Source organism: Streptomyces sp. HD (assembly GCF_028369295.1).
In the GTDB taxonomy this organism is placed as follows: domain Bacteria; phylum Actinomycetota; class Actinomycetes; order Streptomycetales; family Streptomycetaceae; genus Streptomyces.
In genome coordinates, this window is record NZ_JAQMYP010000020.1 from 55699 (window position 1) to 162592 (window position 106894).

Sequence of the window (106894 nt, forward strand, 5' to 3'; positions counted from 1 at the left end):
GGCGGTGCTGGTGGCGCGGATCGCGGCGGAGTATCCGCTGGTGGACCTGTCGGTGCGGGAGCCGGACATCGAGGCCGTGATCGCCAAGATGTACGCGGGCAAGGTCGTCACATAGTGCCGGGCCCGTAGAGCTCGTAGGCTGCTGTACATGACGGACGAACTCCCGGAACTTCGTGCCTCAGACGCTGATCGCGAGCGGGTCGCCGAGATCCTGCGGGACGCCCTCGCGGAGGGGCGGCTCGACATGGAGGAGTTCGAGGAGCGCCTCGACGCGACGTACAAGGCGCGCACCTACGGTGACCTGGCGCCCATCACCCGAGACCTGCCCGCCGGTGACATGGCCGTGCCCAAGGTCGACATGGTCAAGAAGTCCGGGGCCGCGGAGGGGAGTTGGGGCGGGCGGATCGTCGGCGGCGAGGGCTCCTCGACATGGGGTGTCGCCGTGATGTCCGGGTTCCAGCGCAAGGGGCGGTGGACGGCGCCGAAGCGGTTCAACTGCTTCGCCTTCTGGGGCGGCGGGGAGATCGATCTGCGGGACGCGGACTTCGCGGACCGGGAGATCGAGATCAACTGCGTCGCGATCATGGGCGGCGTCGAGGTGATCGTGCCGCCCGGCGTCGAGGTGGTGGTGCGCGGGATCGGGATCATGGGGGGCTTCGATCACCGGGAGGAAGGGGTGCCCGGGGATCCCGGGGGGCCTCGGGTGATCGTGACCGGCTTCGCCTTCTGGGGCGGCGTCGGTGTCGAGCGGAAGCTGACGCGGGCCCAGAAGCACGAGCTCCGGGAGGAGCGGCGGCGGGAGAAGCTGGAGCGCCGGGCCGAGCGGCGCGAGCTGCGGTCCTCGGCCCGGGAGGAGCAGTACGAGGCACATCTGGGGATGCTCGACGAGCATCGGGAGATGTGGCGCCATGTGCATGACGAGCGGGGGGATCGGTGGGAGAAGAGGCGGAGGCGGGAGCGGGACGAGGGCTGAGGGGGATGAGGGCTTGAGGGGGACGAGGGCTGAGCGGGACGAGGCCTGAGCGTCGGTGGTGTGGTGGCTCGTCGTCCCGCTGTACCGCGGCTACAGCTCCGCCGGAGCCGCGCCCTTCAAGTCCTCCAGGTCGAAGGTCTCCCCCATCTGCTCGTAGCCCTTGTCACTCGGGTGCAGATGGTCGCCGGAGTCGTAGTCGGGGCGGAACTTTCGCGGGTTGTACGGGTCCCGGACCGCCTTGTCGAAGTCGACCACCGCGTCGAATACCCGGCCCGCCCGGATGCCGGCGTTGATCTGCTGGCGGACGTTCTCGCGGGCGTCGGTGTAGCCGCGGTGGCCCTGGAAGGGCATCAAAGTCGCGCCGATGACCTTGATGCCGCGGGCGTGGGCCTGGCGGACCAGGGTGCGCAGGCCGTCGAGGATGCGGTCGGGGTCGGCGAGGTTCGGGTTGCGCAGGATGTCGTTGACGCCGAGGTCGATGACGACGACCTTGACGTTCGTACGGGACAGCACGTCGCGGTGGAAGCGGCCGATGCCGGCCTGGTTGTCCGCGGGGCGCCCGGAGCCGCTGGCGAGGATCTGGTTGCCGCTGATGCCCTGGTTGACGACGCTGTAGCGCGGCAGGTCCGCACCGGCCGCGGTCGCCGTGCGCAGCCGGCGCGACAGGACGTCCGTCCAGCGGCGGTTGGCGTTCTCGGTGGACGTGATGCCGTCGGTCAGCGAGTCGCCGAAGACCACGACGGTGCCGTTGGACTCGTTGCTCAGCACGTCCAGCGCGGTCAGGTACCGCCAGGACCCGACCCGCCCCGTGTACGCCACGCCGGTCGCGTCCTCGGTGACGTCGCCGTCGGCGACGTAGCTGGTCTGGCGTGCGTGCGGGTGGAAGGTCACCGGGCCGGACGGGGTGGGGGAGTACGTGGTGACCAGGATGTCGGCGTCCGCCTGGATCGCCATGCGTACGGCGTCGCTGAGCACCTGCTGGCCGGGCGGGATGACGACCGTGGTGTTGCCGCCGAAGGTCAGTCGCCGCATGGTGTCCGCGACGGCCGCCGCGGTCTGCGTCCCGGCGGCCACGGCGATGGACGCGTGCGTGATCGTCAGCGCCGACTGGCCGTACAGGTTGGACAGCGTGATGCGGGCGCTCGTACCGCCCACGCTCGTGTGCACGACGTTGCGGACCGAACGGCCCGCCAGGCCCTGGACCTCGGTGCCGCGCTCGGCGCCGACCGGGGAGGCGGACCAGGCGCCGACCCAGATGCCCGTGGAGGCGGGGGCGGCGGGGCCGCGGCCGGTGCCCTGCTTGGTGGGGGCGCTCCTGCTGGTGGCGCTGCCGTCGTCGGAGGCCACTCCGATGTATATGGCGGCGGAAAGCGTGACGATCAGGGCGATCATCGCGGAAAGCAGGGCATAACCGTTACGCCTGGTCATGCGGTGCGTGTCTCCTCGGGCGGATGGGAGCCCGAGGCTCCGATGTGATCACCTCATGATGCGTCACAAGGCGGAAGGGAGTTGCACGGACCCCCCATTGGGCCGCCGGAGTTCATCCGGAGTTCGCCATCGACCTCCCCCCACCGAACAGACGCCGGGAACTCTTGATTCGTTCCAGGAGTCGGTCAGGTAGGGACAATGGGTGCGGGGGATCCTGGACGGGTGGAGCGGATGGAACGTACGAATCCGGATGAAACGGGAGCGCGTGTCGTAGAGCAGCATGCCCGGCCGGATGACGCCGGTAACCGGGGCGTCCCCGCATCGGCCGTACGCGCGATGACGGTGTTCAGCGCGGCCGACGAGGAGAAGCAGCGTGGGGTGCGGCGGATGAAGCTCACCGCCGCCGGGCTGCTGTTGTTCGTGGCGGTGGTCTACGTCCTCGCCAAGTGGGCGACCGACGAGGGCGCCGGTGCGTGGGCCGGCTATGTCGCCGCGGCCGCCGAGGCCGGCATGGTCGGTGCGCTGGCCGACTGGTTCGCCGTCACGGCTCTGTTCCGGCATCCGCTGGGGATTCCCATCCCGCACACCGCGATCATTCCCAACAAGAAGGATCAGCTGGGGGTGTCGCTGGGGGAGTTCGTCGGGGAGAACTTTCTCTCCGAGGACGTCGTGCGGCAGAGACTTCGGGCGGTGGGGATCGGCAGCCGGCTGGGGGCCTGGCTGGCGGAGCCGGCGCATGCCGACCGGGTGACGGCCGAGCTGGCCACCGCGCTTCGGGGTGCGCTGACCGTGCTGCGTGACTCCGATGTCCAGGCCGTGGTCGGGGAGGCGATCACCCGGCGGGCCGATGCCCGGGAGATCGCGCCCGGGGTGGGCAAGATGCTGGAGGGGATCGTCGCTGATGGGGGCCATAATCGGGCCGTCGATCTGATCGTGGCCAAGGCGCACGACTGGCTGGTGCTGCACGGGGACGACGTGATGGGGGCCGTGCAGGGGGGTGCGCCCGGGTGGACGCCGAAGTTCGTCGACCGGAAGGTCGGTGAGCGGGTCTACCGGGAGCTGGTCCGCTTCTGCGTCGAGATGCGTGACATGCCGTCCCATCCGGCCCGCGGGGCCCTTGACCGGTTCCTCATCGACTTCGCCTCCGACCTGCAGTCCGATACCGAGACGCGGGCGCGGGTGGAGCGGCTGAAGGGGGAGGTGCTGGCTCGGGGTGAGGTGCAGGACCTGATCGCGTCCGCCTGGACCGCGGTGCGCGCCATGATCGTGTCGGCGGCCGAGGACGAGCGCAGTGAGCTGCGGTTGCGGGTGCGGGCGTCGTTGCTGTCGCTGGGGGCGCGGATGGCTGCGGAGCCCTTGATGCAGGGCAAGGTGGATCGGTGGGTCGAGGATGCGGCTGTGCATGTCGTGACGACGTATCGCAAGGAGATCACCTTGCTCATCACCGACACCGTGGCCGGCTGGGATCCCGAGCACACCACGCGGAAGATCGAGGCGCACATCGGGCGTGACCTGCAGTTCATTCGGATCAACGGCACCGTGGTGGGGTCGTTGGCCGGGGTGCTGATCTATACGGTGTCGCGGGCTCTCGGGGCGTAGGCCTCCGGCGGTTGGGCCGTGATGCGATGTGGTGGGGTGCGTGTGGTGGGGGTGCGCGTCTATCCTGCGGCGGCCCGTTGCTCTTCGGTGGGGGCGTGCGTCGCGCCTGCGGGTGGGTTGTGGGTCGGGGCCGCGCCGGGGGGTGTCCGTCCTCGGATCGGCGGTCGCCTTGGGCCAGGAGGTGCCGCGTGTTGACGCCGGCCACTGCGGGCGGACACCCCCCGGCACGTCCCCTTCCCGCCGTGCGCGGCTGCGGCGCCGCGGGGGTGCTCCCTCCGGGTGTACTGGTCCCGGCGCTCCTCGTGGCGGAGGGCCGGGGCCGGGGATCAGGGGTGCCGGGTGTTCGCCTACTGGGGCTCGCTGCGGGCCTTGTCGCGGCGGCGGAGCAGGAGCATGCCGCCTGCCAGGGCCGTGATGCCGGTGGCTGCTGTCCAGCCGATGATCTCGTTGGAGCCGGTGGCGGCCAGGTCGCCGGTGGCGGAGGGGGAGGGGGATGCCGCGGTGCCGGTCTGGGGGCGGGGGTCCGACCCCGTGCCGGGTGGGGTGGGCGCCGTCGGGTTGGGTGAGCCGTCCGTGGTCCTGTCCCGGGTGAACGCCAGGGTGCCGAAGCCCAGTTGGTCGTAGCCGCCGCTGTTGGGGCCGTAGTCGCCGCCGCCTCCCTCCGGGGCGGATTTCGCGGCGATCCGGGTGAGGTACGTCGCCGAGAGGTCCCGGCGCTTGGTGTAGTGGTTGGCGATCATCGCCCAGATCGGGCGGGTCATCGCCGGGTCGACGGGTGCGGCCTCGGTCACGGTCTCCGAGCCCGACCAGCCGTTGATCGCGCCCTTCCTGCGGGTGTTGGCGGTGAACGGCACGTCCCCGCCCGTGGCCCACTTGGCCACGTACTGGGCGCCCTTGAAGAAGCGGTTGTCGTCGTAGCCGTACAGGTCGATGCCCTGGTTCCAGGCCATCTCGCAGAAGGTGCCCATCAGGCCGACGCCGAGCAGGGCGTGGCCCTGGTCGCGGCCCGCCTCCAGCCACTCGGCGAGGCCGTCGTCGTGCACGACGGGGATGGCGTTCCTGATGGAGCCGAGGCCCTCGCCGTGCTTGAAGTACTCGACGGCACGGGTGACCTGGGCCTTGTCGTCGCAGAAGATGCCGGTGGCCAGGACGCAGCACATGGCGGTGAGGTCCCAGTTGGTCCAGTAGTTGGAGACGACGGCGCCGTTGTGGTTGGCCAGGAAGTCGTCGCTGAGAGGCGCGAAGACCTTGGTCAGCATCTCCTGGAAGCGGTCGAGCTCGAAGTCGGGGTGGTCGCGGACCAGCTCGGCGGCGTTGGCGATCTGGTAGCCGTACAGGCCCGCGGCCAGGAAGCGGTCGGCGCTGCCCGCGAGGCCGGTCAGCTTGGCCGACCAGGCGTTGAGGATCGCCACGGCGCATTCGAGATGCGCGTCTTCCCCGCTGACGTGTCCGCGCAGGGCGTTCTGATAGGCGGCGTGCACGTCGTTGTAGAGGACACCGTAGTTCTGCGGCGAGCCGGCTCCCCGGTACACGGTCGCCTGCGGGTTGGCCGTCCAGCCGCTCTGCGCATGCCGGTTGGCGGTCAGCTTGGCGAAACCGGCCGTGTAGGGAGCGGCGCCGGCCTTCACCTTCGCGGCCATACGGCCGAGGTCGGCGCCGCTGTGCAGGAGGCCGGGGTGGGCGTAGGTGCCGGCCGCGACGGCGGGGGTGGGCAGCACGGCCGTACCGATACCGACGGCTCCGGCTGCCGCGCCCGCGGCCTTGAGCATGCTCCGGCGGCTGATCTGTCGTGTCACGTCGTCAATTCCTCGCGTGCCTGCGGCTGGGGACGGTGAGGAGACGGGGGGAGACTGCGGGGGATAACAGAAAGCCCGCACGCCGATCACACAACCTCGACGCCGATGAGGAGCCGTGTCCCATGACCATCCGCAGGGTCGTGCCCAACAACCAGGTCGAGTCCGTGGCGGGGATGGCTACGAGCCGTGACTTCTACGGCCTTCTCGGCTTCGAGGAGGTCATGCACATGGGCTGGGTGATGACCATGGCGTCGCCGTCCAACCCCACCGCCCAGATCAGCTTCTTCACCGAGGAACGCACCGCGCCCGTCGTCCCCGACCTGAGCGTGGAGGTCGAGGACGTGGACGCCGTGTACGCGCAGGTGGTGGCGTCGGGGGCGGAGGTCGTACGGGAGCTACGGGACGAGGAGTGGGGGGTACGGCGGTTCTTCGTACGGGACCCGAACGGGCGGGTGGTGAATGTGCTGAGCCACCAGCGGTAGTCAGCCCCGCCGGTCCGCCACCGCCCAGGACGCCAGGGCGACCGCCCCTGCGACCCCGAACACGGCGGGCCAGGCGCCCACCTTCTTGGCCAGCGGATGCGAACCGGCGAAGGCGGCGACATAGGCGGCGGTCAGTGCGCCCGCGGCCTTCCCGCCCGCCCGCTGCCGCCACTGCTGGGCGGCCGCGGCGCCCGCGACGGCCAGCACGGCCCCGCCGAGCTGCCGCTTCTTCGTCCAGCGGGCCACTCCGTAGCCGCCGACGAGCCCGCCCGCCGCGACCGCCGCGCTGGGGATCCTCGCCATGTGTGCCTCCAACCAGTCCCATTACGCCGATGCACATCGATTTACATCGATTTACTTCTGTCGAGCCTTGTTCCACCGAGGCTAACCGGCCCCGCCCTTCCGCAGCCCGGCGCGGGTACGCAGCTCCGACGCGTAGCCCGAGCCGATGGCGCATCCGGCGCCGGTGAGGGCGAGGGCGAGGACGGCCGGGTTGAGGTACCCGGGCACGTAACCGCTGTCGTAGCTGTCGTGGCTGTCGCCGTCGGTCGTCTCGCAGACGAAGCCGAGGGGGACGAACGTGACCGAATAGCCCGGCGTACGGCAGGGGCGGGGCGGGCTGGAGTCTGCGCCGCCGTCCTGCGCCGTCATGACCGCGCCGCACAGGATGAGCAGCCCCCACGCGTACAGGGCACAGGCGCCCGCGCCCGCGAGGGCGGCGAGGGAGCGCAGCACGACGGGAGCGCTGCCTCGCCATACACCCCGGTCGGACAGGGTTCCCGCGCCGTGGCCGCAGAGAGCGACGGCGGCTGCGGACGCGATCACGACGAGGAGCAGGAGCACCAGTAACACGTGACCTCCGGGCCGGTGGGCGTCACACGATGTCGGCCAGGCGGTCCACCTGGTCCGGGTCGAGGCCGTAGCAGTAGAGCATGACCTCGTCGGCGCCCAGGTCGGCGAAGGCGGTGAGGGCGGAGCGGATCTCGGCCGGGGTGGTGAGCAGGCCGGCGGTCATGCGGTCGGGTGTGCCGGTGAAGGCGTAGTACGCGTGCATCCGGGCGCGGGCGTCGTCGAGCACGTGCTGGGGGCCGAGCGCGACGTTCACCTGGGCCACCAGACGGGGGTCGCCGTCGCGGCCGTGGTCCTTCCAGAAGCCGCGGACCGTGTCGAACAGGCCGCCCGCCCAGGAGGGTGCCGCCGCGGCGAGGAAGCCGTGGCCCCAGCGGGCGACGCGTTCGAGGGCGGCTGGCTTGAAGCCGCCGAAGAGCAGCTCCGGGCCGCCGAGGCGGGCGGGCACCGGGCCGATCGGGCCGACGCCGTCGCCGTAGGGCTCGCCGTGCCACAGGCGGCACATCGTCGCCATCTGCTGGTCCAGGCGCCGGCCCCGGGTGCGCAGGTCGGTGCCGGTGGCGCGGTGGTCGTCCTCCCGGCCGCCGATGCCCAGACCGAGGACCAGGCGACCGTCGGTCATCCGGTCCAGGGTGGCCGCCTGCTTGGCCAGCAGGGCGGTGTCGCGCAGCGGGGCGAGCAGCACCTCGGTCTGGACACGGATACGGGAGGTGGCGCCCGCGAGGACGGACAGGGCCACCAGCGGCTCGGGGTTGTCGTAGACGAGCCGGTCGAGCAGGCCGAGCGTGCTGAAGGGCCCGGCGTCGGCGCGCCGGGCCCAGGTGAGCAGGGCGGTGGGGTCGCCGATGGGCAGGCCGATGCCCACGTTCGTACCGACGTTCATGAGGGAGCCTCCGGAATGAGGGGTCGACAAGGACAGCTGCCGCCCCTCCTGCACCTCGGCGGTCTCGATGAGCCTGCGTGAGGTGGGACGCTCCCGTTCTGCGGCGTGTTTCCGGGGGAGCGTCTCGTCGAAGTCGGCTCACTGTAGGGCGAGTCGACTTCACGGGACAATTGAATTTCAGCGGTGACGCCGTCACCCGACCAGGGCCGGCGAGGTCGCGCTCGCGCTGCACGAGGTCGGCGTCAAGGCCGCCTGACGGCGCCGAAGCCGCAGGCGCACAGGGTGACGATGCCCGTGTAGTACGAGGTCGTCCTGCCCTGGGACACGCTGTACGTGGTCTTTTTCTCCCGGCGGTTCGGCTTGCCGCACCGCGGACACGGCCCGGCGACCGGGGCGCCCCAGGGCGTGGACGGATCCAGACCTACCATCGCGATGACCAGCAGCACCGGGCAGATCCCGGCGAGGCCGACCCCGATCCCACGCCACACGGCGTCGCTCGACTCGCGTCGGTCGATCATCTCCTCGTACGAGTAGGAACCACTGCCGCCGCGCGAAGAGATGACGCACGTGTCGCCGCGCGTCATGGTCTGGTCGTCGCAGGCGGGCGGCTCTTTCGGGTCTCCGCCGACCGTCAGGGCCAGCAGCAGCCCGATCCCGCCCACCACCGCCGAAGCGATCAGCGCGGACATCCGGCTCCGTCCGCTTCGCCGCCGTTCGCGCTCGTCCCTGGCCTTGTTGATCAGTGCCGATGTCCGGTAGTCCAGCGTTGCCATGTGATCCTCCGTCTCGTCAGCGCCGGGAAGCGAGGATCAGCAGCAGGACCACGATCCCCACGGCGATCAGGCATCCGGAGCCGCCCCCGGAGGACCCCTTGCGGAACTCGACCATTCCGCCGGGGGCGATGTGCGGGTGGCTTCGGGCGTAGTGGGTCTCCATCGACTGCTCGCCCTGGGATTCGCTGCCCCAGGCGGTACGGTGCCCGCACTCGCCGCATCGGTACCGGTAGCTGTCGGCCATGCTGGAATCTCCTTCTGTGCTCGGTCGGTTCTGTGCTTGGTCGGTGGTGTGCTCGGTGGGTCCTGTGCCTGGTGGGTCCTGTGCCTGGTGGGTGTCTGTGCTCGGCGGGTTGCGTGTGGTGGCCGGCACGTCCGGATCCGGATGTTGGGGACGGCCCGTGAAATCGCCGTGAAAGCGTGAAATCGCCGTGCGAGAAGGGGCGGTACGTCAGTCCTCGTCCTGTTCGGCAGCCGTCAGGCACTCGGCGAGGGTGTGCAGGACGCACAGGTTCGGGATCCCGGACGCGACCGTTCCCCACACCTGCCACCGGTCGGCGGCGCGGACCGCGACGGAGCCGTTGAGGATCTCGATCCGCTGGATCTGCGCCCAGCGCAGGGACGTTCCCCGTGAGCCGATCTCCTTGCCGGTGATCCACACGGGACCGAAGACGAGCCGCGCCCCTTCGGCCAGCGCGTCCAGGGCCTCCGGAACCTGGGCCTCGGCGACGGCCCGGTGGATCTCGCGCCCCCACACCTCCGGCCGGCCGAAGTCGCCGGAGCGCAGTACGATCCGCTCACCGGCGACGTCGACGAGCACATGGGCGCGGGTGAGGCCCTGCGGGGACAGCACCCGGCGTCGGCGTACCACCGTGGTGTCGTAGCGGACGACATGGATGCGGTGCTCGATGGTGGCCGTCAGGCCGTACTCGTAGAGGTCCAGCCGCGCGCCTCCCTTCGCCCCTCTGCCACCGCCCGCCCGCAGCAGCCGACGCGCGACCCCCGCGGCAGCGGCCCGCGACACCCCGTCAACAGCGGCCCGCAACACCCCGTCGACAGCCGCCCGCAACACCCCTGCGGCTCCGGCCCGCCGCGTCCCTGCGACTCCGGCCCGCCATATCCCCGCTTCGGCGACCGGCGCCCGATAGGTGGCGCGCCGCCTGCCGAGCCTGGCCCGGCCCGCGGCCTCGGAGACCCTGGCCAGCAGCAACTCGTTGGCTCGGGCATCGGCGTGGGTGCCGTTACGGCCATCGGCGCCGTCACCGGCACGGTCATCCCCGTGGTCAGCAGCCCGGTCCCGGGCAGTCCCCTCGTTCACGCCGCACCCGCCCGACCCTGACCCTGACCCTGACCGTGGCCATGGCCACGGCCGTGATCCCGACCTTGACCGTGTCCCCGACCCTGCCCCTGCCCGCGACCTTGGCCACGCGTCTGCCCCTGACCTTGGCCACGCGTCTGCCCCTGCCCCTGACCCTGACCCTGGCCATGCGTCTGCCCCTGGCCCTGACGGTGCGTCTGCCCCTGCCCTCGATCCCCGTCGTCCCCCCGAAGAACCGACCACCGCGCCCGGCGCAGCAGGACACCCGGCGCCACCTCCAGCTCGTCGGCGAGTCGCGTGGCCGTGCGGTCGAACACGGCCAGTGCCTCGGCCCGGCGCCCGGCCCGCTGCAGCGCGTGCATCAGCAGTGCGGCGACCGGTTCGTTCAGCGGCTGGTCCAGAGCCAGCGCGGACAGGCCGGCGATCGCGTCGGCGACCCGTCCGAGGCTCAGCTGCCACTCCGCCTTCCGCTGCGCCAACGCCACCCGGCGCTCCACCAGCCGCAGCCGCTCCAACTCGGCCAACGGCCCCGGCAGTCCGGTCAGCGGCTCGCCCCGGAACAGCTCCAGCGCCCGGGAACACAGCCGCACCGCCTCCGCCAGATCACCGGCCCGCTCGGCGGCCCCGGCCGCGGTGACCAGGCCCTCCATGCAGGTCACGTCCACCTCGACCACGCCGGGCACCAGCCGGTAGCCGTACCGGTCACGCCGGATCACCGAGTCCGGGCACTCCCCGAGCCGCAGGCCCTTGCGGAGCCGGTACACATAGACCGGTACGACGTTTCCGCCGGGCGACTCCATCCCCCATACGCCGTCCAGGAGTTCCTGTCGGCTGACCGACCGTTCCGGGCTCAGCGCCAGCGCCGCGAGCACGGCCTGCTGCCGTACCGGACCGACGTCCACCGGCTGCCCGGCGAGCCACGTCCGCAACGGGCCGAGCAGACAGACCTGGAGCTTCGCGGTGGAGTAGGGGCCGGTTCGTGCCCGGGGCGCGGTGCCCGGTGGTGCCGCCTGTCCGCGCGGTCCCTGTCCCGGTACGACCAGACCGCAGTCGAAGGCGTGCACGATGGCGGCGGCCCGGTCGCGCAGCCCCAGCTTCAGCAGGATGCGCCCCAGTTGTCCCGCCACCACATGCTCGGGCAGCGCGAGCTCCGCGGCGATCTCGGCGTCCTCCAGGCCGCAGCCGAGTGCGTAGAGCACCTGGCGTTCCTGTGGGGTGAGGGCGGTGGCGCCCTGGCGTGCCCGGCATCCCTGGGTCGCGGTCGCGGTCGTCGTCGACATGGGTGGTTCCCCGTTCTCCGGACCGGTCGACGCAGCCGTCGTCCCGGTCGATCACCTCGATGTCATCGAAGTTGGCCGACGTGGAGGAAACGTGGACAGGGCATTGAAGAGGTCATATGTGACCGGTGCCCGGGCTACTGTCCTCACCTGCGGAAAGACGACAACTGCGGGCACAGCTGAAGGGGAAGGGCCGTGGCTGGTGGTCAGTGAGTTCGGCACGGTCCTGCGGCGGCTGCGCGTCCGGGAGGGCATGACCCAGGACGAGTTGGAGCGGCGTTCCGGCGTAAGCGTGAGCACCATCCGCGGCCTGGAGACCGGCAAGCGCTCCAACCCGCGCATGGCCACGGTGCAGCAACTGGCCGACGCGCTCGCCCTGAATCCCGCGGACCGCGATGAGTTAATACGCGCCGCCGTTCCCGGCACCCCGGGCGGCGGCTCCCCGGAGAACCCCCACACCCCCGACACGGACGCGCCGGGTCCGGAAGCCCTTGCTGCGGAGGGGGCGGCTCCGGAGGGATCGGCTGCGGAAGAACCGGATCCGACGGAGCCGGAGCCGGATCCGAAGTCGAAGCCCCCGTCCCCCGACCCCCTGTCCGACGCCACCGGTCAACTCGCGAAGGCGGTCGCCGCCCGCTGGCAGCGTGAGGAGGAGCAGCGGCAGATCCAGGACCCGTACCCGCTTCCCGTCCGCTGGCAGAACGCGGCCCCGAAACTCGTCGACCACTGGGCCAACATCCGCCGCCTCCCCCCGGGAGCCGCGAACGACGCCCTGGACCTGAGCGGGCGGCTGGAGCACATCGCCGACACCTACCGGGACATCCCCTCCGGACGGCTCGTCGTACTCGGCAGGTCCGGTTCCGGGAAGACGATCCTGACCCTGCGCTTCGTCCTCGACCACCTGAAGACCCGCACCCCCGACGAACCCGTCCCGGTGATCTTCAGCGTCGGCGCCTGGAACCCCACCACCGTCACCCTGCGCGACTGGCTCACCGAACAGTTGATGCGCGACCACCCCGGTACGGCCGCGTCCGCCCGCGGCCCCGGCAGGGCGAGCCTGGCCGCCGCGCTGGTCGACTCCGGCCGGGTGCTCCCGGTCCTGGACGGCTTCGACGAGATCGCCGAACGGCTGCGCCGCCCCGCACTGGAGGCGCTCAACGCCACCATCCTGCCCCTCCTGCTCACCAGCCGACCCGGTGAATACGCCGCCGCGGTCGCCGAGACCGACGTACTGACCGCTGCCGCAGCGATCGAACTCACCGACCTCACCCTCGACGACCTGGACGCCTACCTGCCCCGCACCACCCGCAAGACCAACCGGGCGAACCCGGACGAGGGCGCGTGGGACCCCGTACTGAGGGAGCTGCGGAAGCAACCCGCGGAGCCACCGGCCGACGGGCTGGAGGACGGACCGGCCGACCGGGCGGCGGACGGGTCGGAGCGCGCGGCGGCGGCGGTCGACGGGCCGGCGTCCCCTCTCGCCACGGTCCTCACGACCCCCCTGATGGTGTCGCTGGCCCGCACCATCTACAGCGACACCCCCGACCGCGACCCCGCCGACCTCCTCAAGCCCGAACTCTTCGGTACTCCACAGGAGTTGGAGGACCACCTCCTCGACAACTTCATCCCCACCGTCTACCGCCACCGCCCCCAGGACCCTCCGCGTGACTGCGACCCGGACCGCGCCCGCCGCTGGCTCGGCTATCTCGCCCACCACCTGACCCGGCAGAAGACCCCCGACCTCGCCTGGTGGCGCTTCGGCAACGGACTGCGCGGTTCCACCCGCACCCTCGTCACCGCCCTGGTGACGGGACTCGCCATCGGCCTCGTCGACGGTGCCGTCAGCGCCACCATCCGGCGCGAGTTCATCGGGCCTCTCGTGGACGCGGCCGTCGTAGGGCCCCTCGCCGGGCTCATGTTCGGGCTCGTGCACTGGCTGACGTACACGGCCAAGGGCAAACACGTCACCCCGTCCGCCGTACGCCTGCAGATCCGCGGCAGACCCGAGAACACCTCGTGGAAGGCCGGCCCCCGGCTGGTGATCGGCACGCTCGGCGGGGCGATGTTCGGATTCGCCTACGGGTTCGTGGTCGGCCTGGTGAAGTCGTACGGCTGGCGGGTCGACACCTCGGCGATGCTGCACATCGCGTTCGGCGACGGGCTCATCTACGGCCTGGTCTTCGGCGCCGGCACCGGGCTGGCGTTCTGTCTCCTCGGCCTCCTCGAAACCCCCCTCGACCTCGAATCGGCCGTCAACCCACGCACCCTGCTGACCACCGACCGGCGTACCGTGACCACCCAACTACTGGTGTGGGCCCCCACCTTCGGGGCCTCGGTCGGAGTCGGCATCGGAGTGGCGGTCGACCTCCTGCAGGGACCGCTGGGCCCACTGGAATGGACCCCCGAAGCCGGCCTTCTGCTCGGCCTCATCAGCGGTCTCGGCGCCGCCCTCGGCTACGCCCTCACCCTGACCGCCTGGGGCCAGTGGCTCGTCCTCGCCCGCATCTGGCTCCCGCTGACGGGACGTCTGCCCTGGGCCCTGGTCACGTTCCTGGACGACGCCTACCAGCGCGGCGTGCTGCGCCAGGCCGGAGCGGTCTACCAGTTCCGGCACGCCCGGCTGCAACACCATCTCGCCCAGCACCACCTGGCCCAACAGCAGCTCTCCCGGCACCACTTGGCCAGGAGCCGTCGCCGCTCCGCCCTTCACGACGATTTCATCGTCCCTCCCTAGCGTCTCGCGCCACAGCACCAGTCAGCACGTGCACCAGAACGTGGACCGAGACATGGACCAAGGCGTGCACCGAAACATGGACCCAGGGGGAACACCCATGCCGAAGACCAACCGACTCGCCCGCCGCGCCAAGAGGGTCGCCCTCGCGGCGGCGATGACGGCCGCCGCCGCCCTCACACCCACCGTCGCCCAGGCCGACGAGGCCCCTCGCCACATCTACGTCGAGATCGGCGGCACCGGCATCGCGCGGCCCGCGCCGCAGTGCACCGGGACCTTCTACTACGCCAACCAGCATCTGCCGGAGGGCGCCGAGGTCGTCCCCGTCTGCTACCCGGCCAGCGCCGGCCCCTGGCTCAACGGCCAGAACCAGCCGGACCTCACCGCGCCGAGCTACGACAGCAGCGTCGCGCAGGGCTACGACAACCTCCTGGCCGCCGCCGAGAAGACGCACCGCGACAACCCGGACGCCCGCATCACGATCGTCGGCTACTCCCAGGGCGCCCAGGCCGCCGACGCCGTACTGGAACTCATCGCGGGCGGCGGCACCGACATCCCGCGCGAACTGGTCGACGGCAAGCTGTACGCCGACCCGAAGCAGCCCGACACCGGCATGTGGGCCAAGGTCCCCAAGGGCCTCGGCGCCTTCGGCCTCACCTCGGCCGGCCCCGGCCCCCGCGAGTTCCCGGGCGTCCCGGTCGCCCGCTTCTGCATCCGCGGCGACCTGGCCTGCGACGCCACGAAGCCGGTCGCCGCGATCGACTTCTTCCTCACGGACGTGCACGGGCGATACGTCCAGGACGGCAACGTCATGGCCAGGACGATCGCCCAGGAGGGCCTCAACGGGGTCTATTGGTCGGAGTCCTGATGCCGGAGTCCTGAGGCGGGAATCCTGATGCCGGAGCTCTGATTGCCAGAGCTCTGATTGTCAGAGTCCTGGTTGTCTGAGAGAGGCCCGGGTCAGGAAGGTTCTGACCTGGGCCTTTTTCACCCCTGTCCTGTCTTATTCCGTCCTGTCTCGACCTGTTCCGATCACCTCCGCCCCGCGCAGCCCCGCTCCAGCACGACCGTCCGCATACCTCCCGCCCCGCTCTCCTCGTGCCGCACTCGCAGCCCCGCCGTACGGAGCTGCTCCAGCACCCAGGCGTGGGAGAGCCGCAGCTTGCGGTAACTGTGGGCGGTGAGCGTCCAGTCGGCGTCGGTACCGGCGCCGGTGGCGGTGCTGTCCCGGGTGTGGATCAGGTCGTGCACGACGACCGTGTAGTCGTTGTAGTCGTCCGGGTACTCCAGGAAGCAGGTCATGATCCGGTCCTCGGTGGCCCGCACCGGCAGGAAGCGGTCGGTGCCGGAAAGCGGGACCGTGAGATCGCGGTAGCCGAACACGGCCGTCCCTCCGGGCGCGAGCGCGGCGGCGACGTCGGCGAAGAGGGCGGCCACATCCCCGCGCGTCGGCAGATGCGTCAGCGTGTCCCCCAGACATACGACGGCCCCCGCCGACCCCGGCCGCACCAGCTCCCGCAACGCGGTGCGCACGTCCGCCCGCACCGGACGCACGGCGGGCAGGTGGGCGGCGTGCGCGGCGAGTTCGCCCAATAGCGGGCGGCTCAGGTCGACCGCGAGCACGGAGTCGAAGCCCAGCCCGGCCAGCGCGAGGCTCGTATGCCCCGGCCCGCACCCCAGATCCACGGCGAGCGCCCCGGCCACCGGCCCCGCCGCCGACTCGGGAGTCACCCCCCATGCCGCGAGGGAGTCACGCTGTACCGCGGCGAGTGCGTCGAGATCGCCGCCGAGCATCCAGGTGTAGTGCTCGGCGAGGAAACGGTCGTAGTGACGGACGGCTTGGTCGACGGGCTGGGCGGCGGACTCAACGACGGTTCCAGCGATTCCAGGGGGTTCAGCGAATCCAGCGGCGCCAGAGGCTCCAGCGGCGGCGGTCGTCGTGACGGTCGTCATCGGGGGACGGCTCCCTTCGGTCCGGCTCGGTCCCGCTCGGTCCGGCCAGGGCCGTGCTCGGTCCCGGCTCGGTCCGGCGTGAACGAGGGAAATGTAGGGCGCGGTACGGGAGTTGGGCGGCTCGGCCGAAGGAAATTCGGAGCCCCGGGAAGAATGACCGCCATGGACGACACTGATTCGGCGATCCTCACCCATCTCCAGCGCGATGCACGGCTCACCAACCGCGAACTCGCCCGCAGGGTCGGCATCGCGCCCTCCACCTGCCTGGAACGGGTCCGCGCCCTGCGCGCCCGCGGAGTGATCACCGGCTACCACGCGGCCGTACAGCCACGCCTGCTCGGCCGCACCCTCCAGGCCCTGGTCTTCGCCCGGCTGCGTCCCCTCAGCCGCGAGGTGATCCACGACTTCGAGAGCTATCTGACCCAACTCCCCGAGGTCGTCTCGGTCTTCGTGGTCTCCGGCGACGACGACTTCCTCGTCCATGTGGCCGTCCCGGACATCGAGCACCTGCACGCCTTCCTCATGGACCGCTTCAGCGCCCGCCGCGAGGTCGTGAGCTTTCGCAGCTCGGTGATCTACCGGCAGTCGGGCACACGCGTACTCACGCCCATCGCGACCGACTGAGCCGCCTCTGCGCGCACGCCCTCAGACGCCATCGAGCAGGGATATGAGCCCATGCTCAAGTTCCGGCCCCAGATCCTCTCTCCCCGGCGCGACGACGGCGTACGAGCGCTGGAGGAACCGCCGCAGAGCCGACGTACCGAATCTGACGGCCGCCATGCCGTGCGGTGCGTGGAACTCGATGACCGTGCGGGACCGCCCGCGCGGTCCTATCCGTACGTCCCCCAGCCCGGCGGCCCCGTCGAGCCCCTCCTCCAGGAGCGAGCGGGCGAACGTCCATGTCACCCCGGACCCGCCGTCCGAGACATGGGCGGGGAAGCCGATGCGCACGGCGAACGGGTCGGCGGCGTCGTAGCCCAGGGTGAGGCGTACGGACAGCTCCGGGTACTCCGGGGTGACGAGGCGGGCGCGGACGGGCTGTTCGAGGGCAGGGCGCATGGGTGGGTCGTCCTCTTTCGTCGTCGGTGTGTATGCGCTTTCTCGACCGTGCTGCAGGCCCGTTGATTACGCCGAACCGGACGCCGCACTGTGTGATCTGACTCACGCGAACCAATTGCTTGAGATTTTAGTCATCTACGCTGACAAACTCGTCCGCTGCTCATCAGCTCAGCAGGCAACTGGAGCGTTCCTGCCATGTCCGACGGTTTCCCCAAGGTGCCCGCCCAGGCGTCGCCTCCCGCGTCAGCCACCGCCTTGTACGCCCGTATCTACGAGGAACAGCAGCCGCGCCTGGTCGCCTACGCCCGCTCGCTCACCCGCAACAACCCGTGGGTTGCCGAGGACCTGGTGGCCGAGGCGCACTTCCGTGTGTGGCGCCGGCTGTCCGAGGGGCACGAGATCGAGAACGTACCGGCGTACCTGATGACGACGGTGCGACACCTGGCGGCGACGGCCGTCGGCGACACGCGCGAGACCCCGCACGATCCGCGGACCGCGGAGCGCACGGAGATGTCCGTCCACATGGAGGACGCCGCGGACCCGGCCGAACAGGTCTCCTCGGTCGACCTGTTGGTGCGGGTGCTGGGCCAGCTGCCCGAGCGCTGGGTACAGGCCCTGTGGCTGGCGGAGGCGGAGGGCCAGCCGCTGGAGACGGTCGGGCAGCGCATCGGCGCCAAGCAGGGCGCGACGGCCGTACTCCTGCACCGTGCCCGCGAGGGCATGCGCCAGGCCTTCCTGCGCTCCCAGACCGGTGCCCCTGACGACCCCGCCTGCGAGGTTCACTGGGTGCGCATGCCGGCGTACGTCCGCGGCAACGCCACGCCCCGCCAGTCCGAACGCCTGCTCGCCCATGTGGACGCCTGCGACGACTGCCGCGGCCGGCTCGCGGTCCTCATACGCGCCAACGACCGGTTGCCCGCACTGGTCGCCCCGGCCCTGCTGGTCTTCGCCGTCGGCGGCGCCGGCAAGTTCCTGCTGCCCTTCGCGGCCGGGTCCACCGGCGCCGCGACCGCCCTGAGCGGCCAGCTAGGCGGCGCCCTGCACACGGCCCGCCAGGCGGTGACCGGCGGCTCCGGCGCGAAGGTGCCGACGGCGATCGCCGCGGGTGCGACGGTCGCGGGGGCGGCCCTCGCGATGATGATCGCGCTGGGCGTGAACGACCCGTCCTCGGCCCCGGCCGCACCCCGACTGCCGTTGGCGGAGGCGCCGGTTGCGGCACGGCCGTCGGAGGGGCCGGTTGCTGCTGCGGAGACACCTCGGCAGGAGCGGGGGGAGCAGCGCCGGGTGGGTGACGGGGCTGAGTCTGTGAGGGCTTTGGCTGCTGGTGCTGGTGCTGGTGCTGGTGCTGGTGCTGGTGCTGGCGCCGGTGCTGGTGCCGGTGCCGGTGCCGGTGCCGGTGTCGATGACGGTGTCGATGACGGTGCCGGTGTCGATGACGGTGCCGGTGGTTCGGGCACGGCGGTGACGGGAGCGGGAACGGGAGCGGGGTCTGCGGCTGGGCCGGGTACTGGGGCTGGGCCGGTGGTTGAGGGGCCGGGTGCCGAGGGGCCGGGTGCCGAGGGATCGGGTGCCGAGGGATCGGGTGCCGAGGGATCGGGTGCTGACGAACCCGGGGTGCCGCCGCAGGCCGGGCCGGCGCCTGAGCCTGCGGCGCCTGAGCCGCCCTCGCAGGAGCCGGCGCCGGGAAGTGGTGAGCCGTCGGTTTCGGCGCCGGGTGACCCGGGGGAGGAGCAGCCGGAGGAGCCGGGGCAGGGGTATCCGGGGCACGAGACGCCGGGGGAGGGCAAGCCCGGGGAAGGCAAGCCTGGCGAGGAGAAGCCGCCGTACCCGGATCCACAGGACCCGGAGCCGCAGGACCCGGAGCCGGGCATGCCGGGCAACGAGCCGCCCGCAGCGCCGGCCCCTGACCCCGCGCCTGCACCTGCCCCCGAACCCGCGCCTGCACCTGATCCCGAACCCGCGCCTGATCCCGCGCCTGCACCTGATCCCGAACCCGCGCCTGACCCCGCGCCTGCACCTGCCCCCGAACCCGCACCTGATCCCGCACCTGCACCTGATCCCGAACCCGCGCCTGCACCTGATTCCGAACCCGCGCCTGCCCCCGAACCCGCGCCTGCCGCCACCCCCGCCCCACAGCCAACGCCCGAGGACCCCGGTAGCGATTGCGGGAATTGAGCAGAGGTTGGACGTGCGAACGGGCGGGCGGGCGAATGAGCTGCCCGCCCGACGGCCCGTCCAGCCTCTCCAGAACTCCCCTGTCCCTGCCATCCCATTCCGTTCCAGAATTCTGAACTCTGCGCACCGGGTTCAGAATTGAGATGGTGGCGACCGCCGCACGGCGCTACGCTTCTGAATTCCGGTAGAGGCGCGCAGGAATGCGCGCACGGGGGTATCGGGGGCGTCGTTATGCGTTCAGTCGTGACAAGGGTGCTTGCTCTGCCGCTAGTCGGGATGACACTGCTGGCCACGATGGGTGTGGCAGGCTGTGACGAGTCCGAGGCGTCCGGCTCCTTCACCCCGGTTTTCGCGCCCGTGACATTCACACTCGACTCGTCGGGGAAAATCACCGTTTCCGTAGGGCGATCCTTCGTGACCCCGATCGGCGTCTTCTCCGTGGACGCGGGAGTTGGGCACCAGTTCGAAATTAACCCCAAGGGCTACCTCACGGCTGTGTTCCGATACGTAAACCCCAAACGGGGACTGGTCGAAGCGGGTTATCTGATCCGCACGGACCGTCGTGTCGAACCTGCCCTCGACGGCCAGTCCCTGGCCCCCGCCAAGGGCGGCACACTGCGCATCGACGCCACGGATGCCGAGCCGGGCGAGACGACACGGCTCACCGTCTCCGACACCCCGCAGGACTCCCCGGTGCCCAGCGCCTCGGCGTCGGGTGCCTGTCCCGAATCCGGTGTCCTGGACGTCGTACTGCCGGAGGTGTCCGTCGGTGACTCCGTCACGGACACGGTCACCAAGCTGACCGCCGCCTGCCTTCGGGTGCAGTACGCCACCGAGGAGTCGGACGCGTCGGAGGGGGCCGTCACGAAGGTCGAAATTCCCACGACCGGCCCGGCGGGGACGGTGCGGCTGCCGCGCCCGGACGAGACGGCCCCCGGCCCCGGCGACGAGGTCGAGGCGGCCGTGGACCAGGCGGCAACGGTATTCGTCGCGACCCCCGCGCAGGACCCGTCTCCGTCCGATACCGCCACCGACCTCACTCCGACCCCCGATCCGACCCCCACTCCCACGGACTCCCCGACGCCGACGGGTGACCCGACCGACCCCACCGATCCGACCGACCCGACCGACGGGGCCACCACGACCGTCATCGGCCGGGCCGGCGCTCCGGTCCGCTCCGAGCCGAGCACGGCCGGCGTCGAGGTGAGCCACATCGCCGCGCAGGGCGAATACCAGGCCCTGTGCTTCCAGCACGGGGAAGAGGTCGCCGCGCACGGCTCCGTCAGCGACATCTGGGTCAAGCTGCTCCGCACGAACGGCGAGACGGGCTGGGTCACGGGGACCGCCCTGAGCGGCGATGCGGAGACGGTCGTCCCCACGGCCTGCTGACCCGAGGCGAGTTGAGACGCCTGGCGGACGAGGGTGTGACTCACCTCACCAAGATCACGCGGGAAGAAAGCGGATGCTACGTCGGCGTCGCTGGCATGCTCATGCATGACTACTGGTGGGTAACCACCGTCTGCGCACTGTGCCGAAACGGCCGTGTCAACATGCCGCGAAAGTCGACGAATCGGCATGCCCTGATACGCCCATCCGTGCCGCGCAGTACGCCTGCACCCCACCCGTCGCCTCCTGCAGCGCACCCCCATACACCGCTCCCGAGGAAAAACGCGTGCACAGACCCAGGCTCAAGAGCCATGCCTTACTGCCGGCGCTCACCATCGCGGCCCTGCTGACCACCGGCTGCTCCACCAGCTCACCGAGCACCCCGGCCGAAACACCGACCACAAGGGCGGCCGAGGCTCCAAGCGCCGCCGAGGTCCGGGAACAACTCGCCGTCGTCTCTCCCCCGTCCGGTACGGCCGCCCCCACCGCGGTGGCCGACGGAGGTGAGGGGGCTACGGCGAAGAAGTCCTCCCTCAAGGTCGCCTCGTACGACCGGAAGAGCGGACGGGCCGTCATCAAGGCGCCCTCGGCGCCAAACCGAAACCCGACCGAAGCCCCTTCGGGGAGTTCCTCGACCGGCCCTTCAACCGCTCCCTCAGCCGCTCCCTCGACCGGCCCTTCAGCTGCTCCCTCGACCGGCCCGTCAGCCGACCGCTCAGCCGGTCCCCCCGTCGGCCCCTCTGTCGACTCTTCGCAGCGCCCCGCCTCGGTCGCCGTCGGCGACATCATCGCCAGCGCTCCCGCCCCCGGCGCCCCTGACGGGGTGTTGGCCGAGGTCACGCAGGTGACGGGTGCCACGGACGACGGCGACACGACCGTCCAGACCGAACCGGCCAAGCTCACCTCCGTGCTCGGCAGGAGCAAGGCCGAGGGCACGGTCCCGGTGGACCCGTCCGCCATGGAGGTCGAGCCACTCGTCCAGGGAGTGAAGGTCTCCTGGGCCAAGACGGCTGGCCTCCACTTCGGCCCCGAGGGCGCGAAACTCCCGCTCGGCAGCCTGCGCATCGACGTGGGCGCGGCGATCGCCACGGCCGAGGGCGCCCCGGCGTCGGCGGCCGCGTCCGTGAAGGGCTTCGTCCAGCTCGCCCCCGAGGTCGCGTTCTCGTACGACGGTTCCGGCGCCGCTGCGGGCACCTCACCCGGCGGCGCCTTCCTGGGCCTGTCCGGCGACTGGGCCTCCCGATGGTCCTTGAAGGGCCGCGCGGCCGGCTCGACCTCCGGACACCAGACCCGCATCCCGTTCGCCGAGCTGCACGCCGACCCGGTCATCCAGGTGGGCCCCGTCCCCGTCGTCGTAAATCTCGATCTGACCTGCTACATCCAGGTGAACGCGGACGGCCGGGTCACCGTGGACGTCGAACAGAACCTCAAGGGCGACTTCCGCGTCGGCGGCACCTTCTCCTGGGCCAAGGGCTGGACACCGGTCAGCGAGTCCGACATGACGGGCGAACCCCTCAAGGCCCGCGTCACGGCGGCCGGCGACGTCAAGGCGGCCCTGGGCGCCGAGGCCACGGTGGGCCTCTACGGCACGGCGGGCGTCACCGCCGACCTCGCCCCCTACGTCCGCGCACACGCGGACGCGTCCGCCGAGGGCTCCGTAGACGGCAAGGGAACGGCGAGAGGAACGGCGAAAGGCACCTACGCCCTCTATGGCGGAGTGGACCTGACCGGCTCCCTCCAGCTCCAACTGACCATATTCGGCACGCCGCTCTTCCAGAAGAGGATCCCGCTGGGTGCACTGCACCATGAGTGGCTTCTGACGAAGGGCGGCGGAACGGTGACGACATCACCGCCGCGCCACCCGAAGCCGACCGGCTGACCACGGGCTGACAGCGGGCCGCGCCGAGGACTGATACTTCCCGGCGCGGCCCAAGTCTCCTGCCGTACGGCTTCGTGCCGCACGGCTCCCGCCTTACCACCCTGGGGCTCTACGACCCTGGGGCTCTACGACCCTGGGTCTCTACGACCGTGCGGCCAACCGCACGACGTCAGTCGCCCGAGTCGGAGCCCGAACCGGAGCTCGCCCCCCGCCCCGACCGCCCGGACCGCCGTACCAACTCGCCGGCCGCCAGAGTCACGGCAGCCACACCGCGCACCCAGCCCGGACCGCCCCGCGACGCCCACACGACGCAGACGCACCCTCCGACGGCGAGCACGAGAACGCCGACCAAGATGAGCACGATCACGCTCATCCCCCTTCTACTTCCTCAGTGGTCCGCGCATCCTCCCAGCCGCGGGAACAGGCCTTCGAACCGGATCCGAAGGAAGGCGTGTCCCCCGATCTGCCGCACTCCGCCGAACCGGTGACCACACGGTCTCGCGGTCCTATTGCAGGAGGAGTCCCCGGACGCGGCCATTGGAGTGTCGGGGTGTCAGGTTCTGGAGCGTCAGGTGTCGTCACGTCAGGTGTCGGGGAGTCACCTTTTGCCATGTCAGCTACTGGCGTATCAGCTCCCGGCAGGTCAGGAACTCGGGGAACCCCAGGAACCCTGTGAACCCTGAGGCATACGCCAGTACTGCCGCTTCTTCTCGTCCCGTACGACAACCCGGAGCCGCAGCAGCTCCCGGCGCAGCTCCCGCACGTCCTCGCTGTTCCCGTCCTTTTGCTGTGCCGCCGCACGAGCCCGCAGCAGAGCGTCCGCCCCCTCGGGCAGACCGGGCGTACCGGGAACCCAGCGCCGGAACTCCTCCCGATACGGATCAACGTCCGACCACTGGTAACCACGCCCGGCGAAGGCGTCGGCCAGCCGCCGCCACGCCAGATGGCAGTCCTCCCGTGCGATCTCCATCCCGTCCGGACCGAGCAGCACGAGCTGCTTCCCGTCCCGCACCACCAGGCCGACCTCATCGCACCCGAACTCCTGCGACGCGTCCCTGACGGTGAGGGCCACGCCGCCGCGGGACACGCTGACCGCCAGCGACTCATGCACCGCGATGAGCCCGACGACCAGCCCCAGCAGCGCCCCCACGCCTACGGCACCGATGGTGCGCCACGGCTCGGGGACGGAACTCAGCAGCTCGGCCGGCCCGTCCAACGGCGCCCAGGGCAGCGTCACGAGCCAGTCGGCGAGCAGCGGAGCCAGCCCGCCGACCACGACCCCGCACCCCACCCAGAAGAGCACAAGAACCCAGGCCGACTCCGCGATCACGACGGCGGCGTCGCGTTCCGACGCACCGGCCGACGGACGGCCCTTCCTCGAAAGATCCCCCGTACCCCTCATATCCCCCATGCCTACGCTTCCGGCCATCGTTTCCGGACTTCCCGAAGACGCTCATCCCGGCCGGCGGCCGGCGGCCGCCACCAGGAGTCGATTCTGCAGGCAAGCCCGACCCCTGCCATCAGCCGATGGTCTACGACATCTGCAACTTTGGTTGTCCCACCACAAACGAAGACAGGCCCTGGCGCCCGAGTCGGAGACCCGGGCGCCAGGACCCATATCGGCGAGCTATGCCAGACAATTCCCGCTGATCAGTCTCAGCAGGTGCCACCGAAATCGGTGACCTGCCCACCGGCATTGCCCTCGCCGTTGAGCGCATTGCCCAGTAGGCCGTTGAGAATGCCGACCTGGCCGAGGATGTCGATGTTGAAGTCGTGAGACTTGCAGTATCCGTGGCCGTGGTCGTGCATGGGCTGGGCGGTGGCGGTGCCGCTGGCTATGAGGGTCAGACCACCGAGCATTGCGGCCGCGACAGCGGCCTTCTGGAACTTACGCATTTCTCCTCCTTAGTTTGAGTAGAGCGCGCACCACTAAAGATCGTTTTCGCGCTCATTTGGGAGGCTAGTCCGATATCTCCCACTCCGCTCTTCGAGGCCGCCATACGGGCCATGACCCTGAATCAGCTACGCCGCCCCGCCCTGGGAGAGACCGCCGCGGGCCAGGCGCCCACTCGCCCCGCTCACCGTCCTCGGCAGCCGCAACCTGACCGCCCGACCCGGGCTGTCCCGACCGTCTGAAACGCGATCCGGGGTCTCCTGGCAGACGCCCTGGCCACGACCGCTCTCCGCCCAACCCCTGGCGAGACCCAAGCCGAGAAGAAGCTCACCGCCCAGGTCGAGTCGCCCCTCAATGCCATTGCCAACGACTGCAGTTGATTTGTCGCATTGGGCGTGGAACGCGGACTGGACGACCGTCACACCCAACCCAACCCAACCCGGCCCGTCCCCGAGCGCGAGTTACAAGCTGATCGAGGTGTGCGCGGGCAGGGGCGGTGCGGAGATCGATTTCACGTCGACCGACTCGGGGGCGCGACTGTCGAAGGAGGCGCCCCGCGTCGAGGCCCGGTGCGAGCTGGGGGTAATGGGCACGATGGCTTGACCGATCAATTCCTTGGCAGCCCGCCCGTAACACGCAGCACTGGTGCGGGCGTTGAGCGCCTTGTTGTGAAGAGCGAGTTCGCCCGGGTCGGCAATGGCCATCCCGATGAAAACGAATTCGTAGTTACGTCAGCGACTTTCGCACGGCTTCGACCAGCGACGCGGCACGCCTATCCTTGGGACCCCCGATTATGTGGTTCATGGCATAGCCGAACGCGATGCCATGTTCGGGGTCGGCGAAGCCGAGAGAGCCGCCTCGACCTGTGTGGCCGAATGAGCTCGGCCCGGTCATGGGGTTGACGTTGGTGGGCAGCATGTACCCGGAGCTGAACCGACTCGGCACCACAATCACTTGGTCTGCTCCGCTTGCCTGCTCCTTGGTCGCCGACGCGAGAGTTTCCGGAGTGAACAGGCGCATGCCGTCCACTACGCCGATCAGCGCGGCGTACATACGCGCCAGTCCGTGGGCGGTGCCGATGCCGTTGGAGGCAGGGAGTTCCGCGGCCTGCACCTCAGGCGAATTGAAGTCGATCTCGGCGGGGTCGGTGACTGCGAACGCCCTGTTGTTGAACGAGTTCGGATCTCGCCAGGCGGCTACAAGGTCGCGGAGTTCCTCCGGGATCGACTCCGAAGGCACGGTGGTGTAGTCGATGTCCGGCTGCTGGTACACGAGGCGGCTGACCCGGTCGCGTTCACTCGCGGGGAGCCCGATAAAGAAGTCCAGTCCCAGCGGCCTGGCGATCTCCTCGGCGAAGAAGCGGCCCGGCATGTGGCCGGACACCCGGCGGATCACCTCACCGACCAGCCAGCCCCAGGTTCGTCCGTGATACCCATGCGTGGTGCCCGGATTCCACAATGGAGACTGAGCGGCCAGCGCGGCCACCATCGGCTGCCAGGCCAACGCCTTGGCCAGCGGCACCGGTTGGTCCAGAGCGATCAGGCCGGCCTGGTGAGACAGCAGCTGGCACACCGTGATCTCTGCTTTGCCGTTCGCGGCGAACTCCGGCCAGTACTCGGCCACTGGAGCGTCCAGGTCCAGCAGGCCGCGCTGGGCCAGCAGGTGCGCCGCGGTCGCGGTTACGCCCTTGGTCGCGGAGTAGACCAGTTGCAGGGTGTCCCGCACCCAAGGACGACCGGAGTGCTGGTCCGCGACCCCACCCCACAGGTCCACGACGGGTCGGCCGCCCTGGTACACGCACACCGCCGCACCTATGTCCCCGTGCTGGGCGAAGTTCGCCGCGAACGCCTCTCGTACCGGTTCGAACCCAGCCTCGACCTCACCGTTGATCGTCGTCATGCCGCCTATCCTGCGTCGTGATGTTAACGCGTCTATCCCCGGACTGATCATCCCGCGAGGACGATGGCGAAGCGGCGTCGGCCGAGGAATACGTCAAGGAACAGGCACGGCGATCCGGCCCGTCATGAGAACGTCATGGTTGGCGAACAGCGCGTCCAGATCGAGGCGCCGATGGACGAACGCCTTCCAGGTCGCGTCAGGCAGATCTCCTTCCGCGTTGACCATCCGGGCGCGGCTCGCTTGAGTGAGGATCCAGCGGGCCTGGTCCTGGTCGGCAGTACATGCGCCGAGTTCACGCGCCAGCCGCCATAGTTCGTCCCCGTCACTGTGGTTGTCGACGATGGTCACGAGGCCGATGTCGCCCAGGCGGCGCTCGTCGGTGGACTGTGTGGTGTAGGCGACGGTGAGGCTTGCGAGAGGGAAGACGGTCACACGACTGGTCGCGGTCAGCTCTGTGAGGGGCACGGGCAGGGTCCGTTCTGGGCGAGCCGGACTGGTGCCAACCCGCCCTGTCAGGAAGGGACTGGGGTGAGTTCGGGTCAGCAGCAGGGGCCGTCGCCGCAACAGGCGGGAGGGTTGCAGTTCGCCGCGGTGCCCCAGAGACGGTCGTCGACCTCGAAGCCAGCGGCCCTGAGCTTTTCCACGACCGACGTCATCAGTCCGCGCGTGCGGACCTTGGAGTTCGGCTGGTGATGCAGGAAGTAGCCGAACTGCTTGTGACACCAGTCGGCATACCAGCCGGTGTGCAGGATGAGCGTGTGCCAGCCGGGGTCCACCAGCTGTGACGGCGCCATGGTGGCGCCCTGGCCCGTCGTTCCCATCACGTGGACCAAGGCCAGTGCCTGGTCGACAACATGATCTGCGACACGGCGCTCCAGCCTGTACTCGTCGGCGCAGAACGTGGCGAGCATGTCGAACTCGGTGTCTGTGACGAGCGAGCGGCCAGTACGCGATTGAGCGGCGACAGTGGTGGTCATCGTCGACCACCCTCTTCGTGATTGCGTTGGAGCACGAATTTCACCTCACGGTTGGGGAGGAATTTCGGGCCTTCTGGTCGGCCGACCTTGTGACCGGAATGGATCAGACACGCGTGCCAATCGCGATCCGGTCGTTCCCAGCCAGCCGCACCAGTGCTTGGAGCACGGTCTGTAAGCGGCGCTCGTTCAGGTGGCGAACGGCGGCCAGGTGGCTCCGGTGCACGCCGGCGAGCGACAGGACCAGCCCGAGGAATGCACGTTCGCCTTCATCGAGCCCGAGCGTGTACAGGCGTCCGGCTAAGCCCTCCCACCGGCACGTCATGACGCCGTCTTCCTTGGTTACGAGCGCTGCACGGACGTTGTCCCGGGAGAGGAGCTTCTCCTCTTCGACCAGGGCCTGGACTGCGGTGCGCTCGCGGAGGCTGGCAGCAGACCGTACGAGAAGCTCGCCCAGCGATGGTGTGTTGGATGCGTTAGACGCTGCACTGCACGAAGTTGCGCCGGTTGACCGGATGGGGTTTGTGGCCATGACCAGGACGTTAGGCAGTTCAACTGCACGCCTGTTCAGCGATTGCGCCTGATTGCGCGTGAGGCTGATGTGCTTGCTGCTGGTTGTCTACCCAAGGTCCAGAGAAGCCCGGGCGCGGCCGACCAGACGGCGTGCCGACGCTCCATATTCGGCGGATTCCGAGAGCCAGTCCCACGCTCGCTCATAGAGCTTGATGTCGTCCTCGCCGGTGAGCCACAACTCTTCGCTGATCGTCTCGACGATGACCAGCCTGCGGTCGTAGATCCAGAAGGCGTGCGGAGCCGTACGACGCAGTTGAGTGCCGAACGGAAGGATGCCCAGCTCAATCCGGCGCTGGCCCACCAGGTTGTACAGCCGGTCCAGTTGCTCAGCCATCACGTCTGCGGGGCACGACCGGTGGTAGAGCGCTGCCTCGCAGACCAGGAACTTGAATGTCTTCTCAGGGTCGTACAGCGCTTCCTGGCGACGCATCCGGGCATCGACGGCGGCCTCCGTGGTGGGCGGGATACCGCGGAACTCGGCGTTTGACTCGAAGATGACACGGGCGTACTCCGGGGTCTGGAACAGCCCCGGCACGCGTGACACCTCAAGCCCGCGGATTGCCTTCGTGGCCTCGGTCTGGCGTACGGCGATCTCTTGGCGGCCCCGGTGCCCGCCGGCCAACTGGCGTTTCCAAGATCGGTGCCGCTGCTTCATTTCCAACCCGGCCCGTAGCCCTTGGAGCTCAGGTTCAACGCTCGGTGTGCCGCAGGCATGAGCCCAGGCGGTCAGGTCGGCTGCGGAAGGGGTCTGCTTGCCATTTTGGAGCCGGGAGACCTTCGATGGCTGCCAGCCGACCTTGGCGGCGAGGTCCTTGCCCTCCAGGCCGGCCTCGGTGCGCAGCTCACGAAGCCGTGCACCGAGCGCCTCTCTGGCGGTCTGATAGTCCGTGCTCACATGGTGGAACGTACCCGCCTGACAAACTCTTCGGTACGTACGGCATGGTGCCAGGCGCTGTCCCGGGCCTGGCAGGCTGCGAGGACCTCGGCCGGGTCTTCGGTGACGTACACACCCAGGGTGATGTCTTCGTCGTCGAACGCGAAGCGGGCGAGGATCTTGGAGTCGAAGAGCCAGAAGTCGTAGTCCGGCAGCCGCAATTCCTGTGCCCGGGCGCGCGTCAGGTAGCGGATGTCCTCGCCCGCCGCGACGTTGCTGGGCGCGCTGGCCAGCAGGAACTCCTGGCCCTGACTGGGCGGTTCGTCGATCAGACGAACGCGCTCGAACCGCTTGCCCTGCGCCGATTGTGCGCGGACGTTCTCACGCCAGGCGTTGTCGGGGTCGTGGGCAATGTCTTCGCCTGCGAAGAACCGTGGCCACTTGGGGCTGTTACGGTCGGACGCATAGCCGCGACGGGTCTCCAGGCGCCAAGCCGTGTGCTTGAAGTCGCGGAAGAGATGGGAGATCGAGGCGAACGGCAGGAGCTCGGGGGCTCCGCTCCTCGGCGCGTAGCGAGTCAGCAGACTGCGAGGGACGCGGACGAAGGTTTCGGACTCCTTGACGTCCCGCAGCTGGGCCAGGTGCTCCGGGTCGGTCTCTCGCTCACCCTGGACGAGGATCTCGCCCGTGCCCTCGATGTCGTAGAGGGTGGGGCAGTCGCCGTCGTCGCTGGTTGTGCCGAGGAACCTGAGTGTCACGTTCGCTCTCCTGCTGTGTCGGGTGGAGATCCAGGATGCGAGTGCAAGCTATGGCGTGCTCAAGGGTTGCAGCAGATTGCGTCTTTGGGGCCGCAGACCTGGATTGCGCGCAAACAAGGTTTGCTTGTTTCGTTCTTCGGTGATCAAGGCGTCGAGTTCGCTGACCATCACCACGGAAGACCTACGCGGCGGGTACGGGACAGTCCAAACAGCGGAAAGACTGAGTAGCACTGCTCGTGGGGGTGCTTCCTGCGAACTCAGAGAATCCGCCGCTGTTGTTACGGTATATGAGGCCAATTCCGTGGTCTGCGAGCAGGCCACGGAGGTCCTCTCGGGGGAGCTCAGGTGTAAGCATCATAAGATGGAAGGGCTGGTCGGGAACAAGGCCTCTCAAGTGTCGCTGTGCATGAAGCAGCTGAGCCAGAGCCTGCGTGATTGATTCGGCTGCTGCGCTGCCCGTCGGCTGGTAAACCGTGTGGTTCGTCTGGTTGTAGATCTCGAATGAGAGCTGATCCGTCGAGTTTTGGAGGGATAACTCCATCTGCCCGATATCCATCCCCGCTGCGCTCTCGTGCGCTTCGAAGGCATCTGCTAGTTCGTCACGGATCGCTTCTATTCGAGCGGTGTCAGTTTGCGGTTGGCGCTGACGCCTTTGGCGTCGGTATGCCCGGGCGACACGCCCTGCGGTCGGCTGAAAGCGCATCCGGGAACGGCTGGCCCGTGGCAGGGTGTCAGAATCCTCCCGTATGAACGGACCGGTGGGGCGAAGTCGGAAAACGATGACGTTGCGGTCTTGGTTTAATTCATCTTTGGCTTCTCGTATGTCGTACGGCATGCGCTCGTCGACCTTGAATTCACCTATGTATTTGTGCGTTCGCGTGCCAGTTCCTGGAACATTTCCCACCGCAACGAACACGTGTAGGGTGCGCCCCATATTCGCGTGTTCCAGAATGGAAGAATTTCCGCCTTCTAAGGTCTGGTCGCCGCGCTTCCCGGCTCCGGTATACGTGAATATGGGACCCGAGGCGTCGTCCTCGGCGAGCCATCCATCCCGATAGCCGTAGCGCTTGCCTACTTTACTGTCGGAGAATATGAGAACGTTGCGTTTCTCTCTAGCCGGGCATATTCCCGCGAAGCCGCTGCCGCCGAGGACGGGGTGGATCTGCGCACGTGTGAGGATGTCGCCAGGCGCGAACCCGGCCGTGGGTGTTGTCATGATCCGAGGCTAATGGTTTCAGGGCCCACAGAGTGCTGAAAGTTGTGCACGTTACGTACGAAGACCATTGTGGCAGCACCGCATCCGGGCGAGGATGGCGCAATGAGTGACGCGACGGGGACAGTCATCGCGGCAGTAATCGCCTTCGCGGCCGCCGTCATCGGCGCTGTCATCGCCGGGATGTACGCCAAGCGCGGAGCCGAAGCCGGTGGGCGTAAAGCAGTTGAGGCAGCGTTGGCTCAGGTGCACGGACAGGCGGCGGCGGAGCACTGGCAGTGGGTGCGAAGCCAGCGGCATCAAGCCTTCGCTGCCCTCCTTGAGGCTTATGCCGCTTTGGATGAAGTGCTCGTACGCATCACACCTGAGGTGCGAGGTGGGGCCGGACTCGATGAGGCGACGGGGCGCGAGTTTCGTGAACGCACCGTTGAGCTCAAGGCAAAAACAAGCCAGTTGGCTCTATGGGGGCCAAACGAGGCGAACGTGTTGGCTTACGCCGTGACGGGGAAGTCGATGGCGGCTGTAGGTGCCTTCATGCAGGCGGCGGGTGGGAGTTCTTCAAGCCTGAGCGTGGACTGGTCCGGATTTGACCAGGCTAGGGGCGAGATGACCCAGTTTTACGCCTCCTTCCTTCAGAGAGCTGGAGAAATCATTCGTGATCCGTTGCAACCGGTCAGCTAGCAGGCTCTTCCATGCGGTCGGCCAGGGCTCGTATGAATCCCTGCCACGCAGTAGTGCTCAGTGTGAGTTGCGGTCCCGAAGTGACTTTGGAGTCGCGGACGCTGATCGCTTCGGCGAGTTCGGCCACTTCCAGGCACTCGCCTCCCATGCCGTTGCTGTAGCTGCTTCGGCGCCACGGGATGCTCGACGGCAGCATCATTGAGAGTTCTCCTCCAAGAGTCTTGTGATGAGAAAGGCGGAGCGCTGAGGACTCAGTGCCAAGGCCCTGAGGTGATCGAACGCCTTCGTATAGAGGGCCACGTCCTTGGGTTCTTCGAGGTAGACCGAATCGGTAAGTCCCTCTCGATAGACCACGTCTGGGTCCTCCTGCTCTGGGAAGCCGAGGATCGTGAACGACCCGGTGGTGGGATAGGCGCCTGCGTTGAACGGCAGCACCTGAACGGTCACGCTCTTCAACTTCTGGATTTCCAGGATACGTTCGAGTTGGCGGGTCATAACCTCGCGGTTCCCGACCGTATGCAACAAGGCGCTCTCGTGGACGACCGCCCATAGGTCAGGCGCGCTCTCGCTGGTGAGGAGCTCTTGTCGCCGCATCCGAACGTCGACCATGCGCCGAATGTCCTCCGGTGTGTGGTCCGCCCATGCGCGGCTCAGTTCAGCTGCGTACTCGCTGGTCTGTAGTAGGCCGGGGACGAACTCGGATTGATAGGTGCGCAGGTCGGAAACCGCCTGTTCGAGGCCAACGTACACAGAGAACCAAGCAGGGATCGCGCTGCTGTGTGCGTGCCACCACCCCTTGGTCTTGGACTCCTTGGCCAGCGACTTCAGAAGGTCACGCAGTTCATCCGCGGTCCCGTAGAGACGGCACAGAGCATCGACATCCGAAGGCTGTACGCGACCGTGTCCCGTCTCCATGCGGCTGACCTTGGAACTGCTCCAGTCCAGCTCCTTGCCTACCTGGCTGCACGTCAGGCTGCTCTCGTCGCGCAGCCGCTTGAGCTCGATCGCAAGACGCCGGCGGCGAGCCGTGGGGGATCCGGACATGGCAACTCCTCGCGGGATAACGGATGTTCCATCCCATCGGAAGTGGAGCGAAAGGCCAATCACTCTAACGAGCGAATCCCGCCATGCATGTTGCACGACGAGAGTTGCACTGCAACTCTGTCACTGAGAGTCATTGATTTGAACACCGTGCGCAACGAAGGCGTGTGAAGGGTGGTCGAAGGTGATCTACGTGAGCGACTGTGGTGGGCGAGAGCCCTGGGTGCACAAGTTCGCTGCCCAGCCGAGTGAACTCGCGGATTTAAGGCGGATGTTGCGACTCCGTCTCATCATGTGGGGGCTTTCCGATCAGGTTGACGCAGCGCAAATCTGCATGTCAGAGCTGGTGACCAACGTAATCCGGCACGTCGGTGAAGGAACCCCCAGCACGCTGCGCACAGCGCTCAACGGGCCGTATCTGCGGCTGGAGGTGAGGGACCCCGACACTCGGGCCTTGCCCACGCTGCTCACCGTGAGCAGCGCTCTGGAGTCGGGCCGAGGAATGGCGATCGTCGACACCCTGACGGATCACCGCTGGGGCGTGTCCGTCCGAGGCGATTCGAAGGTGGTGTGGTGTGAGCTTGCTACGGACGCTGCTGTCGCCTGCGGCACGACGAATGCCCCTCATGTCACGCGCGCCGGGGCCATCCTCGATCTGTACGGATCTTGGCAACTGCCCCGCGAGAAGGTCCCGTCCGGCCGTGGCAGTGGGCTCGGCGCGGCAGCGGCAGCAGAGGCCGCCGTCGGAGTCATGGCCGACGTGCTGCACTGGTTGCACGCACACGGACATGACCCCGATGACGTACTCGACCGGGTACAGACTCACTTTGAGGCCGAGCTCGGTGAGATCGCCTGAGCTCAGAGTTGCTTAGCCCGCGGTGATGCCCGAGTACGACCACACATCCGCAGGCAGCTCATCATGCAGCTGCCAGGTGATGGCCATGGGCTTGCTGCCCTCGTGGCCGACATACGTTGCCGGGCCGAGCAGCATCCAGGGCTGGGCCTTGCCGATGTCGGTGTCCTTGTAGCGCCGCATGAACAGCAGGACGTGGCTTCCGCGTTGCTTGTGCTGCTGGTAGCGCAGACCCGTGGGAGAGGTGGCTGCGGTCGTGCTCTGTGACTCCCAGTGGAAGAGGGAGGGGCTCAGCGCGTAGTCCTTGTAGCGGACCGTGGGGGAGAAGTCTTTCTCGTTCTTCTCAAGGGTGATCAGCAACGCATCGGTCTGGTTCTGCTCATCCCACAGAACGCCCTGCGCAAAGGAGCCGGGCATCTGACCGCCTAGGCGCGCGACACCGAGCGCAGCCAGGATCTCCGAGCGGTTGTATGCGCTGTGGATCTTCAGCGGGATATGCGCGTGCGGGCCCTGCAGGGGGAGGGGGAAGTGGTCGGCTTGCCCCATCACGTGGTCGAGTACTTGGCGTAGCTCGCTACGGAAGGCTTGCTGTTCGCGTAGCGATTCAAGCCCCTCTGCGTAGGAGCTGAATCCGCCGGCCTTGTCCCAGAGATTGAAGAACAGCATGCGCGCGTAGGTCTGGTCTTTCGTGCTGAGCGAGTCGTATGCCGGTGCGTTATCGCTCAGCAAGCGAGTGTATGCATCGGCGCGTTCGCGACCGTCGACGTGTAGGAACGCATGCACACGTTTCAACAGGTCCTGCTCGTCGGCTTGTTCGGGTAGGTCGGCCAGGCCGGCGCGACGAAGGACCGTCGTCCACGAGTTGCTCGACTTGTACAGTTCCCGGATTTCCCGGCGACTCTCCTTGAGGTAGTCGGCGAGAAACGGCGTATCGAAGGCTTTGACCTCTTTGGCCAGAGTTTGGACTGTCGCCTTGATCTGCGTGCGGATGTTATCCAAGACGAGTTCTTTGGACTTGCCCTCAAGGATGATCTGGCAACCGGACGGCAGCAGAGGGAAGTCATGCTCAGCGTGGTCAAGGAGCCGGTTGCGCGACAGGTTAGTCATCGCGCGGAACTGCTCCTCGAACCGGAACTCGGCTCGATGCTGGCCGATGAAGTCGAGCACTGTGAGCACGGGTTTGTCCGGCGTGCGGCGTAGGCCTCGACCGAGTTGCTGAAGGAAGACGGTGGCGCTGTTCGTGGGGCGCAGGAGAAGCAGCGTATCGACGTCGGGGATGTCCAAGCCCTCGTTGAAGAGGTCTACGGAGAAGATGACTTGGATCTCTCCAGCCTTGAGCTGGGACAGCGCGTGGTCACGGATCTCGGGCCGCGACGAGCTGTCCAAGGCTTCAGCCTTGAAGCCAACGTCCCGGAAGCATTTCGCCATGAAGTGAGCATGCTTCCTACTTACGCAGAAGCCTAGTGCCCGCATGCTCATCGGATCGGACACTTTGTCCCGCACCTGCTTGATGACGATACGCGCCCGGGCAAGGTCGGCCGAGAACAGGTCGCCGAGCTGGCTCTGGTCATACGTACCCGAGCGCCAGTTAAGGCGTGTCAGATCCGTCCCATCCGGCACTCCGAAGTAGTGGAACGGGCACAGGAGGTCGTTATCGAGGGCTTCCCACAGTCGCATCTCGGCGGCGATTCGGCCTTCGAAGAACTCGTCCTGCACGTTCAGACCGTCTGCGCGCTCGGGAGTGGCGGTCAAGCCGAGGAGTTGCTTCGGCTTGAAGTGGTTGATAACGCGGCGATACGTCGTAGCCGTGGCGTGATGAAACTCGTCGATGACGATGATGTCGAAGTGTTCTGGGTCGAACTGGTCGAGTCGCTGGTCGGTGAGCGACTGAACGCTGGCGAAGACATGCTTCCAGTCACGAGGTAGCTCGCCGCTGAAGAGTGGTTCGCCGAAGGATGCGTCATCGAGTACCTCGCGGTACATCCGGAGCGACTGCCTCAAGATCTCCTTGCGGTGCGCCACAAAGAGCAGCCGTGGGTGCTGCTTGCCACCCCATTGCTCATGGAGGTTGCGGTAATCAAGAGCGGCCATGACTGTCTTGCCCGTACCGGTGGCGGCGACAAGCAAATTGTGTGGGTGGCCGCGTACCTCACGCTCGACGCGCAGCCGCTCCAGCATGTCGGCCTGATGCGGGTGCGGTCGAACCTCAAGGCCAGAGAGGCTGATCTTGGCGTCCAGACTGGTCGACGTACCGCCCGCCACGGTCAGGGCTTCGTCCAACTTGTGAGCGTCGTGATCCGGGTCGTAAGGCTCAAAGGCGATGTCATTCCAGTACGCGTCGAAGGTGGCCTCGAACTTGTTGAGCACGACGGGAGTGGCTACAGATGAAAGGCGCACGTTCCACTCCAGGCCGTCGAGTAGCGCGGCCTTCGAGAGATTCGAGCTGCCTACATAAGCAGTGTCGAAACCACTCTCGCGTCGGAACAGCCAGGCCTTGGCATGGAGCCGTGTTGACCGGGTTTCGTAGTTGACCTTCACCTCGGCGCCGAAGTCGCGGACGAGTCGGTCGAGCGCGTGCCGGTCGGTGGCGCCGATGTAGGTGGTGGTGATGACTCGGATCTTGACACCGCGATCCCTGGCGGCGCGGAGAGAGTCTTCGAGTACACGCAGGCCGTACCACTTCACAAAGGCACAGAGCAGATCGATGCGATCTGCTGTAGCCAGCTCAGCTCGCAGCTCACTGCCAAGGCTCGGGTCCTCGGGAGAGTTGGTTATGAGGGCGGTCTCAGAGAGAGGCGTCAGTGGACGCATCGCATAGACGCCGGGGGCTTCCTTCTCCGCGAGGGCGAGGAGCTGGCGAGGCCCATCGGCGATGAGGTCGGCCGTGCGACTGCTTTCGATGTCCGCCGAGTCAGATGAAAGTGACTCGATGATCTGGTTGGCCACGGCGACACGCTGGTCGTGGGGCAGCTGGCTGAGCCGCCGGCTTACGGCCTGACTGATATGACGGGCCAGTACATGAGGTGACGATTCTTCGCTGACCTCATCATCGATGGCTCTCCAACCTGCTGCGTTGAGCTGCTCCATTTGTTCTTGCATGCGTTGGGTGACAAGTTCCTCGTAGACACCCGCAACAGGCTGCGACAGATCCCCCGACTGAGCCACGCTGTTCCCCATTCCCTCACACACAGCAATGGCTCAGTTTTAGCAGGTGACGCTGAGACTCCTCACGGATAACTTCGGTTTCATGGGCGGGTGGGGGCGGAGCCTTCGCGTCTTGGGGCACGCCGCGCTAGCTAGGTGTATGAGGACACGACGTTGGTGACGCTGGCCGGTAGTCGCGCCGCGGGCGGCTGGTCACTGACAGCGGAGTGTGGCCGGTGGTAGTTGTAGTGGATGTTCCAGACTCCCAGGGCTTCTGTCCGCTCACTTTCGGATGCCCAGAGCCTGGCGTAGAGGAACTCCTCGGCCAAGATCCTGTTGTACCGCTCGACCTTCCCGTTGTGGCGGGGTGTGTACGGAGTGATCCTTTGGTGCTGGGAGTTGAGCAATGCGCGGGCGAAGCCGTCAGCGCCGTAGCAGGAGCCGTTGTCGGTCACGATCCGGTTGATGCCGTGAGCTGCGAACCACGCTCTCGCACGGTGAAGGAACGCGATCGCTGTCGTTGCCTTCTCGTCTGAGAGCGCTTCGGTGTAGGCGAGTCTGCTGTAACCGTCGACTGCGGAGTGCAGGTAGACGTAGCCACCCCGTTCGGTCTTCTTCTTCCGGCTTGCTGCCTTCCTGGCTTGCTGGCTGTCTCGGCCATGGGCCCACCATCCGCCTCCATCAGGGATCCGGCCGACCTTCTTCACATCCACATGGACCATGTGACCGGGCCAGCGGGCGACGATCTTCCGGGGTTCACGGTTGGTCTCGCCGGTCGGATCGATGAACCGACGCCGATTCAGGCCCAGGTTGGCAAGGTGTCGAGTGACCGTGCGCCGACTGATCGAGATCCCGGCTTGGGTGAGTTCGAACGCTATCTGGGAAGCCGACCACTTGTGGCTTGTCCGCATCGCCTCGACTTTGGCGATCACCTCGTGCGGGGTCGCGGTGGGCTGCCGGTTCGGAGTCGACGACCGGTCAAGCAAGCCGAGGTCGCCGTAGCGGCGATGCCGGTTTACCCATTTCGACGCACAAGTGCGCGAGATGCCCATCTCTTCGGCGACGTGTGAGATCGGCCGGGTACGGCATCGCTCCACGAGGCGCCGGCGTCCTTCAACGGACAGTGGGGCATTGCCGTGCAGTCCAGTTCGGGCCATTACGACGCGATGGCTTCACGAACTTCGCGCAGCGAAGTGACGCCGTCAGAAGCGAGGAAATGACCCGCTCCGGGTACTACCTGTGCGGAGATTCCGAGCAGGTCGGCAAGGCGGTCGGTGTGGCCAGGCGGTACGTACGGGTCTGCGTCTGACCGGATGATCGTGAGTCGATCGATGTGGTTGCTGAGTCCCGCCACGTCACAGCCGTCTCCGATGTAGGCGTTGAGGTCCGGGAGCGCGGGCAGTTGGTCGACGAAGCCGGAGACCAGCACGAGGGTGCCAAGGGGCCAGGGGCCCGGCAGGGAGCGCAGATGGCGCAGCACGGTTAGGCAGCCCAGGCTGTGTGCGACGACGATCGAGTGCTCGTCAAGCGTTCCCAGGTCGGTGCCTACGGCGTCCGTCCACTGCTCGGGGTCTGGGGCTTGTGGGTTCGGAAGGGCCGGGATCGTGGTCGGGATGCCGTCCGCTTGGAGCTGCTCGGCCAGCCAGCCGAACCAGTGGTCTTCGGGGGTCGCGCCGTAGCCGTGGATGATCGAGGCGCGCTGCTGGGTTGTTCTAGGTGTCATGCCGCAGGACGGTATGGGTTCACGTCAGCGTGAAGGTCAAGCCGATGAGGAGGAATCGACAGTGCTGATCAGCGAACTCGCCGAGCTGACCGGAGTGAGCGCGCGAGCGCTACGCCACTACGAGGACCGAGGACTATTGGTCCCGGCCCGCAACAGCAGCGGGTACCGGGACTACTCCGACTCTGACGTCGCCCGCGTAGCGCAGATCAGGACAATGATTTCCGCTGGCTTGGGAACCTCGACGATCCAGCAGTACCTCGGCTGCGCTCGCGCCGATGATCACGACATTTCGCTTGAGATGTGCCCGGATCTGCGGGCTGAGCTGGATTCCTTGGCCAGACGCCTCAACGCCAGGCAAGCCGAACTCCGCGAGACACAGCAGCGATTGAGCAAGCTCGCATCAGCTGGTTGAGGCGTGTCAACAACGTCCTGACCAGCAACAGCTAGGCGGCGTATGGCCGGTGCATGGGCGGCGCGCCCAGCCGTGCCAAAAACAGCCGTCCATGAAGATCGCGATTTTGGCTTTGCCGAAGACGATGTCGATAGTGCGGCGAGGCATGTCCGGGATGGGCACGTTCACTCGGTAGCGCAGGCCCGCGGCGTGCAGAAGCCTTCGCACCGCCAATTCGGGGGCGGTGTCGCGCGAGCCCTGCTTGCTCATCCGCGCGGCTACAGAGTGGGAGGACGGGACAGCATCTGGCACGGGAGCATTGTGCCAGTGGCAGGGCTGTATTGCGTCGGCCGTTGTGAATCAGGGACTTGAGTTGGCCTCGTGGTGTGCGCCCAGTCGCCGGCGATGGACCGAGCCAAGCGCGGTGGGGCTGAGTAGCCTCGATCGCGGTGAACTTCATCGGTACCGTCTGGGCCGCCCGCTTCTTGGCAGTGTCGTGCTTCCGCGAGCCGCCTCAAGGGCGCTCCACTCCGCTGCGCTGCGTTCCGCGTCGGCTGCGCCGATGCCCTTCGGGCCACCCTTGACCCGGCCCGCTCCAGCACGGGGGAGAAGCGAGCGGGCGGCCCGGAGAGGCGGGTGGCCAAGGTTGGTTGGCGGTGGGGTTGGTTGGGTGGTGGGACGGGATTGGGGACGCATTCGCGTCTCGGTGGCACGCCGGGTGGGTTAAGCGGCGTGCGGTGGGCGGATGGGCGGGTGGGTGCCGCGGTCGCGTGGGGGCCGGTCCAGGACGAGTACGGGTCAGGCCTGCGCTGAGGCCCCGTGGCACTCCCCATACGTCCGCCCCGACCCACACCAGCAAACCGCCCCCCGCTGTGGCGGCCAAGCCACTGCCCGCCCCCTCGCCGCCAGCGTCGTCGCATACTGGGGCAGCAGCGTTCCGTCCTCCGGCGATGCTCCCTCCGACGCCGCGAACGCCTCGTACGACGGCACCGTCCCCGTCACGATCCCCAGGTTCGGTGTCCCCGAAGCCGCCAGCTCCCGCAGCGAGGCCTCTATCGTCGCCAGGTGCTCCTCATGGGACGGGTACTCCACCGCCAGCGAGGGATACGCGGCCACCAACTCCGTCAACTCCCCCGCCGTCCAGTGCAGGACCGCCACGGGGAACGGCCGGGACAGGGCCTCGCGGTAGGCGCCGAGTTCTGCTCGGAGGCGGGAGATCTCCGCCTCCAGTTCCGCCGGGTTGTCCGAGCCCAGGGACCAGACGCGCTTGGGGTCGTGGAGTTCGTCCAGGGAGACCGGCATGGAGTGGAGGGTGTCGGCCAGGGCGTCCCATTCGTCGTGGGGGAGGCCCAGCATGCGTCGGACACGGTGGCGGCCGAAGAGGAGGGGATGGGTGGCGTACGGGGGTTCCGGTACGTCTGTCAGGAGGAGCCGAGCGCCCTCCGTGAAGGTCTCCTGCGCCTGCTCCAGCTCGTCGTGGGACTCCAGGGCCTCCGCGACGATCACCCACGGTGCCGGGTCCCGGGGGGAGGCCGCTCGGACGCCCTCGATGATCGCCCTCGCCTCCGCCTCGTGGCCGTACTCCCAGAGGTTGGACGCCTTGAGGGCTCGTACCAGGTACGGGGTCTCCAAGGTGACGGAGGACGACAGCAGGCGGTCGTAGAGCGCGGTCGCGGCGGGGCGGTCGCCGGAGAGTTCCAGGTGGGCCGCGGCCTGGATGAGCAGGGCCTCGGCGTCCTCGGGGTAGAGGCCGGCGGTTCGCTCCAGGCGTGCCGCTTCAGCGGTGTGGTCGACGTTTTCGGCAGGCGTGTCGGGGCGCATGGGGGACACCGTACTGCTCATGGCTGACGGAGGAGAGAACAGAGGGGGGAAGAGGGTGCAGATATTGCCTGGTCGAGGCGGCGGGGCCTGCGGTCGGCCAGCGGTCGCCCCGCGCTTCCGGGACTTCGCCGGGCACAGGGCGCCAGGGCTGGCGTCGGCAGGCCGCCCCGGCACCCCGTTCAGCGCCTCGTCCGGCGTTCCGCGAGCGCCCCTGGTTGCGTCACCGCCTCCGCCACGCCCCGGCGTCCGCCCCCCGGCGTCCGCCCCCCTCGGCGTCCGCCCCCCGGCGTCCGGCCACGCCCCGTCCCCGGCGCCCCGCCCCGCCCCTCCTCAGATAACCACCCCGTCGATCTGCAACGTCTGCACCGCCTTCGCCGCGAACGGCACCGCCACCGACTTCCCGCTCAGGAAGGTGTTGGAGTACGACCGGTACTGGTCCCCGCCCGTCGTCACCGTGTTCCAGCGTGGGACCAGGCCGCCGGAGCCGCCGGAGACCGTGGTGAAGCGGGAGAGGTCGAATGTGAGGGTCTGGGCGGAGGTGGAGGTGTTCACCGCGACGATCACCAGGCGGCGCGCCGACGCGTCGTAGGCCGCCGCCGCGTAGCTCACACCCGTGTCGAGGATGCGCATGCCCGGGCGGATGTGGCGGCTGAACTGCGCCATTACGTAGTACTTGGTCTGGACGGTGGTCGGCTGGAGGGTGTTCGCGTCGTAGGCGATCATCGCCCAGCCCATCGTCGGGTCCATGACCTGCCAGTAGCACCAGGCCGTCGGGTGCAGCCAGCGGAAGTCGTAGCAGAGGTTGGAGGCCAGGGTGAGGCCGCTGCCGTCGCTGTCGCCCGTCTCCGAGTTCCACAGCTTCTTGCCGGACGTCGTCACCACGTCCGTGTAGAGGAGGTCGCGGCGGCCGCCCGAGCCCTGGTAGCCGTGCACGTTGACCTGGCTGACCAGGGCCTTGGTGGACGAGTTGAACGACGACCACGTCGAGCGGGCCGTGTCGTAGTTCGTCTCGTCGGAGGCTGAGATGCGGATGTTCGACAAGCCTCGCTTGTCCAACTCGCTGCGCATGTACGGGAGTACGGCGGCCTGGACCGCCGGGTCCATGTGGCAGCCCTCCTGGGTGCCGGTGGCGGTCCACCAGTCGGAGGCGGGCTCGTTGAAGGGATCGACCGTCGCGAAGTTCACGCCCCAGTTGTTCTTGGCGTACAACGCCGTCGCCGCCAGGTGAGAGGCGTGCTGGCGGTAGTTCCAGGTCTGGAGGTTGTTGCCGCCGTCCGCGGCGCCGGACGGGTTGTGGTTCTTGCACATCCACCACATCGGGGAGTTGGCGAAGAGCTCGGTCGTCGCGCCTCGCTGCGTCGCCTTCACCAGCATCGCGCGCTGGTTGGCGTCCGCCGTCCACTTCCAGGCGGAGGAGGTGGGGTCCTCGTTGTTCCAGTCCTGCCAGAAGCCTTCGATCTGCTTGAAGCCGGGGATGTTGGCCGACTCGGCCATCGACTCGCCGTTCACGCTGTTCCAGCTGCACCCGCCGAGGTTGTAGCGGGCGATGTTGAGGCCCAGGCCGGGGAGCGTCGTGCCGTTGTAAGTGACCGAGCCGGTGGTGAAGTAGAGGTCGGCGAAGTCGTTCCGGTTGCCGAAGGCGTTGGCCCACCAGGCCAGGGACGTGCCCCAGCCCTCCCAGGTGCCGTACGACGTGCCGGGGTTGACGGCGATCGTCGCGTCCGCGTGTGCGGTGCCCGTCGCCAGGGCGCTGCCGACAAGTGCGCCGCCGGTAGCCGCCAGCAGAGTTCTGCGTCGGATCATGACTTCTCCGCTTCGCTCAACGGCCGGTCGTCGTCGAACCGGCGTCGTGGCCTGTCCCGTACATGCCGACAGGAAGCATCGGGTGTGGCGCGTGAGGTTGTCGAGGGTTCCGACAGCCCTTTCTCAAACCTGTGGAGGAAGTGGGAGGGGGTGGGCGGGAGCGTTCGATGGGCCGGACGTTCGGGGTTGCGATGCGGGGCGGGCGCGCATGGGTCTGGAGACCTCGGGCGTCGGCCCCTATCGTGCGGGCGGCCCCGGTGGAGGAGGCTCACGGATGGTGCGGGTTCGCGTCGTGCGGCACAGCGGGCTTCGGCGGCGTGCCCTGCGGCGGCGGGTGCTGTGGGGCGGCGGGGAGGTGCTCGTCACCGTCGGGGCGGTGCTTCTGCTGCTGGTCGTGCACCAGGTGTGGTGGACCAACCGGGAGGCCAGGGCCGGGGCCGACCGCGAGGTCCGGGCGCTGGAGCGGGTCTGGGACGGCGCAGACGGCGATTCCGGTACGGCCGCGCCGGGCGCGCTGTCGGCCACACCCGTGCCCTCGCCCGACAGCGCGCCCGGCGTGCCCGGCGCAGGCGGCTCGGCCGGGTCGTCCGCCGGCACCGGGCGCCGGTCCGCCGCCGAGTCGTCGCCGACCCCCGACTGGTCCCGGGCCTACGGCATCCTCACCATCCCCCGCCTCCACCTCCGCGTCCCCGTCGCCGAGGGCGTCAGCAAGAGCGGCGTCCTCAACAAGGGCTACGTCGGCCACTACCCCGGCACCCAACAGCCGGGCCAGGCAGGCAACTTCGCCCTCGCCGGGCACCGCAACACCCACGGCGAGCCTTTCCGGTACGTCAACCGGCTCGTCCGCGGGGACACGGTCCGGGTCGAGACGCGGAGCGCGACGTACACGTACGCCGTCGACCGGACCCTGCCGCAGACCGCCGCCCACGACGGAAGCGTCATCCGCCCGATCCCGCGCTCCACGGTCAGGCCGGGCCACGGCTACACCGAACCCGGCTACTACCTCACCCTCACCACCTGCACGCCGGAGTACACGTCGAAGTACCGGCTGGTGGTGTGGGGGAAACTCGTCTCCATGCGACCCCGCTAACATCGGCACGAGTACGTCAGAATGAGAACGCCTGGACGAGGCAACCTGAGCCAGAGGCAACGGGACAAGAAGCAGCAGGACGAGAAACAGCAGGGCGCGAACGGGAGGGGGTGCCGATGATGCGGAACCGGGCGAGTGTGCGTCCCGCCGCCGTGATGGTGCTGCTCTTCCTTGAGGTCCTGCTGCTCGACACCGGCAGCCTCTCCGCGACCGTCGCGCTCGCCGCGACCGCCGCCGCCAGTTCCGCGTTCGCGGCCTGCTCCCTGCTGGCCTCGCGTGCGGCGCCCGCGGTGGCGCCCACCCGGGTGCGTACGGCCATCCGCGACCGGGCCCGCCGTACGGCCTTCCTGCCCCAACGCGACCCCGACGCCTCGGGCCGACCACGGCCCAGGGCACCTGGTCACGCCCTCCCGGCGACCGCCGCGTAGGGGCACGCACGCACGTACCGAGACAGCTCAGCTCACTCCTGCTGTACCCGTCGTACCTGCCATATCCGTGACCCCGCGCGGGTCGTCATGCCGCCATGCCGTTTCCCGGCAGCTTTCTCCATTCCGGCACGACGAGACCCCCGGAGGGCTCACCCATGTCCGTTTTCGCCGACCTTGTTCAGCAGTTGGCCGACCTGCTCCAGCCGCTGTTCGGCGCCTCCGCGGCCGCCGCCGCGATCGTCCTGTTCACCGCCCTCGTACGACTGCTCGTGCATCCGCTGTCCCGGGCCGCCGCGCGCGGACAGAAGGCGCGGGCCGAGTTGCAGCCGAAGGTCGCCGAGCTGAGGAAGAAGCACGGCAAGAACCCCGAGAAGCTCCAGCGGGCCGTAATGGACCTGCACGCCGAGGAAAAGGTGTCGCCGCTGTCCGGATGTCTGCCCAGCCTGTTCCAGCTGCCCGCGTTCTTCCTGCTCTACCACCTGTTCTCGAACACGACGATCGGCGGGAAGGCCAACGAACTGCTCACCCACCAGCTGCTCGCCGCGCCCCTCGGGGACCGGTGGGCGGACGCGCTCGGTGACGGGGGCGTGTTCGGGGGCGCGGGGCTCGTGTACGTCGGGCTGTTCGTGGTCGTCGCCGGTGTCGCCGCGTTCAATTTCCGCCGTACGAAGCGGATGATGGCCGCGAATCCGGCGGTGCCGGCGGCCGGCGGGGAGCCGGTGCCGGGGATGGGGGCGATGAGCAAGGTCATGCCGTTCATGTCCTTCTTCACGCTCTTCACCGTGGCGGTGGTGCCGCTGGCGGCCGCGCTGTACGTGGTGACCAGCACGACGTGGAGCGCGGTGGAGCGGGCCGTGCTCTATCGCTGACCTTCCGGGCGGGCCGTCCCGCGGGCCTACGGTCCAGTACGTGAACCAGGTATTGCGGACTGGGCGTCGACCTTGGAGGATCGACCAGTCCTCCGATGGCTGCACACATCGGCGGGCGCCCCGCGATCGAGGGAGATTGTGATCATGAAGCTGCTGCGAGTCGGTACGGCGGGAGCGGAGACGCCCGCGCTGCTCGACGCCGAAGGGGTTCTGCGGGACCTCTCCGGTGTCGTGCCGGACATCGACGGAGCGCTGCTTGCCGATGATGCGGCGCTGGGGCGGATCCGCAGGGCCGCGGACGCCGGTGAGCTGCCCGCGCTGGACGCGGCCGGGCTGCGGGTCGGGCCGCCGCTGGGGCGGATCGGCAAGATCGTGTGCATCGGGCTGAACTACCACGACCACGCCCGCGAGACCGGCGCCGAGCCGCCCGCCGAGCCGGTCGTCTTCTTCAAGGCCGCGGACACCGTCGTGGGCCCGAACGACACGGTGCTCGTGCCACGGCGGTCGACGAAGACCGACTGGGAGGTCGAGCTCGCGGTCGTCATCGGGCGTACGGCCCGGTATGTGGAGTCCGCCGAGGAGGCGCTCGCGCATGTCGCCGGGTACGCGGTGGCGCACGACGTGTCCGAGCGGGAGTTCCAGATCGAGCGGGGCGGTACCTGGGACAAGGGCAAGAACTGCGAGACGTTCAATCCGCTGGGGCCGTGGCTGGTGACGGCGGACGACGTGCCGGATCCGCAGAAGCTGTCGCTGAAGCTGTGGGTCAACGGTGAGCTGAAGCAGGACGGGACGACGGCCGAGCAGATTTTTCCGGTGGGGGAGGTCGTGCGGTACGTCAGCCAGTTCATGACGCTGTATCCCGGTGACGTGATCAACACGGGTACGCCGGCGGGGGTTGCCATGGGGCGGCCCGAGCCGAAGCCGTATCTGCGGGCCGGGGATGTTGTGGAGTTGGAGATCGAGGGTCTCGGTCGTCAGCGGCAGGAATTGAAGGACGCCTGAGGGGTGGGGAGCTGCGGTGAATTGGCGGCCGCGGGTTGGTTGTGGCTTGTCGCGCAGTTCCCCGCGCCCCTAAAAGACAAAGGCCAAAGACAAAGGCAAAGGCCAAAGACAAAGACCAGGGCGTTGCCCTACTGATTCCCCAAGAACTCCTCCACCGCCTCCACCACCATCCGGTGGTCGTCCAGCTGTGGCAGTCCGCTCACCGTCACCGACCCGATGACCCCGACGCCCTCGACGTTGATCGGGAACGAGCCCCCGTGGGCCGCGTAGGTGGCGGGGTCCAGGCGGGAGGAGTCCTCGAAGGTCGTGCCCTTGGCGCGGAAGCGGGCGCCGACGATGTAGGAGGAGGTGCCGTAGCGCTCCACCACCCGGCGTTTGCGGGCGATCCAGGCGTCGTTGTCGGGGGTGGAGCCGGGCAGGGCCGCGTGGAAGAGCTGCTGGCCGGCGCGGTGGATGTCGATGGCGACCGGGGCCTGGCGCTCACGGGCCAGCTCGACCAGCAGGGAGCCCAGGGTCCAGGCGTCCTCGTGGGTGAACCGGCGGAAGACCAGACGGCGTTCCTGGGCCTCCAGCTCCTCCAGGGGCGGGGTGAGCTCGGGGTGGAACTTGGGGGTGATCTCCGGGTTGTGAGTCTTGTGCGTCATCACAGCTTCACCGCCACTCCATCGTGTGCCGAACGACGTGCCGCCTCCAGTACGTCGAGGGCGGCGGCCGCCTCCAGGGCCGTGACCGGGTTGGGGCCGTCGTTCAGCAGTGCCTCTGCCACGGCCGCATAGTAGGCGGGGTAGTCCCCGGGGAGGGTGGGTTCGACGCGGCCGCCGCCCGTCAGGGGGGACTCCCCGGAGCCCACTCGGCCCCACAGCGACTCGGGTTCCACACCCCAGGCCGTGCCCGTGCCGGGCCGCGCGCCCTCCCGCAGCGCCGCCTCCTGCGGGTCCAGGCCGTACTTGACGTAGCCCGCCTTCGAGCCCAACACCCGGAAACGGGGGCCGAGCTGGGCGGTCGTCGCGGAGGCGTACAGATGGGAGCGGACGCCGTTCGTGTGCGTGAGGGCGATGAACGTGTCGTCGTCCGTCTCGGCGCCGGAGCGGCGGACGACGGCCTCGGCGTACACCTGGGTGACCGGGCCGAAGAGGACCAGTGCCTGGTCGACCACATGGCTGCCGAGGTCGTACAGCAGACCTCCGATCTCTGTCGGGTCGCCGGACTCCCGCCAGCCGCCCTTGAGTTGCGGCCGCCAGCGCTCGAAACGGGACTCGAAGCGCCATACGTCCCCCAGCTCACCCTTGGCCAGGAGCCCCCGGAGGGTCAGGAAGTCGTTGTCCCAGCGGCGGTTCTGGAAGACGGAGAGGAGCAGGCCGCGCGCCTCGGCCAGCGCCGCCAGCTCGCGCGCCTCGGCCGACGTGCCGGCGACCGGCTTGTCGACGACCACCGGGAGACCGGCCTTCAGGGCGGCGGTCGCGAGCGGGACGTGCGTCTTGTTGGGGGACGCGATGACGACCAGGTCGAGGTCGGCGGCGCGGGCGAGCAGCTCGTCGGGCGTGGCGACGACGCGTACGCCCGGGTGCTCGGCGCGGGCCTGCTCCTGCCGCTCGGGGTTCGACGTGACCACCGTGTCCAGGGCGAGCCCCTCGGTGGTGGCGATCAGCGGGGCGTGGAAGACGGAGCCGGCCAGGCCGTAGCCGACCAGGCCGACGCGGAGGGGAGTAGCACTCATGGCCCCCACTTTCGCAACGCTGTTGCCAAAGTGCAAGCGCCGGGGACAATGGGGGGCGTGAACAGGACGGAAGGCGATGCCGGCGGCGCCGCGCGGCGGAGCCGCACCTCGATGCGGCTCGGTGCCCTGCGCAGCCACAACGCCGCGCTCGTGCTCGATCTGCTGCGCACGGCCGGTCCCGAGGGCATCAGCCGGCTCGAACTCGCCGAGCGCACCGGCCTCACCCCGCAGGCGGTCAGCAAGATCACCGCACGGCTGCGTGAGGACGGGCTCGCGGCGGAGGCGGGGCACCGGGCGTCGACGGGCGGCAAGCCGCGTACGGTGCTGCGGCTCGTGCCGGAGGCGGGGCATGCGGTGGGCGTGCACCTGGACCGGGACGAGCTGACAGCCGTGCTCTGCGATCTGACGGGCGCCGTGGTCGCGCAGCGCCGGACGCCGTCGGATCTGGGGGCCGGTGCGGAGACGGTCGTCGAGCGGGCCGTGCGTGAGGTGGGGGAGCTGGTGGCGGTGGCCGGGGGCGGCCGGCCGGATGCGCTGCTCGGTGTCGGGGTGGCGCTGCCCGGGCCGCTCGACCACCGGCGCGGTGTGCTGCACCGGGTCACCGGGTTCCCGGAGTGGAACGGCTTCCCGCTGCGGGACGTACTCGCACGGCGGCTCTCGCTGCCGGTCGTGGTGGACAAGGACACCAATGCCGCGGCGCTCGGGCTCGCGGTTGGGGGAGCGGGCGCGTCCGGTATGTCGGGCGGGGGCGCGGGCGCGTCTGCCGGGGGAGCGGGTGTGTCCGGCGCGTCTGCCGGGGGAGCGGGCGCGTCCGGTGCGTCGGTTGGGGGAGCGGGCGCGTCCGGTACGTCCGTCGAGGGAGGAGGCGCGTCCGGTACGTCCTTCGCGTATCTGCACTTCGGGGCGGGGCTCGGCGGCGGGCTCGTGATCGGGGGAGCGGTGCACCGGGGTGTCCGTACCGGAGCGGGAGAGTTCGGGCATCAGGTCGTCCAGCTGGACGGGCCGCCCTGCGGGTGCGGCAACCGCGGCTGCGTCGAAGCGCTGTGTCTGGCAGCGGTGGCGCGGGGCGACATGGCGGAGGCGGCCCGGGTGCTCGGCGTCGCGACCGGCAACCTGGTCGCGCTGCTCGACGTCGACCTTGTACTGCTGGGCGGCCGTACGGTCGCCGCGGCGCCGGACATCTTCGTACGCGGGGTCGCCGCCGTCCTCGACGAGCGTGCCCGGCGGGCGGGCGAGGACGCGGTGCCGGTACGGGTCGCCTCCAGCGGGGGGAGCGGGGTCGCCGAGGGGGCGGCACAGTTGTTGCTGGCGCCGTTGTTCGGGCGGGCGGAGGGGTGAGGGCGGGGTACGTGGGCTGGGCGGCGTGAGCCGGCCGACGTAAGCGTGCGCTGATCGAGCGGACTTGCCCGGCCGTACGGAATGGCACCCCCCGGAAGCCGTAGTCGACCGGCATGGTCATGTGTTCATGCGACTGCACACACCAGCCTCCCTCTGCCTCGCAGCAGCCGCCCTCCTCGCCGCAGCGCTCCCCGTGTACGCGGAACCCCTCGTGCGCGCGGAACCCCCGGCCGAGCTGCCCAGCTGTGCCACCGACGGCCGGGCCTTCCCCCTCACCACGCGCCTCCGAGGCGGCCCCGACTCCTACGCGGCCGGCGGCGGATTCGGCACCTGGTACCTGGACCTCACCAACAGGACCGGGCGGACCTGCACCGGCATTCACCCCGTCGTCGTCCTGGTCGACGGCAAACGTGCCCTCAAGCCGTCCCAGCCCCGCCTGGAGTTCTACGCCACCCCGGCGGGCGCCCCGGACAACGCCGAGCGCGGCGCCGATCCCCGCCCCGTGCGCTTCGAGACCACCGACCAGGACGAACTCGTCGGTGCCTTCGACGGCTTCCCCGGCTTCACCGTCGGCCCCCGCGAAACCGTCTCCGTGAAGGTCCGGCTCGCGGTCACCTCGGATGCCGTACCGAACGACGTCACCGTCAACGCGGCCGTCGTCCAGCGCCATGAAGGCGACGGGGACTGGGTCGGCCAGTCCAACGACTACCGCTTCACCATCGACGCCGCCCCGGGCGACCGGACCGGTACGGCCGACCCCAGCGCTTCCGCCGCCCCCGACTCCTCCGTGCCCCCCGGCGCCGACCCCGACTCCACCCGCGACCACCTCACCCTCGCCGACGAACTCGCCCGCACCGGCCTCACCTCACCCCCCGCCGTCACCCTCGCCGCGACCACCACCGCCATCCTCCTGGCAGGCGCCGTACTGCTCGTCGCCCGAAGACGCCGTTGAGGGTGCAGTCGAGCGGGCTCCCCGAGCGGGCTCCCCGAGCGGGCTCCCCGAGCGGGCTCCCCGAGCGGGCTCCCCGAGCGGGCCCCCGAGCGAGCCCGCTGGGAGGACCTGCTGGGAGGACCCGCCGAGAGGGCCCGCCGAGAGGCCATGCTGGGAGGCCCGCCGAGGGTGCCGCCCCCGCACGCCTCCCCGTCTGCGACGATCCCTGCGTGGACTACCCGAACGACCAGGCCCCCGGCGCCCCCGTGCGCCACGGCATCCCCGAGCACGGCCGCATCCCGAAGTACTACGCGGTGAAAGCCCGGCTCGACGGCCTCATCGACGGACTCGGCGAGGGCGATCCGCTGCCCACCGAACGCGACCTCGCCGAGCAGTACGAGGTGGCCCGCGAGACCGTCCGGCAGGCGATCCGCGAGCTGGTGCTTGAGGGCAAGCTGCGGCGGCAGGGGCGCGGCACGGTCGTCGCCGGGCCCAAGCTCGAACAGCCCCTGTCGCTGGCCAGTTACACCGAAGGCGTACGGCGTCAGGGGCGCACCCCCGGCCGTACCCTCGTCACCCTCGACCGCTTCCCCTGCCCCGCCTCCCTCGCCGCCGAGACCGGCCTCGAACGCGGCGAGTCCGTCTGGCACATGGAGCGCGTCCTGCTCGCCGACGACGAGCGGGTCGGCCTGGAGAGCACCTACGTCGCCGTGGCCCGGGTGCCGCGGCTGGACGCCGACTTCGACCCCGACTCCTCCTTCTACGGCTTTCTCCACCAGCAGGGCATCGCCTTCGGGGACGCCGACGAACGCATCGAGACCGTGCTGGCCACCCCGCGCGAGGCCCTGCTCATCGGCACCCCGCCGGCCCTTCCGATGCTGCTGATCCACCGGGTGTCGAGGGACTCGGAAGGGCGGCCGCTGGAGCGGGTGCGGTCGCTGTACCGCGGCGACCGGTTCTCGTTCACCACGCACCTGCGCGGCTGAAAAGCCCGGCTGTCTCCCGGTTGAAAAGACCGGAGGAAAGTCCAGAAATGCCCCTACTTCACCCTCATTCAAATATCACGAACAGATAACTGGTCTGGCCCAAACGTGATGGCCAGTTCACGCTCTCGTTGTCAGCCGGACCCTTCCGGTTACCCGATCCCGAGGAGCGTTGCCGTCGTGAGAGTGATAGTCGTCGGAGCCGGCGTGGTGGGCACCATGCACGCCTGGCAAGCGGTGGAACGCGGCCATGAGGTCGTACAGATCGAGCGCGAGGCGGAGGCTCGCGGCGCCTCGCTGCGCAACTTCGGGCAGATCTGGGTGAGCGGACGCGCGGGCGGCGAGGAGCTGGAGACCGCGCTGCGGGCCCGGGAGCTGTGGGAGGAGATCGGGACCCGCGTGCCGGGCCTCGGCTTCCGGCCCAACGGCTCCCTGACCCCCGTCCGCGGTGACCTCGAACTCGCCGTCGCCGAGGCCGCCGTGGCCCGCGAGGACGCCGCCGCCCGCGGCCACAAGCTGCTGACCCCCGACGAGGCACGGGCCCTGAACCCCGCCCTGCGCGGCGAGTTCACCGCCGCCCTGTACTGCGAGCGCGACGCCGCAGTCGAGCCGCGTACCGCACAGCTGGCCCTGCGCGACGAGCTGCTGAAGTCCCCGAACTACACCTTCAGGCCGGGCCGGGAGGTCCGTGAGGTCATCGGCGGGAGTGCCGTCCGCGACGACCACGGCGATGTGCACGGCGGAGACGTCGTCGTCCTGTGCACCGGCGCCTGGCTCGGCGGCCTGGTCCGTGAGCTGGCCGGACCCGACCTCCCCGTCCGCCGCGTCCGCCTCCAGATGATGCAGACCGCCCCGCTCGGCGAACCGCTCACCACCTCGGTCGCCGACGCCGACAGCTTCCGCTACTACCCGGCCTACGCCTCCGCCGCGCTCGACGCGCTGGACGCCGGTCAGCCGCAGGCCGAGACCGCCGCGGCCCACCGTATGCAGCTGCTCATGGTGCAGCGCGCCGACGGCGGGCTGACCATCGGCGACACCCACGAGTACGAGCACCCCTTCGCCTTCGACACCGTCGAGGACCCCTACGACCACCTCACCGGGGTCGTCGAGGCCCTCCTCGGCCGCCCGCTGCCGAAGATCCGACGCCGCTGGGCCGGGGTGTACGCGCAGTGCACCGACCCGCGGCGGGTGGTGCACCGGCAGCAGGTGCGCGACGGGGTGTGGCTGGTCACCGGGCCCGGTGGGCGCGGAATGACCTGCTCGCCCGCGATGGCCGAGACGACCGCGAACCAACTGGGCTGGTGACAGACATGACGAACCATCAGGAGATACGGCTGGTCGTCCTCGACATGGCCGGTACGACCGTCGCCGACGGCGGCCTCGTCGAGCGGGCCTTCGCGGCCGCCGCCTCAGAACTGGGCGTCGGGCCCGGCACCCCCGACCACGCCGACAAGCTGGCCTACGTACGCGCCACCATGGGCGAGTCCAAGATCTCCGTCTTCCGGCATCTGTTCGGCGACGAGGAGCGCGCCCGGCGTGCCAACGCCGCCTTCGAGAAGGCGTACGGCGAACTCGTCGACGGCGGCCTCGTCGCACCGGTCCCCGGCGCCCGCGAGGCCATCGAACAACTCCGGGCGAGCGGCCGTACCGTCGTCCTGACCACCGGCTTCGCCCGCATCACCCAGGACGCGATCCTCGACGCGCTCGGCTGGCAGGACCTGGTGCCGCTCACCCTGTGCCCCGCCGACGCCGGGGGCCGGGGGCGGCCGTACCCGGACATGGTCCTCACCGCGTTCCTGCGGACGCGGGCCGTCGACGCCGTCGGGCAGGTGGCCGTCGTGGGCGACACCTCCTACGACATGCTCAGCGGCGTCCGCGCGGGCGCGGGCCTCGTCGCCGGTGTCCTGACCGGCGCGCACGACGCGGAGGCGCTGCGGGTGGCCGGGGCCACCCATGTGCTGGGCTCGGTCGCCGAGTTGCCGGGGCTGCTCGCCGGGGAGGGGGCGTGAGCGGAGGCATCCGCTTCGACTCCGTCACCGTCGCCTACGACGGCAACGTCGTCCTGGACACCCTGGACCTCACCGTCGAGCCCGGCGAGGTGATGGCGCTGCTCGGGCCGTCCGGATCCGGCAAGACCACCGCGCTGCAGGCGGTCGCCGGGTTCGTGCGGCCCGCTTCCGGGCGGGTGTTCCTCGGCGGGCGGGACGTCACCGACCTGCCGCCCCACCGGCGGGGCATCGGGATGGTCGTCCAGCAGTACGCCCTGTTCCCGCACATGCGGGTCGAGGAGAACGTCGCCTTCGGACTGAAGGCGCAGAAGGCCCCCAAGGCCGAGATCCGCACCCGGGTCGCCGAGGCCCTGGAGATGACCGGCATGGCCGGCTACGCCCGCCGCTACCCGCGCGAGCTGTCCGGCGGTCAGCAGCTGGGGGTCCCCCCAGGCCCTTAAGGCACTGGGGGAGCGTCGCCATCGCCCGCGCGCTCGCTATCCGCCCCGGCGTCCTCCTCCTGGACGAGCCCCTGTCGGCTCTCGATGCCCGTCTGCGCTCCGGCATGCTCGCCGAACTGGCGCGCCTGCACCGCGAGTTGCCCGACGTGACGATCCTCTACGTCACCCACGACCAGGTCGAGGCCCTCACCCTCGCCGACCGGATCGCGGTGATGGACAGCGCGCGGTTGCAGGCCTGCGGGACGCCGAGGGAGCTGTACCGGTCCCCGGCCAACGAGTTCACGGCGTCCTTCGTCGGCAACGCCAACCTGCTGCCGGTGACGGTCGGTTCGGACGGCGTCGCCTTCGGAGGCGGCGAGCTGACGGTGGACACGGAGGGTGTGGCGCCGGGTGCGAAGGCGACGCTGTGCGTACGGCCCCACCTCGTCGGGCTCGGCGACGGCCCCAACCGGCTCTCCGGGACCGTGAGCGAGATCCAGTGGCGCGGCGCCACGCACCGGCTGTACGTCGAGGTCGACGGCCACCGGGTCATCGCCGATCTGCGGGAGCTCAAGGATCCGCCGGCCCATGGCGACGAGGTGACTCTGCACTTCGCACCGGAGGATGCGGTGCTGCTGGCCGCAGGGGTGGGCCATGACTGAGCGCTCCGCGGGAAGTGCCGCGATCGGCCGTCGATTCTCCGCCGGCCGGTCGTGGCTGGTCGCGCAGTTCCCCGCGCCCCTGAGGGCCGCCGCCGCCGGACCGGATCCGACTTCGCCACGACGCTCCAGAACGCTGCTGTGGGCCTGCCCACCCGTCGCCCTCCTCGCACTGGTCTTCCTCTACCCCCTCGCCCTCGTAGTCCAGCAGTCCCTCCAGCCCGACTCCGGCGGCACCTCCCTCCAGCCCTACGCCGACGTCTTCGCCTCCGCCGCCTTCCGCGAGGCGTTGTGGACCACCGTGTGGATCGCCGTCGCCTCCACCGTCGGCTGTCTGGTCCTCGGCTTCCTGCTCGCGCTGGTCATCGCCTTCGTGCCGTTCCCGGGCGGCAGGATCGTCGCCCGGTTCGTGGACGTCTTCCTCACCTTCCCGTCCTTCCTGATCACCCTTGCTCTGCTGTTCATCTACGGCACGACCGGCATCATCGGTTCCTTCCAGTTCCTCACCACCCCCTGGGGCGTCCTCCTCGCCGAGGTCACCTACTTCACACCCTTCGTCGTACGGCCCCTGCTCGCGGCCTTCTCCCAGCTGGACACCGCCCAGCTGGAGGCGGCCAGTTCGCTCGGCGCCCGCCCCCTGCGCATCGTCCGCCGCGTGATCCTGCCCGAGGCGCTGCCCGCCCTCGCCGCGGGCGGCAGCCTCGTGCTGGTGCTGTGTCTCAACGAGTTCGGGATCGTCCTGTTCACCGGCGCCAAAGGAGTCACGACCCTGCCGATGCTCGTCTACAGCAAGGCGATCCTGGAGTCCGACTACCCGGGCGCCTGCGTGGTCGCCGTCGTCAACGTCCTGATCTCCGTGAGCCTCTACGGCCTCTACCGGGTGGTGAGCCGACGTGCTGGTGCATAGCCGCGGGGCCAGGTGGGCCGTATGGGCCCTGTTCCTCGTCCTGTTCCTGCCCCTGTTCGCCCTGCCGCTGCTGGTCGTCCTCGGCGCCTCCTTCGCCACCAACTGGTCGAGCGCGCTGCCCTCCGGGTTCACCACCGGGCACTACAGCGCCGCCACCCGCGGCGAGGCCTTCCAGGCCCTCACCACCAGCCTCCTCACGGCCGGCGCCGCGAGCCTGCTCGCGCTGGTCGTCGGCACCTGGGCCGCGCTCGCGGCGGCCGCCCTGAAGAAGCGGCACCGCAGGTTCATGGACGCGCTCTTCGTCCTTCCGGTCGCTGTCCCCTCGGTGGTCGTCGGCCTTGCGATCCTGGTCGCGTTCTCCAAGCCGCCGTTCCTGCTCAACGGCACCCCGGAGATCGTGATCCTCGCCCTCACCCTCCTCGCCGCCCCGGCGCTGTCCGCGTGCGGCACCGGCTCCGCGTCCTCCGACGAGAAGGTCGTCACCGTCTACAGCGCCGACGGCCTCAAGGGCGAGAACGGCGACGGCTGGTACGACCGTGTCTTCAAGGACTTCGAGAAGCAGACCGGCATCAAGGTCGAATACGTCGAGGGCGGCTCCGGCGAGATGGTGCAGCGCGCCGTCCGCGAGAAGGGCAACCCGCAGGCCGACGTACTCGTCACGCTCCCGCCGTTCATCCAGCAGGCCGACGGCAAGGGCCTGTTGCAGAAGTACGCCCCCAAGGGCTCCGACCAGGTCAGCGGCGCCGACAAGGGAGCCGACGCGACCTGGACCTCCGTCGTCAACAACTACTTCGGGTTCGTCTACGACAAGAAGGAGCTCAAGCAGGCGCCCACGACCTGGGAGGAGCTGCTGGACGGCTCGTACAAGAACAAGCTCCAGTACTCCACGCCGGGCGTCGCCGGTGACGGAACCGCCGTGCTCATCAAGGCGATGCACGACTTCGGCGGCGAGAAGCCCGCCATGGACTACCTCGGCAGGCTCCAGGCCAACAACGTCGGCCCGTCCGCCTCCACCGGCAAGCTCGCCCCCAAGGTCGACAAGGGCGAACTCCTCGTCGCCAACGGTGACGTACAGATGAACTTCGCCCAGGCCAAGACCATGCCCAACCTCGGCATCTGGTTCCCGGCGAAGGAGGGCGGCAGGCCCACCACCTTCGCCCTGCCCTACGCCGCCGGCCTCGTCACCGACGCCCCGCACACCGAGAACGGCCGGAAGCTGCTCGACTTCATGCTGAGCCAGGGCGCCCAGCAGCAGGTCAGTGAGATCGGCGGCGGCTTCAGCGCCCGACAGGACGTCAAGGCCACCGACGCCAACGCGGTCGCGCTCGCGGGGCTCATGGACGGCGTCGAGGTCTTCGAGCCCGACTGGGACGACATCGACAAGAACCTGACGTCGTATGTCGACGCCTGGAAGTCGGCCACCGGCAGCTGACCGGCCCCCTCAAGGCCACCCACCAGGGCCATATCACCAATACCACCAAGGTCCCACCCGCAACGCCCCTGGCACCACCACCGGGGGCGTCGCCATGCCCGCAACCGACCGCGCTCTGCACAGCCCCCTCGGAGGATCACGTGACGTCACACCTGTCCCGCCGCACCGTCCTCACCGCCACCGCGGCGACCACCGCCACCCTGGCCCTCGGCACCGCCGCCGCCTCCCAGGCGCACGCCGTCCCCACGCTCCCCGACGGCACCAGCAAGGACAAGGTGCTCGTCATCGGCATGGACGGCCTGCGCCACGACCGCATCGACGCGGCGAACGCCCCGCATCTGAAGGCCATGATGAGCGAGGGCACCTACGGCACCTCGCTGCTGTACGCGAGCCCGATGGCCGCCACCTCCTCCGGCCCCGGCTGGTCCACCATCTCGACCGGCGTGTGGCCCGACAAGCACGGGGTGAAGGACAACACCTTCGCCGGCAAGAACTACGGCACCTACCCCGGCTTCCTCGCCCGCCTCGCCCAGGTCCGCCCCGCGCTGTCCACCTACGCGGCCGTCGACTGGAAGCCCCTGGACGCCCAGGGCACCGTCACCCCCGGCGCCGACGCCAAACTGGTCCTCGACGGCGACGCCGACGGCTACACCGCGCACGACGCCACCATCGCCGGCGAGGCCGAGGCGATCATCCGCGACCAGAACCCGGACGTGATGTTCGTCTACTTCGGCCAGTCCGACATCGTCGGCCACAACCTGGGCGCGGGCAGCCAGGCCTACCTCGACCAGATCGCCGTACAGGACGCCTACGTCGGCCGGCTGCGCGCCGCCATCGAGGCGCGGTCCGGCTACGCCACCGAGCGGTGGACCGTCATCGTCGCCACCGACCACGGCCACAAGGACGCGGGCGGTCACGGCGGGTCCACCATCGAGGAGCGGCGCACCTTCGTCCTCGCCACCGGGCCCGGCATCGCGGCCAGCGCCCGCCCGACCGACACGCGGCTCGTGGACGTCGTACCCACCGTCCTGGGGCAGCTCGGCATCACCGTCGACCCCGCCTGGGGCCTGGACGGCAAGCCGATCCAGGAGCGGTCCACCGACCCCTTCGAGGCGCTGCGGCCCTCCCTGACCGGGCGGGTCGACGAGACCGGCATCCCGGCCGGCGTGCTCGGCTTCACGCACACGGCGCCCGGCGGCTGGTCCGTCATCAACAACGCCATGGGCACCGGCGGCATGACCGAGTGGCGTGGCTGGGCCTTCGCCACCGACGAGTTCTGGTCCCGCACCCAGCGCGACCAGTGGCGCGAACTCAACGTCCGCGCGCGCGGCGTCTTCGCGGTCGCCGACTCCGACGAATGGGCGGACAAGAACTTCTCCGGAACGTACGACTCCACCCTGGTGACCCCCGCCTACGACGTCACCGGCAAGACCGAGGTGCGGCTGGACTTCACCACCCTCTACCGGCAGGAGGGCTCCCAGACGGCCCAGATCCTCGTCTCCTTCAACGGCAACGCCCCCACCGTCGTCAAGAGCTACACCTCCGACGTCGTCTCCCAGCCCCAGTCGGTGACCGTCGCCGTCCCCGCCGGAGCCTCCAGCGTTAACTTCCGGTTCCGCTACACCGGGTCCAACAACTGGTACTGGGTGATCGACGGGGTCAGGATCAGCCAGTCCTGATTACCCTGGGGGCGTCGGTACGGCGTGGTTCCGGCGCCCCCAGCTCGCTCATCCCGCACGCAGGCCAGGAGAGTCACAGCACCATGGCAGACCGCAAGCGCATCGATTCCTGGCTCACCGACATGGACGGTGTGCTCATCCACGAGGGCGTACCGATCCCCGGCGCCGACGCCTTCATCAAGAAGCTGCGCGACTCCGGCAAGCCCTTCCTCGTCCTCACCAACAACTCGATCTACACCCCGCGCGACCTGCACGCCCGGCTCAACCGCATGGGCCTGGAGGTGCCGATCGAGAACATCTGGACCTCCGCGCTGGCCACCGCCCAGTTCCTGGACGACCAGCGGCCGGGCGGTTCGGCGTACGTCATCGGCGAGGCGGGACTGACCACCGCGCTGCACGACATCGGGTACATCCTCACCGACCACGACCCGGACTACGTCGTCCTCGGCGAGACCCGCACCTACTCCTTCGAGGCCATGACCAAGGCGGTCCGCCTCATCAACGCCGGCGCCCGTTTCATCTGCACCAACCCCGACGAGACGGGTCCGTCGACCGAGGGCCCGCTGCCCGCGACCGGCGCCGTCGCCGCGCTGATCACCAAGGCCACCGGCAAGCAGCCGTACTTCGCGGGCAAGCCCAACCCGCTGATGATGCGCACCGGCCTGAACGCCATCGGCGCCCACTCCGAGACCAGCGCCATGATCGGCGACCGCATGGACACCGACGTACTGGCCGGCATGGAGGCCGGGATGCAGACGTTCCTGGTGCTCACCGGGTTGACCCGGCCCGAGCAGGTGGAGAACTTCCCGTACCGGCCGTCCAAGATCGTCGAGTCCATCGCGGACCTCGTCGACCGGATCTGACCGCGCCCGACAGCAGCTTCCCCGCGTGGCCGTACGCCGCGACACGACCCGTACGGAGCAGCGCGGGCCCGTTGAGGATGCGGGGCCCGTGCCGCGGGGGGAACCTCCAGATATCTGGAGGTTCACGATGGGATCACTGCGGGTCACTCTCTGTGCGATCGCCGCCCTGGGGGCGGTCGCCGTCAGCCCGGCGGCACACGCCGCGGACGGGGGTGTCTCGATCGGACCGTCGTCCCCGCCCCCCGGCGGCGACATCACCCTGCGGGTGAGCGGATGCCCGCAGCGGGCCGCCACGGCCGCCTCCACGGCGTTCGTCGCCGACGCCCGCCTCACCATCGGTCCCGACGGCACCCTCGTCGGCGAGAGCCGCATCCGGTCCACGGCCGGGCCGGGCACCTACGACGTGAAGGTCGCCTGCGGGGAGACCTCCCGCACGGGTGCCCTCACCGTCGTACGGAAGGGCGCGAAGCAGTCCGTACGGCACGGGCCGCACCCGTCGGCCCCCGCCTCCCCGGTGGCCCCGGTCGAGGCCGGCGGCGGTGGCGCGGCGGAGCTCGCCGCCGTGGACGCCCGCGAGGCCGGGCCCGGTACGGCGCACACCGTGACCGGGCTGGTCCTCGCGGGCGTCGCCGCCACCGCCGTCGCGCTCAGGAGCGCACGCCGCGGCCGCCAGCGGCGCTGACGATGGCCGGGCAGGAACGCTCCCGGCACGGCGGCCGCTTCCTCATGGGTGCGGCCTGGGCCGTGCTGCTGCTCGCGCTGTGGCTGTGGGGGCGGGAGATCACCGAGGTACGGCAGGCCGTGTCCGCACCCGTGTCGGGGGACGTCGCCGCCGTCGGCCGGCCGCAGCAGGTTCAGCTGCCGCCCGCCGCCCGGCCGTTGGGGGACGCGCTGCCGCAGCGCCTGGACATCCCCGGGCTCGACGTACGCGCACCGGTCGTCGCCCGCGGACTCGATTCGCAGGGGGCGATCGATCCGCCGCCCTACGACCGGCCCGGCGCCGTGGGCTGGTACGCGGCCGGGGCGAAGCCGGGGGCCGCCGGGGCCGCACTGCTCGTGGGCCATGCCGACACCGCGACCCGGCCCGCCGTCTTCCACCGCATCGCCGCGCTCAAGCCGGGCGCCACGATCCGGGTCCTGCGCGACGACGGCAGGGTCGCCGAGTTCACCGTGGACAACGTCCGGGTCCTCGCCCGCGACAGGTTCGACGCCCACCAGGCCTACGGAGCCCGCCACTCGGGCCGCGCCGAACTCCGCCTGATCACCTGCGGCGGCACCTTCGACCCGACGGCCCACGCCTACACCGCGAACGTGATCGTGTCGGCGTATCTGACGGGCACGGGCCTCTGACTCCCGGGAAGGGCCACCACCTGGCCCGGCCGACGGCCCGCTCCCCCCGAAGCCGCCGACCGGGCTGGTCCTCGACCGCGCGCGCACGGGCTGCGGGAGTAACCCGGCGTCCGGCGCGGGAGGCTTGAGGTGACCAGTGGAGATCGGTCCGACCGGGGGCTGGGGTCGTCGGCGAAGACTCTAGAACGGAAGCGGGCTGTGGCCTAGAGGCGTGTTCCAGGCCCCTGCGCACGTTTCAGCCCTGTGCCCGCCGTGCCTCCCAGCGCAGCTCGGCGTCGTCCGCGACGCGGTCGATGACCGCCTGCGCGACCCGGTCCAGCGGCAGCCGACGGCGCCGCGCGTACTGGCGCAGGGCCAGGAAGGCGTGGTCGGCGACGGTGTTCCAGCGCTCGGCGAGCATGCCCTTGGCCTGCTCGATGCGCACCCTGCTGGACAGCGCCTGCTGCAACTGACCGGAGAGGGTGCGACATCGGACGTACGTCGTGTGGTTCTGCAGTCCGAGGGCCGCGCAGTCGGCGATGAGCTGGGCCAGCTGCACGTCGATGCCGGCGTCGGGCGAGTCATCGACGGGTAGCGTGGTGAGAAAGACGTTGAGCGCGCCGAGCAGCCGCTCGTGGCGGCGCACGGGCACCGCGAAGGTGGTCCCTATGTCATGCGCCAGCGCCCGCTCGGTGAACGCCGGCCAGCGCCCCGCCGCCCGGGCCGCCCTGATCGACACCGGCTCCACCGGCAGGCCGGAGCTGTAGCTGTCCAGGCAGGGCCCGCCCCCGTGCTGCGCCTCCAGCAGATCCAGCGCCAGCTCCCGCTGGGCGCCGCTCGCCGCCAGCGACACCGCGTCGGCCTTGTCGATCAGCATGAACCCGGCGGCCCGCGCGGTCAGTAACTCCACACAGTGGTCGGCAACCCGAGGCAAGTAGTGCGCCGCCTCGAACCCGTCGGTCAGGGTGTCCGCCGACTCCACCAACGCTTCCGCCAGCCGGATCTCCCGGGTGACCTGGTGCATGACGCACGCTCCCCTTCCCCTTGTCTCCCCTGATTTCCCCCCGTCGGCCGCACCCGAAGGCACACGCCTACCCTGCTCATCGGAGCCGTAACGATGCCTGTAACAGCTCTCCGACAAGGATCGGCGACCTCGTACGCCCCGCGACACGTATGTCAGGATTGAGTCTTGGAACAGTGCACCCGAGGGGGAGCTGGATGTACCTGAAGAGGGGGGCCTGGAGGGGCGCTCGTACGCGGACGTCCGCGGTGCTGCTGGGGGCGGCACTGCTGATCGCGGGCTGTTCCTCCGGGGACGGAGACGAGCCGGACGACAAGGCCGACGCCGGGATCACCCAACAGCCCAAGGACAAAGACCCGTTCTGGGTGAACCCGGACGGGAACGCGGCACAGCAGGTGGCCGCCTTCGAGAAGGACGGCAAGAAGGAGGACGCCGAGGAGATCCGCAAGATCGCGCAGCAGCCGACGGGTGAGTGGATCGGCCCGGAGAACCCGGAGCAAGAGGCCCGCGGCTTCACCGAGGCCGCCGACAAGGCCGGCCGCACCGCGCTGCTGGTCCTCTACAACATCCCGCACCGCGACTGCGGCCAGTACTCCCAGGGCGGCGCCGCCGACGGCAACGCCTACCGGACCTGGATCGACGGCGTCGCCAAGGGCATCGGGGACCGCTCCACCACGGTGATCCTGGAGCCGGACGCCCTGCTGCACCTGGTCGACGGCTGCACCCCGGACGAGTTCCACGAGGAGCGTTACGACCTCCTCAAGGGCGCCATCGGCAAGCTGAAGTCCCTGAAGAACACCAAGGTCTACGTGGACGCGGGCAACGCCGGCTGGGGCCACCCGGACCAGATCTTCGAGCCCCTGAAGTGGGCGGGCATCGACCAGGCCGACGGCTTCTCGGTCAACGTCTCCAACTTCTACACGACCAAGGACTCGATCGCGTACGGCAAGCAGCTCTCCGCCAAGGTGGGCAACAAACCCTTCGTGATCGACACCAGCCGCAACGGCAACGGCCCCTACACCGAGGGCAAACCGGACGAGCGCTGGTGCAACCCGCCCGGCCGCGCGCTGGGCGAGGCGCCGACGACGAAGACGCCGGACCAGCTGGTGGACGCGTTCGTCTGGGTCAAGCGCCCCGGCGAGTCGGACGGCGAGTGCAAGGGCGGACCGAAGGCCGGCGAGTGGTGGGCGGAGTACGCCTTGAAACTGGCGAAGGCGACAACCCCCTAGGGGCGCGGGACCCGTGACATATGCGGCTCCGCCGCGTGTGCGCGAACAACCACAACACAACGCTCCCGCACCCGAAGAACGAGGTGCGGGAGCGTTAGGGCATTTACGGCACTCGCACCCACTGTGCCTTCGACGGCGTCCCTTGATCGTCCGTCACAAACAGCATGTACCAACCCGACGGCACCAGATCCCGGTTCGTCGGCAAGGTCACCGTGATCTTGTCACCGGCCTTCTTGAAGTCCAGCTTCACCGACCGCTGGTCCACGTCCGTGACGTGCGTGGACGCGCTCGGCCGGATCAGCCGTACGTTCCGGACGGACGAGGCGTGCTGCGAGGTGAACGTGCCCGTCCCGCCGCGCTTGATGGTCTGCGGCCCGCCCGACAGCGACGGCTGCGCGTCCCGGTACAGATAGGGCGGCGTGTAGATCTCGATGCGCTGCTCGAACTTGCCCGGCTTGGTGTTGGCCTTGTCGGCGTACAGCGAGTCCGAGCCGAAGAACATCACCCGGCCGTCGGGCAGCAGGATCGACCCCGAGTGGTAGTTGCGGCCCACCAGCGGGTCGGCGACCCGGTCGAGCTCGTTCGCGCCGGGCCGGTAGAGGTGCGCCTGGAGGATGTTGGAGTCACCGCGACCCCGGTAGTCCTCGGAACCGCCCGACACCAGCACGGAGTCGTCCGGCAGCACCGAAGCCTGCGGATACCGCGTGCCCTTCTCCAGCGACGGCCCGTCCACGAACTTCGGGTCGTTCGCCTTGAGATCGATGAGCCGCGTCTTGTTGCTGGACTCCTCGGACTCGCCGACGCCACCGCCGCCGATCACCATGTACTTCTCGTCCTGCGCCGGCGGCAGCAGCACCGTGCCCGAGGTCTCCATGAGCTTGGAGTCGCTCAGCCCGGGCAGCTTGCTGAACTTGTTGGTGTCCACGTCCCAGATGCCCGGCTCACGGCCCACGTTGTCCGGGCCGTAGCCCGCGTTCGACCCCGAGTAGAAGATCTTGCCGTTCTCCAGCGGGAACAGCGCCGGGTACGTCGGGAACTGCCGGACCTTCGACAGGTACGTCCACTTCTTGGTCTTCGGGTCGTACACCTCGTTCTTGCCCGGTACGAGCTGACCGATGTCGTCGAGGCCGGAGACGCTGAGGATCTTGCCGTTGCCCAGCGTGGTGAGCGTCGGGTACCAGCGGGCCTCGTGCATCGGGTCGACCTTGATGTACTTCTCGGCGACCGGGTCGAACTCGTAGGCATCCCGGATGCCCTGGAAGTCCTTCTTGTCCAGGGCGATCTTCTGGGCGATGCCGTACGTGTTACGGGCGTCGGCGCCGGACAGCCCCTGAATGCGGTAGTTGTCCTGGGTGCCGGTCTGGTACTTGGCGCCCTTCTTCTGCGCCTCGACATAGATCCGGCCGAGACCGGGGTCGTTGCGCAGGAACTTGCCGGTCGCCTTGTCGAAGACCTTCTTCGCGCGCGGCACCAGCACCGGGTCCTTGGAGACGAACGTCTTGCCGTTCTCCTTGCCGGTGAACTTGGTGCCCGCGGGCAGCGTGATCGGCTCGTCCGGGTTCTCGTTGTGCACGATCATCAGGCCGCCGGCCTTGGTGACGTCACCCTTGAGCTTCTCGTAGCGCTTGGTACCGCCCGCGATCAGCAGGTTGCCGTTGGACAGCTGGGTGTGGCCGGTGCAGAACAGGTCGTTCGGCGTCGGCACCTTCTTGATCGTGCCCTTGACCGGGTCCCAGATCCGGGTGTCGTACTTCTTCGCGTCGAAGTTGTCCTGGTTGTTGCCCGAACCCGCGATCAGCAGCACCTTGCCGGTGTGCAACAGCGCCGCGTGGATGGTGTTCTGGCGGTACTCCTCTGGGAAGTCGACGATCTCCCAGTGGCCGTTCTCGGCTTTGTACTCCGGTTTGTTGATTTGGTACTGGTGGTATTTCTCGGTCCCGAAGCGATACAGCCACGGCCCGTTCATCCCGGCCAGCGCGAGTACCACCGCCGTACCTATCGCGAGTCGACGGGCGCGGCGGCGGCCTGCACGGTCGTTCATTCCTTACGTCCCCCAAGTCCACCAAGGGCGATCTGCATGGTCTGGTCGTTGCCGCTGTTGCCCGAAGCGGCCCAGCTCGGCTTCTGCTGCGGCGCGTGCGCCGCATGCGGGGCATGGGACGCGTGCTGCGTGGGCAGCGGTTGCGGCTCCGGCTGGTAGGACGCCGACTGGGCCGGCGTGGGCTGCGCCGGGACGGTCGCGGCGGGCTTCTTCTTCTCCTGACGCAGCATGTAGCGCCACGCGAAGATCGGCGTCGCGGTGATCAGCATGGCGAACGTCGCCCAGGTGATCATCGCGGGGTGCGAGTGCCCGTATACAAATCCGGCCGTGATCGAGGCGCCGAAGATGACGATGAAGTACCAGTGGTACCGGAAGGTCCCGAACCACCGGTCGGGGCTGGCCGAGTCGCCCTTCGGGGTCACCACGAACTTGCTCTTCTTGCGCAGCACCGAGTCGATCAGCGCCTTCGCGTACAGCGGCGCCGACAGCGCGGACATCACCATGCCGGCCACACCGCCGGAGCCCTCGGGCTCGTGCGGCGAGACGTTGTGGCGGCGGTTCCAGACGTACAGGCCGATCTGGAGCGCGGAGGCGTTGCCGTAGAGCATCAGCCAGATCGTCGGGTCGATGTTCACACCCGAGGCGCCCAGGCCCAGGAACAGCGCACAGCTCAGCGCCGCCAGGATCCAGTTGAGGGCGGACATCGGGTAGAAGATGATCATCATCGTGTAGTTGAAGAGCTTGCTCGGCGGCAGCGAGTACCAGCCCTTCCAGTACTGCTTGAGGATCGTCTCGTACGTCCCGCGCGACCAGCGCATCTGCTGCGTGAAGAAGTCCGTCCAGGCGCTCGGCCCCTCACCCACCGCGAGCACGTCCGGCGTGTACACGGACCGCCACTTCTTGCCCGTCGCCGGGTTCTTGTGGCGGTGGATCTCGAAACCGGTCGCCATGTCCTCGGTGATCGAGTCGTACAGGCCACCGATCTGCTTGAGCGCCTTGATGCGTACGGCGTTCGACGTACCCACGAACATCGGGGCGCCGTACTTGTTGCCGGCGCGCTGGATCAGGGCGTGGAAGAGGAACTGCTGCGATTCGGCGGCCTTGGTGACGAAGTTGTCGTAGTTGCCGTACACCTGCGGGCCGATGACGAAGCCGATGTTCGGGTCGCGGAAGAAGCCGAGCATCCGCTCCAGGTAGTTCGGCAGCGGCACGTGGTCGGTGTCGACCGAGGCGAAGAAGTCGTAGTCGTCGCCGTGCGCGTCCAGCCAGGCGTTGTAGTTGCCGTGCTTGGTCTTGGCGCGGTGCGGGCCCTTGGGCTGGTTCCACTTGGCGACGCCCTTGCGGGAGAAGTGGTGCACGCCGAGCCGGGCGCAGACCTCCTTGACCTCCGGGTCGTCGCCCTCGTCGAGCAGCCAGACGTGCAGCAGGCCCCGGTGGCGCAGCTTGACGGCCGCCTCCAGGGTCTTCGTCACCATCTCCAGCGGCTCCTTGCCGGGCACGAAGGAGGTGAGGAAGGCCACTCTCGTGCCGGTCTCCGGCACCACCGGGATCGGGTCGCGGGCGACCAGCGTGGCGTGCGCGTTGGACAGCACGTTCATGCAGCGGAAGAACTCGATCAGACCGATCGAGACCAGCATGACTATGTCGAGCGCCGGCAGGAAGTCATAGGCGGGATAGTCCCGTTCGGTCCAGTGCTCGGGCTGCAGCAGCCAGAACAGCAGGACGAGTGAGAGCACCGGAGCCGCCGCGAGCATCAGGGCGACCCTGATCCGGTGCGGCTCCTGCGAGATCAGCGAGCGGTACTCGACCCGGTACGGCTTGTTCGGATCGGGTTGTGTGAGGGGACCGGCCAGCCGGCTGTAGTGCTCGTAGTCGTACTTCGGCAGAGTCTTCTTGATCCGGCGGAAAGCTCCGGTCCGGGTCTGCGAAGGCACCCGTAGCTGGGTTGTCTGAGACGGGTCGAAGTTCTGCCGGGCGCCCGTCGGCGTCGACGTCATGAGTCATCCCCCCACACGCAGGTCACCGCGTGTCTGTCGGTTCCTTTACGACTGTGTCGATCCCCCTCGACCTCCACAGGCGTATCAGTGGTGGGCCGCAGTCACCACATCCTCCACACCTTAGACATGGAACTGCGACCTTCCGGTTGCATCATGCCCCCCTCGGCATGTGGTCATGAACGGGGCCCCCTACTCCCCGGCAAAAACCGGCAACCGGCTCCTTGCCCCCCAACTGCCGCGTATGCGCAGCATCTTGAAAAACCAATCACCAGGTTCTACGTCGTCGCACATGATCGCAAGATGCGAAACGAGGTGTTTACCGGTCATACGCGCTCATTGTGGCACCTGTGGGGGTGCTGTGTGCCCGTTGTGGACACGCGGGCGCGGATGTTGCCGAAGTGCTCGCTTATGGCCTCCTCTGCCCGTATCGCGTCGCCCGACCGCACCGCGTCCACGATCTCCCGGTGCTGCCGACAGGTGACCAGGGGATCCTGTGGCGCCCCGCCGAGATCGGTGTGGACGCGGTGGAAGGCGTCCCAGAACGCCTCCATGACCTCGCCCAGCAACGCGTTGTCCAGCCCCCGGTAGAGGGTGGCGTGAAACGCCCGGTCGGTCTCGGCGATACCGTCGCCGCCCCGCGCCGCCTGCTCTTCCATACGGTCGACGAGCGCGTCCAGTTCAACGAGATCGGCATCCGGAATCCGCCCCGCGAGCCGCGACACCAGCCCGCTCTCCACGGCCTCCCGCAGTTGCAGCAGCTGGAGCAGGGTGTCCTCGCCGCGGTAGTGCCCGGCGACCGTGCGGAAGGCGAGCCCCTCGATCATCGGCGCCAACGACATGGCGCCGACATACGTCCCGAACCCGTGCCGGATCTCCACGATGCCCATCGCCTGCAGCCCCTTGAGCGCCTCGCGCACGGAGTTCCGGCTGGCACCGAGGTGCGCCATCAGCTCGGGCTCCGTCGGCAGCGGGGCCCCGGAGGGCAGCCGGCGGTCGATGATGAGCTTCTTGATCCGCTCCTGAAGGTCACGCGCTGCCATGGCGAGAGAGTATCCGGCCAAACACGAGAACAGCCCCTCGCTTGCACGAGGGACTGCGCAGCCAGGAACTCGCCCCCGCCCCCAACGCGAAAGGCCCCCCGCTTCCGCGAGGGGTCTTCACCGTCTGTGCGCCGCCAGGGACTCGAACCCCGGACCCGCTGATGCTGCATTTCCCGGGGGGTAACCCCCGGCCCCCCAGCCGCCTCTGCAGGGCCCGCGAGAGCTCGCTTCAATGCGAAAGACCCCCCGCTTCCGCGAGGGGCCTTCACTGTCTGTGCGCCGCCAGGGACTCGAACCCCGGACCCGCTGATGCTGCATTTCCCGGGGGTAACCCCCGGACCCCCAGCCGCCTCTGCAGGGCCCGCGAGAGCTCGCCTCAATGCGAAAGACCCCCCGCTTCCGCGAGGGGTCTTCACCGTCTGTGCGCCGCCAGGGACTCGAACCCCGGACCCGCTGATTAAGAGTCAGCTGCTCTAACCAACTGAGCTAGCGGCGCCTGCTGACGTCGTAACTCTACATGACCTTCCGGGGTGCCCCGACCACCCTCCGGGCGTGGGTGGGGGGTGGCCGGTGGGTCGTAAACCATTCGGACCGTCAACATGCGAGTCCGGAAGACAGTTGTGAAACTGACGGTGTGTACAGCCGCGGACATTTCCATCTGGAGTGTGAGGGGAATCGCATGGAGACTCGGACTCCGGTATTCGAGGAATTCGATCCGGAGAGTGACTGCGACTGCCCCGGATGCGTTCACTGGAGACGGGTCCTGCCGCATTCCACGACCGGCCGCCACCCGGCCGCGAACCGGGCACTGATCGTCGCCGCAGCCGCCTCCGCCACCCTCGCCGTCGGTCAGCCGGCCCCCGCCTTCGCCGCCCCTCACGCCCACAACCGACCCGACGTTCCCGCAGGTGACGAGCCCGCGTCCCCCCAGGGCGGCCAGGCCCCGCTGCATGGCCCGGGCGGGCAGCCGGCCCAGCCGGGCTCGGTGAAGACGCCGAAGACCACACGCGCGGACATCATCAAGCGGGCCAGGAAATGGGTCGCGGCGAAGGTGCCGTACAACATGTCCCGGTACTGGTCGGACGGATACCGGCAGGACTGTTCCGGCTTCGTCTCGATGGCCTGGAAATTGCCCCGGAACGAATGGACCGGCAGCCTCGGCCAGTACGCCGTACGCATCAACCGGGAGGATCTCCAGCCCGGCGACATTCTGCTGTTCCACAATCTGGCGGACCCCCAGCAAGGTTCGCACGTCGTCATTTTCGGCGGCTGGACGGACCACACGCACAGTCACTACGTCGCCTACGAGGCGACCCGCCCGCACACCCGCCGCAAGGTCACCCCGTACGCCTACTGGACCCACTCCGACCGCTATGTCGCCTACCGCTACAAGGGACTGTCGAGCGGCACGACGGACACGGAACCGGACACCGGCCAGCAGCCGATCACCGCAGACCCGCCTAAACCGCACAAGCCGCAGCACGCGACGCCGTACCCGGGGCGGGCGTACTTCGGACCCGGCGCCAACAACAAGCACGTCACCCAGCTGGGCCGCATGCTCGTCGAACGCGGTGCCGGCGCCCACTACTCCGACGGCCCCGGCCCGCGCTGGACGGACGCGGACCGCAGGGCCACCCGGGCCTTCCAGCTGGCGCAGGGCTGGCGGGGCCGGGAGGCGGACGGGCTGCCGGGGCCGCACACCTGGGAGCTGCTGGTGACGGGCAAGGGCAAGGACGTGCAGGTCGCGACGGCCGGGTCGCGTCCGCCCGGGAAGCCGGCGTCGCACGGGGTGCCGGGGTATCCGGGGCGGGCGATGTTCCGGCCGGGCGCCAGCAACGAGTACGTCACCCAGCTCGGCGAGCAGCTGGTGAAGAAGGGGTTCGGCAAGCTCTACAAGACCGGGCCCGGACCGAGCTGGGGGGACGCGGACCGGCGCGCCGTCGAGGCCTTCCAGCGCAAACAGGGCTGGCGGGGCGGCGCGGCGGACGGCTATCCGGGGCCGGAGACCTGGCGGCGGCTCTTCTCGTGACCCCGCACCCCTGCATCCCCGACAACCACTGCTGTGACGCGTCTGGCGCGGAGGCTGGAGGCACGCATGACCACGACCACTTCTCACTCGTCCGACTCGGAGGGAGTCCCGGACGGAGGGACGGCTACGGCTCGCCCCGGACGGCTGATCCAGAACGAGGTGACCACCGAGATCCCCGTCCACCTCCTCTTCCGCGACGAACCCCCCACGGTGTCCGTGCCGATCCGGCCCACGGTCGTGGCGCGCCGTCAGGGCACGGGCGAGCAGCCGCGCGTGCGCCGGCCGGTGCAGCCGGAGCAGCGTCCCGTGCCGGAGATGGACCCCGACCTGGCGGAGCGCCCGGCGCGGGTGCTGCCCGGGGCGGCCGGTGTGCTGGCCGGGGCCTGCGGGGCGGTCGGGTGCCTGGCCACCTCGTGGTGGTCGGGGGCGCTGCCGCCGCTCGCGGTGGAGGCGCTGCGGCTGCCGGCGTCCGCGGGCGCGGGCCTGGGGCCGGTGCAGTGGGCGGCGTACACGGGGGCCGGGGCGCTGGGGCTCTTCGGGCTCGGCGGGCTGGCGCGGGGGCGGACCGGGCGGGCCTGGGTGCTCGGGCTGTTCGGCCGCTACCGGGGGACGGTCCGGCGCACCGGACTGCTGTGGGTCAACCCGCTGCTGCTGCGCCGTCGCGTGGACGTACGGCTGCGGCACTGGCGCAGCGAGCCGATGCCGGCGGCCGACGGCACCGGGGTCGAGCTGCGGGTGGTCGTCCTGGTGGTGTGGCGGGTGAAGGACACCGCGCGGGCGATGCTCGGGGTGGAGGACCACGAGACGTATCTGCGCGAGTGCGTCGAGTCGGCGCTGGCCCGGGTTCCGGTGGAGATGCCGAGTGCCTCGCGGGGGGCCGTCGAGGCGGCCTCGGACGCGCTGACCCGGTTGGTGGTGCGGGACGCGGGGGCGGTCGGCCTTGAGGTGTTCTCGGTACGGCCGGTGCGCATGGAGTACGCCCCGGAGGTCGCCGCCGCCATGCACCGCCGCCGTATCGCCGCGCTGGACGCGCAGCACCGGGCGGCCGTGCTCACCTCGGTCGTGGACTCGGTGGAGGACACGGTGACCCGGCTGACCGTGCGGGGCCTGGTCGAGCTCGATGACTACGAACGCAAGGCACTGGTCAAGGACTTGACGGTGGCGTTCTGCATGGGGCGGGGTGAGCCGGGAGTCTGACGGCCCCTCGAACATGTTCCTTGATTGGTATGGACATGTTCAATGGTCAGCAATAATCTGGGACTTGGTCTAGACCTGCAAGCTCGCCGAACTTCCCCCACGTTCCCAGGAGCAGCAGCATGCGCAGAAAGACCAAGTGGTACGCCGCCGCGCTCGGACTCACCACGGCCGGGGCCTTCGTGCTCTCCGCCGGCGGCGCCAGCAGCCACGGCTACACCGACCTCCCCATCAGCAGGCAGAAGCTCTGCCAGAACGGCACCGTCACCAACTGCGGCTCCATCCAGTGGGAGCCGCAGAGCGTCGAGGGCCCCAAGGGCTTCCCCGGCTCCGGGCCCGCCGACGGGCAGATATGCAACGCCGGACTGGGGCAGTTCGCCCAGCTCAGCGCTCCGAAGACGCCGTCGGGAGCGGACTGGCCCACCACCAGGGTGTCGGGCGGTCAGAGCTACACCTTCCGCTGGCAGTTCACGGCGATGCACGCCACGACCGACTTCAAGTACTACGTCACCAAGCCGGGCTGGAACCAGAACCACAACCTGACCCGCTCCGACCTCAACCTCACCCCGTTCTTCACCGTGCCCTACAACGGGCAGCGCCCGCCGCAGACCCTGTCCCACGCGGGCACCCTGCCGTCCGGGCTGAGTGGTCACCACGTGATCCTCGCGGTGTGGACGATCGCGGACACCGGCAACGCGTTCTACGCCTGCTCGGACGTCACGTTCTGAGGTTCTCTTGAGTAAATGCCCAGGTCGGCGTGGGTAGGTTCCTCCCACGCCGGCCGAACGGGGGCCGCGCACGGCCCTCGGGGGACCTCATGGAAGTCTTTTTCTACCTCGTGCCCGCGATCATGATCGCGATCGCCTCCTGCGTCGCGGTCGCGGTGATCCGCCGCTCCCTGCGGGTCAGCCGCGCCTGGAACAGCGGTCTGACCGCCGAGGCGCGCTGCCTGCGGACGTACACCACGACCAGTGGTGGCAGCGGGGACAGCTCGGTGCACACGACCCTGCACCACGTCTACGAGTTCATCACGCGGGACGGCCGCAGTGTCCGGTTCGAGGAGGCGGGCGGGCCCGGGACGATCGTCGAGGGCGACATCGTCACCGTGCACTATGTGGCGGACGACCCGCAGCAGGCCACGGCCAATCCTCCGGCGCCCGGAAGGCTCGCGGCGGGCACGGGGTGCATTCTGGCGTTCCTCGGTGTGTTCATCCTCGGGGCCATCGCCTTCATGCTCATGGCGCACTCGATCTTCTCCATCGAGGAGGGGTTCTTCGGCGGGGACGGCTTCTTCGGCGGGGACGATGTCCCCGGCGAGGGCGACTTCCCCACGGAGGGCGATTTCCCCACCGGGGACGATGTCTTCATGGAGCCGTGACGCTCCACATCTGACGTCTCGTCAATTACCGTGCGCCCCCATGGAGTCCACCACGGAACGCACGGTCGCGGAGTTCGTCGCGGCGCGGTGGGGTGACCACCGGCCTGGGCTGTGGTTCGAGGGGCAGACGCTCACGCACCACCAGACGGCGGCCGGGGCCGCGGTCCGGGCGGCGCTGCTCGCCGACCTGCTGCCGCCCGGCGCCGAGCCGCACATCGGCGTGCTTCTGGACAACACCCCGGAGTACCCGATGTGGTTGAGCGCGGCCGCCCTCGCGGGAGCAGCCGTCGCCGGCATCAACCCCACCCGCAGGGGCCGCGAACTCGCCCGCGACATCCTGCACACCGAGTGCCACCTGCTGATCACCGAGCCGACCCGGCTGCCCCTGCTGAAGGGCCTCGACCTCCCCGGCGTACGCCTCCTGGTGACCGGCACCGAGGAATACGACGACCTGCTCGCGCTCTACGCCGACGCCCGGCCGGACGCCTCCCGGGCCACCCCCGCCGACCGCCTCCTGCTCTACTTCACGTCGGGCTCGACCGCCGCCCCCAAGGCCGCGCTCTGCTCCCAGGGCCGCCTGGCCGCCGCCGGCCGCTCCCTGGCGGACCAGTTCGGGCTCGGGCCGGACGGGGTGCACTACGTCTGCATGCCGATGTTCCACGGCAACGCGGTGATCGCCGACTGGGCGCCGGCGCTGGCGAGCGGCGCGGGGGTGGCGCTCAGGCGGCGGTTCTCGGCGTCGGGGTTCCTGACGGACGTACGCCGGTACGGGGTGACGTATTTCACCTACGTGGGCCGGGCGATCCAGTACGTCCTGGCCACCGAGCCGCGTGCGGACGACCGGGACCACTCGCTGCGGCTGGGCTTCGGGACCGAGGCCGGGGCGCGGGACGCGGTGGCCTTCGAGCGGCGGTTCGGGGTGCGGCTGGTCGAGGGGTACGGGTCGTCCGAGGGCGGGGCCGCCGTGCAGTGGTCGCCGGGGACGCCGCCGGGAGCCGTGGGGCGGGCGGGACCCGGGCTCGTCGTACTGGATCAGGGGACGCGCGAGGAGTGCCCGCCCGCCGTCTTCGACCCGGCCGGGCGGCTGCTCAACGGTGACGAGGCCATCGGGGAGCTGGTGAACCGGGCGCCGAACCCCTTCGAGGGGTACTGGCGCAATCCCGAGGCGGAGGCCGAGCGGCGGCGGGACGGCTGGTACTGGACCGGCGATCTCTTCTACCGGGACTGCGACGGCTATCTCTACTTCGCAGGCCGCACGGACGACCGGATCCGGGTCGACGGCGAGAACCTGGCCGCCGCGCTGATCGAGAACATCCTCGCGCGCTACGAGGGGGCGGTCGCCGTCGCCGTGTACGCCGTGCCGGATCCGGTGACCGGGGACCAGGTGATGGCGACGATCGCCGGGACCTTCGACCCGGTGGCCTTCGCGGACTTCCTGGCCGCCCAGCCCGATCTCGGGACCAAGATGGCGCCCCGGTTCGTGCGGGTGGTGGAGCGGATGCCGGTCACCGCCACGAACAAGATCCACCGGGCGCGGCTTCGGAAGGACGGCGTGCGGTGCGCCGACCCGGTGTGGTGGCTGCCGCCCGGACAGCGGACGTACCGGAGGCTGGAAGACGCGGAAGGGCCTCTCGCTCCCACGAGAGGCCCTTCACCGGTGCGCCGCCAGGGACTCGAACCCCGGACCCGCTGATGCTGCATTTTCCGGGGGGCAACCCCCGGACCCCCGGCCGTTCCTGCTGGACTCGTGTACGCGGAAGGGCCCCTCGCTCCCACGAGAGGCCCTTCACAGGTGCGCCGCCAGGGACTCGAACCCCGGACCCGCTGATTAAGAGTCAGCTGCTCTAACCAACTGAGCTAGCGGCGCATGACTCCGCCGACCGCGTTCACTGTGCTCTCGCGGCTGGCGACGAAGAAAATACTACCTGGTCCGCGGGGGTGCTTCGGACCACGCCGGACCGGGGGTCGGACTGGGCCTGGAGGGCCGGCTAGATCGCGAGCGACAGCAGTACCGGGGCCGCGTTGCGGTTCAGGGTCGCCGCCGCCTGCTTCAGTCGGTGGGCGTGTTCGACCGGGAGGGACAGGGCCAGGCAGCCCACCGAGGATCCGGCCGTGATCGGGACCGCCGCGCAGACCGTGCCCACCGCGTACTCCTGGAGATCGAGGTGGGGGACGGTCGGCGGCTGGGCCTCCAGGCGGGAGAGGAGGACCTTGTCGCTGGTGATCGTGCGGGACGTGAGACGGGCCATCCGGTGGCGGGAGAGGTGGTCGCGCCGGCCGTTGTGGTCGAGCTGGCCGAGCAGGCTCTTGCCGATCGCGGTGGCGTGGGCGGAGTAGCGGAAGTCGACCCACTCGTTGACCACGGGGGTGGCCGGGCCGGCGGCGTACTGGTCGATCCTGATCTCGCCGTCGACGTACCGGCTGATGTAGACAGCGGCGCCGACCGAGTCGCGCAGCCGGTCCAGGGTGCGCTGGAGGTTCTCGCGCAGGGCCTGGTCGCGGCCCTGCGCGGAACCCAGACGGGTCAGTGCGTCGCCGGTGACGTACGCGCCGTCGGCGACCTGCTCGACGTAGCCCTCGCGGCGCAGCATCAGCAGGAGGCCGGTCAGGCGCTCCGGGTCGATGCCGGTGTGCCGGGCGAGGTCGGCGTCGGTGATTCCGGTGTTGTGCCGAACCACCGTCTCCAGGACGCGCAGGGCGTCCTGGGCCGAGTGGTACGGCGTCGTCGGCTCGTGCTGCAGCGCCACGGTTCCCCCTGCGGTCGCACGTTGCTTCTCGTCAACTCGTCGACTGGGCCGGGTGTCGAGTCAGCCAATCCCCTTCACGATAACGGGCAAGAGGCCTGTAGTGAGCGGTTGTTGACGAGATTGCGATGCCCCCAACTGCGGGGATAGCACTCCGGCATATGCCAGAGTCACCGTCGGTGTTCGTCGGCGCAGCCGGAACGGTGGGCTCGTTGAAATTCTTCAACGAGCCCGCGACCTGCGACTATTGGGACTTCGGGAGGTGTCAACAAGGGCAATGCCCTTTTCGGGCATTGCCCCCGCTCGTTCACAACACGGCGCTGAGGAACTGCCGGGTGCGCTCGTGGTCCGGCTCGGAGAAGATCTTCTCCGGCGAACCGGACTCGATCACCCGGCCCGCGTCGAACATGAGGACATCGTCGGAGATGTCCCGGGCGAAGTTCATCTCGTGGGTGACGCAGAGCATCGTGATGTCCGTGGTGTGCGCGATGTCGCGCAGCACGTCCAGTACGCCGGCCACCAGTTCGGGGTCGAGCGCGGAGGTGACCTCGTCGAGCAGCAGCACCTGCGGGCGCATGGCGAGGGCGCGGGCGATCGCGACGCGCTGCTGCTGGCCGCCGGACAGCTGGGTCGGGTACTTGTCCACGTGCTCGGTCAGACCGACCAGTTCGAGCAGTCCGCGAGCCCGTTCCTCGGCCTCGTCCTTGGACAGGCCGAGCACATGCACCGGGGCCTCGGTGATGTTCCGCATCACCTTCATGTTGGGAAAGAGGTTGAATTGCTGGAACACCATTCCGATGTTCTTGCGCACCTCCCGGACATGCTTTTCACCGGCCGGCACGAGCTTGCCGTTCTTCTCCTCGTGCGTGAGGTAGTCGCCGGCCACCTTGATGGTGCCCTCGTCCGGATTCGTCAGGGTCATCAGAAGTCTGAGGATCGTGGTCTTGCCCGATCCGGAGGGACCGATCAGCGTGACGTGCTTGCCGGACGACACGGTGAAGTCCAGGGAATCCAGGACGGTATTGGTGCCGAATCGCTTCGTCACCTTGTCGAAGCGGATCAGCTCGCTGCCGTCCACCGCGGGATTGACGGTTTCTTTCGAGAGGCTGCTGTCAGCGGACAAGGCGACGCTCCAGGACTCGCAGGAGGACAGAGGTGGGGTACGAGATCACGATGAAGAGAATGCCGACGACCGTGATCGGCTCCATGTAGTCGAATGTCGTCGCACCGATGCTGTTCGCTTCGAAAAGCATGTCGCCCACCGTGATGGCGGAAAGCATCGGAGTGTCCTTGAACATCGCGATCACGTAGTTGCCGAGGGCCGGAACCACCCGGCGGAAGGCCTGCGGCAGGATCACCGCGACCCAGGTGCGCCCGCGCGGCAGACTCAGCGCGGTGGCCGCCTCCCACTGGCCCTTCGGCACCGCGTCGATACCGGCGCGGTAGACCTCGGCCGTGTACGTCGAGTAGTGCAGCCCGAGGCCGATGACACCGGTCGTCAGCGCCCCGAAACTCAGGCCCCAGCTCGGCAGCACGAAGAACAGGAAGAACAGCTGCACCAGCAGCGGCGTGTTGCGGACGAACTCGACGACGGCGCTGACCGGCCAGGTCACCCAGCGGCTCGGTGAACGCAGCGCGATCGCCCACACCAGACCGAGGGCGAAGGCCACCAGGGAGCCGAGCAGGGTCGCCTGGACGGTGATCCACAGCCCGTCGAGAAGCTGCGGCATGATCTCGCGGACGTAGTCCCAGGACCAGTCGTTCATCAGGCACCACCTCCGGTGGCGGAGGGCTGGGGCACGCCCTTCGAGACGGGCAGCCCGCGGCTGAACCAGCCGCTCGCCTGGGGCGCCTGGCCGACCGAGGCCTTGGCACGGCGCTCCAGCAACCGCATGATCCGGGTCACGACGAACGCGATCACGAAGTACATCACCAGGATGATCCCGTAGACCTGGGCGCTCTCACCGGTGGAGAGCCGGGCGAGCTTGGCCTCGAAGGTGAGCTCGCCGATGGACAGCAGCGAGGCCAGCGCGGTGCCCTTGAGCAGCTCGATCAGCAGGTTGTTGAACGGCGGCATCATCTCCGGCACCGCCTGCGGCAGGATCACCTTCCGCATGCGCTGCCAGGGCGTGAAGTTCAGCGCGACGGCCGCCTCACGCTGGGCCGGGGACACCGACTGCACCGCACCGCGCACCACCTCGGAGCCGTAGGCACCGTACGACAGGCCGAGCGCCAGGGTGCCCGCCCAGAGGCCGGCGAGCTGCCAGCCGAGCAGGGGCAGCGCGAAGAACAGCCAGAACATCAGCACCAGTGCCGAGGTGCCGCGGAAGATCTCCACATAGGCACCGGACAGGAAGCGGACGATCCACAGGCGTGAGGTGCGTGCCAGGCCGATGCCGAAGGCGACGGCGGCCGCGAGCACGGCGCTGTAGACCATCAGCTGGACGGTGATCCACGCACCCTTGAACAGGAGTTCCCACAACGGTCCGGTCATTTGTTGCAGAGCTCCTCTGCGGTCAGATCCGTCATGAACTCCTCGGTGAAGCCGAACGGCTTGGCGATGCGCAGGAGTTCACCGCTCTGCTTCATCTTGTGCAGTTCGCGGTTGAAGGCGTCCCGGACCTTGGTCTCGCCCAGCCGGAAGCCGTAACCGCCGCCGTCGCGCTGCGGCTTGCCGTCGACCTCCGGGGTGAACGGGTCGGTCATCCCGACCTTGGGGTGGGCGCCGGTCTTCAGGGCCTCGATCATGGTGAGGGCCGTACCGGCGAAACAGTCGATGCGACCGGCCTCCAGGGCCTCCATGCCGGCGATCTGGTCGCCGTACGTCTGGATCTTGCCCTCCTTGACGCCGTTGCCGACGGCGTAGTCGTACTCGGCGTAGCCGACGCCGGTCCCCATGCGCAGGCCCTTGTCGGCGACGTCCTTGTACGACTTGAGCTGGTCCGGGTTGCCCTTCGGGACCAGGAAGCCGTCCTTCGACTCGTAGTCCGGGTCGGAGAAGAGCACCGCCTCGCAGCGGTCCTTGTTGATGAACATCCCGGCGACGATCACATCGAACTGGAAGGACAGCAGTCCGGGGACCAGCGCGCCGAACTCGACCGGCACCGGTTCGAAGTCCTTGACGCCGAGGCGCTGGAAGATCGTCCGGGCCACGGCCGGGGCCTCGCCGGTGAGCTCGCCCTGCTTGTTGATGGAGGCGTAGGGGGGCTCGCTGGCTATGCCCATGCGCACGGTGCCCTTGCTGCGCAGGTCGTCCAGCAGCTGTCCGCCGCTCTTCGCGCCGGTGACGTCGACCCGTGCGCAGCCGGTCGTCGCACCCAGTGCCCCCGCCGCGCCCACCGCTGCCGCTCCGGTGAGCAGCGAGCGGCGGCGGAGGCCTCTTCGGATTCCGTTGCTTGCTGAGAAGTTCCCCTGTCGTGGAGCCATGGCCGCGCGCCTACCCAGACCGACCGGGCCTATGCCGGTCGTTTGCGGCCACAAACCGAGCGTGCCCGAAGCCCTGATGAGGGCGTCCGGCACGGCGTCGTCGGGGTGCGGGGACGTGGTTACCGCGCAGGTCCGAGCCGTACAGGCAGCTCTTGTCGCCTCCGTGGTTGTCGACCGTCACCTTCGCACCGCCCTTTTTGGGGTGGATCTTGGTGAGTACGCAGTTGGCCGGGCCGCTGTCGCACATCTTCGCCACCGTCGCGGCCCTGAACGGGGTGCGCCGATGTTTCACGCGAGGTCACGCGTGGCCTCCTGCTGTGCGGGCACCAAGAGTCTCGTGGGCCCCGCACCGCGCTGCCATTGACTCTTGGGGAGGTGACCGAACGGGCAATGGCCCAGGGAGGCGCCACACCGGGACGAAGCACGTGCACTGGAGGGCACATGGCCGACCGCCATATCGAAGTTTCGCTGGCCAAGCGTGGAATCACCGCAACCGCAAAGCTGCTGGACGACCGCGCCCCGATCACCTGCGCGGCCGTATGGGACGCCCTCCCGCTGAGCGGCGACGTCTACCACGCGAAATACGCCCGCAACGAGATCTACGCCCTGTTCCCGCCGTTCGCGCCGGCGGAGCCACCGCTGGAGAACCCGACGGTCACCCCGATCCCGGGTGACCTCTGCTACTTCTCCTTCGCCGGCGCCGAGCTGGGCACCAAGGCATACGGCTACGACCGTGAGGTCCGCCCCGGCACCACGGTCGTCGACCTGGCCCTGTTCTACGAGCGCAACAACCTGCTCCTGAACGGCGATGTCGGCTGGGTCCCCGGCATCGTCTGGGGCCAGGTGATCGAGGGCCTCGACGCGTTGGCCGAGGCCTGCAACGACCTGTGGCGCACGGGAGCGGCGGGGGAGACGCTCAGCTTCCGAAGGGCCTGAGCCCGGCGACGCCGGCCTCGTACAGCGCGTGCGCCGCCCGCAGCACCAGGTCGTCCCGGTGCCGGGCGGCCACGAGCTGGAGACCGATCGGCAGCCCGTCCCCGTCCGCGCCGACCGGGACCGACGCGGCCGGCTGCTGGGTCATGTTGAACGGGTAGGTGAACGGCGTCCAGCCGGTCCACCTGCGGTGCCCCGAGCCCTTGGGGACCTCGGCGCCCGCCTCGAACGCCGTGATCGGCAGGGTCGGGGTGACCAGCAGGTCGTAGCCGTCGTGGAAGCGGCCCATCCGGCGGCCCAGCTCCATCCGGACGTCCACCGCGGCCAGATAGTCGAGCGCGGACAGCCGGGCACCGGCGCCGCAGATCTCCCTGAGGCCCGGGTCGAGCAACTCCCGCTGATACGGGCCCAGATGCTGGGTCACCCGGGCCGCCCCGGAGAACCACAGGGTGTGGAAGGCGTCCACCGGGTCGGTGAAGTCGGGGTCGGCCTCCTCGACGTACGCCCCCAGCCCCGCCAGCCGCTCCACCGCCCGCCGCACCGCCGCCGCGACCGCCGGACGCACCGCCACCTGGCCGCCGAGAGACGGCGAGTAGGCGACCCGCAGCCCTCGCACGCCGCCCTCCAAGGCGGAGGTGAAGGAGCCCGGCGACGGCGGCAGCGCCGACCAGTCGCGGGAGTCGGGCGCGCCGATGACGTCCAGGAGCAGGGCCGCGTCGGCCGCGTCGCGGGTCATCGGGCCGACATGTGCCAGGGTGCCGAAGGCGCTCGCCGGGTACAGGGGGACACGGCCGTACGTCGGCTTCAGGGCGAAGATGCCGCAGAAGGCCGCCGGGATACGGACACTGCCGCCGCCGTCGGTGCCCAGGGCGAGCGGTCCCGCACCGAGGGCCACGGCCGCCGCCGCGCCGCCGCTGGAGCCGCCCGCGGTGCGGGTTGGGTCGTACGGGTTGCGGGTGACGCCGGACAGGGGCGAGTCGGTGACGCCCTTCCAGCCGAACTCGGGGGTCGTCGTCTTGCCGAGGAAGACGGCGCCGGCCGCGCGCAGCCGGGCCACGGAGGGGGCGTCCTCGGCCCAGCTCCCCTTCTCGGCAATGGCCTTCGAGCCCTTGAGCGTCGGCGCCCCGCGCATCAGCAGGATGTCCTTCACGGTGACCGGTACGCCGTCGAGCAGACCGGCCGGAGCGCCGCGCCGCCAGCGCTCGGCCGAGTCGGCGGCCTGTGCGAGGGCCGCGTCGGCCGTGAGCCGTACGAAGGCGTTGACCTCCGGCTGGATGCGCTCGGCCCGCTCCAGGGCCGCGCGGGTGGCGTCGACGGGGCTGAACTCTCCTGCCCGGTAGCCGTCGAGGAGTTGTACGGCGGTCAGTTCGGTGAGATCCGTCATGCGAAGCCCTCCAGCCGTAGACGTCAGCGTCCGGGTACGTACCCGCGCTGCTTGTCGACCACGTTCAGCAGCGGTCTGCCCGCCTCCCACCGCTCGTACAACTCCACGAACTGAAGTCCGAGTTCATCGCGCCAGCCGATGGTGTCCCCGCTCATGTGCGGCGACACGATCAGACCCGGCAGCCCCCACAGCGGGCTGTCGGGACCGAGGGGCTCGTCCTCGAAGACATCGAGCGCGGCCCCCGCGATCCACCGCTTGGTGAGGGCCTCGGCCAGCGCCTCCTCCACCACGAGCTGCCCGCGCCCGACGTTGATGAACCGGGCCGAGGGCTGCATGACGCCGAAGCGGCGGGTGTCGAACATGCCGTGCGTCTGCTCGGTGAGCGGCGCCGCCGCGATCACCCAGTCGGCGCGGGCCATCAGCCGGTCGAGGTCGTCGGGGCCGTGGATGCCGGTGCGCGGGACCCGGCCGACCAGCGCGGTGGTGACGTCGAGGGCCTTCAGCGAGCGGGCGATCGTACGGCCGATGGGCCCGGACCCGACCACGCACGCGCGCGTGCCCGCGACCCGCTGCCCCTCCCGGTGCCGCCACTCCCGGGCGCGCTGGAAGTCCAGGGTGCGCGGCAGGTCCTTCGCCATCGCCAGCACCAGCGCGGCGACGTACTCGGCGATCGGCTGGTCGAAGATCCCGCGCGCGTTGGTGACCACCGTGTCCGACGCGGTCAGCTCCGGGCACATCAGGTGATCCACACCCGCGCTCGCCGTGTGCACCCAGCGCGGACGGGGGCCCTCGCCGGGCCAGGCGCGGCGTACGGCGTGCGAGGTGAAGTCCCAGACCAGCAGGACATCGGCGGACGGCAGCCGCTCGGCCAGCGTCGACTCGTCGGCGTGCTCGATGCGGGCCCGGCCGGTGAGGCGGCCGAGGCGGGGGAGGGGCTCGGCGTCGAGGACGAGGAGCGTCGGCGGCGGGCCGGAAGCGGGGGACGGACCGGGGGCGGGTGAGGTCATACGGGGTCGCTTCTCCGGAGTGTGAGGGGGCGCTTTGCCAGCGCTTGCGGGGATATGCGGGCGCCGTTTCTCAGAGTTTTACTTGAAGGAAACGGTCGTCTGACATGCGAGGTTTGACCACGCTCGCACCCGAACCTACCTTCGTCAACACGGTCGTAAATACGGTCCGTTGCTCACCTGTTTCTCGTAGTGAGGGCGGTGCCCGCCATGGACGCCTTGGACATCTCCTTCCTCGGTGGCCCCCGCCCGCAGCGCGGTGTCGGAGTCGTCGCCCCGTTCGACTTCGCGCTGGACCGAGAGCTGTGGCGCTGGGTTCCGGACGAGGTCTCGCTGCACCTGACGCGGACGCCGTTCGTCCCCGTCGAGGTCAGCCTCGATCTGGCCCGTCTGGTCAGCGAACACGAGACGCTCGGCGACGGCGTCCGCACCCTGACCGCGATCACCCCCGAGGTCGTCGCCTACGCCTGCACCTCCGGCAGTTTCGTCGGCGGCATCGCGGGCGAACGGGCGATGTGCGAGGCGATGACACGGGCGGGCGCGGTGCCGTCGGTCACCACCTCGGGCGCGCTCCTTGAGGCGCTGGCCGAGCTCGGCGTCCGCCGGGTGGCGCTGGTGACGCCGTACACCGTGTCGGTGACGCGGGCGCTGGAGGACTACGTGGCCGAGGCAGGGGTCATGGTCACCGGCTGTGCCTTCATGGGCCTGACGCGGCACATCTGGAGGGTGCCGTACCGCGATGTGGCCGACATGGCGCGCAGGGCCGTGCGCCGTGCCGCCGACGCCCTGTTCATCAGCTGCACCAACCTGCCCACCTACGACGTGATCCCCCAACTGGAGGCAGAGCTGCGCATCCCCGTGCTCTCGGCCAACCAGGTCACGATGTGGGCGGCACTGCGTCGGCTGGGTACCCGAGCGGTGGGGCCGTATCAGGCGCTGATCGATCCGGCGGCTCGGATCGATCCGTCCACGCGTGGCGGTCCCGTGCTTCCGGACGTACCGGATGTACCCGAGCAGGAACAGCAGTAGCAGGCAGTAGGCGCAGCGAGGAGCAGGAAGGCCGACATGACCGCACTCGGATTTCTCTACCCGGGCCACTCCGCAGAGGACGACTATCCACGCATCGAACAACTGCTCGCCAGCGACATCAGGGTCGACGTGGTGCACACCGACATCGGTGAGGACGCACACCGCGTGGACGCGCTGCGCCGGATGGGCTCGGCCGAGCGCCTCGCGGCCGGAGTGGAGGCGCTGCGGCTGACCGGCGCCGAGGCGGTGGTGTGGGCGTGCACGTCCGGCAGCTTCGTCTACGGCTGGGAGGGCGCCCATGAGCAGGTGCGCAGCCTCGCCGTCACGGCGGGCATGCCGGCGTCGTCGACGTCCTTCGCCTTCGTGCACGCGGTACAGGAGCTCGGGGTGCGGCGGGTGTCGATCGGGGCGACCTACCCGGACGACGTGGCGGACCTCTTCGCGCAGTTCCTTCGGGCGGCGGGCGTGGAGGTGGTGGCGGTCCGCGGTTCCGGGATCATCACGGCGGCCGAGGTCGGGACCTGGGGCGACAAGGAGCTCTTCGCCCTGGCGAGGGAGGCGGACCACCCGGACGCGGAGGCCATCCTCCTGCCCGACACGGCCCTCCACACCGCCTCCCACCTCCCGGCCCTGGAGCAACACGTCTCCAAACCGGTCCTCACCGCCAACCAGGTCACGGTCTGGGAGGCCCTGAGGCTCACGGACCGCCGCGTGAATGCGCCGGAACTGGGGGCGCTGTTCACGAAGGAGCCGATCGTGCAGGTGTAGCGGCGCCGGGTGTCGGTGACGTCGGCGGTGGCGGTTGCGGCGGCCGGGAATAAAGCGGAGACCCCCTCCTGTTAATGCCGGGCAGGACAGTGCACGGCATCACCACAGGAGGCACCCACCGTGGCGGCAGACGACACCCAGACAGACGGGATCCGGGGCACGGCGCACGGCACCGCCCCCACTCCCCTCTCCGTACTGGACCTGGTCACGGTCAGCGCGGGCCACACCGCCACCGACGCCCTGCGCACCAGCGTCGAACTCTCCCGCCTCGCGGAGTCCCGCGGCTTCCACCGCTACTGGGTCGCCGAACACCACTCCATGCCCGGCGTGGCCTCCTCGTCCCCGGCGGTGATCCTCGCCCACCTCGCCGCCCACACGAACCGCATCCGCCTCGGCTCCGGCGGCGTCATGCTCCCCAACCACGCCCCACTGATCATCGCGGAGCAGTTCGGCACCCTGGAGGCCATGGCCCCCGGCCGCATCGACCTCGGTCTCGGCCGCGCCCCCGGCACGGACGGCGCCACCGCCGCCGCGCTGCGCCGCACCGACCACCTGAACGAGGGCGCCGACGACTTCCCCGAGCAACTCGCCGAGCTCACCCGTTTCCTCGACGACGACTTCCCGGACGGCCACCCCTACGCCCGTATCCACGCCGTCCCCGGCCCCGTCCAGGCGACGTCACCCGGCGGTGTCCAGTCCCCGCACCGCCCGCCGATCTGGCTCCTCGGCTCCTCCGGCTTCAGCGCCCGCCTCGCCGCGGTGCTCGGCCTGCCCTTCGCCTTCGCGCACCACTTCTCGGCACGGAACACCGTCCCGGCCCTGGACCTCTACCGGGAGTCCTTCCGGCCGTCCGCCGTCCTCGCCGAGCCGTACGCCCTCATCGGCGTCTCCGCCCTCGCCACCGACGACGAGAAGGAGGCCCGCCGCCAGGTCAGGGCCGCCGCCCTCAGCATGATCCGCCTGCGCACCGGCCGCCCCGGCCTCATCCCCACCCCTGAAGAGGCCGAGGCCCACGAATTCACCCCGCTGGAGCGCGAGTTCGCCGACTCCTGGAACGCCAACGTCGTCCACGGCACCCCCGACGAGGTCCGCGCCGGGCTCGACGACCTCCAGAAGCGCACCGGCGCCGACGAGCTGATGATCACGAGCAACGCCCCCGGCCTGGACGTACGCCTGCGCTCCTACGAACTCATAGCGGACGCCTACGGATTGCCGACCGCCTCCTGACCGGCGGCGCTCGTCAGACCCGCACGCCCAGCAACTCGGAGATACGATCCGGCGACACCGGCCGCGAGTACAGCCACCCCTGGCCGGTGTCACACCCGATGCTGCGCAGCCGCGACGCCTGCGCGAGCGTCTCCACGCACTCCGCGGTGACCGTCAGGCCCAGCCGGTGGGCGAGCTGGATCATCGCCTCGACCACCACCTCGTCGGCCGGGTTCGGCGGTACGGCCGCGCTGTTGTCGCTCTCGTACTGGAAGCCCCGCACGAAGGAACCGTCCAGCTTCAGCACCGAGACGGGCAGCCGGCTGAGGTAGGCCAGGTTCGAGTACCCCGTGCCGAAGTCGTCGATCGCGATGCGTACGCCCATGTCGCTGAGCGCCTGGAGGGCCTGCAGCGGTCTGCCCGCCGAGCCCATCACCGCGGACTCGGTGAGCTCCAACTGGAGCAGATGCGGGGCGAGTTCCGTCTCGTCGAGGATGCGGGCGACGTCCGCGACCAGGTCCGAGTCCCAGACCTGACGTACCGCCACGTTCACGCTGACGAAGATCGGCGGCTCGTCGGGGTGCGCCACCTGCCAGGCGCGGGCCTGGCGGCAGGCCGTCGCGAGGATCCAGCGGCCGAGCGGAACGATCGAACCGTCCTCCTCGGCCAGTCCGATGAACCGATTCGGCGCCAGTACGCCGAACTGAGGATGTTTCCAGCGGACAAGCGCCTCGACACCGCGCAGCAGGCCGTCCTCCATGCACACCAACGGCTGGTACTCCAGGGCGAACTCACCGCGCTCGATGGCGGGGCGGAGCGTGGCGGCGAGCGCCTGGCGGGTGATGAGGTGGGCGTTGCGCTCGGGGTCGAAGAGCGTCCAGCGGTCCTTGCCGTCGGCCTTTGCCCAGTACAGCGTCGTATCGGCGGCCTGCATCAGGGCGGTCGGAGTGGTGCCGCTCGCCTGGCGTTCCACCACGCCGATCGACGCCGACACCGAAAGGCGCCGGCCGGACAGGTCGAAGGGGGCCCGCAGCGCTTCGAGCACCGACTCGGCGAGGTCGGCCAGTTGCTCGGTGCCCGTCGAGTCCTCCACGAGCAGGGCGAACTCGTCACCGCCGAGCCGTGCCACCAGGGGCGGGCTCGACCGGGCGAAGCCGGCTTCCTCGGCGCAGTGCGTGAGCCGTTCGGCCACGGCGGCCAGCAGACCGTCGCCGACCCGGTGGCCCAGGGTGTCGTTGATCGCCTTGAATCCGTCAAGGTCCAGATAACAAAGGCCGATTCGGCCCGTCGTGCCGCTCTCCTCGTACGACTCCGCCTCCAGCGCCGTCGACAGACGCTCGAAGAACAGGGTGCGGTTGGGCAGCCGGGTCACCGGGTCGTGCATCTGCAAGTGCCGCAGCCGGGCCTGGAGTTCACGGTGGGCGCTGATGTCCGCGACGGAGAGCAGGACGCCGCCCCGCCCTTCGCCGGGCAGGGGCGCGACCGTGACCCGGGCCCACAGAGAGTGCCCGTCCGGGTGTTTGAGGCGGCGTGTGCAGCGCAGTCTGGCCTCGCGGCCGCGCAGCACCTCCAGATACGTGTGCCAGGTGCGGGCGTCGGAGGCGAGGTCCACCAGATCGGCGGCGACGGATCCGGCCAACTCCCCGGGTGGCGTGCCGAGCAGGTCGGCGAGCGCGGCGTTGGCGCCGGTGACCAGGCCCTCTCGGTCGACCACGGCCATCGCCAGGGGCGCGGCACAGAAGGCGGACGAGTAGGGCGGAGGCCCGGTACCGGGGGCTGGCTCCACGTTACTCTCTGTGACGGCCGGCCCGATGAGGTCTGCCGCGGGCGTCGGCCCTTCGGACGTTCCGCTCACCGCTCGCTCCCGCAGTGCACTCGTTCTTCGGATGGGTCTCATCGGAATGGCCGGCCGGGGGGCGGTCGGCCGCCAGGCCGTGTCCGTGCAGGAAAGTGTCTGGAAAGTGTGCCGATCATAGAGGCTGGTCCCGGGGCCTTCCACCTACTGTTCAGTGTTCCCACCTGACCCGACCTTCTGACAGATCGTTTCTGCCCGCACCTGGACGCCTTCTTCGGGCCACCGACCAGTTGTGACGTTCCGTGAGCGATTCGGGGGTGTCGATTCTGACGTTTCCCACGGCCTCTCACCCGTCCGGTGCAGGCAAACAGGACGTAGTACGACAATATGACCCAGGCTGGATGCGGTGTCCCGCGAACCGCACCCGGAGGTCCACGTGCCGCGTCAGTTCCCCCTGCTCCCTGACATGGGTCGGCTGCGGGAATGGCCCCGACTGCGCAGTGTCGCAGCGGTGTTCACCACGATGTCGGCGCTCGCCGCGACCTCCCTGGTCGCGGGCCCCTCCGCCGCCAAGCCGTTCGACACGGCGGCCTGCGCGCTCGAACGCACCGAGGCCCACCACTCCGAGGGCCTGAACACCTGGAACGCCGCCTACCCCCGCCCGGCCCGCAAGCTCGACGCCGTCATGGTGTACCTGTCCTTCCCGGACGCGGCCCCCCACACGACACCCGCCGAACTGACGGCCGACCACTTCCCGCTCACCACCCACTTCTTCGAACGCGCCTCCTACGGCAGATTCACCCTGCGCCCGCATCCACTGCGGCACTGGCTGCGGATGCCCCGGCCGTCGACGGCGTACGCCATACAGCGCGACTGGAACACGGCCCACCGGGCCGCCTATCTGCGCGACGCCATCGCCGTGGCGGACCGGGAGGTGGACTTCTCCCGCTATGACGTCGTCTACCTCGTCGCCGACCCCGACGCGCCCGGCGTCGACTCGGACGCCACGAAGGTCGTCAACATGGACACCCCGCTGCGGGCCGACGGCACCGACATCCGGCGCGTCGTCACGGTGTTCGAGAACCATCCGCCGGACCGCCTGGTCCTCGCGCATGAGACGGGCCACATCTTCGACCTGCCCGACCTGTACCACCGCCCGGTGGACGGCAAGGGGGACTGGGACACCTATGTCGGTGACTGGGACCTGATGGGCAGCCAGTTCGGGATGGCGCCGGATCTGTTCGGCTGGCACAAGTGGAAGCTGGGGTGGCTGGAGCCGCGGCAGGTGGTGTGCGTGCAGGGGACGGGGGCCGCGGGCGCGCGACTCACACTGGAGCCGCTGGCGGTGGGGCCCGGCGGCATGGGCCAGGCGGTGGCGGCCGGGCCGGCGGGGGCGGTGCGGGCGGCCGGAAAGTTCGGTGCGTCCGGTGGATCCGGCGGGCCCGGTGGGTCCGGTGGGTCCGGCACGGGCAGTGCGGGCGGTTCGTCCGGTGGCGCCGGCACGGGCGGTGTGGGCAGTGCGGGCGGTTCGTCCGGTGGCGCCGGCTCGGGCAGAGCGGGCGGCGCTTCCGGTGTGTCGGGTGGCGCGGGCACGGGCGGAGCGGGTGGTGCTGCCGGTGCGTCCGGCGGCGCGGGCACGGGCGGTTCGGCGGGTGGCGCCGGCGCGGGCGGTACGTCGGGTGCGCGCGGTTCGGTCGGCGCCGTGCCGGGCTTCGGGCTGGGCAACGGCATCAAGCTCGCCGTCGTCCGCACCGGCCGCGAAAGCGCCCTCGCCTTCGAGGCACGCGGCCCCGCGGGCAACGACATGCAGGCCTGTCGGCAGGGTGTGCTGGTGTACCGGGTGCGCAGCCAGACCGAGTCCGGCGGCGGTCCGGTCGAGGTGATCGACGCGCACCCGCACACCGAGGCCTGCTGGGAGGAGTCGGTGTACCCCCCGCTCGCTGACGCGCCGGTCGGGCTGGGGGAGAGCTTCACGGTGCCGGGTGAGGGCGTCCGGGTGGAGGTGGAGGGGCGCACGGCTTCGGGGGCGTGGACGGTGAAGATCGCGACTGGAGGGTAGCGCCCGCGCCGGATGGGGGGTCGCGTGACGGGTGCGGGATGCGCCGGGGGGTGGCGGTACGCCTGGTGGCGGGGCGGGATGACTGGTGGTAAGGGCGCGGGGTGTGGGTGGGGGGAGGGCTCGGGCCTGCGATGGGTGCCCGGTCGGGCGCGGGGTGGGGGTGCGATGGGTGCCGGGTTGGGCCCGTCGAGGCGCATGCGAAAAGCCCCCCGCTTTCGCGAGGGGCTTTCACTGTCTGTGCGCCGCCAGGGACTCGAACCCCGGACCCGCTGATTAAGAGTCAGCTGCTCTAACCAACTGAGCTAGCGGCGCCTGCTGACGTCGTAGACCTTAGCATCCTGGTCGGCGTGGGGAAAAATCGAAATACGAACGGCCGCACGAGCCGCCCGCACGGCCGCCCAGAGCAGCACCTCGGGACCCGGTAACCAGGGATTACGAGTGTCCGGGGCGACCAGCCAGCGGGAGCCGGAGGAGGCGGCGGCGCCCGATCGGGACGGGACGGTCACCGCGTCTCCCTTGCCGTGGCACAGGAGCGGCGGCACGTCCTCCGCCCGGCCGAACTCCTCCCACCGCAGCAGCGACGGCAGCCGCTGGGCCGTGCCGGGCGCGGCGAACAGCAGCATCCGGCCCCGCGACATCGCCACCGGCCCCGATCCGGGCCCCTCCTCCCACAGCCGGTCGACCATCCGGCGTCCGAAGATCGCGGGAGCGCTCACGATGTCGAAGACCGAACCGCAGGCCAGAATCACGGGGGCCTGCGGCCGCTCGTCCCAGAGCGCCTGGGTGCTCCGCGGATACGGTTCCGCGGAGGCCAGCCAGGCGGCGCCGTCCGTGGTGACGAAGGCGGGGGAGAAGGGGGCGTTGTGTGGGGTGCTCATGGCAGATACATCTACCGACGGTGAGTCCTCGGTTCCCGAGAGTTCCCGGAACGCGGGACAGGGTGGGGTGGCAGGGCGTATCTTGCCCGCCTGGCATATGCCTGGAGAACTCTCGGTCAGGTCGGTCACACGGGGCGGCCGGTCATACCGGGTCGACGTGCCCCGGCCCCTCGACCCCCCGCATCAGATCCCTGCCGAACTCGACCATCTTCTTGGCGTAGTCCTCGGTCCACTCGGCCTGCTCGGCGATGTCGGCGGGCGTCAGCCGGTCGAACCGCCGGGGGTCCGCCAGCTGGGCCGCCGCGATGGCCTGGAACTCCACCGCACGGTCCGTCGCCGCCCGGAACGCCTGCGTCAGCTCGGTCGCCCGCTCCAGCAGCGCGCGGGGGTCGTCGATCGACTCCAGGTCGAAGAAGTGCTCCGGGTCGGCGGCCACCTGCGTGGGCTCGAAGAGCAGGGGCGCGGGGCGTAGCCGCGGTTCGTTCCGACGCGGCGTGGGCTCCGCCATGCTGTCTCCTCCTCGTACGTCACCGATGTGGGTCACCGATGTGCGTCACCGATCTCGTGGGCCACCGGCGACCCCCGGTGAACCGGTCCACCGTCCATTGTCCCGCGCCCGCGCAAGTAGGCGTGTGACGCAGGTCAATGGGCTTTCAAGCGTGCTCTTGCGTTCACGGCCGCCAAGCCACCCGGTGTTCCGCCAGCCGTGCCAACACAGCGTGATTCGCCTCCCACCCGTCCGGGAACTTCACCACCGTCCCCAGCTGTACCGGCTCCGTCGACGGATAGTCGTCCAGCAGGTCGCTCACGCCGGCCCGGCACACCACGATGCAGGCGTGGCGGTGGCGGGAGGCGAGGACGCAGAGGCGGCCCGTTTCCAGGTGGAAGGCGGTGGCGTCGGGGCGGCCGGAGAGGGGGTGGAGGACGACCGTGACGTCGTACTCGCGGCCCTGGAGGCGGTTGGCCGTGTCGACGGTGACGTCCACGACGCCCAGCTCGGTCAGGGCCGCCCGGACCGCCGCGGCCTGGTCCCGGTGGGCGGTGCCGACCGCGATCCGGTCTGCGGTGAGGGGCGCCGGGTCGGGTGAGCGTTCCGACGTCGCCGCGCCGCCCCGGTCCAGCAGGCGCCGTACGACCGTCGCGACCGCCCGTACCGCCTCGGGGTCCGTGCGCGGGGTGTGGCGGGCGGGCAGTTCCAGTAGTCCCCAGCCCGACTCCGCCGCCTCGTCGATCACTCGGTCCGGGCCCGAGCCGTCGGAGGGGACCGCGAAGGACAGCGAGCGGTCGTCGTGGTCCGTGCCGCTGCGGAACGGGGTGTACGGGTAGAAAGCGTCGGAGACCAGGGGCGCGGCGGACGCCGGGAGGCGCCAGGAGACCGGCAGGCGGTGCTGGGGGAGGGCGGGGTTGTGCGCCAGAAGGGTCGTCACGGCTGAGGCCGACGGGTCGTACGACAGGCCCGCCCACTGCTCGCTGCCCACGATCGCGAACGGGTCCAGCTGACCCGGGTCGCCCACGAACAGGGCCCGCTCGAACAGCCCGGCCACGGCGAGCAGCGAGTCCGAGCGCATCTGGTACGCCTCGTCGACGATCGCGTGCCGCCAGGGCTCGTCGACCTTGACGTGCCCCCACTTGGCCGCCGTGGACAGGACGACCGCCAGGCCCGCGAGGTCGGCCGCCTTCGCCGACTTGCGTACGTTCGGCAGGTCGTCCAGCGCCTTGTCGTACGGGTCGGAGTCACTGCTGTGCAGGCGGCCCACCGGCAGCTCGGGGTTCTTCTCGGCGAGCCTCAGCACCAGGTCGTCCACCTGGGCGTTGGTCTGCGCGACGATCATCAACGGGCGCCCGGCGTCCGCGAGTTCCAGGGCGGCGCGGACCACGAGCGTGGACTTGCCGGCGCCGGGCGGGGAGTCGACGACGACACCGCGCGCCTCGCTGTGCAGGGTGTTGTGCAGGATCGCGTCGGTGGCCTCGGCCGCCGCGGCACCGGGGTCGAACACGGCGGTCACAGGGTGTCCTCCTCGGTCAGCGGATCGGCGGTCTCGGACACCTGCTCGCCGGGCGGCCCGCCATGGGTCCACGGGGTCTCCTCCGGGTCGGGCAGCTTGGCCCCGCCCCGCTGCTCGTGTTCGAACAGCGTGAAGCAGACCAGGTCGCCCTTCCGCGGCACCGACCCCTCCTCCGGCTCCTTGCCTCGGCCCATCTTGTCCAGCACCCGCAGGACGAGCAGCGCGCCCGCGTCTGCGTCCGCGCCCGTGCTGTTCTCGCTTTCCCGGCCGTCCTCGTCGAGGTCCCCCTCGTAGCCGACGAACTCCGCCGACTGCGGCTTCCCGCCCAGCGACCGGAACACCTTCGCCCGCTCGCCCAGATGCGGCCGGTCGTCCGTGCGGACGGTGACCAGCGGGCGCGGGCTGGGCCGCTTGCCCTCGCTGTACGCCATCACGACCTCGGTGACCTCGCCCGCGAACGCCTCCCCGCCCAGCCGCCGCCCCGCCATCACCAGCGGGTCGTCGAGCGCCTCCTGCGCCTCCAGGCGGGCCTGCTCGCGCTCGCGCGCGGCGAGCTTGTTGGCGGCGGTGACCGCGTCGTCGCGGCGCGGCTGCGGGGGCTCACCGGCGACGACCCGGTCGCGGTGAGCGGTGAACGACCAGCGGTCGCGGGTCCACCGCTCCTCGACTCGTCCGGCCTCGGGCAGCTCCCGCAGCAGGTCGAGGCCGCGCCACACCGCGTCCCAGGCGGGCCGGGTCCGGCTCTCGACGAGGGCGCGGATCTGCCGCTCGGCGGCGGTGAGGTCGCCGAGCCGGTCGTCGGCCTCCAGGCCGTCCTCGGCGGCGGCGAGGGCCGTACGCGCGCGGTCGTAGCGCTCGAACGCGGGGGCGAGCAGCTTGTTGTCGAACGCCGGGTCGGTGGCGGGACCGGCCGGCGGGCACAGCAGCTGGCCCTGGGCGTCCCGCGCGAGCTCCGCGCGCAGGGCAGCCTCGGCGCCGCTCTCGCCGGCCGGCGGGTCGATCCAGGCGAGCAGCGCGCCCAGGTGCTGGTCCTCCAGGGTGGACTGGCCGGTCGCCCAGTGCCGGGACAGTACGTCCGTCATGGCGAGCAGCAGCGAGGAGCCGGGCACCCGGGCCCGCTCGCCGAAGTGGGTCAGCCAGCGACCGAGCAGCGGCACGCGCGGGGGCGCGGGATAGGGGGCCTCCGGGTCCTGTTCCGCCGTACGCCGGAAACGCATGGAGCGGCCCAGGAGCCGTACGAAGTCGATGCCCGTGCGATTCGGCACGATCAACTGCGCGGCGTCCGCGCACAGTTCGACCTCGACCTTGACCCGCTTGCCGGTCTCCGGATCGGTGTCGTTGCGCTCGGCGGCCTCTACGTCGTCGGCGTGGGCGTCGATGTACGGCAGGACGATGTCCGCCAGCTCGGACAGGAACGCGAACCGGAGGTCCCGGTCGCGCGGCTGCGGTACGACCAGCAGGTGCGGGGCGTCCCGGTCCGTGCCGACCAGGGCGCCGAGCGGGGCGCCGGCCTCACCGGCGGTGGTGAGCGGCACGAAGACGAGCGGGCGGTCCGACAGGTGCCGGTGGCGGACGGTCGCGGCGGGCTGGGCGCTGCCCGTGCTGACGGCTTCCAGCCGGGCGAGGGTGGAGATCAGTGACACGGGGCCACCGCCTCCCGGCCGGTCTGCGTGGGTTCCTGGCCCAGCGCTCGCGCATCGCGGCCGAGGGCCTCGGCCCGCAGGTGCGCCGCCCGGCGGAGGGCCGCCACCGCAGGGTCGTCCGGGTCGCCGGACTCGCCGCGGGCCGCCGACAGGACGTCCTCGACCGTCGTCAGACCGCCCAGCTCGGCCCGCACCGAGCGGCCCAGCGACGTCACCGCGTCGGACGCGCGCGAGCGCGCTCGGCAGTGGAAGGCCAGCTCACAGGCGGACAGGCACTCGGGTGCGTACGTCGCCGGGACCGACTCGACGGCGGCCGTCAGGTCGGCGGCGGGCAGTTCGGGGGAGAAGCAGGTGCCGTCGGGGAGTGCGTCGGCGATGTCCTCGATACGGGTGAGGCGGGCCAGCTGCCGGGCGGTCACGGCGCGCTGCTTGCGGACGTCCACGGGCGAGGCGGTGGGGAGGTTGGAGAAGTCCTTGGGGCAGACCAGGAGGACGCGATGGCGCACCGTCGGGACCGGCGGGCCGTCTTCCGCGGGCGGTTCTGCCAGCCGGGCGGCGACCTGTTCCAGCGCCAGTACGTACACCGCCGCCTGCCGGGCGGCCGCGCCGACCTTCGCCGGGTCCGCCGAACCGTCCAGCATCGGGAAGGACTTGATCTCCACGACCGTCCAGCTGCCGTCCGGGTGCACGACGACCGCGTCCGGCTCCAGGAAGGCGGGTGAACCGGCGACGTCCAGCGCGAGCATCGGGTGGTCCAGCAGGGTCCACTCGCCGCGCGCCTCGGTGGCCTCGCGCAGGGCGAGCGCGGTACGGGCCGTACGGCCCTCGGGGCCGGTCGCGGTGAGCTCGGGTACGTGCGCGTGGGCGGGCGGTTCGGCGGAGCGGTCCAGCTTCTCGTGCACCAGCCGCAGCAGCTCCGCGCCGCCGTCCGCCTTGACCCTGGCCTCGAAGGCGTTCCCGCGGGTGAGGGCGAACTGCGACTGTCCGAACGCCGACGGCGAGCCCAGCGCGCTCGCCAGGACCGCCTTGTTCACCCCGGCGCCGTCCAGGATGGCGCGCCGCTTGCAGCCGGGGTTGGCGGCGAGGGCGGCCAGGGCGCGTGCGTCCAGAGCCTTGGCCGGTACGTCCGGACCGCGCAGCTCAGCGAGCCGCTGCCGGAGCGCCGTCCCCCGCGTCCTGGGGAGAGGCACTCGGCTCGGCTTCGGCTCCGAACCCGGACTCGCGCTGCCGTGGAATTCGCTCACCCGCGGAAGTCTGGCATCCGCCACTGACAATTGAGGAAGCCGAGTCGCCGGAGCCCACGGAGACGGGAGTGCCGGAGCCCTGTGCGTCCGCCGCGGCGGAGGGGGAAGCGGTGGCGGTCCTGGCGGTCGCGACCTGAGTGGCGAAGCGGGCCCGGACCCGGTCCGCGGTCCGCATCACATGCGGTGCGAGGAGCAGCCCGACGCCCATCACGGCGGCGCCCGCGGCCGCGTCGAGGAAGTAGTGGTTGGCGGTGCCCATCACCACGATCGTGGTGATCACCGCGTAGGAGACACCCGCGGCCTTCGCGAGGCGCGTACCGCCGTACCGCCACAGGACCACCGCGCACCACAGGGCCCAGCCGACGTGCAGGCTCGGCATCGCCGCGTACTGGTTCGTCATGCCGCCCATGCCCCGGGGCGCGCTCGCCTCACCGCCCCACCAGCCGTACGAGCTGTACTGCGCCATCGTGTCCACGAAGCCGTGGCTCGCGTCCAGCAGCCGGGGCGGGCAGGTGGGCAGCAGGGTGAAGCCGATCAGGCCTATGAAGGTCGACGTCATCAGCCAGGTGCGGGCCGCGCGGTAGTGCACGGTGCGCGATCGGAAGAGCCAGACCAGCAGCACTGGCGTGACCAGGTAGTGCAGCGAGGCGTACCAGAAGTCGGCCGGGACGCCTATCCAGGGCTCGCGTGTGAAGAGGCGGTTGAGCGGGTGCTCCGCGTTGAGGTACAGGGCCTTCTCGATGTCCAGGATCGCGAGGCCGTGGTCCACGGCGGTGCTGACGTCGCCGCGGGCGAGCAGTCGGCCCGCCGAGTAGCAGGCGTAGACCAGGAGTATCAGCGGCAGCTCGGTCCACCAGCGCAGGCGGGTTCGCGGCGTCGCCTCCACGCCAGTTGTCTCGGCGTGTGGCATCCGATCGCCTCCCCCTTCTCGTCGCGGCGCCCGGTTGACCGGTCGTTCCACTTTACGGTGTACGCGTGCGCCCCTTTCAGGCGCCTCGGCCCTCTAGACGCAGAGATCGCCCGCCGGGTTGCCCCGGCACAGCGTGCGCGATGATGGAGGTGCTCCGCCTCTCATTTCTCCCGGAAGGCCTCTTCATGGCACCGCGCATCCTGCTCGCCCGGCACGGACAGACCGCATGGTCGCTGTCCGGCAAGCACACGGGCAGGACCGATGTGCCGCTTCTGGAGGAGGGCCGCCGGGGCGCGAAGCTGCTCGGGGAACGCCTGAACAGGGCGCCGTACGACGGGCTGGCCGGGGTCGAGGTGCGCACCAGTCCGCTCGCACGCGCGCGTGAGACGTGCGAACTGGCCGGCTTCGGTGAACGCGCGCGTGCCTGGGACACGCTCATGGAGTGGGACTACGGCGCCTACGAGGGGATGACCCCGGCGGACATCCAGGCCGTCCGGCCCGGCTGGCTCATCTGGCGCGACGGTGTGCCCGAGGGCGAGAGCCTGTCCGAGGTGACGGCCCGGGCCGACGAGGTGGTGGCGTGGGCGCGCGAGACGGACCGGGATGTGCTGGTCTTCGCGCACGGGCACATACTCCGGTCCATAGGCGCGCGCTGGCTCGGCCTGCCCCTCGACTTCGCGGCCCGGATCCGGCTGAACCCGACGTCGCTGTCGGTACTGGGGTGGGCCTACGGCGAGCCGGCCATCGAGAGCTGGAACGACCTGGGGCACCTGGCCGCATAGCCGTCCGCCCGCCTTCGGTCACGCTGTGCGGGGCACGCTCGCGTGCCGTTCCAGAAACGCCGACACCCCGCTGGCCCGCCGGTGCGGCAGCAGCACCCGGGCCGTGCCCGCCAACATCGTCTGCACCCGCGACGACTGCACCTGGTCCAGCAGGTCCAGCACCCGCATCCCGGCGGAGGCCGCCTCGTCGGGACGTCCGCCCCGGGCCAGGTCGTCCGCCAGTTCCGCCGTGTACAGCGCGATGTTGCGGGTGAAGTGCGGATCCTGCAGATGGGCCGCCCGCCCCGCGTGCCGCGCCGCCCGCCGCCAGTTGCCCAGCGTCGACCAGCACTGCGCCTCCAGGGCCTCCAGCTCGGCCTCTCCGTAGAAGGTCATCCACTCGGGGTCGGCGTCCGAGTGGCCCCGCTCGAAGAAGGTCTGTGCGCGAACGAGGGCCTGTTCGCAGCCGGTGCGGTCGGCGAGCCCCGCCCAGCCGCCCGCCTCGCGCAGCGAAAGCAGCGACATCAGCCGGGCGGAACCCAGGGGGCGTGCGACACGCAGCGCGGCCTGGGCCGCCCGTACCGCCTCGCGCGGCCGGCCGGCGTCCCGCGCGAGGAAGGACGTATTGCAGAAGGCGTGTGCCTCGACGGCCGGGTCGCCTGCCATCCGGGCGGTCGCCAGCGCCTCCGCGTAGTGCGAGCGGGCGTCGTCGAACCGCCCCGAGTCGTGTGCCAGCCATCCCACCGAGATGGCCAGCTCACCCGCGCCCGAGTGGAGCCGGTCGCCCATCGCCTGCCGGGTGGTACCGGCGTCGAGCAGTGCGTAGGCGGCCCGCAGTGGGGCGGCCGCGCGTCGGTAGAGGCCGTCGGCGCCGTGCCGGTCGTCGAGCAGCCGGATACGGCGTACGGCTTCCTCCAGAGCGTCCGCCTCGTGTCCCCCGACACGTCGGACGGGGCGCTCCGCGGCCGCGGCGTCGTGGGCGAGGCCCAGGGGGCCCAGCGAGGCGGCGGCCACCGTGGCACCACCGCCGGTCATGAATGCGCGACGTAGCACGTCGCTCTCCTCGTGGATCTCGTGGTTCTGGTCTGCCCCGTACGGGTCGTGAGGGTCGTACGGGTCCTGAGGGCTCAGCGGGTCATACGGCTCGTGCGCCCTCCACTTCTCACCGGTGGCATGTGCCGGGATCGTGGTGTGCATGGGGGGCGTGTCCTCTCCGGCACGCGCCCGGCGTCCGCGTACGGACGAGCGGGGCGCGAAACCGAGGTCGGCGAGCGTTCGGCCGGGGAACATGTGCAGGAACACCCGTTCGTACGCGTAGTTGGGGCAGCGGATCTCGCCGGCCTCGACGCGTCCGACGTAGCGTGCGTCACAGCTGACCCGCTCACCGATCTCGCGGGCTGCCCGCCGCACCACGGCGGCGAACTCGGCCGGCGAGCGCTGTCCGCGCAACCGCCGGAACGCGAGATTCGGCCGCGATGGCCTGGGGGGCTGGGACGAGGTCAGCTCTGACGACGCCATGGCCGGGTCCTCTCGTGCGAACCGTCGAACCATGCCGGAACGAGGACGAGTTGAAAGGACGAGGTGAATCGAAAATTCCGGCTCGGTCCCTTGTCTCCGGCGGGCAAGAACGTACCTGCTGTGTCGGACCCGTGACGCAGGGTTTGGCTACAAACCGGATATCTCATACACGATCTGCCATGAAGTGCCATCCTTTGCGGCTGACTTCCGCCGTAGCCGTTGACGCGGCGATGCGTTGAACTCTTCGGACTGCAAAAGGGGTTCCGTGGTGGAGGTCGGGATGAAGACCAGCCAGAGCATCGCTCCTCGTACACCGTCGACAACGGCGGGGCATGCGCCGACCGCACAGTGCAGCGAGCCACCGGGCGAGGGCTGCGACCTGGTCACGGTCCCGGCGCGGCAGGGCCTGGAGGCGGTCGACATCCTGCGCCGGGGGGCCGGCGACGCGGTCGGGCCCGTACTGCACGACGACGGTGGCGACACCCTCGGCTTCGTGGTCCCGCCGGGCACGGCAGCCGCCTGGGACGTACCGGGCAGCACCTGTACGGAGACCGACGGCCGGGGCATGAGCCTGGACCTGAACCCCGAGCCGCCGGTCGAGGGCTCGGACTGGCTGCTGCCGCCCGGCGAGGCGGATCTGGCGACGGATCCGGCGGCGCTGCGGGCGGCACTCGGCGAGGCGGCACGGCTGATCGAGGCGGCCGACAACTGTCGGTGACCGGCTGCCCGGGCGCCGCCGCCTCCCGCTTGCGACAATGACCCGGTGAGGAAGTCCAGGAACACCCGGCGCCGGCCGGCCGCCGTCGAAGCCGTCGTCGAGCGCATCGACGGCGGGCTCGCCGAGCTGATACCCGACCGGGACCGCGCCAGGGCCTGGACGCTCCTCATCGACGGGGCGCCTCAGTCGTACGTCGATCTGGACGACCCGGCGTACCTCTCCTTCGAGTACCAGCGCCGCCTCGGCCATGTCATCGACCTCGTCGCCCCGCCCGGCAAGCCCGTCCACACCGTCCATCTCGGCGGCGGTGCGTTCACGCTCGCCCGGTATGTCGCCGCCACCCGCCCCCGCTCCACCCAGCAGGTCGTCGAGCGGGACGCCACTCTCGTCCAACTGGTCAGGCGGGAGCTGCCGTTGGACCCGAACGCCCGGATCCGGGTGCGGTCGGTGGACGCCAGGGACGGGCTCGCCAAGGTGCCCGACGCATGGGCCGACCTCGTCATCGCCGACGTGTTCAGCGGGGCCCGTACCCCCGCCCACCTGACGTCGGGGGAGTTCCTCGACGACGTTCGCAGGGTCCTGCGGCCCGACGGTGTCTACGCCGCCAACCTCGCCGACGGGCCGCCGCTCGCGCATCTGCGGGGCCAGATCGCCACCGCCGCCGACCGGTTCGCGGAACTCGCCCTGGTCGCCGACCCGGCGGTCCTGCGCGGCAAACGCTTCGGCAACGCCGTCCTCGTCGCCGGCGACCGCCCGCTCCCGGTCGCCGAACTGACCCGGCGCGCGGCCTCCGATCCGCACCCCGGCCGCGTCGAGCACGGCAAGGCGCTCTCCGACTTCACCGGCGGCGCCGTACCCGTGACCGACCTCGCGGCGGTGGCCTCCCCGGCCCCGCCCCCGTCCGTGTTCCGGTGACGGTGACGGTGACGGCGGGTCAGTAGTTCCCGATCTCCACCCGCGGCGGCCCGTCGTGCCAGGTGCAGAACACCGACACCCGGTCCGCGCCCGCGCCGAACTCCACCCGGATCCATGTCTCCGTCTTCCACACCTGCATCGACCAGCCCGCGCCCGGGGTGGCCGACACGAGGGCCGCGGAGCTCTCGCCGATGTCGAAGACGACCCGGCCGCCGTCGGTGTCGTAGCTCTTGACCTGGCCGGATGTGGTGGGGGAGTGGCTGGGGGTCTTCGCCGGGGGCTTCGAAGGGGTCGGTGTGCGGGGCTGCCCGGTCGGCTTCGGTGCGGGGGACGACGGGCCCTTCGACGGGGTCGGCCGGTTCGTGGACGACGCCAGCGGCTTCGACTCCTGCGTGGTCGCGTCGGCCGCGGTGATGGGCAGGGCGCGCGGCCGGTCGTACACGGTGCCCGCCATCACCGTGTGGACACCCCACCACGACAGCGTGACCGCCGCGCCCGTGGCGAGCGACCAAGCCAGTACGTGTACGAGTCCTCTGCGCATCGCGGGCCATACTGCCTCACGCGTCGCGGACGTGTCGCGCGGTTGTCCACAGGGGTGAAGTTGCCCACGGGGGCGGGTTTGTCCACAGCGGGTGAGTTGTCCACAGGCCCGGACCGGGCTCGCTCGCATGGCGTACGGTGCGGCGCATGGCAAGTGTGCTCGTGGTCGAGGACGACCAGTTCGTACGCTCGGCGCTCATCCGGCACCTGACCGACGCCGCCCACACGGTGCGCAGCGTCGGCACGGCACTGGAGGCGCTGCGCGAGGTCGCCCATTTCCGCTTCGACGTGGTGATCCTGGACCTCGGTCTGCCGGACCTGGACGGCTCCGAGGCCCTGAAGATGCTGCGCGGCATCACCGACGTGCCTGTGATCATCGCCACCGCACGGGACGACGAGGCGGAGATCGTCCGGCTGCTGAACGCGGGGGCGGACGACTACCTCACCAAGCCGTTCTCGGTCGAGCACCTGTCGGCCCGGATGGCCGCCGTCCTGCGCCGCGCCCGGTCCGGCAGCGCGGAGGCCGCCCCGTCCAGCGTGCTCCGCGTCGGCGGCCTGACCGTCGACCCGCTGCGCCGCCAGGCCGAGCTGGACGGCGCACCTCTGGACCTCACCCGCCGCGAGTTCGACCTGCTCGCCTTCCTGGCCGGACGGCCCGGAGTCGTCGTGCCCCGCAAGGAACTGCTCGCCGAGGTGTGGCAGCAGTCCTACGGCGACGACCAGACCATCGACGTCCATCTGTCCTGGCTGCGCCGCAAACTGGGCGAGACCGCAGCCAGCCCGCGCTATCTGCACACCCTGCGCGGCGTCGGCGTGAAGCTGGAGCCGCCACGATGAGATGGGCACTGGTCAAGGTCTGCCTGGCGGTCACCACGATGGTCGTGGTGGCCTTCGCCATCCCCCTCGGACTGGTCATCAGGGAGATGGCCCGCGACCGCGCCTTCTCCAACGCCGAGCGGGAGGCCGCCGCCGTCGCCCCCGCCCTGTCCATCACCACCGACCGGGACCAGCTGGAGCGGGTCGTCGCCTCCGCCGGGTCGGACGCGGGCATGGCCGTGCACATACCGGCCTCCGGCGACGCGACCGCCGTCGACCTCGGCCGCCGGCGCGCCGCCGCCGACGACATCGCGACCGTACGACGGCTGGGCCGCGCCTCCACCACCGAGGTCCCCGGCGGATCCACCCTGCTCCAGCCGGTCGCGCTGAGCTCCGGCGAGATAGCCGTCGTGGAGGTGTACGTCCCCGACACGGACGTCACCAACGGCCTCGCCACGGCATGGGCCGTCCTGGCCGGGGTCGGCCTCGCGCTGATCGTCGGATCGGTCGCGGTCGCCGACCGGCTGGGCGTACGGATGGTGCGGCCGGCGCAGCGCCTGGTCGAGGGCGCGCATGAGCTGGGGGAGGGCAAGCTGGGCTCCAGGGTGCCCGAGGAGGGGCCGACCGAACTGCGGCTGGCGGCGGTCGCGTTCAATTCGATGGCCGACCAGGTCGTCCAACTCCTGGCGAACGAGCGGGAGTTGGCGGCCGACCTGTCCCACCGCCTGCGCACCCCGCTGACCGTGCTGCGGCTGAACGCGGCCTCGCTCGGGGACGGTCCGGCCGCCGAGCAGACCCGGGCGGCCGTCGCCCAGCTGGAGCGCGAGGTCGACAAGATCATCCGTACCGCGCGGGAGGCCAAGCCGCAGACGGTGGCGGCCGGTCCGGGCGCCGGGTGCGACGCGGCCGAAGTGGTGCGCGAGCGCATGGCGTTCTGGTCGGCGCTGGCGGAGGACGAGGGTCGCAAGGTGCGGGTGGCCGGCGTGGACCGCCCGGTGCGGATACCCGTGGCCCGGGCGGATCTGGCGGCCGCGCTGGACGCCCTGCTCGGCAACGTCTTCCGGCACACCTCCGAGGGCACGGCGTTCGCGGTCGACGTGCACAACGGCGAGGACGCGGTGATCGTGCTCGTCTCCGACGCGGGGCCCGGCATATCCGACCCCGAGGCGGCGATGGCCCGCGGCCGGGGCTCGGGCAGTGCCGGTTCGACCGGCCTCGGCCTGGACATCGTGCGGCGCCTCGCGGAGTCGACGGGCGGGGATGTGCGGATCGGGTCGTCGGTGCTCGGCGGGACCGAGGTACGGATCTGGATCCAGCTGGACGGAAGGGAGCCGGTGCGCAGAGGGCACCGGGGGTCGGTACGACGGCGCCGGCGCGCCAAATTGGTCTCGACCTTTAACCGTCCCCGATCCCTTCCTTAAGCGCGCCCTAAGATCCTCAACGCCGGTCTGGATCAGGGCTTTTGCCCGATTCCGGCTCGCTAGCGTGCTGCCTCACCCACCCCCCGTGAACAGTGAAGGCAGGCATGCGATGAGCACCCACCGGCGCAAGATCAGCGGCAGGAACAAGGCGATGGGCGGCTTGGTGGCCGCGGCCGTCGTCGGCGGCGGTGCGATCGTGTTCACCGGTACCGCCCAGGCGGCCGGCACCGGGGCGGCGTACACGAAGACCAGTGACTGGTCGACGGGTTACACCGCGCAGTACGTCGTCACGAACGACGGCGAGCAGGCGAAGAAGGACTGGAAGCTGGAGTTCGACCTGCCGTCGGGCGCGAAGCTCAGCTCCCTGTGGAACGCCGAGTCGAGCGTGAGCGGACAGCACGTCACCGTGACGCCGCCGAAGTGGGACACCGACGGCCTGGCGGCCGGCGAGTCCGTGACGGTCGGCTTCGTGGTCAACGGCACGGCCTCGCCGACCGGTTGTCTGATCGACGACGTGAAGTGCTCCACGGACGACACGGCCACCCCGGTGCCGAGCGGCCGCCCGACCCAGTCACCGAAGCCGACCCCCACCACGACGCCCAAGCCCAGCGCGACGCCCACCCAGTCCGCGACGCCCACCGCCAAGCCCTCGGAGACCTCCGGCACCGGCACCAAGGCGTCCGCCGGCTTCGCCCCGTACATCGACACCTCCCTCTACCCGGCCTTCGACATGGCCGCCAGCGCCGAGGCCACCGGCGTCAAGAACTACAACCTCGCCTTCATCACCGACGGCGGCGGCTGCACCCCGAAGTGGGGCGGCGTGACGGACCTCGGCGGTGACGCGGTCGCCGCGCAGATCGGCGACCTGCGGGCCAAGGGCGGCGACGTCCGCGTCTCCTTCGGCGGCGCGGCCGGCAGTGAACTGGCGACGACCTGCTCGTCGGCGGACGCGCTGGCGGCGGCGTACGGCAAGGTCGTGGACGCATACAAGCTGACGAAGGCCGACTTCGACATCGAGGGCGGCGCACTGCCCGACAAGGCGGCCAACACCCGCCGCGCCCAGGCGATAGCCAAGCTCCAGGCGAACCACCCCGGCCTGGACGTCTCCTTCACCCTGCCCGTCATGCCGGAGGGCCTGACCCAGCCGGGCGTGGACCTCCTCGCCGACGCCAGGCAGAACGGTGTGAAGATCAACGCCGTCAACATCATGGCGATGGACTACGGCCCCGCGTACAGCGGCGACATGGGTACTTACGCCGAACAGGCGGCCACCGCCACCCAGGCCCAGGTCAAGAGCGTGCTCGCCCTCTCCGACAGCGCGGCCTGGAAGACCGTCGCCGTCACCCCGATGATCGGCGTCAACGACGTCACCACCGAGATCTTCAAGGTCGACGACGCCACCCAGCTGGTGAACTTCGCCAAGTCCAAGGGCCTCGGCTGGCTGTCGATGTGGTCGGCGACCCGCGACAAGCAGTGCGCGGGCGGCGAGAAGCCGTCGGCGGACGCGACGTGCAGCTCGATCCTCCAGGAGAAGTTCGCGTTCTCGAAGGCGTTCGCGGCCCACAAGTAACGCAGGCCGCCTCTCGACCCACGGGGGGCGCCCCGGCCGGTCTTCCCCCCATCCGGCCGGGGCGCGGGTGCTTGATGACGGGCGCCACGCAAAGGCGGGCGGGGTGCGGGGCAACGAGCAGTTGGACGTACTGCTTGGCGCACCTGTACGCCAAGTACACGAGCCGAGGGCCGAGCCCAGGACATCCTCCGCATCCTCGACCGGCGCGGCACCGAGGTCTCCGAAGAGGCCCGGGAGCGGGTCACATGCACGGGGCGCGGCACGTTCCCTCCGCGTGCCGCGCCCCGTCCCTCGGTAGGGGACCCCGCCAGATCCGCTCCTTTAGGCCTCCTCGTCCACCCCCGGCAGCGCCCCCGTCCGAGCCGCCTTCCCGTACCAGTACGCACTCGACTTCGGCGTCCGGGCGAGCGTCGAGTAATCGACGTACACCGCCCCGAACCGCTTCTCGTATCCGTACGCCCACTCGAAGTTGTCCATCAGGGACCACAGGTAGTAGCCGCGCACGTCCGCACCGTCCTCGATGGCGCGGCGGACCGCCGACAGGTGGCCGTGCAGGTAGGCGATGCGCTCGGGGTCGTGGACGCGGCCGTCGGGGTCCGGCTTGTCGTCGTAGGCGGCGCCGTTCTCGGTGATGTACAGGGGCAGGCCCGGAGCCTCCCGCGTGTACCGCATGATCAGGTCGTGCAGGCCCGTCGGGTCGATCGTCCAGCCCATCTCGGTGCGGTCGCCGGGGGTCTGGTGGAAGGCGACGTCGTCCGCGCCCGGCCAGGGAGTGTGGTCGCTGGCCCCGTGGCCGTCGGCGCGCGGCCCGGCCGCCTCCGTGTCCACGGCCGAGACCAGCGTGGGGGTGTAGTAGTTCAGGCCCAGCGCGTCCAACGGCTGGTTGATCGCCGCCAGGTCGTCGTCGAGGACGTAGGACCAGTCGGTCACCAGCTCCGTCGCCGCGAACAGGGACTCCGGATACGCGCCGTGCAGGATCGGGCCGTGGAAGACCCCGTTGGCCAGGTCGTCGATCTTCCGGGCCGCGGCCAGGTCCGCCGGGTCCTGCGTGAGCGGCCGTACCGTCGAGGAGTTGAGGCTGAGCGCCACCGAGTTGCGGGCCGGCATCACCGAGCGCAGCGCCGAAGTGCCCAGACCGTGGGCCAGGTTCAGATGGTGCGCCGCCCGCAGCGAGGCCACGGGTTCCGTGCGGCCCGGTGCGTGCACGCCCGAGCCGTAGCCCAGGAACGCGCTGCACCACGGCTCGTTGAGCGTGATCCACTGCTCCACCCGGTCGCCGAGCGCCTCGCCGACGATCTGCGCGTACTCGGCGAACCGGTACGCCGTGTCGCGCTCCGGCCAGCCGCCCGCGTCCTCCAGCTCCTGCGGCAGATCCCAGTGGTAGAGGGTGATGGCGGGCTTGATGCCGTGCTCCAGCAGTTCGTCGACCAGGCGGCGGTAGAAGTCCAGGCCCACCTGCACCGCCGGGCCCCGGCCGGTCGGCTGCACGCGCGACCACGAGAGCGAGAAGCGGTACGCGGTCAGGCCGAGCTCGGCCATCAGCGCCACGTCCTCGCGGTAGCGGTGGTAGTGGTCGACAGCGATGTCACCGTGCTCGCCGCCGGCCGTCCTGCCCGGCGTATGGCTGAAGGTGTCCCAGATCGACGGGGTGCGGCCGCCCTCCCGCACCGCTCCCTCGATCTGGTACGCGGACGTCGCGGCGCCCCAGAGGAAGGCGGGGGGAAAGGACACGGAGGACATGGGCTCAGGCATGGAAGCGCTCCCATAGGGGGTCGTGGAGACCGACGGGTAGGAGGAGACGGAGAGGAGGGAATGGGGAGGAGAGGATGGGGGGAGGAGACGGGGAGGACGAGGGGCCGAGGCTGCGGTGACCCGGCCCCCTGTGACGTATGAGAAATGAGATACGGCCGGGCGTCAGCCCTTGATCGCCCCCTGCATGATGCCGCCGACGATCTGCTTGCCGAACAGCAGGAAGGCGATCAGCAGCGGCAGCGTGCCGAGCAGGGCGCCCGCCATGATCACCGCTTGGTCGGGGACATAGCCGGTGCCCAGGGAGTTGAGGGCGACCTGCACGGTCGGGTTCTCCTGGTTCAGGGCGATGATCGGCCACAGGAAGTCGTTCCAGGCGAACACGAAGGTCAGCAGGCCGAGGACGGCCATCGCGGGCCGGGCGGCCGGGAACACCACATGCCACACGACCCGCAGACTGCTGGCGCCGTCCACCCGCGCCGCCTCGATCAGTTCGCCCGGCAGCGCCTGCACCAGGTACTGCCGCATGAAGAACGTACCGAAGGCCGTCACCAGGGTCGGCAGGATGACCGTCTGCAGCTGGTTGGACCAGCCGAGGTCGGCCATCCACAGATACAGCGGTACGACGGCCAGCTGCGGCGGCACCATCATCGTGCCGATCGTCAGCATCAGCAGGACGCCCGAGAACCTGAACCGCAGTTTGGCGAAGGCGAATCCGGCGAGCGTGGAGAACAGCACCGTGCTGACCGTGATCGCGGTCGCGACGATCACGGTGTTGAACATCGCGGTGCCGAGCCCGGCCTCCTCCCACGCCCGCTCCATGTTCTTGAACAGGTTGCCGCCGAACCACAGCGGCGGCGGGGTCTCGGCGAGCCGCCGGTCGGTGCGCGAGGCCGCGATCGCCGTCCACACCAGCGGGGCCAGCGAGACCAGCGCGAACAGGGTCAGTACGACGTAGGTGACCGGACCGGCGTGCAGCTGCTTGCCGGCGCCCATCACCCGGCGGCGCTCGCGGCGACCCTTCACGCCGCTCTGAGGAATCGTCAGGTCGCTTGCGGTCATTGGGACTTCCTCAGACGTCGGGAGACCAGCATCTGGATCACGCCGATGATCAGCAGGATCAGGAACATCGTCCAGGCGATCGCGGACGCCTTGCCGAGGTTGCCGATGATCCAGCCCTGGTCGTACATGTACAGGCCGAGCGTCTGGTACTGGTGCTCGGAGCCGCCCTTGGAACCGGACACCCCGCCGAACAGCAACGGCTCACCGAAGAGCTGGGTCGCACCGATCGTCGAGACGACCACCGTGAACAGGATCGTCGGCCGCAGCTGCGGGATCGTCACATGGCGGAACTGCTGCCAGCGGTTCGCACCGTCGATCGCCGCCGACTCGTACAGGTCGGCGGGGATGGCCTGCATGGCGGCCAGATAGATCAGCGCGTTGTAGCCGGTCCAGCGCCAGATCACGATCGAGGACACGGCGAACTTCGAACCCCAGTCGGACTCACGCCAGTTGACCGGATCGATCCCGAAGAAGTCGAGGATCCAGTTGATCATGCCGCCGTCCCAGGAGTACAGCAGCACGAACACCAGCGTCGCCGCCGCCACCGAGGTTGCGTACGGGGTGAGCATCACGACCCGCCACACGGTCGAGCCGCGCAGCTTGTAGTTGAGCAGATGCGCGATGCCGATCGCCATCAGCAGCTGCGGCACCGTCGAGATCACCCCGATGGCGAAGGTGACCCACAGGGAGTTCCAGAAGAAGTCCGAGGACAGCAGGTTCCGGTAGTTGTCCAGGCCCGCCCAGGTCTGGCTGTCCAGGTTCGCCAGCTGCACGTTGTGCAGCGAGTACCAGGCCGTGTACAGCAGCGGGACCAGCGAGAACGCCCCGAAGACGATGAAGAAGGGGGAGATGAACGCGTACGGTGACGCCTTCATGTCCCAGCGGTACAGCCGGCTCCGCCAGGAACCGTTCCCCGGCGGCGGCGTACCGCGACCGTGCGCGCGGCCGGGGGGGGGGGGGGGGGGGGGGGGGGGGGGGGGGGGGGGGGGGGGGGGGGGGGGGGGGGGG

Annotated in this window: 99 protein-coding genes, 3 tRNA genes and 3 pseudogenes (1 of these 105 cut by a window edge); 47 read left to right on the forward strand and 58 right to left on the reverse strand. The window is 70.0% G+C overall.

Annotation, left to right across the window (positions count from 1 at the left end):
* On the forward strand, positions 1–115 hold the 3' end of the coding sequence (locus POF73_RS20465) for an ABC transporter ATP-binding protein (protein WP_443049568.1). 875 nt of this gene lie to the left of the window's left edge; 115 of the gene's 990 nt are visible here — the last part of the coding sequence; its start codon lies off the left edge, out of view; its stop codon occupies positions 113–115.
* 33 nt (positions 116–148) lie between these two features.
* Complete coding sequence (locus tag POF73_RS20470; RefSeq protein WP_272117423.1) at positions 149–973, forward strand: DUF1707 SHOCT-like domain-containing protein; 825 nt, start codon at positions 149–151, stop codon at positions 971–973.
* Positions 974–1063: 90 nt separating this feature from the next.
* On the opposite strand, the gene POF73_RS20475 is transcribed toward POF73_RS20470, so the two are convergent.
* A complete protein-coding gene (locus POF73_RS20475) occupies positions 1064–2401 on the reverse strand; it encodes an SGNH/GDSL hydrolase family protein (RefSeq protein ID WP_272117424.1) in 1338 nt (445 codons plus the stop codon).
* A 198-nt stretch (positions 2402–2599) separates the two neighbouring features.
* On the opposite strand from POF73_RS20475, the gene POF73_RS20480 reads away from it, so the two are divergent.
* Positions 2600–4000, forward strand: coding sequence for a DUF445 domain-containing protein (locus POF73_RS20480; protein WP_272117426.1), 1401 nt, complete (start codon positions 2600–2602; stop codon positions 3998–4000).
* A 347-nt stretch (positions 4001–4347) separates the two neighbouring features.
* Here the strand turns inward: POF73_RS20480 and POF73_RS20485 are convergent, their stop codons facing one another.
* Positions 4348–5769: an alginate lyase family protein gene (locus POF73_RS20485; protein WP_443049574.1), complete on the reverse strand. Its 1422-nt coding sequence runs from the start codon at positions 5767–5769 to the stop codon at positions 4348–4350.
* A 149-nt stretch (positions 5770–5918) separates the two neighbouring features.
* Between POF73_RS20485 and POF73_RS20490 the strand changes: the two genes are divergently transcribed.
* Positions 5919–6278 carry a VOC family protein gene (locus POF73_RS20490; RefSeq protein WP_272117431.1) on the forward strand — a complete coding sequence of 120 codons (360 nt, stop codon included), beginning with the start codon at positions 5919–5921 and terminating at the stop codon, positions 6276–6278.
* Here the strand turns inward: POF73_RS20490 and POF73_RS20495 are convergent, their stop codons facing one another.
* From POF73_RS20495 to POF73_RS20525, 7 genes are all read right to left on the reverse strand, one after another.
* Positions 6279–6581, reverse strand: a complete 303-nt coding sequence (locus POF73_RS20495) for a hypothetical protein (RefSeq protein ID WP_272117433.1) — start codon at positions 6579–6581, stop codon at positions 6279–6281. It abuts the gene before it with no gap.
* An 81-nt stretch (positions 6582–6662) separates the two neighbouring features.
* A complete protein-coding gene (locus POF73_RS20500) occupies positions 6663–7130 on the reverse strand; it encodes a hypothetical protein (protein ID WP_272117435.1) in 468 nt (155 codons plus the stop codon).
* 22 nt (positions 7131–7152) lie between these two features.
* Complete coding sequence (locus POF73_RS20505; protein ID WP_272117436.1) at positions 7153–8010, reverse strand: LLM class flavin-dependent oxidoreductase; 858 nt, start codon at positions 8008–8010, stop codon at positions 7153–7155.
* 242 nt (positions 8011–8252) lie between these two features.
* On the reverse strand, positions 8253–8783 hold the full coding sequence (locus POF73_RS20510; RefSeq protein WP_272117439.1) for a hypothetical protein: 531 nt from the start codon (positions 8781–8783) through the stop codon (positions 8253–8255).
* 16 nt (positions 8784–8799) lie between these two features.
* Positions 8800–9027, reverse strand: coding sequence for a hypothetical protein (locus POF73_RS20515; RefSeq protein WP_272117441.1), 228 nt, complete (start codon positions 9025–9027; stop codon positions 8800–8802).
* A gap of 207 nt (positions 9028–9234) precedes the next feature.
* A complete protein-coding gene (locus POF73_RS20520; RefSeq protein ID WP_272117443.1) occupies positions 9235–10101 on the reverse strand; it encodes a DUF6585 family protein in 867 nt (288 codons plus the stop codon).
* Positions 10098–11381, reverse strand: a complete 1284-nt coding sequence (locus POF73_RS20525) for a BTAD domain-containing putative transcriptional regulator (protein WP_272117445.1) — start codon at positions 11379–11381, stop codon at positions 10098–10100. The genes POF73_RS20520 and POF73_RS20525 overlap by 4 nt, the downstream gene beginning before the upstream one ends.
* A 199-nt stretch (positions 11382–11580) precedes the next feature.
* Here POF73_RS20525 and POF73_RS20530 point away from each other — a divergent pair, with 199 nt between their 5' ends.
* Positions 11581–14112 (forward strand): XRE family transcriptional regulator, encoded by a 2532-nt coding sequence (locus tag POF73_RS20530; RefSeq protein WP_272117447.1) that lies wholly within the window; start codon positions 11581–11583, stop codon positions 14110–14112.
* 97 nt (positions 14113–14209) lie between these two features.
* A complete protein-coding gene (locus POF73_RS20535) occupies positions 14210–14977 on the forward strand; it encodes a cutinase family protein (protein WP_272117449.1) in 768 nt (255 codons plus the stop codon).
* Positions 14978–15141: 164 nt separating this feature from the next.
* Here the strand turns inward: POF73_RS20535 and POF73_RS20540 are convergent, their stop codons facing one another.
* A complete protein-coding gene (locus POF73_RS20540) occupies positions 15142–16062 on the reverse strand; it encodes a methyltransferase domain-containing protein (RefSeq protein ID WP_272117451.1) in 921 nt (306 codons plus the stop codon).
* A gap of 162 nt (positions 16063–16224) precedes the next feature.
* On the opposite strand from POF73_RS20540, the gene POF73_RS20545 reads away from it, so the two are divergent.
* Positions 16225–16686 (forward strand): Lrp/AsnC family transcriptional regulator, encoded by a 462-nt coding sequence (locus POF73_RS20545; protein WP_272117453.1) that lies wholly within the window; start codon positions 16225–16227, stop codon positions 16684–16686.
* Positions 16687–16707: 21 nt separating this feature from the next.
* Here POF73_RS20545 and POF73_RS20550 read toward each other — a convergent pair whose 3' ends face one another.
* On the reverse strand, positions 16708–17121 hold the full coding sequence (locus POF73_RS20550) for an SsgA family sporulation/cell division regulator (RefSeq protein ID WP_272117455.1): 414 nt from the start codon (positions 17119–17121) through the stop codon (positions 16708–16710).
* A 195-nt stretch (positions 17122–17316) separates the two neighbouring features.
* Here POF73_RS20550 and POF73_RS20555 point away from each other — a divergent pair, with 195 nt between their 5' ends.
* The 3 genes from POF73_RS20555 to POF73_RS20565 all read left to right on the forward strand — a co-directional run bounded on the left by POF73_RS20555 (position 17317) and on the right by POF73_RS20565 (position 22561).
* Complete coding sequence (locus tag POF73_RS20555) at positions 17317–19296, forward strand: sigma-70 family RNA polymerase sigma factor (RefSeq protein ID WP_272117457.1); 1980 nt, start codon at positions 17317–17319, stop codon at positions 19294–19296.
* Between the two features lie 414 nt (positions 19297–19710).
* On the forward strand, positions 19711–20685 hold the full coding sequence (locus POF73_RS20560; protein ID WP_272117459.1) for an SH3 domain-containing protein: 975 nt from the start codon (positions 19711–19713) through the stop codon (positions 20683–20685).
* A 283-nt stretch (positions 20686–20968) separates the two neighbouring features.
* A complete protein-coding gene (locus tag POF73_RS20565; RefSeq protein WP_272117461.1) occupies positions 20969–22561 on the forward strand; it encodes a hypothetical protein in 1593 nt (530 codons plus the stop codon).
* A gap of 169 nt (positions 22562–22730) precedes the next feature.
* Here POF73_RS20565 and POF73_RS20570 read toward each other — a convergent pair whose 3' ends face one another.
* The 11 genes from POF73_RS20570 to POF73_RS20620 form a co-directional block, all read right to left on the reverse strand.
* Positions 22731–22934: a hypothetical protein gene (locus POF73_RS20570; RefSeq protein WP_272117463.1), complete on the reverse strand. Its 204-nt coding sequence runs from the start codon at positions 22932–22934 to the stop codon at positions 22731–22733.
* 270 nt (positions 22935–23204) lie between these two features.
* The gene (locus POF73_RS20575) at positions 23205–23891 is read right to left on the reverse strand and encodes a YqeB family protein (RefSeq protein ID WP_272117465.1); all 687 of its coding nucleotides are present in this window, start codon (positions 23889–23891) and stop codon (positions 23205–23207) included.
* Between the two features lie 326 nt (positions 23892–24217).
* Positions 24218–24457, reverse strand: a complete 240-nt coding sequence (locus POF73_RS20580; RefSeq protein ID WP_272117467.1) for a hypothetical protein — start codon at positions 24455–24457, stop codon at positions 24218–24220.
* A 459-nt stretch (positions 24458–24916) separates the two neighbouring features.
* A complete protein-coding gene (locus tag POF73_RS20585; protein WP_272117469.1) occupies positions 24917–25159 on the reverse strand; it encodes a hypothetical protein in 243 nt (80 codons plus the stop codon).
* 22 nt (positions 25160–25181) lie between these two features.
* Entirely contained in the window at positions 25182–26354 is a 1173-nt protein-coding gene (locus POF73_RS20590) for a serine hydrolase domain-containing protein (RefSeq protein WP_272117471.1), read from the reverse strand.
* A 93-nt stretch (positions 26355–26447) separates the two neighbouring features.
* Positions 26448–26819 (reverse strand): hypothetical protein, encoded by a 372-nt coding sequence (locus tag POF73_RS20595; RefSeq protein ID WP_272117473.1) that lies wholly within the window; start codon positions 26817–26819, stop codon positions 26448–26450.
* A gap of 74 nt (positions 26820–26893) precedes the next feature.
* Positions 26894–27331, reverse strand: a complete 438-nt coding sequence (locus tag POF73_RS20600; RefSeq protein ID WP_272117475.1) for a hypothetical protein — start codon at positions 27329–27331, stop codon at positions 26894–26896.
* Positions 27332–27434: 103 nt separating this feature from the next.
* Positions 27435–27860 (reverse strand): hypothetical protein, encoded by a 426-nt coding sequence (locus POF73_RS20605; RefSeq protein WP_272117476.1) that lies wholly within the window; start codon positions 27858–27860, stop codon positions 27435–27437.
* A gap of 87 nt (positions 27861–27947) precedes the next feature.
* Positions 27948–28796 (reverse strand): helix-turn-helix domain-containing protein, encoded by an 849-nt coding sequence (locus tag POF73_RS20610; RefSeq protein ID WP_272117478.1) that lies wholly within the window; start codon positions 28794–28796, stop codon positions 27948–27950.
* Complete coding sequence (locus tag POF73_RS20615; RefSeq protein WP_272117480.1) at positions 28793–29533, reverse strand: DUF6879 family protein; 741 nt, start codon at positions 29531–29533, stop codon at positions 28793–28795. The genes POF73_RS20610 and POF73_RS20615 overlap by 4 nt, the downstream gene beginning before the upstream one ends.
* Positions 29534–29714: 181 nt before the next feature.
* Complete coding sequence (locus tag POF73_RS20620; RefSeq protein WP_272117482.1) at positions 29715–30749, reverse strand: hypothetical protein; 1035 nt, start codon at positions 30747–30749, stop codon at positions 29715–29717.
* A gap of 102 nt (positions 30750–30851) precedes the next feature.
* Between POF73_RS20620 and POF73_RS20625 the strand changes: the two genes are divergently transcribed.
* Positions 30852–31427: a hypothetical protein gene (locus POF73_RS20625; RefSeq protein ID WP_272117485.1), complete on the forward strand. Its 576-nt coding sequence runs from the start codon at positions 30852–30854 to the stop codon at positions 31425–31427.
* Here POF73_RS20625 and POF73_RS20630 read toward each other — a convergent pair.
* Together POF73_RS20630 and POF73_RS20635 are read right to left on the reverse strand one after the other, a co-directional pair.
* Positions 31420–31626, reverse strand: coding sequence for a DUF397 domain-containing protein (locus POF73_RS20630; RefSeq protein WP_334313614.1), 207 nt, complete (start codon positions 31624–31626; stop codon positions 31420–31422). The two genes, POF73_RS20625 and POF73_RS20630, sit on opposite strands and share 8 nt — an antisense overlap.
* The gene (locus POF73_RS20635; protein WP_272117486.1) at positions 31623–32471 is read right to left on the reverse strand and encodes a helix-turn-helix domain-containing protein; all 849 of its coding nucleotides are present in this window, start codon (positions 32469–32471) and stop codon (positions 31623–31625) included. Before POF73_RS20635 ends, POF73_RS20630 begins: the two co-directional genes overlap by 4 nt.
* Before the next feature lie 181 nt (positions 32472–32652).
* On the opposite strand from POF73_RS20635, the gene POF73_RS20640 reads away from it, so the two are divergent.
* A complete protein-coding gene (locus POF73_RS20640) occupies positions 32653–33324 on the forward strand; it encodes an ATP-binding protein (RefSeq protein ID WP_272117488.1) in 672 nt (223 codons plus the stop codon).
* A gap of 12 nt (positions 33325–33336) precedes the next feature.
* On the opposite strand, the gene POF73_RS20645 is transcribed toward POF73_RS20640, so the two are convergent.
* The 3 genes from POF73_RS20645 to POF73_RS20655 all read right to left on the reverse strand — a co-directional run bounded on the left by POF73_RS20645 (position 33337) and on the right by POF73_RS20655 (position 38188).
* A complete protein-coding gene (locus POF73_RS20645) occupies positions 33337–36498 on the reverse strand; it encodes a DUF3427 domain-containing protein (RefSeq protein WP_272117490.1) in 3162 nt (1053 codons plus the stop codon).
* A gap of 119 nt (positions 36499–36617) precedes the next feature.
* Positions 36618–37622 carry an IS481 family transposase gene (locus POF73_RS20650; RefSeq protein WP_272117491.1) on the reverse strand — a complete coding sequence of 335 codons (1005 nt, stop codon included), beginning with the start codon at positions 37620–37622 and terminating at the stop codon, positions 36618–36620.
* The gene (locus POF73_RS20655) at positions 37622–38188 is read right to left on the reverse strand and encodes an RBBP9/YdeN family alpha/beta hydrolase (protein WP_272117493.1); all 567 of its coding nucleotides are present in this window, start codon (positions 38186–38188) and stop codon (positions 37622–37624) included. The genes POF73_RS20650 and POF73_RS20655 overlap by 1 nt, the downstream gene beginning before the upstream one ends.
* Here POF73_RS20655 and POF73_RS20660 point away from each other — a divergent pair.
* Positions 38187–38600: a MerR family transcriptional regulator gene (locus POF73_RS20660; RefSeq protein ID WP_272117495.1), complete on the forward strand. Its 414-nt coding sequence runs from the start codon at positions 38187–38189 to the stop codon at positions 38598–38600. The two genes, POF73_RS20655 and POF73_RS20660, sit on opposite strands and share 2 nt — an antisense overlap.
* Before the next feature lie 69 nt (positions 38601–38669).
* Here the strand turns inward: POF73_RS20660 and POF73_RS20665 are convergent.
* The 3 genes and pseudogenes from POF73_RS20665 to POF73_RS20675 form a co-directional block, all read right to left on the reverse strand.
* Positions 38670–38849 (reverse strand): annotated as a pseudogene (locus tag POF73_RS20665) (very short patch repair endonuclease); the annotation flags it as partial.
* Between the two features lie 528 nt (positions 38850–39377).
* On the reverse strand, positions 39378–40400 hold the full coding sequence (locus POF73_RS20670) for an SEC-C domain-containing protein (RefSeq protein ID WP_272117497.1): 1023 nt from the start codon (positions 40398–40400) through the stop codon (positions 39378–39380).
* Positions 40401–40730: 330 nt separating this feature from the next.
* Positions 40731–42203, reverse strand: coding sequence for a beta-1,6-galactanase (locus POF73_RS20675; protein WP_272117498.1), 1473 nt, complete (start codon positions 42201–42203; stop codon positions 40731–40733).
* Between the two features lie 274 nt (positions 42204–42477).
* Here POF73_RS20675 and POF73_RS20680 point away from each other — a divergent pair, with 274 nt between their 5' ends.
* The 4 genes from POF73_RS20680 to POF73_RS20695 all read left to right on the forward strand — a co-directional run bounded on the left by POF73_RS20680 (position 42478) and on the right by POF73_RS20695 (position 45592).
* Positions 42478–43293, forward strand: coding sequence for a class E sortase (locus tag POF73_RS20680; protein WP_272117499.1), 816 nt, complete (start codon positions 42478–42480; stop codon positions 43291–43293).
* Between the two features lie 116 nt (positions 43294–43409).
* Entirely contained in the window at positions 43410–43721 is a 312-nt protein-coding gene (locus tag POF73_RS20685) for a DUF6412 domain-containing protein (protein ID WP_272117501.1), read from the forward strand.
* 155 nt (positions 43722–43876) lie between these two features.
* Positions 43877–44590 carry a YidC/Oxa1 family membrane protein insertase gene (locus POF73_RS20690; protein WP_272117504.1) on the forward strand — a complete coding sequence of 238 codons (714 nt, stop codon included), beginning with the start codon at positions 43877–43879 and terminating at the stop codon, positions 44588–44590.
* A 144-nt stretch (positions 44591–44734) separates the two neighbouring features.
* Entirely contained in the window at positions 44735–45592 is an 858-nt protein-coding gene (locus POF73_RS20695; protein ID WP_272117506.1) for a fumarylacetoacetate hydrolase family protein, read from the forward strand.
* A gap of 128 nt (positions 45593–45720) precedes the next feature.
* On the opposite strand, the gene POF73_RS20700 is transcribed toward POF73_RS20695, so the two are convergent.
* Positions 45721–46236: a heme-degrading domain-containing protein gene (locus POF73_RS20700; protein WP_272117508.1), complete on the reverse strand. Its 516-nt coding sequence runs from the start codon at positions 46234–46236 to the stop codon at positions 45721–45723.
* Positions 46236–47309: a Gfo/Idh/MocA family oxidoreductase gene (locus POF73_RS20705; protein ID WP_272117510.1), complete on the reverse strand. Its 1074-nt coding sequence runs from the start codon at positions 47307–47309 to the stop codon at positions 46236–46238. The genes POF73_RS20700 and POF73_RS20705 overlap by 1 nt, the downstream gene beginning before the upstream one ends.
* 48 nt (positions 47310–47357) lie before the next feature.
* Here POF73_RS20705 and POF73_RS20710 point away from each other — a divergent pair, with 48 nt between their 5' ends.
* From POF73_RS20710 to POF73_RS20765, 13 genes and pseudogenes are all read left to right on the forward strand, one after another.
* Positions 47358–48647 carry an ROK family transcriptional regulator gene (locus tag POF73_RS20710; protein ID WP_443049571.1) on the forward strand — a complete coding sequence of 430 codons (1290 nt, stop codon included), beginning with the start codon at positions 47358–47360 and terminating at the stop codon, positions 48645–48647.
* A gap of 121 nt (positions 48648–48768) precedes the next feature.
* Entirely contained in the window at positions 48769–49599 is an 831-nt protein-coding gene (locus tag POF73_RS20715; protein WP_272117513.1) for a hypothetical protein, read from the forward strand.
* Positions 49600–49808: 209 nt separating this feature from the next.
* A complete protein-coding gene (locus tag POF73_RS20720) occupies positions 49809–50564 on the forward strand; it encodes a GntR family transcriptional regulator (RefSeq protein WP_272117515.1) in 756 nt (251 codons plus the stop codon).
* Positions 50565–50741: 177 nt separating this feature from the next.
* Entirely contained in the window at positions 50742–51866 is a 1125-nt protein-coding gene (locus tag POF73_RS20725) for a TIGR03364 family FAD-dependent oxidoreductase (RefSeq protein ID WP_272117517.1), read from the forward strand.
* 5 nt (positions 51867–51871) lie between these two features.
* Entirely contained in the window at positions 51872–52570 is a 699-nt protein-coding gene (locus tag POF73_RS20730) for a phosphonatase-like hydrolase (protein WP_272117519.1), read from the forward strand.
* Positions 52567–53651 (forward strand): annotated as a pseudogene (locus POF73_RS20735) (ABC transporter ATP-binding protein). The gene POF73_RS20730 and the pseudogene POF73_RS20735 overlap by 4 nt, the downstream one beginning before the upstream one ends.
* The gene (locus tag POF73_RS20740) at positions 53644–54555 is read left to right on the forward strand and encodes a 2-aminoethylphosphonate ABC transporter permease subunit (protein ID WP_272117522.1); all 912 of its coding nucleotides are present in this window, start codon (positions 53644–53646) and stop codon (positions 54553–54555) included. Before POF73_RS20735 ends, POF73_RS20740 begins: the two are co-directional and overlap by 8 nt.
* Positions 54542–54976, forward strand: a pseudogene (locus POF73_RS46275) (ABC transporter permease); the annotation flags it as partial. The gene POF73_RS20740 and the pseudogene POF73_RS46275, both read left to right, overlap by 14 nt.
* Positions 54950–55987 (forward strand): 2-aminoethylphosphonate ABC transporter substrate-binding protein, encoded by a 1038-nt coding sequence (locus POF73_RS20745; RefSeq protein WP_443049575.1) that lies wholly within the window; start codon positions 54950–54952, stop codon positions 55985–55987. The pseudogene POF73_RS46275 and the gene POF73_RS20745, both read left to right, overlap by 27 nt.
* 140 nt (positions 55988–56127) lie before the next feature.
* Positions 56128–57666 carry an alkaline phosphatase family protein gene (locus POF73_RS20750; RefSeq protein ID WP_272117526.1) on the forward strand — a complete coding sequence of 513 codons (1539 nt, stop codon included), beginning with the start codon at positions 56128–56130 and terminating at the stop codon, positions 57664–57666.
* An 83-nt stretch (positions 57667–57749) separates the two neighbouring features.
* The gene (locus tag POF73_RS20755) at positions 57750–58529 is read left to right on the forward strand and encodes an HAD-IIA family hydrolase (protein ID WP_272117528.1); all 780 of its coding nucleotides are present in this window, start codon (positions 57750–57752) and stop codon (positions 58527–58529) included.
* Between the two features lie 127 nt (positions 58530–58656).
* Complete coding sequence (locus POF73_RS20760) at positions 58657–59211, forward strand: hypothetical protein (protein WP_272117530.1); 555 nt, start codon at positions 58657–58659, stop codon at positions 59209–59211.
* A gap of 2 nt (positions 59212–59213) precedes the next feature.
* Entirely contained in the window at positions 59214–59879 is a 666-nt protein-coding gene (locus POF73_RS20765; protein ID WP_272117532.1) for a class F sortase, read from the forward strand.
* 235 nt (positions 59880–60114) lie between these two features.
* Here POF73_RS20765 and POF73_RS20770 read toward each other — a convergent pair whose 3' ends face one another.
* On the reverse strand, positions 60115–60882 hold the full coding sequence (locus POF73_RS20770; RefSeq protein WP_272117534.1) for a GAF and ANTAR domain-containing protein: 768 nt from the start codon (positions 60880–60882) through the stop codon (positions 60115–60117).
* A 194-nt stretch (positions 60883–61076) separates the two neighbouring features.
* Here POF73_RS20770 and POF73_RS20775 point away from each other — a divergent pair, with 194 nt between their 5' ends.
* Positions 61077–62108 (forward strand): glycoside hydrolase family 6 protein, encoded by a 1032-nt coding sequence (locus tag POF73_RS20775; protein ID WP_272117537.1) that lies wholly within the window; start codon positions 61077–61079, stop codon positions 62106–62108.
* A gap of 103 nt (positions 62109–62211) precedes the next feature.
* Here POF73_RS20775 and POF73_RS20780 read toward each other — a convergent pair whose 3' ends face one another.
* From POF73_RS20780 to POF73_RS20795, 4 genes are all read right to left on the reverse strand, one after another.
* Positions 62212–64149, reverse strand: coding sequence for a kelch motif-containing protein (locus POF73_RS20780; protein ID WP_272117539.1), 1938 nt, complete (start codon positions 64147–64149; stop codon positions 62212–62214).
* Complete coding sequence (locus POF73_RS20785) at positions 64146–66146, reverse strand: glycosyltransferase family 2 protein (RefSeq protein ID WP_272117541.1); 2001 nt, start codon at positions 66144–66146, stop codon at positions 64146–64148. Before POF73_RS20785 ends, POF73_RS20780 begins: the two co-directional genes overlap by 4 nt.
* A gap of 323 nt (positions 66147–66469) precedes the next feature.
* On the reverse strand, positions 66470–67186 hold the full coding sequence (locus POF73_RS20790; protein ID WP_272117543.1) for a FadR/GntR family transcriptional regulator: 717 nt from the start codon (positions 67184–67186) through the stop codon (positions 66470–66472).
* A 422-nt stretch (positions 67187–67608) separates the two neighbouring features.
* A tRNA-Lys gene (locus POF73_RS20795) sits at positions 67609–67682 on the reverse strand.
* Positions 67683–67865: 183 nt separating this feature from the next.
* On the opposite strand from POF73_RS20795, the gene POF73_RS20800 reads away from it, so the two are divergent.
* The 5 genes from POF73_RS20800 to POF73_RS20820 all read left to right on the forward strand — a co-directional run bounded on the left by POF73_RS20800 (position 67866) and on the right by POF73_RS20820 (position 73480).
* Positions 67866–69215: a peptidoglycan-binding protein gene (locus POF73_RS20800; protein ID WP_272117545.1), complete on the forward strand. Its 1350-nt coding sequence runs from the start codon at positions 67866–67868 to the stop codon at positions 69213–69215.
* 66 nt (positions 69216–69281) lie between these two features.
* Positions 69282–70412 (forward strand): SPFH domain-containing protein, encoded by a 1131-nt coding sequence (locus POF73_RS20805; protein WP_272117547.1) that lies wholly within the window; start codon positions 69282–69284, stop codon positions 70410–70412.
* A gap of 119 nt (positions 70413–70531) precedes the next feature.
* A complete protein-coding gene (locus tag POF73_RS20810; protein ID WP_272117548.1) occupies positions 70532–71137 on the forward strand; it encodes a lytic polysaccharide monooxygenase auxiliary activity family 9 protein in 606 nt (201 codons plus the stop codon).
* An 89-nt stretch (positions 71138–71226) separates the two neighbouring features.
* The gene (locus POF73_RS20815) at positions 71227–71787 is read left to right on the forward strand and encodes a DUF3592 domain-containing protein (RefSeq protein ID WP_272117550.1); all 561 of its coding nucleotides are present in this window, start codon (positions 71227–71229) and stop codon (positions 71785–71787) included.
* A 40-nt stretch (positions 71788–71827) separates the two neighbouring features.
* The gene (locus tag POF73_RS20820; RefSeq protein ID WP_272117552.1) at positions 71828–73480 is read left to right on the forward strand and encodes a long-chain-fatty-acid--CoA ligase; all 1653 of its coding nucleotides are present in this window, start codon (positions 71828–71830) and stop codon (positions 73478–73480) included.
* A 100-nt stretch (positions 73481–73580) separates the two neighbouring features.
* Here POF73_RS20820 and POF73_RS20825 read toward each other — a convergent pair.
* The 6 genes from POF73_RS20825 to ehuB all read right to left on the reverse strand — a co-directional run bounded on the left by POF73_RS20825 (position 73581) and on the right by ehuB (position 77957).
* Positions 73581–73654 (reverse strand) — tRNA-Lys (locus POF73_RS20825).
* Between the two features lie 121 nt (positions 73655–73775).
* A complete protein-coding gene (locus POF73_RS20830) occupies positions 73776–74534 on the reverse strand; it encodes an IclR family transcriptional regulator (RefSeq protein ID WP_272117555.1) in 759 nt (252 codons plus the stop codon).
* Between the two features lie 304 nt (positions 74535–74838).
* Positions 74839–75609 carry an ectoine/hydroxyectoine ABC transporter ATP-binding protein EhuA gene (gene ehuA, locus POF73_RS20835; RefSeq protein WP_443049576.1) on the reverse strand — a complete coding sequence of 257 codons (771 nt, stop codon included), beginning with the start codon at positions 75607–75609 and terminating at the stop codon, positions 74839–74841.
* 34 nt (positions 75610–75643) lie between these two features.
* The gene (ehuD, locus tag POF73_RS20840; protein WP_272117558.1) at positions 75644–76297 is read right to left on the reverse strand and encodes an ectoine/hydroxyectoine ABC transporter permease subunit EhuD; all 654 of its coding nucleotides are present in this window, start codon (positions 76295–76297) and stop codon (positions 75644–75646) included.
* Positions 76297–77025 carry an ectoine/hydroxyectoine ABC transporter permease subunit EhuC gene (ehuC, locus tag POF73_RS20845; RefSeq protein WP_272117560.1) on the reverse strand — a complete coding sequence of 243 codons (729 nt, stop codon included), beginning with the start codon at positions 77023–77025 and terminating at the stop codon, positions 76297–76299. The genes ehuD and ehuC overlap by 1 nt, the downstream gene beginning before the upstream one ends.
* Positions 77022–77957, reverse strand: coding sequence for an ectoine/hydroxyectoine ABC transporter substrate-binding protein EhuB (gene ehuB / locus POF73_RS20850; protein WP_272117563.1), 936 nt, complete (start codon positions 77955–77957; stop codon positions 77022–77024). Before ehuB ends, ehuC begins: the two co-directional genes overlap by 4 nt.
* A gap of 441 nt (positions 77958–78398) precedes the next feature.
* Between ehuB and POF73_RS20855 the strand changes: the two genes are divergently transcribed.
* On the forward strand, positions 78399–78893 hold the full coding sequence (locus tag POF73_RS20855) for a DUF3830 family protein (protein ID WP_272117565.1): 495 nt from the start codon (positions 78399–78401) through the stop codon (positions 78891–78893).
* On the opposite strand, the gene POF73_RS20860 is transcribed toward POF73_RS20855, so the two are convergent.
* Positions 78874–80274: an amidase gene (locus POF73_RS20860; protein ID WP_272117567.1), complete on the reverse strand. Its 1401-nt coding sequence runs from the start codon at positions 80272–80274 to the stop codon at positions 78874–78876. The genes POF73_RS20855 and POF73_RS20860 overlap by 20 nt on opposite strands.
* Positions 80275–80297: 23 nt before the next feature.
* Entirely contained in the window at positions 80298–81281 is a 984-nt protein-coding gene (locus POF73_RS20865) for a D-2-hydroxyacid dehydrogenase (protein WP_272117569.1), read from the reverse strand.
* 216 nt (positions 81282–81497) lie between these two features.
* Between POF73_RS20865 and POF73_RS20870 the strand changes: the two genes are divergently transcribed.
* The 3 genes from POF73_RS20870 to POF73_RS20880 all read left to right on the forward strand — a co-directional run bounded on the left by POF73_RS20870 (position 81498) and on the right by POF73_RS20880 (position 84302).
* The gene (locus tag POF73_RS20870; protein ID WP_272117617.1) at positions 81498–82307 is read left to right on the forward strand and encodes a maleate cis-trans isomerase family protein; all 810 of its coding nucleotides are present in this window, start codon (positions 81498–81500) and stop codon (positions 82305–82307) included.
* 36 nt (positions 82308–82343) lie between these two features.
* Positions 82344–83075 carry a maleate cis-trans isomerase family protein gene (locus POF73_RS20875; RefSeq protein WP_272117571.1) on the forward strand — a complete coding sequence of 244 codons (732 nt, stop codon included), beginning with the start codon at positions 82344–82346 and terminating at the stop codon, positions 83073–83075.
* A 120-nt stretch (positions 83076–83195) separates the two neighbouring features.
* On the forward strand, positions 83196–84302 hold the full coding sequence (locus POF73_RS20880; protein ID WP_272117573.1) for an LLM class flavin-dependent oxidoreductase: 1107 nt from the start codon (positions 83196–83198) through the stop codon (positions 84300–84302).
* 13 nt (positions 84303–84315) lie between these two features.
* Here the strand turns inward: POF73_RS20880 and POF73_RS20885 are convergent, their stop codons facing one another.
* Positions 84316–86136, reverse strand: coding sequence for a putative bifunctional diguanylate cyclase/phosphodiesterase (locus tag POF73_RS20885; RefSeq protein ID WP_272117575.1), 1821 nt, complete (start codon positions 86134–86136; stop codon positions 84316–84318).
* Between the two features lie 406 nt (positions 86137–86542).
* On the opposite strand from POF73_RS20885, the gene POF73_RS20890 reads away from it, so the two are divergent.
* On the forward strand, positions 86543–88135 hold the full coding sequence (locus POF73_RS20890; protein ID WP_272117620.1) for a M6 family metalloprotease domain-containing protein: 1593 nt from the start codon (positions 86543–86545) through the stop codon (positions 88133–88135).
* 238 nt (positions 88136–88373) lie between these two features.
* Here the strand turns inward: POF73_RS20890 and POF73_RS20895 are convergent.
* The 7 genes from POF73_RS20895 to POF73_RS20925 form a co-directional block, all read right to left on the reverse strand.
* A tRNA-Lys gene (locus tag POF73_RS20895) sits at positions 88374–88447 on the reverse strand.
* The gene (locus POF73_RS20900; protein WP_272117577.1) at positions 88438–89013 is read right to left on the reverse strand and encodes a bifunctional DNA primase/polymerase; all 576 of its coding nucleotides are present in this window, start codon (positions 89011–89013) and stop codon (positions 88438–88440) included. Before POF73_RS20900 ends, POF73_RS20895 begins: the two co-directional genes overlap by 10 nt.
* A 142-nt stretch (positions 89014–89155) precedes the next feature.
* A complete protein-coding gene (locus POF73_RS20905; protein WP_272117579.1) occupies positions 89156–89521 on the reverse strand; it encodes a hypothetical protein in 366 nt (121 codons plus the stop codon).
* 163 nt (positions 89522–89684) lie between these two features.
* Positions 89685–91019 (reverse strand): AAA domain-containing protein, encoded by a 1335-nt coding sequence (locus tag POF73_RS20910; RefSeq protein WP_272117581.1) that lies wholly within the window; start codon positions 91017–91019, stop codon positions 89685–89687.
* Complete coding sequence (locus tag POF73_RS20915; protein WP_272117583.1) at positions 91016–92662, reverse strand: hypothetical protein; 1647 nt, start codon at positions 92660–92662, stop codon at positions 91016–91018. Before POF73_RS20915 ends, POF73_RS20910 begins: the two co-directional genes overlap by 4 nt.
* Entirely contained in the window at positions 92653–93852 is a 1200-nt protein-coding gene (locus POF73_RS20920; RefSeq protein ID WP_272117585.1) for a hypothetical protein, read from the reverse strand. Before POF73_RS20920 ends, POF73_RS20915 begins: the two co-directional genes overlap by 10 nt.
* Positions 93803–94816, reverse strand: coding sequence for a phosphatase PAP2 family protein (locus tag POF73_RS20925; protein WP_272117587.1), 1014 nt, complete (start codon positions 94814–94816; stop codon positions 93803–93805). Before POF73_RS20925 ends, POF73_RS20920 begins: the two co-directional genes overlap by 50 nt.
* Positions 94817–95001: 185 nt before the next feature.
* Between POF73_RS20925 and POF73_RS20930 the strand changes: the two genes are divergently transcribed.
* Complete coding sequence (locus tag POF73_RS20930; protein WP_272117589.1) at positions 95002–95598, forward strand: histidine phosphatase family protein; 597 nt, start codon at positions 95002–95004, stop codon at positions 95596–95598.
* Positions 95599–95616: 18 nt separating this feature from the next.
* On the opposite strand, the gene POF73_RS20935 is transcribed toward POF73_RS20930, so the two are convergent.
* Positions 95617–97095 carry a tetratricopeptide repeat protein gene (locus POF73_RS20935; protein ID WP_272117591.1) on the reverse strand — a complete coding sequence of 493 codons (1479 nt, stop codon included), beginning with the start codon at positions 97093–97095 and terminating at the stop codon, positions 95617–95619.
* Positions 97096–97375: 280 nt separating this feature from the next.
* Between POF73_RS20935 and POF73_RS20940 the strand changes: the two genes are divergently transcribed.
* Both POF73_RS20940 and POF73_RS20945 read left to right on the forward strand, forming a co-directional pair.
* Positions 97376–97813 (forward strand): hypothetical protein, encoded by a 438-nt coding sequence (locus tag POF73_RS20940; RefSeq protein WP_272117593.1) that lies wholly within the window; start codon positions 97376–97378, stop codon positions 97811–97813.
* 45 nt (positions 97814–97858) lie between these two features.
* The gene (locus POF73_RS20945; RefSeq protein ID WP_272117595.1) at positions 97859–98728 is read left to right on the forward strand and encodes a spermidine synthase; all 870 of its coding nucleotides are present in this window, start codon (positions 97859–97861) and stop codon (positions 98726–98728) included.
* 19 nt (positions 98729–98747) lie between these two features.
* On the opposite strand, the gene POF73_RS20950 is transcribed toward POF73_RS20945, so the two are convergent.
* Positions 98748–99269, reverse strand: a complete 522-nt coding sequence (locus POF73_RS20950) for a hypothetical protein (RefSeq protein ID WP_272117597.1) — start codon at positions 99267–99269, stop codon at positions 98748–98750.
* Between the two features lie 146 nt (positions 99270–99415).
* On the opposite strand from POF73_RS20950, the gene POF73_RS20955 reads away from it, so the two are divergent.
* The 3 genes from POF73_RS20955 (at position 99416) to POF73_RS20965 (ending at position 103075) form a co-directional block, all read left to right on the forward strand.
* The gene (locus POF73_RS20955) at positions 99416–100105 is read left to right on the forward strand and encodes a response regulator transcription factor (RefSeq protein ID WP_272117599.1); all 690 of its coding nucleotides are present in this window, start codon (positions 99416–99418) and stop codon (positions 100103–100105) included.
* The gene (locus POF73_RS20960; protein ID WP_272117600.1) at positions 100102–101505 is read left to right on the forward strand and encodes a sensor histidine kinase; all 1404 of its coding nucleotides are present in this window, start codon (positions 100102–100104) and stop codon (positions 101503–101505) included. Before POF73_RS20955 ends, POF73_RS20960 begins: the two co-directional genes overlap by 4 nt.
* Before the next feature lie 109 nt (positions 101506–101614).
* Positions 101615–103075 carry a glycoside hydrolase family 18 protein gene (locus POF73_RS20965; protein ID WP_272117602.1) on the forward strand — a complete coding sequence of 487 codons (1461 nt, stop codon included), beginning with the start codon at positions 101615–101617 and terminating at the stop codon, positions 103073–103075.
* 321 nt (positions 103076–103396) lie between these two features.
* Here the strand turns inward: POF73_RS20965 and POF73_RS20970 are convergent, their stop codons facing one another.
* From POF73_RS20970 to POF73_RS20980, 3 genes are all read right to left on the reverse strand, one after another.
* Positions 103397–104815, reverse strand: a complete 1419-nt coding sequence (locus POF73_RS20970; protein ID WP_443049577.1) for a GH1 family beta-glucosidase — start codon at positions 104813–104815, stop codon at positions 103397–103399.
* A 174-nt stretch (positions 104816–104989) separates the two neighbouring features.
* Positions 104990–105886, reverse strand: a complete 897-nt coding sequence (locus POF73_RS20975) for a carbohydrate ABC transporter permease (RefSeq protein ID WP_272117607.1) — start codon at positions 105884–105886, stop codon at positions 104990–104992.
* Complete coding sequence (locus POF73_RS20980; RefSeq protein WP_272117622.1) at positions 105883–106776, reverse strand: carbohydrate ABC transporter permease; 894 nt, start codon at positions 106774–106776, stop codon at positions 105883–105885. The genes POF73_RS20975 and POF73_RS20980 overlap by 4 nt, the downstream gene beginning before the upstream one ends.
* Positions 106777–106894: the final 118 nt, after the last annotated feature.

Bases quoted from the DNA above. Each gene is read 5' to 3' on its own strand.
- POF73_RS20470 (WP_272117423.1), top strand. From the start codon at position 149: ATGACGGACGAACTCCCGGAACTTCGTGCCTCAGACGCTGATCGCGAG.
- POF73_RS20475 (WP_272117424.1), bottom strand. From the start codon at position 2,401: ATGACCAGGCGTAACGGTTATGCCCTGCTTTCCGCGATGATCGCCCTG.
- POF73_RS20480 (WP_272117426.1), top strand. From the start codon at position 2,600: ATGGGTGCGGGGGATCCTGGACGGGTGGAGCGGATGGAACGTACGAAT.
- POF73_RS20485 (WP_443049574.1), bottom strand. From the start codon at position 5,769: ATGCTCAAGGCCGCGGGCGCGGCAGCCGGAGCCGTCGGTATCGGTACG.
- POF73_RS20490 (WP_272117431.1), top strand. From the start codon at position 5,919: ATGACCATCCGCAGGGTCGTGCCCAACAACCAGGTCGAGTCCGTGGCG.
- POF73_RS20495 (WP_272117433.1), bottom strand. From the start codon at position 6,581: ATGGCGAGGATCCCCAGCGCGGCGGTCGCGGCGGGCGGGCTCGTCGGC.
- POF73_RS20505 (WP_272117436.1), bottom strand. From the start codon at position 8,010: ATGAACGTCGGTACGAACGTGGGCATCGGCCTGCCCATCGGCGACCCC.
- POF73_RS20510 (WP_272117439.1), bottom strand. From the start codon at position 8,783: ATGGCAACGCTGGACTACCGGACATCGGCACTGATCAACAAGGCCAGG.
- POF73_RS20515 (WP_272117441.1), bottom strand. From the start codon at position 9,027: ATGGCCGACAGCTACCGGTACCGATGCGGCGAGTGCGGGCACCGTACC.
- POF73_RS20525 (WP_272117445.1), bottom strand. From the start codon at position 11,381: ATGTCGACGACGACCGCGACCGCGACCCAGGGATGCCGGGCACGCCAG.
- POF73_RS20535 (WP_272117449.1), top strand. From the start codon at position 14,210: ATGCCGAAGACCAACCGACTCGCCCGCCGCGCCAAGAGGGTCGCCCTC.
- POF73_RS20540 (WP_272117451.1), bottom strand. From the start codon at position 16,062: ATGACGACCGTCACGACGACCGCCGCCGCTGGAGCCTCTGGCGCCGCT.
- POF73_RS20545 (WP_272117453.1), top strand. From the start codon at position 16,225: ATGGACGACACTGATTCGGCGATCCTCACCCATCTCCAGCGCGATGCA.
- POF73_RS20550 (WP_272117455.1), bottom strand. From the start codon at position 17,121: ATGCGCCCTGCCCTCGAACAGCCCGTCCGCGCCCGCCTCGTCACCCCG.
- POF73_RS20555 (WP_272117457.1), top strand. From the start codon at position 17,317: ATGTCCGACGGTTTCCCCAAGGTGCCCGCCCAGGCGTCGCCTCCCGCG.
- POF73_RS20570 (WP_272117463.1), bottom strand. From the start codon at position 22,934: ATGAGCGTGATCGTGCTCATCTTGGTCGGCGTTCTCGTGCTCGCCGTC.
- POF73_RS20580 (WP_272117467.1), bottom strand. From the start codon at position 24,457: ATGCGTAAGTTCCAGAAGGCCGCTGTCGCGGCCGCAATGCTCGGTGGT.
- POF73_RS20585 (WP_272117469.1), bottom strand. From the start codon at position 25,159: ATGGCCATTGCCGACCCGGGCGAACTCGCTCTTCACAACAAGGCGCTC.
- POF73_RS20590 (WP_272117471.1), bottom strand. From the start codon at position 26,354: ATGACGACGATCAACGGTGAGGTCGAGGCTGGGTTCGAACCGGTACGA.
- POF73_RS20600 (WP_272117475.1), bottom strand. From the start codon at position 27,331: ATGACCACCACTGTCGCCGCTCAATCGCGTACTGGCCGCTCGCTCGTC.
- POF73_RS20605 (WP_272117476.1), bottom strand. From the start codon at position 27,860: ATGGCCACAAACCCCATCCGGTCAACCGGCGCAACTTCGTGCAGTGCA.
- POF73_RS20620 (WP_272117482.1), bottom strand. From the start codon at position 30,749: ATGACAACACCCACGGCCGGGTTCGCGCCTGGCGACATCCTCACACGT.
- POF73_RS20625 (WP_272117485.1), top strand. From the start codon at position 30,852: ATGAGTGACGCGACGGGGACAGTCATCGCGGCAGTAATCGCCTTCGCG.
- POF73_RS20630 (WP_334313614.1), bottom strand. From the start codon at position 31,626: ATGATGCTGCCGTCGAGCATCCCGTGGCGCCGAAGCAGCTACAGCAAC.
- POF73_RS20635 (WP_272117486.1), bottom strand. From the start codon at position 32,471: ATGTCCGGATCCCCCACGGCTCGCCGCCGGCGTCTTGCGATCGAGCTC.
- POF73_RS20645 (WP_272117490.1), bottom strand. From the start codon at position 36,498: ATGGGGAACAGCGTGGCTCAGTCGGGGGATCTGTCGCAGCCTGTTGCG.
- POF73_RS20650 (WP_272117491.1), bottom strand. From the start codon at position 37,622: ATGGCCCGAACTGGACTGCACGGCAATGCCCCACTGTCCGTTGAAGGA.
- POF73_RS20660 (WP_272117495.1), top strand. From the start codon at position 38,187: ATGCCGCAGGACGGTATGGGTTCACGTCAGCGTGAAGGTCAAGCCGAT.
- POF73_RS20655 (WP_272117493.1), bottom strand. From the start codon at position 38,188: ATGACACCTAGAACAACCCAGCAGCGCGCCTCGATCATCCACGGCTAC.
- POF73_RS20670 (WP_272117497.1), bottom strand. From the start codon at position 40,400: ATGCGCCCCGACACGCCTGCCGAAAACGTCGACCACACCGCTGAAGCG.
- POF73_RS20675 (WP_272117498.1), bottom strand. From the start codon at position 42,203: ATGATCCGACGCAGAACTCTGCTGGCGGCTACCGGCGGCGCACTTGTC.
- POF73_RS20680 (WP_272117499.1), top strand. From the start codon at position 42,478: ATGGTGCGGGTTCGCGTCGTGCGGCACAGCGGGCTTCGGCGGCGTGCC.
- POF73_RS20685 (WP_272117501.1), top strand. From the start codon at position 43,410: ATGATGCGGAACCGGGCGAGTGTGCGTCCCGCCGCCGTGATGGTGCTG.
- POF73_RS20690 (WP_272117504.1), top strand. From the start codon at position 43,877: ATGTCCGTTTTCGCCGACCTTGTTCAGCAGTTGGCCGACCTGCTCCAG.
- POF73_RS20695 (WP_272117506.1), top strand. From the start codon at position 44,735: ATGAAGCTGCTGCGAGTCGGTACGGCGGGAGCGGAGACGCCCGCGCTG.
- POF73_RS20700 (WP_272117508.1), bottom strand. From the start codon at position 46,236: ATGACGCACAAGACTCACAACCCGGAGATCACCCCCAAGTTCCACCCC.
- POF73_RS20705 (WP_272117510.1), bottom strand. From the start codon at position 47,309: ATGAGTGCTACTCCCCTCCGCGTCGGCCTGGTCGGCTACGGCCTGGCC.
- POF73_RS20710 (WP_443049571.1), top strand. From the start codon at position 47,358: ATGGGGGGCGTGAACAGGACGGAAGGCGATGCCGGCGGCGCCGCGCGG.
- POF73_RS20730 (WP_272117519.1), top strand. From the start codon at position 51,872: ATGACGAACCATCAGGAGATACGGCTGGTCGTCCTCGACATGGCCGGT.
- POF73_RS20740 (WP_272117522.1), top strand. From the start codon at position 53,644: ATGACTGAGCGCTCCGCGGGAAGTGCCGCGATCGGCCGTCGATTCTCC.
- POF73_RS20755 (WP_272117528.1), top strand. From the start codon at position 57,750: ATGGCAGACCGCAAGCGCATCGATTCCTGGCTCACCGACATGGACGGT.
- POF73_RS20760 (WP_272117530.1), top strand. From the start codon at position 58,657: ATGGGATCACTGCGGGTCACTCTCTGTGCGATCGCCGCCCTGGGGGCG.
- POF73_RS20765 (WP_272117532.1), top strand. From the start codon at position 59,214: ATGGCCGGGCAGGAACGCTCCCGGCACGGCGGCCGCTTCCTCATGGGT.
- POF73_RS20770 (WP_272117534.1), bottom strand. From the start codon at position 60,882: ATGCACCAGGTCACCCGGGAGATCCGGCTGGCGGAAGCGTTGGTGGAG.
- POF73_RS20775 (WP_272117537.1), top strand. From the start codon at position 61,077: ATGTACCTGAAGAGGGGGGCCTGGAGGGGCGCTCGTACGCGGACGTCC.
- POF73_RS20780 (WP_272117539.1), bottom strand. From the start codon at position 64,149: ATGAACGACCGTGCAGGCCGCCGCCGCGCCCGTCGACTCGCGATAGGT.
- POF73_RS20785 (WP_272117541.1), bottom strand. From the start codon at position 66,146: ATGACGTCGACGCCGACGGGCGCCCGGCAGAACTTCGACCCGTCTCAG.
- POF73_RS20790 (WP_272117543.1), bottom strand. From the start codon at position 67,186: ATGGCAGCGCGTGACCTTCAGGAGCGGATCAAGAAGCTCATCATCGAC.
- POF73_RS20800 (WP_272117545.1), top strand. From the start codon at position 67,866: ATGGAGACTCGGACTCCGGTATTCGAGGAATTCGATCCGGAGAGTGAC.
- POF73_RS20805 (WP_272117547.1), top strand. From the start codon at position 69,282: ATGACCACGACCACTTCTCACTCGTCCGACTCGGAGGGAGTCCCGGAC.
- POF73_RS20810 (WP_272117548.1), top strand. From the start codon at position 70,532: ATGCGCAGAAAGACCAAGTGGTACGCCGCCGCGCTCGGACTCACCACG.
- POF73_RS20815 (WP_272117550.1), top strand. From the start codon at position 71,227: ATGGAAGTCTTTTTCTACCTCGTGCCCGCGATCATGATCGCGATCGCC.
- POF73_RS20820 (WP_272117552.1), top strand. From the start codon at position 71,828: ATGGAGTCCACCACGGAACGCACGGTCGCGGAGTTCGTCGCGGCGCGG.
- ehuD (WP_272117558.1), bottom strand. From the start codon at position 76,297: ATGAACGACTGGTCCTGGGACTACGTCCGCGAGATCATGCCGCAGCTT.
- ehuC (WP_272117560.1), bottom strand. From the start codon at position 77,025: ATGACCGGACCGTTGTGGGAACTCCTGTTCAAGGGTGCGTGGATCACC.
- ehuB (WP_272117563.1), bottom strand. From the start codon at position 77,957: ATGGCTCCACGACAGGGGAACTTCTCAGCAAGCAACGGAATCCGAAGA.
- POF73_RS20855 (WP_272117565.1), top strand. From the start codon at position 78,399: ATGGCCGACCGCCATATCGAAGTTTCGCTGGCCAAGCGTGGAATCACC.
- POF73_RS20860 (WP_272117567.1), bottom strand. From the start codon at position 80,274: ATGACGGATCTCACCGAACTGACCGCCGTACAACTCCTCGACGGCTAC.
- POF73_RS20865 (WP_272117569.1), bottom strand. From the start codon at position 81,281: ATGACCTCACCCGCCCCCGGTCCGTCCCCCGCTTCCGGCCCGCCGCCG.
- POF73_RS20875 (WP_272117571.1), top strand. From the start codon at position 82,344: ATGACCGCACTCGGATTTCTCTACCCGGGCCACTCCGCAGAGGACGAC.
- POF73_RS20890 (WP_272117620.1), top strand. From the start codon at position 86,543: ATGGGTCGGCTGCGGGAATGGCCCCGACTGCGCAGTGTCGCAGCGGTG.
- POF73_RS20900 (WP_272117577.1), bottom strand. From the start codon at position 89,013: ATGAGCACCCCACACAACGCCCCCTTCTCCCCCGCCTTCGTCACCACG.
- POF73_RS20905 (WP_272117579.1), bottom strand. From the start codon at position 89,521: ATGGCGGAGCCCACGCCGCGTCGGAACGAACCGCGGCTACGCCCCGCG.
- POF73_RS20925 (WP_272117587.1), bottom strand. From the start codon at position 94,816: ATGCCACACGCCGAGACAACTGGCGTGGAGGCGACGCCGCGAACCCGC.
- POF73_RS20930 (WP_272117589.1), top strand. From the start codon at position 95,002: ATGGCACCGCGCATCCTGCTCGCCCGGCACGGACAGACCGCATGGTCG.
- POF73_RS20935 (WP_272117591.1), bottom strand. From the start codon at position 97,095: ATGGCGTCGTCAGAGCTGACCTCGTCCCAGCCCCCCAGGCCATCGCGG.
- POF73_RS20940 (WP_272117593.1), top strand. From the start codon at position 97,376: ATGAAGACCAGCCAGAGCATCGCTCCTCGTACACCGTCGACAACGGCG.
- POF73_RS20950 (WP_272117597.1), bottom strand. From the start codon at position 99,269: ATGCGCAGAGGACTCGTACACGTACTGGCTTGGTCGCTCGCCACGGGC.
- POF73_RS20955 (WP_272117599.1), top strand. From the start codon at position 99,416: ATGGCAAGTGTGCTCGTGGTCGAGGACGACCAGTTCGTACGCTCGGCG.
- POF73_RS20960 (WP_272117600.1), top strand. From the start codon at position 100,102: ATGAGATGGGCACTGGTCAAGGTCTGCCTGGCGGTCACCACGATGGTC.
- POF73_RS20965 (WP_272117602.1), top strand. From the start codon at position 101,615: ATGAGCACCCACCGGCGCAAGATCAGCGGCAGGAACAAGGCGATGGGC.
- POF73_RS20970 (WP_443049577.1), bottom strand. From the start codon at position 104,815: ATGTCCTCCGTGTCCTTTCCCCCCGCCTTCCTCTGGGGCGCCGCGACG.
- POF73_RS20975 (WP_272117607.1), bottom strand. From the start codon at position 105,886: ATGACCGCAAGCGACCTGACGATTCCTCAGAGCGGCGTGAAGGGTCGC.